At 42.5% G+C, this 83,108-nt stretch carries 71 protein-coding genes; 32 read left to right on the top strand and 39 right to left on the bottom strand.

Annotated features, from left to right (window positions below):
* Window positions 1–206 precede the first annotated feature (206 nt).
* The 3 genes from ACT3QP_RS03640 to ACT3QP_RS03630 all read left to right on the top strand — a co-directional run bounded on the left by ACT3QP_RS03640 (window position 207) and on the right by ACT3QP_RS03630 (window position 3,964).
* Window positions 207–1,136, top strand: coding sequence for a TatD family hydrolase (locus ACT3QP_RS03640; protein ID WP_444524487.1), 930 nt, complete (start codon window positions 207–209; stop codon window positions 1,134–1,136).
* Window positions 1,137–1,249: 113 nt separating this feature from the next.
* Window positions 1,250–2,122 carry a tRNA threonylcarbamoyladenosine dehydratase gene (locus ACT3QP_RS03635; protein ID WP_444524486.1) on the top strand — a complete coding sequence of 291 codons (873 nt, stop codon included), beginning with the start codon at window positions 1,250–1,252 and terminating at the stop codon, window positions 2,120–2,122.
* 21 nt (window positions 2,123–2,143) lie between these two features.
* Complete coding sequence (locus ACT3QP_RS03630; RefSeq protein WP_444524485.1) at window positions 2,144–3,964, top strand: ATP-binding protein; 1,821 nt, start codon at window positions 2,144–2,146, stop codon at window positions 3,962–3,964.
* 181 nt (window positions 3,965–4,145) lie between these two features.
* Here the strand turns inward: ACT3QP_RS03630 and efp are convergent, their stop codons facing one another.
* Window positions 4,146–4,718 carry an elongation factor P gene (efp, locus tag ACT3QP_RS03625; protein WP_444524484.1) on the bottom strand — a complete coding sequence of 191 codons (573 nt, stop codon included), beginning with the start codon at window positions 4,716–4,718 and terminating at the stop codon, window positions 4,146–4,148.
* A gap of 167 nt (window positions 4,719–4,885) precedes the next feature.
* Here efp and epmB point away from each other — a divergent pair, with 167 nt between their 5' ends.
* The 9 genes from epmB (at window position 4,886) to ACT3QP_RS03580 (ending at window position 16,475) form a co-directional block, all read left to right on the top strand.
* Complete coding sequence (gene epmB / locus ACT3QP_RS03620; protein WP_444524483.1) at window positions 4,886–5,893, top strand: EF-P beta-lysylation protein EpmB; 1,008 nt, start codon at window positions 4,886–4,888, stop codon at window positions 5,891–5,893.
* Window positions 5,894–6,419: 526 nt separating this feature from the next.
* Window positions 6,420–8,195, top strand: a complete 1,776-nt coding sequence (locus tag ACT3QP_RS03615; protein ID WP_444524482.1) for a hypothetical protein — start codon at window positions 6,420–6,422, stop codon at window positions 8,193–8,195.
* 356 nt (window positions 8,196–8,551) lie between these two features.
* On the top strand, window positions 8,552–10,639 hold the full coding sequence (locus tag ACT3QP_RS03610; protein ID WP_444524481.1) for an EAL domain-containing protein: 2,088 nt from the start codon (window positions 8,552–8,554) through the stop codon (window positions 10,637–10,639).
* A gap of 142 nt (window positions 10,640–10,781) precedes the next feature.
* The gene (locus ACT3QP_RS03605) at window positions 10,782–11,243 is read left to right on the top strand and encodes a c-type cytochrome (RefSeq protein ID WP_444524480.1); all 462 of its coding nucleotides are present in this window, start codon (window positions 10,782–10,784) and stop codon (window positions 11,241–11,243) included.
* A 61-nt stretch (window positions 11,244–11,304) separates the two neighbouring features.
* Window positions 11,305–12,264 (top strand): AAA family ATPase, encoded by a 960-nt coding sequence (locus ACT3QP_RS03600; protein WP_444524479.1) that lies wholly within the window; start codon window positions 11,305–11,307, stop codon window positions 12,262–12,264.
* A 76-nt stretch (window positions 12,265–12,340) separates the two neighbouring features.
* The gene (locus ACT3QP_RS03595; RefSeq protein ID WP_444524478.1) at window positions 12,341–13,354 is read left to right on the top strand and encodes a hypothetical protein; all 1,014 of its coding nucleotides are present in this window, start codon (window positions 12,341–12,343) and stop codon (window positions 13,352–13,354) included.
* Window positions 13,351–15,624, top strand: a complete 2,274-nt coding sequence (locus ACT3QP_RS03590) for a transglutaminase family protein (protein ID WP_444524477.1) — start codon at window positions 13,351–13,353, stop codon at window positions 15,622–15,624. Before ACT3QP_RS03595 ends, ACT3QP_RS03590 begins: the two co-directional genes overlap by 4 nt.
* A 99-nt stretch (window positions 15,625–15,723) precedes the next feature.
* Window positions 15,724–16,143 carry a PACE efflux transporter gene (locus ACT3QP_RS03585; protein ID WP_442062058.1) on the top strand — a complete coding sequence of 140 codons (420 nt, stop codon included), beginning with the start codon at window positions 15,724–15,726 and terminating at the stop codon, window positions 16,141–16,143.
* Window positions 16,144–16,187: 44 nt separating this feature from the next.
* Complete coding sequence (locus ACT3QP_RS03580) at window positions 16,188–16,475, top strand: DUF4031 domain-containing protein (protein WP_192518871.1); 288 nt, start codon at window positions 16,188–16,190, stop codon at window positions 16,473–16,475.
* Between the two features lie 87 nt (window positions 16,476–16,562).
* On the opposite strand, the gene ACT3QP_RS03575 is transcribed toward ACT3QP_RS03580, so the two are convergent.
* Both ACT3QP_RS03575 and ACT3QP_RS03570 read right to left on the bottom strand, forming a co-directional pair.
* Window positions 16,563–17,075 (bottom strand): DUF302 domain-containing protein, encoded by a 513-nt coding sequence (locus tag ACT3QP_RS03575; protein ID WP_192518870.1) that lies wholly within the window; start codon window positions 17,073–17,075, stop codon window positions 16,563–16,565.
* A 238-nt stretch (window positions 17,076–17,313) separates the two neighbouring features.
* Complete coding sequence (locus tag ACT3QP_RS03570) at window positions 17,314–18,216, bottom strand: LysR family transcriptional regulator (RefSeq protein ID WP_192518869.1); 903 nt, start codon at window positions 18,214–18,216, stop codon at window positions 17,314–17,316.
* 150 nt (window positions 18,217–18,366) lie between these two features.
* Between ACT3QP_RS03570 and ACT3QP_RS03565 the strand changes: the two genes are divergently transcribed.
* Window positions 18,367–19,491 (top strand): S-(hydroxymethyl)glutathione dehydrogenase/class III alcohol dehydrogenase, encoded by a 1,125-nt coding sequence (locus tag ACT3QP_RS03565; protein ID WP_225739114.1) that lies wholly within the window; start codon window positions 18,367–18,369, stop codon window positions 19,489–19,491.
* 247 nt (window positions 19,492–19,738) lie between these two features.
* A complete protein-coding gene (locus tag ACT3QP_RS03560) occupies window positions 19,739–20,287 on the top strand; it encodes a GNAT family N-acetyltransferase (RefSeq protein ID WP_192518868.1) in 549 nt (182 codons plus the stop codon).
* A 43-nt stretch (window positions 20,288–20,330) separates the two neighbouring features.
* Here ACT3QP_RS03560 and ACT3QP_RS03555 read toward each other — a convergent pair whose 3' ends face one another.
* The 6 genes from ACT3QP_RS03555 to ACT3QP_RS03530 form a co-directional block, all read right to left on the bottom strand.
* Window positions 20,331–21,026 carry a haloacid dehalogenase type II gene (locus ACT3QP_RS03555; protein ID WP_192518867.1) on the bottom strand — a complete coding sequence of 232 codons (696 nt, stop codon included), beginning with the start codon at window positions 21,024–21,026 and terminating at the stop codon, window positions 20,331–20,333.
* A 362-nt stretch (window positions 21,027–21,388) separates the two neighbouring features.
* Complete coding sequence (locus ACT3QP_RS03550) at window positions 21,389–22,003, bottom strand: hypothetical protein (RefSeq protein ID WP_192518866.1); 615 nt, start codon at window positions 22,001–22,003, stop codon at window positions 21,389–21,391.
* Between the two features lie 41 nt (window positions 22,004–22,044).
* Window positions 22,045–22,668: a hypothetical protein gene (locus ACT3QP_RS03545; protein WP_192518865.1), complete on the bottom strand. Its 624-nt coding sequence runs from the start codon at window positions 22,666–22,668 to the stop codon at window positions 22,045–22,047.
* 124 nt (window positions 22,669–22,792) lie between these two features.
* The gene (locus ACT3QP_RS03540; RefSeq protein WP_192518864.1) at window positions 22,793–23,542 is read right to left on the bottom strand and encodes a PhnD/SsuA/transferrin family substrate-binding protein; all 750 of its coding nucleotides are present in this window, start codon (window positions 23,540–23,542) and stop codon (window positions 22,793–22,795) included.
* A 3-nt stretch (window positions 23,543–23,545) separates the two neighbouring features.
* Complete coding sequence (locus ACT3QP_RS03535) at window positions 23,546–24,040, bottom strand: PAS domain-containing protein (RefSeq protein ID WP_192992261.1); 495 nt, start codon at window positions 24,038–24,040, stop codon at window positions 23,546–23,548.
* A 237-nt stretch (window positions 24,041–24,277) separates the two neighbouring features.
* Window positions 24,278–24,640 (bottom strand): roadblock/LC7 domain-containing protein, encoded by a 363-nt coding sequence (locus ACT3QP_RS03530; protein ID WP_192518862.1) that lies wholly within the window; start codon window positions 24,638–24,640, stop codon window positions 24,278–24,280.
* A gap of 666 nt (window positions 24,641–25,306) precedes the next feature.
* Here ACT3QP_RS03530 and gdhA point away from each other — a divergent pair.
* Window positions 25,307–26,653: an NADP-specific glutamate dehydrogenase gene (gene gdhA, locus ACT3QP_RS03525; RefSeq protein WP_192518861.1), complete on the top strand. Its 1,347-nt coding sequence runs from the start codon at window positions 25,307–25,309 to the stop codon at window positions 26,651–26,653.
* 335 nt (window positions 26,654–26,988) lie between these two features.
* On the top strand, window positions 26,989–27,570 hold the full coding sequence (locus ACT3QP_RS03520; protein ID WP_192518860.1) for a PepSY domain-containing protein: 582 nt from the start codon (window positions 26,989–26,991) through the stop codon (window positions 27,568–27,570).
* Between the two features lie 262 nt (window positions 27,571–27,832).
* On the opposite strand, the gene hutI is transcribed toward ACT3QP_RS03520, so the two are convergent.
* The 5 genes from hutI to hutU all read right to left on the bottom strand — a co-directional run bounded on the left by hutI (window position 27,833) and on the right by hutU (window position 35,146).
* A complete protein-coding gene (hutI, locus tag ACT3QP_RS03515) occupies window positions 27,833–29,143 on the bottom strand; it encodes an imidazolonepropionase (protein WP_192518859.1) in 1,311 nt (436 codons plus the stop codon).
* A gap of 117 nt (window positions 29,144–29,260) precedes the next feature.
* Entirely contained in the window at window positions 29,261–30,295 is a 1,035-nt protein-coding gene (hutG, locus tag ACT3QP_RS03510) for a formimidoylglutamase (RefSeq protein ID WP_192518858.1), read from the bottom strand.
* A gap of 27 nt (window positions 30,296–30,322) precedes the next feature.
* Window positions 30,323–31,885, bottom strand: coding sequence for a histidine ammonia-lyase (gene hutH / locus ACT3QP_RS03505; RefSeq protein WP_087814299.1), 1,563 nt, complete (start codon window positions 31,883–31,885; stop codon window positions 30,323–30,325).
* Between the two features lie 119 nt (window positions 31,886–32,004).
* A complete protein-coding gene (locus tag ACT3QP_RS03500; protein WP_087814300.1) occupies window positions 32,005–33,366 on the bottom strand; it encodes a YjiH family protein in 1,362 nt (453 codons plus the stop codon).
* A 70-nt stretch (window positions 33,367–33,436) separates the two neighbouring features.
* Complete coding sequence (gene hutU / locus ACT3QP_RS03495; RefSeq protein WP_444524476.1) at window positions 33,437–35,146, bottom strand: urocanate hydratase; 1,710 nt, start codon at window positions 35,144–35,146, stop codon at window positions 33,437–33,439.
* Between the two features lie 297 nt (window positions 35,147–35,443).
* Between hutU and ACT3QP_RS03490 the strand changes: the two genes are divergently transcribed.
* The 4 genes from ACT3QP_RS03490 to ACT3QP_RS03475 all read left to right on the top strand — a co-directional run bounded on the left by ACT3QP_RS03490 (window position 35,444) and on the right by ACT3QP_RS03475 (window position 38,989).
* Window positions 35,444–36,208 carry a UTRA domain-containing protein gene (locus ACT3QP_RS03490; RefSeq protein ID WP_192518856.1) on the top strand — a complete coding sequence of 255 codons (765 nt, stop codon included), beginning with the start codon at window positions 35,444–35,446 and terminating at the stop codon, window positions 36,206–36,208.
* 316 nt (window positions 36,209–36,524) lie between these two features.
* Window positions 36,525–37,361 (top strand): amino acid ABC transporter substrate-binding protein, encoded by an 837-nt coding sequence (locus ACT3QP_RS03485; RefSeq protein ID WP_192518855.1) that lies wholly within the window; start codon window positions 36,525–36,527, stop codon window positions 37,359–37,361.
* A 29-nt stretch (window positions 37,362–37,390) separates the two neighbouring features.
* The gene (locus ACT3QP_RS03480; protein WP_442060603.1) at window positions 37,391–38,119 is read left to right on the top strand and encodes an amino acid ABC transporter permease; all 729 of its coding nucleotides are present in this window, start codon (window positions 37,391–37,393) and stop codon (window positions 38,117–38,119) included.
* A gap of 123 nt (window positions 38,120–38,242) precedes the next feature.
* Window positions 38,243–38,989 (top strand): amino acid ABC transporter ATP-binding protein, encoded by a 747-nt coding sequence (locus ACT3QP_RS03475; protein WP_192518854.1) that lies wholly within the window; start codon window positions 38,243–38,245, stop codon window positions 38,987–38,989.
* Window positions 38,990–39,163: 174 nt separating this feature from the next.
* Here ACT3QP_RS03475 and ACT3QP_RS03470 read toward each other — a convergent pair whose 3' ends face one another.
* From ACT3QP_RS03470 to uraD, 12 genes are all read right to left on the bottom strand, one after another.
* A complete protein-coding gene (locus ACT3QP_RS03470) occupies window positions 39,164–40,102 on the bottom strand; it encodes a DMT family transporter (RefSeq protein WP_192518853.1) in 939 nt (312 codons plus the stop codon).
* Window positions 40,103–40,351: 249 nt separating this feature from the next.
* Window positions 40,352–41,125 (bottom strand): lysozyme inhibitor LprI family protein, encoded by a 774-nt coding sequence (locus tag ACT3QP_RS03465; RefSeq protein WP_442072905.1) that lies wholly within the window; start codon window positions 41,123–41,125, stop codon window positions 40,352–40,354.
* A gap of 18 nt (window positions 41,126–41,143) precedes the next feature.
* Entirely contained in the window at window positions 41,144–41,791 is a 648-nt protein-coding gene (locus ACT3QP_RS03460; RefSeq protein ID WP_192518851.1) for an anthranilate synthase component II, read from the bottom strand.
* A gap of 72 nt (window positions 41,792–41,863) precedes the next feature.
* Complete coding sequence (locus ACT3QP_RS03455; RefSeq protein ID WP_192518850.1) at window positions 41,864–43,282, bottom strand: anthranilate synthase component I family protein; 1,419 nt, start codon at window positions 43,280–43,282, stop codon at window positions 41,864–41,866.
* 260 nt (window positions 43,283–43,542) lie between these two features.
* Entirely contained in the window at window positions 43,543–43,818 is a 276-nt protein-coding gene (locus ACT3QP_RS03450; RefSeq protein WP_192518849.1) for a Trp family transcriptional regulator, read from the bottom strand.
* Between the two features lie 401 nt (window positions 43,819–44,219).
* Window positions 44,220–44,756: an ureidoglycolate lyase gene (locus ACT3QP_RS03445; RefSeq protein WP_226945097.1), complete on the bottom strand. Its 537-nt coding sequence runs from the start codon at window positions 44,754–44,756 to the stop codon at window positions 44,220–44,222.
* Window positions 44,757–44,831: 75 nt separating this feature from the next.
* Window positions 44,832–45,668, bottom strand: coding sequence for a bifunctional allantoicase/(S)-ureidoglycine aminohydrolase (locus tag ACT3QP_RS03440; protein ID WP_192518847.1), 837 nt, complete (start codon window positions 45,666–45,668; stop codon window positions 44,832–44,834).
* A gap of 94 nt (window positions 45,669–45,762) precedes the next feature.
* A complete protein-coding gene (gene puuE, locus ACT3QP_RS03435; protein ID WP_444524475.1) occupies window positions 45,763–46,743 on the bottom strand; it encodes an allantoinase PuuE in 981 nt (326 codons plus the stop codon).
* 44 nt (window positions 46,744–46,787) lie between these two features.
* The gene (locus tag ACT3QP_RS03430) at window positions 46,788–48,293 is read right to left on the bottom strand and encodes an NCS1 family nucleobase:cation symporter-1 (RefSeq protein ID WP_444524474.1); all 1,506 of its coding nucleotides are present in this window, start codon (window positions 48,291–48,293) and stop codon (window positions 46,788–46,790) included.
* Window positions 48,294–48,646: 353 nt separating this feature from the next.
* Entirely contained in the window at window positions 48,647–49,996 is a 1,350-nt protein-coding gene (locus ACT3QP_RS03425; protein ID WP_444524473.1) for a urate hydroxylase PuuD, read from the bottom strand.
* A 156-nt stretch (window positions 49,997–50,152) separates the two neighbouring features.
* The gene (gene uraH / locus ACT3QP_RS03420; protein ID WP_192518843.1) at window positions 50,153–50,521 is read right to left on the bottom strand and encodes a hydroxyisourate hydrolase; all 369 of its coding nucleotides are present in this window, start codon (window positions 50,519–50,521) and stop codon (window positions 50,153–50,155) included.
* Between the two features lie 35 nt (window positions 50,522–50,556).
* Window positions 50,557–51,084, bottom strand: a complete 528-nt coding sequence (uraD, locus tag ACT3QP_RS03415; protein WP_225739113.1) for a 2-oxo-4-hydroxy-4-carboxy-5-ureidoimidazoline decarboxylase — start codon at window positions 51,082–51,084, stop codon at window positions 50,557–50,559.
* A 276-nt stretch (window positions 51,085–51,360) separates the two neighbouring features.
* On the opposite strand from uraD, the gene ACT3QP_RS03410 reads away from it, so the two are divergent.
* Entirely contained in the window at window positions 51,361–52,026 is a 666-nt protein-coding gene (locus ACT3QP_RS03410; RefSeq protein ID WP_192518841.1) for a TetR/AcrR family transcriptional regulator, read from the top strand.
* Between the two features lie 171 nt (window positions 52,027–52,197).
* On the opposite strand, the gene ACT3QP_RS03405 is transcribed toward ACT3QP_RS03410, so the two are convergent.
* Complete coding sequence (locus ACT3QP_RS03405; protein WP_442062754.1) at window positions 52,198–53,607, bottom strand: uracil-xanthine permease family protein; 1,410 nt, start codon at window positions 53,605–53,607, stop codon at window positions 52,198–52,200.
* 721 nt (window positions 53,608–54,328) lie between these two features.
* Here ACT3QP_RS03405 and ACT3QP_RS03400 point away from each other — a divergent pair.
* The 3 genes from ACT3QP_RS03400 (at window position 54,329) to ACT3QP_RS03390 (ending at window position 60,885) form a co-directional block, all read left to right on the top strand.
* Complete coding sequence (locus ACT3QP_RS03400; RefSeq protein WP_444524472.1) at window positions 54,329–56,380, top strand: TonB-dependent receptor domain-containing protein; 2,052 nt, start codon at window positions 54,329–54,331, stop codon at window positions 56,378–56,380.
* Window positions 56,381–57,042: 662 nt separating this feature from the next.
* A complete protein-coding gene (locus tag ACT3QP_RS03395) occupies window positions 57,043–59,340 on the top strand; it encodes a FepA family TonB-dependent siderophore receptor (protein ID WP_444524471.1) in 2,298 nt (765 codons plus the stop codon).
* Between the two features lie 222 nt (window positions 59,341–59,562).
* The gene (locus ACT3QP_RS03390; RefSeq protein ID WP_192991724.1) at window positions 59,563–60,885 is read left to right on the top strand and encodes a PepSY-associated TM helix domain-containing protein; all 1,323 of its coding nucleotides are present in this window, start codon (window positions 59,563–59,565) and stop codon (window positions 60,883–60,885) included.
* Between the two features lie 386 nt (window positions 60,886–61,271).
* Here the strand turns inward: ACT3QP_RS03390 and ACT3QP_RS03385 are convergent, their stop codons facing one another.
* The 4 genes from ACT3QP_RS03385 to ACT3QP_RS03370 form a co-directional block, all read right to left on the bottom strand.
* Window positions 61,272–62,042, bottom strand: a complete 771-nt coding sequence (locus ACT3QP_RS03385; protein WP_192991722.1) for an iron ABC transporter ATP-binding protein — start codon at window positions 62,040–62,042, stop codon at window positions 61,272–61,274.
* Window positions 62,043–62,099: 57 nt separating this feature from the next.
* Entirely contained in the window at window positions 62,100–63,188 is a 1,089-nt protein-coding gene (locus ACT3QP_RS03380) for an iron chelate uptake ABC transporter family permease subunit (RefSeq protein ID WP_444524470.1), read from the bottom strand.
* A gap of 96 nt (window positions 63,189–63,284) precedes the next feature.
* Window positions 63,285–64,262 (bottom strand): ABC transporter permease, encoded by a 978-nt coding sequence (locus ACT3QP_RS03375; RefSeq protein WP_444524488.1) that lies wholly within the window; start codon window positions 64,260–64,262, stop codon window positions 63,285–63,287.
* A 193-nt stretch (window positions 64,263–64,455) separates the two neighbouring features.
* A complete protein-coding gene (locus ACT3QP_RS03370; RefSeq protein WP_444524469.1) occupies window positions 64,456–65,481 on the bottom strand; it encodes a siderophore ABC transporter substrate-binding protein in 1,026 nt (341 codons plus the stop codon).
* Between the two features lie 404 nt (window positions 65,482–65,885).
* On the opposite strand from ACT3QP_RS03370, the gene ACT3QP_RS03365 reads away from it, so the two are divergent.
* From ACT3QP_RS03365 to ACT3QP_RS03355, 3 genes are all read left to right on the top strand, one after another.
* A complete protein-coding gene (locus ACT3QP_RS03365; RefSeq protein ID WP_444524468.1) occupies window positions 65,886–66,806 on the top strand; it encodes an energy transducer TonB in 921 nt (306 codons plus the stop codon).
* Window positions 66,807–66,929: 123 nt separating this feature from the next.
* A complete protein-coding gene (locus tag ACT3QP_RS03360; protein ID WP_192518216.1) occupies window positions 66,930–67,616 on the top strand; it encodes a MotA/TolQ/ExbB proton channel family protein in 687 nt (228 codons plus the stop codon).
* Between the two features lie 103 nt (window positions 67,617–67,719).
* Entirely contained in the window at window positions 67,720–68,121 is a 402-nt protein-coding gene (locus ACT3QP_RS03355; RefSeq protein ID WP_192518215.1) for an ExbD/TolR family protein, read from the top strand.
* 146 nt (window positions 68,122–68,267) lie between these two features.
* On the opposite strand, the gene ACT3QP_RS03350 is transcribed toward ACT3QP_RS03355, so the two are convergent.
* The gene (locus tag ACT3QP_RS03350) at window positions 68,268–68,801 is read right to left on the bottom strand and encodes a DUF2799 domain-containing protein (protein ID WP_192518214.1); all 534 of its coding nucleotides are present in this window, start codon (window positions 68,799–68,801) and stop codon (window positions 68,268–68,270) included.
* A 283-nt stretch (window positions 68,802–69,084) separates the two neighbouring features.
* Here ACT3QP_RS03350 and ACT3QP_RS03345 point away from each other — a divergent pair, with 283 nt between their 5' ends.
* Window positions 69,085–69,687 (top strand): hypothetical protein, encoded by a 603-nt coding sequence (locus ACT3QP_RS03345; RefSeq protein WP_192518213.1) that lies wholly within the window; start codon window positions 69,085–69,087, stop codon window positions 69,685–69,687.
* A gap of 351 nt (window positions 69,688–70,038) precedes the next feature.
* Window positions 70,039–72,693, top strand: coding sequence for a type I DNA topoisomerase (topA, locus tag ACT3QP_RS03340; protein ID WP_192518212.1), 2,655 nt, complete (start codon window positions 70,039–70,041; stop codon window positions 72,691–72,693).
* Between the two features lie 180 nt (window positions 72,694–72,873).
* Here topA and ACT3QP_RS03335 read toward each other — a convergent pair whose 3' ends face one another.
* The 3 genes from ACT3QP_RS03335 to lon all read right to left on the bottom strand — a co-directional run bounded on the left by ACT3QP_RS03335 (window position 72,874) and on the right by lon (window position 76,956).
* On the bottom strand, window positions 72,874–73,431 hold the full coding sequence (locus ACT3QP_RS03335) for a superoxide dismutase family protein (RefSeq protein WP_444524467.1): 558 nt from the start codon (window positions 73,429–73,431) through the stop codon (window positions 72,874–72,876).
* A gap of 157 nt (window positions 73,432–73,588) precedes the next feature.
* On the bottom strand, window positions 73,589–74,020 hold the full coding sequence (locus tag ACT3QP_RS03330) for a superoxide dismutase family protein (RefSeq protein ID WP_444524466.1): 432 nt from the start codon (window positions 74,018–74,020) through the stop codon (window positions 73,589–73,591).
* A 374-nt stretch (window positions 74,021–74,394) separates the two neighbouring features.
* The gene (gene lon, locus ACT3QP_RS03325) at window positions 74,395–76,956 is read right to left on the bottom strand and encodes an endopeptidase La (RefSeq protein WP_444524465.1); all 2,562 of its coding nucleotides are present in this window, start codon (window positions 76,954–76,956) and stop codon (window positions 74,395–74,397) included.
* A 405-nt stretch (window positions 76,957–77,361) separates the two neighbouring features.
* Between lon and ACT3QP_RS03320 the strand changes: the two genes are divergently transcribed.
* Window positions 77,362–78,723: a Na+/H+ antiporter family protein gene (locus ACT3QP_RS03320; RefSeq protein WP_192518209.1), complete on the top strand. Its 1,362-nt coding sequence runs from the start codon at window positions 77,362–77,364 to the stop codon at window positions 78,721–78,723.
* Between the two features lie 101 nt (window positions 78,724–78,824).
* On the opposite strand, the gene ACT3QP_RS03315 is transcribed toward ACT3QP_RS03320, so the two are convergent.
* The 4 genes from ACT3QP_RS03315 to ACT3QP_RS03300 form a co-directional block, all read right to left on the bottom strand.
* Window positions 78,825–79,265 carry a hypothetical protein gene (locus ACT3QP_RS03315; protein WP_444524464.1) on the bottom strand — a complete coding sequence of 147 codons (441 nt, stop codon included), beginning with the start codon at window positions 79,263–79,265 and terminating at the stop codon, window positions 78,825–78,827.
* Window positions 79,266–79,458: 193 nt separating this feature from the next.
* Window positions 79,459–79,908 carry a hypothetical protein gene (locus ACT3QP_RS03310; protein ID WP_444524463.1) on the bottom strand — a complete coding sequence of 150 codons (450 nt, stop codon included), beginning with the start codon at window positions 79,906–79,908 and terminating at the stop codon, window positions 79,459–79,461.
* A gap of 44 nt (window positions 79,909–79,952) precedes the next feature.
* Window positions 79,953–80,204, bottom strand: a complete 252-nt coding sequence (locus tag ACT3QP_RS03305; RefSeq protein ID WP_192518206.1) for a hypothetical protein — start codon at window positions 80,202–80,204, stop codon at window positions 79,953–79,955.
* Window positions 80,204–80,854 (bottom strand): 5-formyltetrahydrofolate cyclo-ligase, encoded by a 651-nt coding sequence (locus tag ACT3QP_RS03300; protein WP_225739059.1) that lies wholly within the window; start codon window positions 80,852–80,854, stop codon window positions 80,204–80,206. Before ACT3QP_RS03300 ends, ACT3QP_RS03305 begins: the two co-directional genes overlap by 1 nt.
* Window positions 80,855–81,047: 193 nt before the next feature.
* Here ACT3QP_RS03300 and fumC point away from each other — a divergent pair, with 193 nt between their 5' ends.
* Together fumC and ACT3QP_RS03290 are read left to right on the top strand one after the other, a co-directional pair.
* Window positions 81,048–82,451, top strand: coding sequence for a class II fumarate hydratase (gene fumC, locus ACT3QP_RS03295; RefSeq protein WP_444524462.1), 1,404 nt, complete (start codon window positions 81,048–81,050; stop codon window positions 82,449–82,451).
* Between the two features lie 145 nt (window positions 82,452–82,596).
* Window positions 82,597–83,108 (top strand): peroxiredoxin (locus tag ACT3QP_RS03290; protein WP_444524461.1); only part of this gene is annotated, 512 nt, incomplete at its 3' end.

Here is an 83,108-nt window from a genome sequence, read left to right as displayed (position 1 = left end):
CATTGACTTGGTTTTTTCTATAGTCAATCCTAAATAAAAAAGGTACAAATACAACCACGCGATACAGAGATACATTTTTCTTGCTTGCTGTGCCTACGCAGACAGAGGCTGTGAAAATATAATCCGTATCGCTGTATTCATTTTATAGTGGATCGACTATATAACGCTACAAACAATGAAATACTTTAACGATACTAAAGACTCTTATGGCTGCTTTGATAACACCTATACAGGAACTACCTGATATATATCCTCTTATTGATACCCACACTCATTTTGATGAGCCAGTATTCGATAATGATAGAGCATTACTGGTGCAGCAAGCTTATTCAAAAGGCGTGCGTCATTTGGTTTTAGTGGGATATTTATACAAACATTTTGAGCGTATGTATGATGCTGAGCGACTATTGAATACCACAAAAACATCTAATAGCCAAAAAGTGTCACATATTGAAAGTCATATTGCGGTGGGTTTGCATCCATTTTATATTAATGAGCATAGTGAAGAGCACTTGAAAAATATGGCAAAAATGATTGCTGATCGGTGCCCGCTAGCAATTGGTGAAATAGGATTGGATACTTTCACTGCTGAGATGAAAGTTCCTAGTGTCTTTGCAAAGCAAGTGCAGTTTTTTCAGGCGCAATTGGATATGGCAGTGTTGTATCAATTGCCCGTGATATTGCATATTCGAAAAGCGCATGCAGAAGCATTGTCCATATTGAAAGCACATGATTATGATGCACATAAATTAGGTGGTATTGCACATAGCTTTAGTGGTGGTGAGCAAGAAGCAAAGGCTTTTATAAAGCTAGGATTCAAACTGGGCGTGACTGGTCAAGTTACCAACCCAAATGCCAAAAAACTGCGCCGTGCTATTCAAGCAGCTGTCGATAGTCACGGTATTGAATGCTTGGTCATAGAGACGGATTGCCCAGATATGATGCCCATCATATGTCAGACGTCAGATAATATTTGGTCTGATACACAGTCACATGACCGTAATATTCCTGCCAATCTGTCATGGGTATTGTTGAGCTTAAGTGAGTTACTTGAGGTGTCGCCAGATAGACTTGCTAAGCAATTATGGAACAACAGTTGCAACGCTTTGCGCACGACATGGGCTTATCCATTATAATAGTAATACCTGTTATCGACCATTGCTAACCAAGTTTTTGATAGGACATGGATTGGTAATAAATCGCTGAGGTAAGAGAGACTCACACAATTTAAAAGAGCATGTAATCTGTTATGAGTGAAACACGAGAATTCGAACTGACAGAGTCAGTCACTATTAAACACTCTGTCATCGCTGAGGTGACGAAAAAAGACGATCAGTATGAACGTCGTTTTCAAGGAACACGAACGCTCTATAGTGCGTCAGTTGTTGATACTTTCGCTGCTGCTCATGTTTATGTTATTGGTGTAGGAGGGGTTGGCTCTTGGGCAGCAGAAGCCTTAGCTAGAACGGCAGTTGGAAATATCACCTTGATTGATTTGGACGTATTGGTTGCTTCTAATGTTAATCGGCAGTTGCCTGCACTAGATAGTACTTTTGGCCAAAGTAAAATTGGCGCAATGGCTGCACGTATTCGTGAAATCAATCCTAAGGTAACGCTCAATTTGATTGATGATTTTTTGACGGTAGAAAACGTAGCAGCTTTATTACCAAGTCGTGATGAAGCAAAGACGGCTACTGCTCAAGGTAAGCCGATCGTTATTTTAGATTGTGTCGACGATATGAATGCTAAGTTGGCCATTGCTCTACATTGTCGTTTCAATAAGCTAAAACTGGTTTGTGCAGGTGGTGCAGGTGGCAAGATAGATCCTAGCCAAATTAGGGTAACTGACTTGCGAGATAGTTATCAAGATCCGCTACTAGCTAAATTACGTAATAAGCTGCGCCATGAAAAAGGTATTAATAGTGCTTTAAAAGAAAAGTTCGGTATTAAATGTGTTTATTCTACAGAGCCACCACGGATAGATAAGAGTTGTCAAACAGGTGGGCTACACTGCGGTGGATACGGTTCAGCAGTCGTAGTTACATCAGTGGTTGCGATGATGATGGTGAGCGAAGCATTACAATTATTGATAAAACAGACGGACAATAAACTGAGCGTCTGATCTTATTTAATGGAGTCCATCTTGTCTATATTTAATATACCTAAACCTAGCTATCCAGTAGCGGCAGATGAAGAAGAGCGCATCCATAAGCTTAAGAAGTATCAAGTGCTGAATGATAATGATGATCCTGCATTCAAGCGTTTGGTCGAACTTGTAAAATTGTTTTTTGACGTGCCTATCGTTGCTATTACTTTTATGGATGATAATACACAGTATCTAAAATCTGCGAAAGGACTTGGCGATATATGTAGAACGACACGTGAAGTGGCTATTTGCAATTATACAGTGTTGTCTGATGAAGTCTTTATGATACCTGATTTATCGATAGACAGTCGTTTTAGCCGAAACCCGTTAGTTACAGAGGATCCTTATTTGCGCTTTTATGCTGGCGCGCCAATTATGATTTACGAAGACAATAAAAGCTACCGCTTAGGTTCTTTATGTGTGATGGATACCCAGGCAAATTATGAATTTGATGAGCAAAAAGCAAATATCTTGTCTCAGTTTGCGATGATGACAGCAGATGCTTTGCAGCTACAAGATAAACAGCGTGATGCCAAACATGCTAATGAAATGAAGTCGAGCTTTTTGGCGAATATGAGTCATGAGATCCGCACTCCAATGAATGGTATCATTGGCATGGTGGAGATGTTGAGTGAAACCAATCTGAGCACTGAACAACAAGATTACGTGGATAATATCAAAGTTTCTAATGAGCACTTGATGGTAATTATCAATGGTATTTTAGATTTATCGAAAGTTGAATCTGGAAAAATGACCATTGATGCCATTCCAATCAACTTATCTGGATTATGTAATGAAGTGGTGAGCCTTTTTGCTGTCAGAGCACGCCAGCGAGGGTTGGTTTTAGACTATCACTATACCGAGTCATTATCTCCTTATGTGAAAGGAGACCCAGTGCGCCTCAAACAGATTATTGCTAATCTCGTCAATAATGCGATTAAATTTACTCGTGAAGGCGGGCGAGTTAGTATTGATGTTAAACATGTATTCAACTGTCAGCATAAGGGCTTAGAAAAGTACAGTGCAGATAACTACCATCTTCAAGATGTTACAACAAACAATACAAATGATACTACTACTCACGATGTAACCACCAAATGTGCTCGTGATCAGGTCATGACGTTATGTATTGAGATCACCGATACGGGTGTTGGTATTAAGGCAGAGTCGTTAGATGCTATATTTGATGCTTATGATCAAGCAAATAAATTCACACATCGTCTTTATGGTGGTACTGGTCTTGGGCTTTCAGTTTGTAAGTCTTTGGTGAATTTAATGGGTGGTTATATTGATGTAGATAGTGAGGTAGGTGTCGGTACAACCTTTAGGGTTTTGTTGCCTTTGCCTGCTGTCGATGAGAACCAATACGAAGCGTGGCAAGATGAAAATGACGCTACTGTGATTGAGTCTACCCACGAGCGTGCTGGTCATATATTGCTGGTTGAAGATGATAGCGTCAATGCGATTATCGCCAAAAAAGCCTTGAAAAAGAGTGGTCATATCGTTACACATGTTGCTGATGGGCAGCAAGCAATCGAGATTTTTGCGCGTTCTCCTGAACGTTATGATGTTATTCTAATGGATCATCATATGCCTATATTAGATGGTGTGCAGGCTACTATTAAATTACATGAGCTCTATGACCCTAAATCATTGCCGCCTATTATTGCCTTGACTGCCAATGCAATGGATGGTGAGCGCGAAAAATACCTAAAGATAGGTATGCAAGATTATTGTACAAAGCCTTTCAAACAAGAGCAGTTAAATGCATTAGTGCAGTATTGGTTGATACAAAAGCAGTTACTCGACGAAGAGTGATTATGTATGAAGCGTAACTATGTATGAAGCGTAGCCGTGTACAGAAGGTTTGCATAGATTGCTGTATATCATTGTCATCAGTACAAAAAAAGCTGAACGACTTATCAAGTCGTTCAGCTTTTTTATTGAATAATAAATAGTGGCTATCAATTACATTGAGCACTATTATTTTTTAGTACCATTAGCTAACGCGAGTCTGATAATCACCAGTGCGGGTATCGACACGCACGACTTCGTCTTGCTGTACAAATAATGGAACACGTACAACCGCACCAGTCTCTAATTTAGCAGGTTTGCCGCCACCACCAGAAGTATCACCACGCACGCCAGGATCTGTTTCTGTGATTTGCAACTCAACAAAGTTAGGCGGTGTTACTGACAGAGGGGTACCATTGAATAAAGTGATGGTACATAATGCATTGCTGTTTTCTTTTAGCCACTGTGTTGAATCGCCCATTGCTGTTTTGTCAGCTTGGATCTGCTCAAAACTTTCTGGGTCCATAAAATGCCAAAACTCACCATCGTTGTATAGATAGTTCATTTCAGTATCCATTACATCAGCAGCTTCTAAGCTGTCACCTGACTTAAAGGTTTGTTCCAATACTTTGCCACTACGAAGATTGCGCAACTTCACACGGTTAAAAGCTTGGCCTTTACCTGGTTTGACAAATTCATTTTCAAGAATGGCACAGGGATTGCCATCCAGCATAACTTTTAGACCAGCTTTAAATTCATTAGTAGAAAAACTTGCCACAAGAGACTCCTAAGGGTTGTAAATATGATGAGAGATAGTGGGATATGGGGCTTGCTGTATCAAAATCGCTGATTACGCTTAGTGTCTAAAGGATAGGTCGTATGCTTTGATAGGCTACGTACTAAGAGCGTATAATATCGGATTTTGGGCACAGGTAATAGGCTGTCATGATAAACCATTTAATCACACAAAAAAACTGGAAAACACAATTATCCGAGGCCATTACTTCTATTGATGAGCTATTAAGTATCTTACAGCTTGAAGCAGTGCGAGAAAATATCTATGTGCCTAAGCATTTTGAGCTACGAGTTCCACGTGCTTTTGTAGCAAAAATGACCATTGGTGATAGTGAAGACCCTTTATTAAAACAAGTATTACCAGATCAGCAGGAGCAAATAAAGGTCACGGGTTATGTGGCTGACCCTCTAAGCGAGAATACACAAAACCCTATCAAAGGCATGCTCCATAAATACCAGTCAAGAGTGCTGTTGACCATTACAGGCGCCTGTGCCATTCACTGTCGTTATTGTTTTCGGCAGCATTTTGATTATAGTGCAAATATGCCCACGGCTGAGGCAAAAGAAAAAATCATTGATTATATTACCGTACATACTGAGATTAATGAGGTTATTTTGAGTGGTGGCGATCCACTGAATGTGACAAATAGACGTTTATTTGCATGGTTAGATACGCTTGAGTCTCTCCCTCAGTTGACCACTATTCGTATACATACTCGTTTGCCATTGGTCATTCCAGAGCGTTTAGATGATGCATTATTGACAAGACTATCCCAAAGCCGCTGCAACATTGTGATGGTGATTCATTGTAATCATGCTAATGAAATAGATACACTGACAGCAGAACACTTGCAGCGTGCACGAGCTGCTGGCATTACCTTATTAAATCAAGCCGTTTTATTAAAAGGTATTAATGATAGTGTGGAGGTGCAAGCACAATTAAGCCAGTGTTTATTTTCATGTGGTGTGCTACCTTATTATTTACACGTATTGGATAAAGTGTCTGGTGCCGCACATTTTGATATCGATGAACGGTCATCAATTCAGCTTTACTGGTCATTATTGGCGGTGTTACCAGGTTATCTCGTGCCAAAATTGGTCAGAGAGCTGCCGAATAGACCTTTTAAGGTACCAATTAACATTTACAATGAGTATTAATATAGGCACTATAGTGTATCTAAAAATTAGTGGACAAAGAATGAGTTTGTTAGTACGTACGGACTGTTTATTGGTGTCATTTTTTAGAGAAAATATAAAATGAAGCTAAGATTAATGTTTTTATAAGCATTATAAGGTACTAGCTGTTGTAAGGCAGTGTCTATTGTTGGCGACACATCTTGACGTTAAGTCATCATTTAAAGCGAATCTTCAATTTAATTAATCGTTATTTAAATGGACTGAAGGTCGCCAAATAGCTGGTTAATATCCCAATATTATCAGCGCTAGTTTTCTCGTTTGACGGTAGTTTATCTCATGTTTATCATCGTTGTTTAAATGAGGACACGGCCTAGTCAGTATAGGTAAGTCTATTGTGTTTCGTTACTGTGTTAGAGTATATTCATTTATTAGTATAAATTATCTTGATACCATAGTGCCTTTATATGAGATTGCCTATATATCATTGTGCGTTACCTGATTAAATACTTTCCTCCTGCCAAGTTACTCAAAGCCACTAGGAAGAATGATGATAACTTTATCGATGTTTCAAGAGTACTTATCTTCTGAAGAGCCATTGCCGCCGCTACTGAATAAAATGGCAAATGGCCAAGAGGGTTATTTACGTAAACTATTGGCAGGACTGTCTTCGCAAACACAGGCAGAGCAAGCCGAGCAATTAGAAAAAATACTGACAGTATTACGCGTCGCCAATATAGATGAGCAGCAACGTCTTAAATTAATGGTTGCTGTAATTAGTGCCTCAGATCAGTTAATTGCGGCACTGCGTCAGCATTTTATTTATGAGACAGGAGCACTGAGTAGTGTTCAGGTGGGGTATGTAAACCAGATAAAGTCACTATATTATCTAATTATCATGGTCTATGACAGAGTGATACGCCATAATACCTCATTGTTAAGCCGTCAGCGTAAATATACTACCAGTGATGGTTGGCATCGCTATTTTAGCAGTGACAAGACACTATCCACCACACTTGCTGTCGCCATTTATCAGTCATTGTTGATGTACCAAAGGCTCCTGTTTACAGAAGTGCTTTGCTATCAAAAACCATCACCTTATTTATGGGCTAAAATCAACCAGCTGTATTATCTTGCATATCAGCATCATGTAGTTGGTATCGATTTAAGTAAGATGATAGATATTTCGCGGGCCAGCAATATACATCGTTTGTATTGTCAAATTTGTTTGCATAGTTTATTAAATGTACGTGCTATGCGTCGTCCTAGTATCTTGCTAGTACAGCGCCTGTTAACCGAATGGGCTGAGTATATTGTTGCGACGATAGAACCGAAAACGGACACTCGAATATTTGTTGATTTACAAAATGATAAGCCACCCACCTATTTGACTGCCAGTTCTGCAATTAATCCATATGAAGATCGCTATCACTGTTTATTTATAGAATTAATGCCGATGCTGGAATACCTTAGTTCACGCTGTCAGGTCTTAGTTCAAGAAGGCAGTGAAGGGCTTGAGAGTTACTTACTTAACAATATAGCGATGACAATGCGTTACCATTATCTAAAGTCGCCACCGAAGTTAGTGAAGAAACGTAATGTAAAAAAAGAAACTGTTTTGGTTACAGGCTTTAATAATATTCATTATCATGTAGGTGGTTCACATCTTTTTGCAAGCTTAATTGCGATGAATGAGCTACCAGAAAAGCATCGACCTCGTTATGATACGGTTAGTAAAAAACAGGATAGTAGTGATATATTGGCCAGTGAAATTTTTGATGCTAACGATCAGTCATCACTATTTCGTACGCTGATATTACCTTCAACAGTAGATGTTTTGGATGAAGAAAGTGCTCGAGTAAGCCTTACTGAAGAAAATCTTCATGCATTAGTCGCTGACGATGATGTAATGGCTGACGATGTTATTATTAAGACTGCACCGCCCTTGTTATATCTTATGAGCCTTTTTTTAGTCTGTCGGTCTGAGACAGTTGCATCACCAGATTGGTCAATAGGTGTAGTGCGTTGGCTGAATCTGGATACTGACAAACCAGAAGTTGATTGGCAAGTGCTTGGAAATCAAGTTGTGGCTTGTGGGCTGCGTTTAGAAGGCACAGAAACACGCAGTCAGCACTTTGTACCAGCATTTATTCTTGGTAGGGAGGAGGAGCTTCAAACTATCGGGACTATGATAGTGCCAACAGCTTACTTTCAAACAGGTGACAGAGTCATCATGCGTATCAATGCCAAACAAACCTCGTTACGTTTGGGTAAGCGTCTACTGATTACAGATGAGTTTAGTCAGTATGAGGTCGTACAGCTATAGCTGTTGGGTTTTGCCAAAAAAATAGAAAAGTAGTGATATGAATAGAGATTTGGTTAGGCATTATTTAAATAGAGCTTGAGCTTCAATAGCCATAGAAGTCAGTCATGCTAGACAATGATGGCAAGTTAGTCTGCAACCGGTTATATTATTGTCTATAATGATAAATATTATTACTCTCGTTTATATAATATCTGTGGTTAATAAGCATGTTATTTCGATCTAAAAAGTATACCCGTGTTATACAAATCGCTAAGTCTATTCTTCATAGTACACTCTGTACTAGGTTGATCTTTTGGAATGTGCGTAAGATATCGAAAATAACATATAAAAATAAGATCATGTTTTAAAGGCTGATTATGCGTACTCAATCCATCTTGAATTTGTTAGTTATCGATGACGATCAGCTATACGCTGAGCACCTTGTACACTTATTAGGTAGTTATTATGATGATGTGAATTTAGGATTTTTAGATGATAAAGAAGAGCTGTTAAAGTCGCTACGACAGTCGTGGGATGTTTTGGTATTTGGTAATGCCTATGATATGAATTTCACAGATGTCGTGGGTATCGTTCAAGAGCAAGATATTGATCTCCCTATGATTTGCCTGTTGGATGAAAAGATGGCATCGCCCATTCGTAAGAATGAGGCGTTACCTAATATTATCAGCGGCACAATGGTCAAAGCACTCAAAGTAGACGAAGAAATGGCAGTGGTCATGTCTATTTGTTTGCAGCACGATAGCTTACGCAGTCGCCGTGAGCTCAAAACATTACGACATGTACTCTCTGAAGCTGAGCAACGTGCCAATGTCTTGATTAAAAACTCTAAAAGTGCGGTTGCCTATATAGATGAAGGCATTCATATTTTTGCCAACGACCCTTACCTTCAGCTTTTTGGTTTTGACTCGATGCATGATGTCATCGGTGTACCTATTATTGACCTGATTGCAGGTGGTGATAACGTCAAAGGGTTTAAGCAGTTTTTGCGTCAGTTTGCTAAAGGTAATCGTCAAGAAGTAGAGTTTAAGTTTGAAAGTATACGAACAGATGGTAGTACTTTTGAAGCAAAGTTACAGCTGGCTGCTGCAACCTTAGAGGGTGAGCCAGTGACTCAGGTTATCATCCAACAAGATCACAGTAACAGCGCCGAAATTGCCAAGCGTTTGGCTGCGGCTGAATGTAAAGATAGTCTAACAGGTATTAGCAATCGCCGCGGCTTTGAAGAAAAAATGGAAGCGGTGTATCAGCAAGCACGCCAAGACTTGTTGACGGCAGGTCTATTATACGTTCAGCTCGATAATATCGGTAAAATTAGAAGCAGTCTAGGTTTGCAAGGCATAGATGCTACTGTCAAGCAGGTGGCGTATGCATTAGATGAGTTGGTATCAGATGGACATGTGAGCCGTTTCAGTGATACCGCATTTACTATCCTTGTAGAAGACAAGACCAGCTCAGAGCTTAAAGAACTGGCTGAGCATATTGGTTCGCACATCAGTAGTATGCTTATTGAAGTGGAGAAACGTACTACTAGTACGACAGTCAGTATCGGCATTGTCAAAATTGACAAAAATACGGCAGAGCCAAATATATTGCTCGAGCGTGCTATGGATGCCATCAACCAGATTATGATTGAAACATCTAATCATGGCGACACTTATCATTTATACGATCCAAGCGAACATGCCAATAGTGATGATAACGCATTGGCTGAGTCATTAGTTGATGCCATCGCCAATAATCGTTTTGAGCTATCGTTTCAGCCAATATATGATATTAACAATGATCGCAGTGATTTCTTTGAGGTCTATCTATGCTTACCATTGGCCGATGCTGAGAATACGGTGTTGACTCCTGATCAATTCATGGCAGTTGCCAAAACGCATAATTTGCTCGAGAAGATAGATCGCTGGGTGCTGATTAATGCCTGTAAAAAAATAAATGATGTACGTAAAATGCACCCTGAAGCTAGGCTGTTGGTACAGTTAACAAGCGCGTCATTGATTGATAAAAAACTAGCTAGTGTTGCTAGCCAACTGATAAAAGCAGTGGGCGGTGCAGCAGGGGTGCTTACCTTACAGTTTAATGAAAAAGATATCTCAGATCATTTGACCATCGCGAAGACTCAGTTTGCAGCGCTTAGTAAGATCAGTTGTCAGATAGGTATTAATAATTTCGGCTCTTCTGCCAAATCTATAGAAATTGCCAGTTTTGTGCAGCCAGATCTTGCACGTTTGCCGCGTAGCTATGTAGAGGATATTGACTCATCAGATAACTTAGACATGGTTAAGTCACTTATTAGACGAACCAATGAAGTCAATGTTGATGTGCTGATGCCTTATATTGAAGATGCTGCAACGATGTCTGTTGCTTGGAGTGTGGGTGCCCGCTATCTACAAGGTTATTACTTAGAAGCGCCTAGTAGTACGATAAATGTTGCGACTTAATATGCCATAATGTCTTTTGTGGTATTTGTCATTTAAGCATTATTTGTTGGTGTGTAAGCTGACAAATAATGCTGTCTTTTTGCTAGTATTTATTTATATTGTTTATATACGCCTGATATTCTCTAACCAAAGATTACCAAACATGTCTATTATTAGTAAATATCAAATAGGTGGCCTTATTGCCGCTATTTTATCGCTCAGTGCCTGTAAGCAGACTCCTCCACCTGACCACCGCGCTCCTGTGACGTTACCTTTATATACCGCAGGTGATGCGGACAATGGTGCTATCATCTATCAGGAGGCCTGTGGGCAATGCCATCGGCTCAATGCTGGACTCAACAAAAAAGGTCCGCAGTTGATGAATGTCTATGGTGCGCCAGCCGCCACGTTAAAAGATTATACTTATAGCGAGGGATTAAAACAGTCAGGTTGGGTCTGGAATGCTGAGACACTCGACCCTTATATTGCCGATGCTGAAAAAGCCATGACAGGTTCAAAGATGCTATCTAATCCAATGCCAGATGCTAAAGAACGCGCTGATGTGATTGCTTATTTATCAACACTTCGTGCGCCGTTACCAGCAGTGGATGACGATAAAAAGTAATCTTTGATGTTATAACTAAGCTATAACTACTATTGCCATAAAAAAGAGCCAATGACCTCCTATGACGCATGCAACGACGGACTATCGCTACAATCAGAAAAAAATTGCACAGTTAATGGCACAGTTGAATCAAATTTTGCTAGACAAACCGCAGGTGGTCAAGCTGGCACTCAGTGGTATATTGGCAGGTGGACACATACTATTGCAAGATTTACCAGGCATGGGTAAGACGACTTTGGCACAAGGCTTGGCGCAGTTGTTAGGGCTGAGTTTTAGTCGCGTACAGTTTACCAATGATATGCTGCCTGCAGATATTTTGGGAATGAGTATCTATGATCAAAGCAAGCAGCAATTTGAGTTTCGCCAAGGGCCTATCTTTACTCAGCTATTGCTCGCTGATGAAATCAATCGCTCTAGTCCTAAGACGCAAAGCGCGTTACTAGAAGCTATGGAGGAAAGACAGGTCAGTCAAGATGGGCAGACTTATCACCTGCCTCAGCCATTTTTTGTAATTGCGACTCAAAATCCATTGCAGCAAGCGGGTGTCTATCCGTTGCCTGAATCGCAGCTTGATAGATTCTTATTATGCTTATCGCTAGGTTATCCGTCACCTGCGGCAGAGCGTGAACTACTAAAAGGTCAGGATCGTCGTGAGCTATTGAAAGATTTAGACGCGGTGCTTGATACTGATACTGTTTTGCTTGCTCAGCAAGGCGTTAGGCAAGTTTATGTCGCAGATGTAGTTTTGGACTATCTACAAAGACTGGTCGCAAAAACTCGGGCAAGCCAAGAGTATCATGGTTTGTCACCGCGTGGCGTGCTGTCGCTACAACGTGCGGCACAGGCTCATGCCTATGTGTCAGGGCATATGGAGATCACGCCTGAAGACATTCAAGCCGTATTTGCTGCTGTGACGGACCACCGACTCGGTCAGCGCTTTATACCTGCTCATGTGACAGGCGGGAGCTCACCACAAACCATTGCACAACGAATCTTAGCATCAGTGTCTGTCGTCATTTAAACATATTATTTAATAGTAGAACGCTTCAAAACAGTTATTAGTCAGCTTATCAATCAACGGTAAGGATAGGGTAGTCATGAGTCTTTTGCCAAAAGCCTTAACCGTACCAATTACTTTAGCATTAAGTCGCTGGTTTGCATCACGCGCACCTAAAAGCGACAGTGCTACTCTGAATTTGCGCAACGTATACATCTTCTTTAGCCGTGAAGGCATGCTGTTTTTAGTATTGTTAGTCATCACCTTTATCGCTGGTATTAATTATGGCAATAACTTGGTGTTAGGGTTGTGTTTTTATCTGATTAGCGTATGGCTTATCAGCTTTCATGTAACGTTTGCCCATATTTCAGGTCTTAAGCTGCAACTCTTAGAGGTAGCAATGGTAGAGGCAGGCGATCTTGCATGGGTGACTTTACAATTACATAGTGAGAGCCGCCAACCAAGACGACAGTTGTTATTTGATTTTGAGTCGCTTGACAACCAAAAGAAGAATCGTGCAGATGGTCAGCATGCTGTACTGGTTACCAGACTGAAAGGCGAGCAAATCATTCGGCTTCCTGTTCAAACCAATGCTCGTGGTCAGCTTGAATTACCACGTCTAAAAATAAAAACGGTTTATCCTTTAGGTATCATGCAGGCATGGTCTTATGTATATTTTTCCCGTACAGCTTGGGTGTATCCAAAGCCAGAAGCTTTCGACTGGCAAGCACAGTATGCTGTCGCGAGTGTAGAGGATTTACCGATAGGTGGACAGTATCGGCAAGGTCAAGATGACTTTGAGCGACTCGATAATTATGTAGAAGGTGAGTCGTTGGCACGCGTATCTTGGAGACATGTGGCACGAGGTCAGGGTATGCTTACCAAGCATTTTGCCGATCCTGTCGGTCATGAGCAAACGCTAGATTATGCTGATATGCCTGCGGCTCAGCATGAGCAAAAGCTGGCGCAATTGGCGTATGGCGCGGTCACACTAGGCCAGCTTGGCGTGCCATTTAATATGCGCTTACCAAATGATATGCCGTCTACTGCAATGATGGGTGAAGGTGATGTATTTGCGCAAGCTTGCTTGCTAAGGCTGGCGAAAGCGCCATGAATCACTCTCCCGTTTTTTCTGAAAACCAATCTGCTAGTACCTCTACAGTAGAGGCCGTAAATTCTGCGAGCTTTGAGCAGTTGGCACAAGGTCATAACGCCACTACTAATAATAGTGTACTGAACCGTGATAATAAATGGTACCGCAAATTATTTGCGCTACCAGCGTATTATTGGGTCATCATTGCTCAAGTGGTTGTCATTCTACCGCACGCTGCACACCTGCCTTTATGGTTAATAGGTTTTGCAGTGGTGAGTATTGCCGCTCAGCTACCACGTGTGAAAGCGAGATTTAAAAAGATAGCGCATTTGAAGCGTGTTTATCAAGGCATGCAAATGCTTGGTTTTTTATTAGGTCTGGCCGGCTTGTGGCTGACTTATAATACGGCATTTGGGTTAGATATGGGTGTGGCATTTTTAGTGCTGTGTCTCATCAGTAAGCTTTGGGAGTTGTACAAGCGCCGTGATGCTTATGTGGTATTAAACCTATCATTGTTTGTACTGGCGGCATTGTTTTTGATGGATCAAGGACTGTTTACGACTTTAGAAGTTGTGATTGGTGCGACTATCGTGTTGCTCGCGTTCATTGCATTAAACGATGATGGCAATGCTCGTGGTGATGGTCGTCTGCGTACTTTGGGTGTGCTGGGTGTTGGTGCGCTACCGTTATTGGTGGTGTTGTTTTTGTTTTTTCCACGTTTACCGCCGCTATGGTCCGTTCAGCTCTCAGGTCAGCAAGCAACCACGGGTGTCTCCGACAGTATGTCACCTGGTGATTTTGCTAATTTGGGACAATCAACTGAGCTGGCATTTCGGGTAGAGTTTAAAAATGACCGCCCACCACAGCAGCAGCTCTATTGGCGCGGTTTGGTATTTAGTGACTTTGATGGGGTGACTTGGCGTCCTAGCTCCCAGCAGCGACAGTGGCAATCGGTATCGCAAAGACCCACTTGGATTGAAAACGTATTTGCTACCGTTCCTGAAGCCGAGCAAGTAGCACCGAGCATTTATCAAGTTATCTTAGAACCTACCCAACAAAACTGGTTATTTGGACTTGATTATCCGTTTACCAATCAACCAAATATTAGTACTACCTCAAATTTCACGTTATTAAATAACCAACCTATTACGCAGCAATTGCGCTATAACGTATTACAGTTCTCGTCGATGCGTATAGACCCTATACTCAGTGATAACTCAAGGCGTCGAAATCTAGCATTGCCAAGTGAGGGTAATCCACAAACACGAGCATTGGCTAAGCAGCTTTTTGCGCAGTCAGGCTCTGATCCTGTGCGTTATATGGCGGCTATTGAGCGCTGGATCAATCGAACGGACTTTCGTTATACACTATCGCCGCCACGGTTAAATGATAACCGTATTGATGAGTTTTTGTTTAATAGCAAGGCAGGGTTTTGTGAGCATTACGCTTCAAGCTTTACCTTTATGATGCGCGCAGCTGGCGTACCAGCACGAGTCGTGGCAGGCTATCAAGGTGGCGAGCTAAGTCGTGGCGGTGATGTTTGGGAAGTGCGGCAGAAGGATGCGCATGCGTGGACTGAGGTTTGGCTAGAAGGTCAAGGCTGGGTACGTGTTGATCCCACTGCCTTTGTCGCTCCTGAGCGTGTGGAGCAAGGTATGGATGCGCTAACACAGTCTCAAGGCGCAGCAATGTTTGGTGATGGTGCAGGTGCGCAGTTTAACTATCAACAGTATCAAATGCTACAAACCTTACGTCGTTTCTCAGATCAAGCCAGTTATTATTGGCAAAAAGATGTCGTTGGCTATGATAAGGATAAGCAAGCTGACTCATTGCTTAAATGGTTCAATATCAAATCTATCATGCAACAAGTTATCTGGTTAGCGGCGAGTGCTATTACGGTCATGGCTGTTTTGATATTTGTCATCTGGTATCGACGCCGCAAACACTGGCATCCAGCAGATTTGCCACTTGTGCAGCTGTCACAGCGTATAGCTAAGCAAGATAAATCATTAGCTCGTACCGATAGCGAGGGACAGCTAGCATGGCTTGAGCGCTTAGCCAGTGCTATTGATAGTCGCAATGATACAAATGTCAATAATGAAGCTAAGACAAGTAATGCTAGTACATTAACGGACAGTGATCATCCTGACGTTATTCAAGAAAAAATCACGCAAATCAGACAAGATTATCGTCAGCTACGCTATGGACGTTTAAGTACCGTTGAAATCAATGACAATGGATACCAGAAAGCACTTAAGCAGCTGAAAAAAAATGTACACGATTTATTATAAGTCCATTTAGCCAGCAGTACTTATTAACTAGCAGCACTTGTTAGCGACAGTTATTAGCGATAGTGAGCGGACAAATGATAGATAAATTTGGAATAAACCATGCGTAGCACTAAAGACCGTATTCGCCATGCCTTAGGGTTTGAAATCATCGGTCTATTGATTTTTGCACCGCTAGCAAGTTGGGTATTTGGCTTTGAACTGCATTCAATGGGTGTAATAGCATTGGCAGGCTCTATTGTCGCAACGGTGTGGAATTATTTTTATAATATCTTATTTGATAATGCCCTGCTTAAACTACGTGGTGAGGTAAAAAAGACAGTTCCTATACGAATATTACACGCTGCACTGTTTGAAGGTGGTTTGCTGGTGCTGTTTTTACCTGCGATTGCTTGGTACTTGGATATCAGTTTGTGGGATGCTTTTAAAATGGATATCGCTATGGCGACATTTTATTTGGTATATGCTTTTGTCTTTAATTGGGTTTACGACAGAGTGTTTCCTATTGTTGAAGCTGATTGATGCTTCAATCTAAAGCAATACGATAAATAAGACAGGTAACTGAGATGGCGATATATGTGGATTTTATGCAAATAGAATTTAAAGGCTATAAGTGGTGTCATCTATTAGCTGATACATTACAAGAATTGCATGATTTTGCAGCATTGATTGAATTAGATGCGCGCCTGTTTCATCGTAACGCCAGTTATCCGCATTATGATGTCACTGTGCAGATGCGAGAAACAGCGATTGAGTATGGTGCAATTCCTGCCGATCGAAGAAAAATTATCGAGTGTGCAAAGAAGCTAAAAGTAGAATTACATACACAAATAGCACAGTCCGATTGTTTGTAATAAATGCATAAACAAATAAAAAGGTGGGTTATGTTTTGGCTAACCCACCTTTTCTGTTTTTTTAGGTCGTGTTTTTTGAGTGTAGTATTACTTAGCAACCGCTGCTGTGCTGACCGCATTTAATGCTTTTGAGATATTATCAATGACGGTATCACAGCCTTCGATATTATGGCGGGTTTTGAGATATTCAGGATTGTTATAAGACAGCCATACTTTTTGATCAGCATCCTCGCTGATGAGGATTTTTTGTGGTAAATCAATGGCGACAGTCTGCTCACAGTTCATCAAGGGCGTACCGGCTTTAGGGTTGCCAAACATAATGACCTGGGTTGGTCGTAAGGTTAAATCGACACCTTGTGCATTTTTCTGATGATCGACGCGCGCAAATACTTTCATGCCTTTGCTTTCGATAACTGAGACCAGCTTATCGGCAGTATCTTGCACGGAATGATTGCTTTGCATGGTTACCAAGCCTTTTTCAGCATTGATAGCCGTTGTCGTGGTTTTTAGCGAAGAGGTGGGTGCATTTAGAACGTTTTCAACACTGGCACAAGCCGTCATGGCCAAAGCCAAAGCAGCGATAGAGACGATTTTAATCATGAGTCATCCTTTTTTATGGTGATTGGTTATCCGTAATAGTTGGCAACATCGAACATTCATTGTGCATCATAACCTTGTGTGTAATCAACCTATCCGTAATTAGCTTATCCGTAATTAGCTTATCCGTAATCAGCCTTGCATAGCAACTCAAATAATAGCGAGTACAACAACGAACATAACAACACGCATAACAACGCACACAATAAAAAGCATCATGACAAAGTGCGTTAACGGACTCTTAAGCCAAACGTTCTGCCAGATAGTCTACCAGCAACCTAATCTTTGGTGATAAATGACGATTGTGCGGATAAATAGCCCAAATACTTTCTTCTGGCTCTCGATAGTCATCCAATAAGCTTATCAGCTCCCCTGATTCTAAATACTTTTGCACGTAATAGTCAGGCAGCTGGACGACACCCAAACCTTTCAAAGCGGCATCGACTAGGCTATGCCCATTGTTATATTGGATGTTTCCAGAGACACGCAAGTTTTTTTCTTTGACACTGTTATTGGTTTTTTGATCGCTATCTATTTGGTCGGCATCTCTAAAGTACCAATAATCACGAGTACCCAGTAAGCAGTTATGATGACTCAAATCATTCAGAGAGTGAGGCGTGCCATATGTATCGAGATAAGAAGGCGCGGCACAGACAAAGTTAGTGCGATGGCTGAGCTTCTTTGCCATCATCGTTGAGTCGCTTAATTTACCGATGCGAATCGCTAAATCGTAACCACCATCAATCAAGTCAATCATTTGATTACTCAAAAACGCTGTTACTTCGATATTACTATACTGCACCATAAAATCATTGATCAGCGGTAATAATTGCTGCTCGCCATACGTCATAGGTGCCGTTAGTTTAATTCGACCTTGTGGCGTTGATTGAAAGCGACTGACCGCCTGTTCAGCAGCATCTAAGCCGTCTAATACACCACGGCAGTGTTGATAGAAAACACGTCCTTCTTCTGTGAGTGAGACTTTTCGTGTTGTACGATATAGCAGTTTAATATTAAGCCGTTTCTCTAATGCACTGATTTGTCGGCTGACTTGTGCGGTTGAGATACCTAGTTCTTTGGCGGCGCGCGTGAAGCTCTCGTATTCTGCAACATAAACAAACTCACTGACCCCATCCCAACGCATGATTATTACCAATATGTAAAAGTTATTTGCAAATATAGCATATTGTTATCATGCTAGAAATAACTATAATGAGAAGTATCCGCTTCGAAATGTTTCAGATATTGGCCCCAACAGGCTATGCCTAATAACGAACTAAAAAGAGAGACAGCTATGTCAGATCAATTTATCAAATCTAAAGCCGCCATCGCTTGGGGGCCAAATGAACCACTATCTATCGAAGAAGTAGATGTGATGCTGCCAAAGAAAGGCGAAGTATTGGTAAAAATCGTAGCAAGTGGTGTTTGTCATACCGATGCGTTTACGCTCTCTGGTGAAGACCCAGAAGGCGTATTCCCAGCGATTTTAGGTCATGAAGGTGGCGGTATCGTTGAGCAGATCGGTGAGGGCGTGACTAGCGTGCAAGTTGGTGACCATGTGATTCCTTTATATACAGCGGAATGTAAAGTCTGCAAAATGTGTACGTCGGGCAAAACCAACTTGTGCTCGGCGGTACGTGAAACCCAAGGTAAAGGCCTAATGCCAGATGGCACCACGCGTTTTTATAAAGATGGTAAGCCAATCTATCATTATATGGGCTGCTCAACCTTCTCTGAATATACGGTTTTGCCAGAAATTTCTTTGGCCAAGGTCAATAAAGAAGCACCGTTAGAGGAAGTTTGTTTGCTGGGTTGTGGTGTCACCACGGGTATGGGTGCGGTCATGAATACCGCAAAAGTCGAAGAGGGTGCGACCGTTGCTATCTTTGGTCTCGGCGGCATTGGTCTATCGGCAGTCATCGGTGCTGCGATGGCAAAAGCCAGTCGTATCATTGCAATTGATATTAATGAGAGCAAGTTTGAATTGGCCAAAAAATTAGGTGCGACTGACTGCATCAATCCGAAAGATTACGACAAGCCCATTCAGGAAGTCATCGTGGAATTAACCGATGGCGGTGTGGATTATTCATTTGAATGTATCGGTAATGTCGATATCATGCGTTCAGCACTTGAGTGCTGCCATAAAGGCTGGGGCGAGTCGGTCGTCATCGGTGTCGCAGGTGCAGGGCAAGAAATCTCTACCCGTCCGTTTCAACTTGTGACTGGGCGCGTCTGGCGTGGCTCAGCATTTGGCGGGGTAAAAGGTCGTTCAGAATTACCAGGCTACGTTGAACGTTATCTGGCAGGTGAGATCCCATTACAAGAGTTCATCACCCATACCATGCCATTGGAAGACATTAATGAGTCTTTTGACTTAATGCATAAGGGCGAGAGCATTCGTACCGTTATCCATTTTTAAACGATAGTCAGCCCTAAATAAAAAATACAAATACAACCACGCGATATCGGTTATATTTTTCTTGCTTGCTGTGCCTACGCAGACAGAGGCTACGCAAAATATAATCCGTATCGCTGTATTTTTTAATATTAAATCGCCTATAGTAATGATAAAAATACCACTTCTAAGATGGAAGCGGTATTTTTTTAGGCTAAAGCATAAAGCATAAAGCATAAAGCATAAAGCATAAAGCAAAAGGTCAAACAGTATGAAACCTCAGACAATAGAAACGGAACGTCTCTATCTTAGACAGTGGCAGGCGAGTGATTTACCTGTCTTTGCTGAAATGAATGCTGATCTTGACGTCATGAAGTATTTTCCCAAGCCACTGTCACCAAAATTGAGCGATGCCATAGCCAATAAATGTTCAAAGCTTATTGAAGATAAAGGCTGGGGATTTTGGGCCGTGAGCCTAAAAGAGACGAATGCCTTTATCGGTATGGTTGGCTTAAATGAAGCACATGTTGATATGCCTTTTGCACCTGCTGTAGAGATGGCTTGGCGACTACACAAAGATTATTGGGGAAAAGGTTATGCAACGGAGGCCGCAAGAGCTTCATTAACGTTTGCATTTGAAACGTTAATGCTTGATGAGGTCGTCGCGTTTACGGCTGTTATTAACAAGCACTCGCAATTAATCATGCAGCGCATTGGCATGACTGATACGCAAGAAAACTTTTATCATCCAATGCTTGAGTCTAACCATCCACTTGCTGAGCATGTGCTATATAAAATTACTCAGGAGCAGTGGCGGTAAAATTTTAATTATTGACGGTAATAGCTTTCTTGTTTAACAGCCTCTAGTTTTTAGCATCGAGTATGATTTTCTTAGCAAGCGTGACAAGATCTGAGGCCATAAAATTCGGTGTCGGTACATTGGACGCAGGTAACATAGCGTTATGAGGGCGTTTTAGAAATGCACCTTGGCAACCAGCCGCTTGAGCGCCTATCGTATCCCAAAGATGAGAAGCTACGAGGCATAAATCTGACGTCTCAACAGACATTTCCTTGGCGACCATTTGATAAGTCTCAGGTGCGGGTTTGAATTTTCCGACAGTTTCTACGCTGAATTGCTGCTCAAAGAACTGACTGATACCGGCTTTTTCGAGTGGTGAAGGAGAGGTGCTACTTGCTGAATTGGTCAATGTCGCCAGTCGAAACCCTGCATCACGTAGCTTGGTCAATGCAGGTATGACATCGGGATGGGCCGGCATTTTTCCCATGAGTGTTTTGAGTTCTGTGATATCGTCATCTGTCAGCGTGATTTTATGGATATCAGCAGTCATCTGTAAGGCGCCAACACCTAGCTCACCAAAAGGTGCATACAGCCCTGATAGCGTCATGGTTTGAGAGTAGAGTACCAGTTGAGCGAACCACTCTCTTAGCATGAGCTTGTCATCGAATAAGCGAGTGAATAAAGGGGTTAAGGTCTCAATATCTAGCAAGGTTTCATTGACATCAAATACAATAATTGGGTGGGTTGAGTTAACGGACATATAGACTCCTGTTGTTGAGAGCTAGCAGGTTATGACTGTTTCATAAGCCATAAATTTTATAAACCATAAATTTCATAAGTCATAGAGAGCCAACAAACCTAATAAAGCATGCTGACCAGTTAAGCGAAAGTATTGGATAATATCCCAAAACAGAATATTGATAGAAGACAGTATGACGAAGTAAGAGGTATGAATTGTTAATTCGCAGGGCATTAACGTTGATAATTGAAACATTAGAGTATGTTAAGTATCAGGCAAAAGTGACGTTGTAGCAGATTGATAGAGTAGTCTACGGTAACAACAGACCCTAGGGCCAGTTGCATGTATGATGTTAGATGGTTTAATGCTCTAGCTAAGAAATTTTAGCTAAGAAATCTTAATCCTGAAGTTTTTAACGCCCATACCAGTTCTACAAAAGCACGGCTGTTGGTCAGAGGCTCGCCATCGATGATGAGTACGTAGCCTGAACCATCAATCCATAAAAACACAAAACTGGTCTCAGGAATCAACATATCAACCTGCTGAAAAAACGAGATGGCTTGGCTTTCTACTGCCCAACCACGTTGTTTTTGACGTAGTATAAATCCTGAAAAGTCAGCCGCTGCGACACTCAACATATCGGCTTCTTCTTGGCTGTAGCCAATGCGTGCCAAACAGAATCCTTCATCAGAGCCGATGGCGGCACGGCGTTTCCCTGACAAGCTAGCAACCACGTAGGGTAAGAACTGATCTAGTGGTAGATTAGGTGCTGGTAAAAGCAAGGACAGTTTTTCAATCCAACCTTGCTCGATAAAGTTTTGCAACCATTCATCAGAGTAGCGTTCTAGCCATTCGGCTGCGAGCAGTGTCTGTGCATAAGACAGTAAGTCTTGTAATGATAACTGCTTATCAGTGGGTTCACTTTGAGAAAATGCCTCAAAAATACCGGCTGGAGTTAAAGTCAGATACGTTTTATCAGCATTTAAATAAGAAGACATAGCAGCTACCGTTATAATAAAGGTTATAAATAGGCAATAAATTAAGTTTTAATGTTTTGGGTTTGATCAAGGTTTTGTTGACAGTTATTCCAACGTTCATCAAACTGCCAGTCGCTTTTGCCTAAGCGAAACCATACTAAAGAGAAGGCAAGCCGATCATTGCGTGCGATACAGTGAGCAAAAAATTCGTTTTCGATCTGCTCAATTGTACCCCAGTCTTCATCATCACGTGCTTGCATCAGTTCAGTTGTGATGTCCTTAGATATTTCTTTGGCATCATCGCTACTGATACGTAGTCGTCGCTTTTGTTCATTGAGAGAAGGCGAAACCAACACGCTCCAACGGGTTGCGAGCATACTATTGCGTTGAATGTATCTTTTCTTATTGATACATTCGCGGAACCCTTGCTCAATATGAGGGTAAAGCCGACCTTTGACACGAATAAACAAGTTGTTTACATCATAAGGGATATCATACCAACAGCCATAAAAAAAGTCTGCAACGGCACCTTGTAAAGGCTCTTTTTCGTTCAATAATAGCGCAGCATTGATACGTTGTTCGTGAAAATGACGATTGTTGGGTGCCAAAAATACTTTACGTGAGTATAAACGAAATACTCGCCGAGCTTCCATCTCATTTTCTTTGATAAGATCTAAATCAGACATAATAGTGTCCTTGTAAGTCATAGTCGCTATTGTATGGCTCATATTATATAGCGACCATTAAGGTGCAATAGGCTATGACCTAAGCAAGCAAAACGATGCAATATGTCAATATCTCAATGAAAAACTAGTCAAGCAAGGTCTGCATTAAATCTATCATAAATTCAGCATCTTCCTCATCCATCGCTTCAAATCCATGAGGCATACCCAGTTCTGCTAATGCTTCTTTACCATCGTCGTCATTATGCAGATTGAGAATGGCATTCATAAAGATTTCGGTGTCAGGGAAATCCTCTTTAATAAGCAGTACATGACTGATATCAGCCAAATCACTTTCGATAAGTACTGATAGTTGAGTTTTGGTCAGACGAGAAAAGCTATGAAATATCTCTGCTAAAAAAAAGGCAGCCTGGGCCTCGCCTTTAATGACTTTTCGAGCTGCTGCTTGATAAGTTTCAGTGATATCCCAAGTCAGATCAGCTTCTTCTATATCAATGGCTTCTAATAAGCGTAGGCCAACTAGTTTAACATCACGGTTATCGGCCATTGCTACAGTAGCGCCAGTTTTTATGTCTTCTAAGCAGTTGATATCGCTCTTTGCTGCAGCGGCAATGACCATCTCATCAGATTTTCCGATAGGGCGGGCGACTGCACGGTAGCCTTGCTCACGAATCAATGTTGCTGCATCAAAAGGGTTGGCATAAATGATTTGAATGTTACCAGCAGTAATGACTTGCTCTTGCTCATCATGTGAGGATGGAATGTTCAAGTGCATATTTAAGTTAGCACGTTTTTGAATCAACGTATTGAACATGTGCCAGCCTGCGAAACGCTCAGGCGAAAAATCTGGGGCGATTAACATATTATGTGTCGTCATGACTCAATCTTCCTCATTTTTTTTCATTTCAGCATACAACGCTATCGCTGCTTCTATCTTGCTGCGTGATGGTTTGCGTCGTACTGATGTATAGCCTACTGTTTTGCCGTGACGAACATTCGGCACGACAGTAGCATAGACCCAGTAATGACTACCATCTTTGCACAAGTTTTTGACATAGCCATGCCACTTTTGTCCAGAGACTGCAGTACTCCACAAGTCTTTATAAGCAGCTTTTGGCATATCAGGATGGCGCAAAATGTAATGTTGTTGACCGATTAGTTCATCAATAGTGTAACCGCTAATTTCAACAAAAGCATCATTGGTATGTGTCAGTATACCGTTCAAATCAGTACGCGATACAATCAGCTTGCCATCAGGATAAGGGCGTTCAATACCCGTGTCATAGACAGTGCGTGAGGTGCCATCATGGTAAGTTATAGTAATCTGCTTAGCAGGCATATCAGGCTTATGTGCATCAGGGATTGGAGAACCCATAGTAATCTCCTTTATGGATCGTTGTATTCATAATGATTAAAAAGCCAGCTTTATGTGGAACTTGTCGAGAATGTTATTTATAGTGAATAGAGTTTTAGCTTATTATTGACCCTAACACTTATTTAAGCACTGATCTTATAAAATAGTGTGTATTATCTTAAATAGTTTTTATGAGACAGTCACTCAGTTTTGATTTAAAGTAAGGTTTCTCGTTTAACAAACCTCTAAAATCGCTCATTAGATAAGTTTTGCAAGGGCTTCTGATGCACGCTTGATGTCTAAGAATATCAAACCAAGTTTCGCATTTGGTTTTGCCATAATCGTCAGTACCGCCTCATCTCCCGATGATGTCATAATAACGTAGCCTTGCTCGCCTTGAATCATAATACGATCGATACTACCACGCGCCAACTCACGGCCTGCACGATCGCCCAATGACAGCAAAGCTGCTGACATTGCACCAACACGGTCTTCGTCAATGCCTGTTGGTAGTGCTGAGGCAATCATAAGACCATCGTTAGAAATTAAGGCAGATGCTTCAACATCCGTTGATGAACTGTTTAGGTCTTCCAAAATTTGCTGGAATGAGTCTGTACGCATATCGCTTTCTCTATGATAGATTGTGGGATTGATAGAATAGCTATTGATAATGTTGAAAAAGACATAACTATATGTTGTATAGACGGGTGATTATAAACCCTTGTTGTTAACATTGATATATACTGCAACGGAAAAAAAGCCATTTTTCCATATTTTTTTACCGTTTGTTATATTTTATCGACCTTTTATCTTAAATTTATATACAAATAAAAACAAGTGTTTATTTTTTTGGTAAAAGCTAATACAAGTGCCTAGCATGCCAGTAAAATGTTACTGTCTTTAGTTGCGTTAAGATACTTGTAGGGTGTGTTCTTATTTGAAAATCAATGATAAAGCTGAATCATTTTTAAACGCTTTAAGCGACTATTGATTGAATTAAGGATATGCCTTAGCTATTGATCATAAACTTTCATGATGATGATATTTACTAGACTTATGTACCTAAAAAATGATATATAATTATGGAATAAAAATAGTTTTTATCTCTATATGTGTAATGTAGTCACATACATAATCAGTTTTTAATCCCCCTTGCTTCTATACATAACCTTGTATAGAAGCGATTTCAGTTTTATATCAGCGTTAAAAATTTCCTCGTCAGCCTTTATATGACGTGATGTTGATGTAAATAAGTACAATCACCATTTGATCCTAAGGAAGAAATATATGAGTATCAGTCAGGCCATCAAAAAAGTCGAAGCACGTTATGCGCATCAGCCAGAGTTCATTCAGGCAGTAAAAGAGGTGGCCATTACGATTCAGCCTTTATATGATGCTCATCCTGAATACAATACTTTGAAAGTATTTGAGCGTTTGGTGGAGCCTGATCGGGTATTTGGCTTTCGGATTAACTGGGAAGATGATAAAGGCAACGTGCAAGTCAATCGTGGTTGGCGTGTTCAGTTCTGTAATGCGTTAGGACCATACAAAGGCGGTCTTAGATTTCACCCTACGGTTAATCAGTCAGTACTGAAGTTTTTAGGTTTTGAGCAAATTTTTAAAAACGCTTTAACGGGCTTGCCGATTGGCGGTGGTAAAGGTGGCTCTGATTTTGATCCTAAAGGTAAAACGGATAGTGAAATCCGTCGTTTTTGCTATGCCTTTATGCGTGAGTTATATCACTATGTAAGTAAAGATATGGATGTGCCTGCTGGTGATATCGGTGTTGGTGGTCGAGAAGTCAGCTATATGTTTGCGATGTACAAAAATTTGACACGTGAGTCGACTGGTGTTCTTACTGGTAAAGGCGTGGGATTCGGTGGCAGTTTGATGCGCACAGAAGCGACTGGCTACGGTGCCGTTTATTTCTTAGAAAACATGCTTATCGCCCAAGGTGATAACATCAAAGGCAAAAAAGTACTTATCTCAGGCGCTGGAAATGTCTCACTCCACGCCGCTGAAAAAGTGAATGCGCTTGGCGGTATAGCTATCACGGTATCTGACTCACAAGGGACTTTGTACGATGAACAAGGTCTTAATCAAGAGAAAATTAATTGGCTCAAAAAACAAAAATATCAAAACAAACCATTAGCAGAGTATGTCGATGTCTATGGTGGCGAATGGCTTGCCAAACAAAAACCATGGCAGTTTGAGGCTGATATTGCGTTGCCATGTGCCACTCAAAACGAAGTGAGTGCAGAAGATGCTAAGCGATTGGTTGAAAATGGTGTAACGTATGTAGTTGAAGGTGCCAATATGCCGCTAACTGCGGAAGCGATTGATTATATTCGCTTGCATCGCGTCCATTATGCGCCTGGTAAAGCCGCAAATGCTGGTGGTGTCGCTGTGTCTGCGCTTGAGATGTCGCAAAACTCCGTCCGTCAATATCAAACCTTTGAGCAAGTCGATGAGCGTTTAAAAGGTATTATGAAAGATATTCATAATAGTGCGGCTAATGCCTCAGAGCAATATGGTCAAACTGACAATGGCTATATCGACTATATGGCGGGTGCTAATATGGTTGGCTTTAAACGTGTGGCTGATGCATTGGTGGCTTTTGGTATCTTAAACTAAGACTCTCTAGTCTATTGCTCCACGTAAGTGTTGAGAACATCCATACTGCATTTATCCTAAGACGATAAATGCAGTATTTTTTTATCGACACCATACGCCTGCTCATCGAACATAGATACTTGTATCAGTACTATATTTAGATTGGTTATTCAAACAGTGTGATTACACTTTGATACTTTTTCATCCTATAGCAAGTAGAAAATCTCGTTAACATAAGTGTATAGCTAATGGCATTAAACGCTATCGATAATGAAAAGAGATTATTTCATTGGGTTATAGCAGTACACTATAAAAATGGCTTATAAAAGTAAGTGATAAGTAAAGGAAATAAGTTAATGAATAAACTGTCTAAAAAAATACAATTGACCACTTTAGGTGCTGGCCTAGCATTCGCCCTAACTACAGGTGTCATGAGCACGACTGTAATGGCGGCTCAAACCAGTCTGTCTACTGAGGTAAAAGCAGCACAAGCGACCAAGATTGGTTTAAAGCAAGCGATTACTATCGCAACCGCACAGGCATCCGGTATGCTAATCGGGGCTGATTATGACGAAGATGATGATGATACAGAAAATGGCATATATGAAATAGAATTTAGCACGGCTAGCGATAGTTATGAAGTAGTAGTGGATGCAATGACGGGAGCAGTCATTGGGACTGAGACTGAGCGATTAGATCGCGACGATATTAACGACTACAACGTACAGCATCGTACGAAAGTAAATATTATGAGTGCGATAGGTATCGCTGAGAAAAAAATAGGCGGTATGACATTAGAAGTCGAGTTTGAAGCAGATCGCGACTATGATGCTCACCCTTTGTATTACAAAGTTGACTTGCTGAAAGGCGATGAGATCGTTGGTATCAATGTGGATGCCAATACAGGTGAGACGTTTGCCAACAAATATAAGCGCTAGAGCATGTCTTCAATTCACCCGATAGTCATCTACATGGGCTAAAAATAGCTAAATCTTGCCAAACATCGTCAAATAGCGGGTTAATATCGCGATATTATCTGCATTATTTTTCTTGTTTGACGGCAATTTATCTCATTTTTATCACCATTTTTGAAATAAAGACATGGCCTAGTAGAAATATCCAAACCAGATAAATTAAAAGCCACCAGATGAACATACTAGCTAGTGGCTTTTTTAATGGTGATAGGTAAAGGTAGAAAGGTTACACCGTCTTGCGCCACTTACCTTGAACCATAGTGCATTGGATAGGGTTTAGCCCCATCTGATAAGCCAAATCGGCAGGACGGGCAATATCCCATAGTGCCAAATCTGCATCACAGCTGACCTCTATTTTACCTTTATTAGATAGCCCCAATGCTTGTGCTGCGTGAACAGTAATTCCTGCCAAAACCTCTTCAGTGGTTAAGTAAAATAGCGTGCAGCCCATGTTCATCGTTAACAAAAGCGAGGTGAGCGGTGAAGTGCCAGGGTTACAGTCGGTAGAAAGCGCCATTGGCACCTGATGTTTGCGTAGCGCCTCAATCGGTGGCAATTTGGTGTCACGTAATGTATAAAACGCCCCAGGTAGTATCACAGCTACGGTATTGCTGGCAGCCATTTTTTTGATATCATCTTCTGATAAATGCTCTAGATGGTCGCTGGATAACCCTTGATACTCAGCAACCAAGGCACTACCACCTATGTCAGATAATTGCTCAGAGTGCAGTTTGACTGGTACATTTAATGAGCGTGCCACTTCAAAAACGCGTCTGATTTGCTCAGTATTAAAGGCGATGTTTTCACAGAAGCCATCGACCGCATCGATCAAACCCTCTGAATGCAAAATAGGTAGCCACTCGCACACTTGCTCGATGTATTCATCCGAGCGGTCCTGCATGTGAGACTTGTATTCAGGTGGTAGGGCATGTGCCGCTAAATACGTTGTGCTCACATGTATATTGTGTTTGTCACCAAGCTGGCGAGCAACCATGAGCATTTTGCGCTCAGTGTCTAAATCTAAGCCGTAGCCCGATTTGATTTCGATACTGGTCACGCCTTCTTTTATGAGTGCGAGTAGGCGCTTTTCACTTTGTGCAAACAACGACTCAACACTAGCGGCGCGGGTTGCACTAACGGTTGAGACAATGCCGCCACCTTGTGCAGCAATGTCTTGATAACTAGCGCCTTGCAAGCGCGCCTCGAACTCATTGCTGCGGTTGCCACCATAAACGATATGGGTATGGCAGTCGATAAATCCGGGGGTTACCCAGCCGCCATGAGCATTTTTGATTTGCTCTGCTGAGTAATGTGACAGGTGCTCGGCTATTTGTTTATTAGAGCCAATCCACGCAATTTTGTCATCAATAATACCGATGGCAGCATCTTCCAGTTGTCCATAAGGTACATGGTCACTGCTATTAAAACCGTAATGGGCAGAAAACGTGGCAAGATTGGCATTGATGATAATTTGATGAAACGATGCCATGGTGGCATCATCGAATATGGTTGCTGTCGTATTGTTGAAATCATTCATAATGTGCTCCTTATTGTTTGGACGCCAGTGGTGTCTATTGGTCGGGATGAGAGGGCAAAGCTAAGCTAAGCAATGAATTTAATCAACGAACCTAGACGATGAGCTTGGACAATAAACCTAGATGACTAGTAAATGCTGCTCTACCATAGTTGCCAGTAGTCGAGCAGCGACCTTGCAGCTGCGCCCATCAATATCAAAATTAGGATTAATCTCGGCAATGTCGGTCATTTTTACTTTGCCTGTAGCCATGATGGTTTTTACCATGCGCTCAACAAACCCAAGCTCAATACCGTAAGCTGCTGGGGCACTCACACCGGGCACAACACTGGCAGGCAAGCAATCCATATCAATGGTTAGATAAACCACATCAACCTGATTGATAAAGCTTATAACCTGATCGGCAAGTACCTGCCAAGGCTGCTGCTGACAGTCCTCGTCGCTAATGACTTGTACACCCAATTGTTCAGCGCGGTCAAACAGCGCTGCCGTGTTAGAGAACCGACTGACGCCAATACAGCAATAGTGAAAAGGCTGCTCATGTGCTGATAAATGCTCAGCAATTTGCCGAAAAGGTGTACCAGAGGTCGCCACATCCGACTGACGAATATCAAGATGCGCATCAAAATTAATAATGCCGATGGTCGGTGCGGTAGTGGTATCGTTTGTGTTTTTTAATGCCTGCCATAATCCTAAAAAGCTACCGTACGCAATGGCATGACCACCACCAAGTCCAATGGGCAAGCCGCCTTGTTTGACGATAGCGCTCACCTTATCCGCATATTCGAGCTGAGCTTGCTCAAGAGTGTGCGCAGCAAAGTCATCATCGTCATGACAATAGATATCGCCTGCATCACCTAGCAATGTTGCCAGTTGATTGTCATAGCGTGTCTGCAACGACGCAATCACTGGCAGCGTCGCAAACGCTCGGCGAATCAGCGGCGGGGCAGCTCGCGCACCCACGCGGCCTTGATTGCGCCTAACCCCTTGATCACATGCAAAGCCGATTAGCCCAATATTTTGATCCTCGTAAGGCTGGACGAGCTGATACCAGTAGCGGGCACGTGCCGTCTCAAATGGCTCTGCACGGCCAGTCCACAGCATCATGTCAGCCGCTGTGTGACTCACGGTTGTGCTAATTTTCGTAATGGCCATTGCTCATTCCCTTCTATTATCTAACGCTTATTTAGACTCGTACCAGTTGCTACGTAATGACTGCCAGTGCTCAGCAAGCGTACCGTCTAATACCAATTGCTTGGCCGCTTCGATATCAGGCGCTAGGTAGCGGTCTTTATCATAGAAAGTCACTTTCTCGCGCAGTTTCTGATGCGCCACAGTCAACGGCTCTGATGTCTCTAATCCGCGATGAAAATCAATCCCTTGACCGGCAGCCAATAGCTCAATACCGATAATGGTGGCAGTATTTTGCGCCATCTCGTATAAGCGGCGTGCGCAATAGGTCGCCATGGAGACATGATCTTCTTGGTTGGCAGAGGTTGGGATGCTATCGACGCTACCCGGATGGGCGATAGATTTGTTTTCTGAAGCCAGTGCCGCTGCTGTCACATGGGCGATCATAAAGCCTGAGTTGACCCCAGCGTTATCAACCAAGAATGGCGGCAGACCACCTGACAGCGTCGCATCGATAAGTAAGGCCACACGGCGCTCAGACATAGAACCAATCTCGGCAATTGCCAAGGCTAAAATATCAGCGGCAAAAGCGACTGGCTCAGCATGGAAGTTACCACCTGATATAGCCACTGGGCCATCTTCGTTATTAAAAATTAGCGGATTGTCAGTGACGGCATTGGATTCGATTAGTAGCGTTTTACCTGCTTGATTGATGATATCAAGACAGGCACCCATGACTTGCGGCTGACAACGCAAGCAGTAAGGGTCTTGAACTCTATCGTCTTGCTCGCCATCATGTGAGGCACGAATGGCACTGCCTTTGATCAGTTGACGATGTGCTTTGGCGATTTCAATTTGACCATGATGGCCACGTACTTCGTGAATACGCGCATCAAATGGTGAGTCCGATCCTTTGGCAGCATCAATCGACAGTGAGCCGACGATGGTGGCGGTCTCAAGCAAATCACGCGCTAAGAAATAACCCCGTAATGCTAGCGCGGTTGAAACTTGCGTACCATTGATAAGCGCGAGGCCTTCTTTGGCTGCTAGGGTAATTGGCTCAAGTCCATGTTGAGCTAGAGCTTCTGCTGCAGGCACTTTTTCGCCAGCGACAAACACGTCACCTTCACCCATCATTGCAAGTGTCATGTGTGATAAAGGCGCTAAATCACCAGAAGCACCAACAGACCCTTTTGCCGGAATATTTGGCGTGATTTGATTATTGATTAAGGCCAGTAGACTATCTACTACCTCGCGACGCACACCAGAGACACCTTGAGCCAAACTGGCAACTTTCATCACCATAATCAGTCGCACGACGCTGTCTGGTAACGCTCCACCAGTACCCACTGAGTGAGAAACGATCAAATTGCGCTGAAGTAGCTCAAGCTGATCATCACTGATACGCGTCTTTGCTAACAAGCCAAAACCAGTATTGATTCCATAAGCGCTTTTGTCTCGAGCAATAATCGTACGCACATCTTCGTGTGAGGCATCGATAGCTTTATAAGCACTCTCAGGTAATGTCAATATGACAGGTTGCTCATAGATATCACGTAGCATCTTAAAGCTAAGCTGGCGAGGGTGTAGCGTTAATTTTTTGATATCGTTCATAGGGTGATCCTAGTATTGTAAGACATATGGGTTATATTATTTTTGATTCATGTCTTTGTTGAAATGACGTTTTTTAAATGTTTTTAGTTAACATAATACTTGTTATTAAATTTGTTTTTTTAGCCAATCCAGTTGAAGTACATGGCTAGATGTCCGAATGCCGCAGCCAATAAAATACTGAGTACCACACGCTCAAACCAGATAATGACCATTTTGCCGACAGATAATGGTATTTCAGTGGCAAGCACACAAGGAATCATGGCAGAGAAAAACAACACGCTGCTAATAGAGATGACCCCTGCAACATAGCGAGTCAGTATATCAGCCTCACTGAGGAGCAGTGCTGGCAAGAACATTTCAGCCAATCCCGCTGACATACCTTTGGCGGCAACCAGAGGCTCTGGTAAGCCGCTAAGCCATGTAAATGGATAAAGAAGCAAGCCTAAAGCATCGAATACAGGCGTATACTTTGCTAATATCAATCCTGTCAAGCCAACCGCGATGATAGAAGGCACAATCGCCGCTGCCATTGTCAGCCCATCGCGAAAGTTAGACCATAAGATTTGTTTTAGGTCAGTGGCACGGCGCGAAGTGGACAAACCCAAATCAAATGCTGCCGCCAAACGTGTACCACTTTTATGGTCTAAAGCGGGACGTTCAACGCTATCATCTACAAGGCTAATGGGTGGAATACGAGCAGTAATCGCAGTAACGATAAAGGTAATCACTAGCGTAGACCAAAAAAACAGGTTCCAAAACTCCATCAGACCAAGCGTTTTGGCAACAATGACCATAAATGCCGCTGATACGGTCGAAAATCCAGTCGCAATGATAATGGCTTCGCGCGCTGAATATTGCTTTTGCAAATACACGCGATTAGTAATGAGCAGCCCGATAGAGTAGCTACCAACAAAGGATGCGACAGCATCAATCGCTGATGAACCTGGGGTTTTCCAGATAGGTTTCATGATCGGCTGCATGAGCACACCGACCATCTCGAGCAAACCAAAACCCACCAAAAATGCTAAAATTAATGCCCCAAGCGGTACAATCATACCGACTGGTAATGCCAGTTTTTCAAACAAAAACGGCAGCATGTCCTTTTCCATCATAAAGGCAGGCGCTACGTCAGCCACATACATTACTGCCAGTATCAGACCAATGATTTTAAAAGCAGTCATAATCATGTGGGTGATATTTTTACGCCATGAGCCGTCTATAAATGGCTTGCTTACCCCAAAGATCATCAATAAAAATAATAACATCACAGACAATGTATGCTGCTGATTGACCAGATAAGTTGCCCCATGATCGAACAAAATCGTGCTTTTCTCACCAATGGTAAATGGCACAAAGAACATGACCAAACCGATAGCACTAAAGACTATCAATTGCAGTAACGCTATAGGTTTAGACAGTAGTGCTTCAGTTGGTGTCGCTGCTGCATCCTTGAGATTTAGTGTCGTATTTTGCTCAATCATATTATCCTCCTTGATAAAATGTCGATGATATCCTTATGTCAAGTAATCACTTATAAGGATAAAGGGTATGCTACTTAACCATCGGCAAATTTAGACCATAGTCTTTGGCTGTTTTGATCGCCAGCTCATAGCCTGCATCGGCATGACGCATAACCCCTGAGCCGCAATCGTTGACAAGTACTCGTGCCAAGCGTTTGGCAGCGGCATCAGTGCCATCTGCGACAATGACCATACCTGAGTGCTGCGAGTAGCCCATGCCAACGCCGCCGCCATGATGTAGCGACACCCAAGTGGCACCGCCTGCTACGTTGAGCATGCCATTCAATAATGCCCAATCAGACACGGCATCTGAGCCATCTTTCATGCTTTCTGTTTCGCGGTTTGGACTGGCAACAGAGCCTGTGTCTAAATGGTCACGACCAATGACGATAGGGCCTTTTAGCTCGCCGTTTTTGACCATTTCATTGAAAGCTAAACCTGCTTTGTCACGCTCGCCCAATCCTAACCAGCAAATACGAGCAGGCAGTCCTTGAAACTGAATACGCTCTTTTGCCATGTCTAACCAGCGATGAACATGGGTATTTTCAGGGAACAGTTCTTTGATTTTTTGATCGGTTTTGTAGATGTCTTCTGGGTCACCCGATAACGCCACCCAGCGGAATGGGCCTTTACCTTGGCAGAACAGCGGACGAATATACGCAGGGACAAAACCTGGGAAATTAAAGGCATCTTTAACGCCTTCATCAAAAGCCACCTGACGAATGTTGTTGCCATAATCAGTGGCCGGAATGTCCATCGCTTGCAGATCTAAAATAGCTTGTACATGTACCGCGCAAGAGTGTGCTGCTGCTTTGGTCAGTGCTGCATGTTGATCTGGATCTTCTTGTGCTGCTCTCCAGTCATCAACTGTCCAGCCAACTGGCAAGTAGCCGTTGATTAAATCGTGAGCTGAGGTTTGGTCGGTCACCAAGTCAGGCTTCATGCCACCAGCATTGGCACGCTTGACCATTTCAGGCAAGATATCTGCGGCATTACCAAGTAGGGCGATAGAAATCGCTTCACCCGCGTCGGTATGCTGTTTGATTAACTCGTAAGCGTGGTCGAGGTCATCGGCTTGCTTGTCGACATAACCGGTACGCAAACGGAAATCGATACTAGACTGCTGACACTCGATGTTAAGAGACGTTGCCCCTGCAAAAGTAGCTGCAAGTGGCTGCGCGCCGCCCATGCCGCCCAAACCAGCAGTCAAAATCCAACGTCCTGCCCAGCTACCATCATAATGCTGACGACCCGCTTCTACAAAAGTCTCGTAAGTCCCCTGTACAATGCCTTGCGTGCCAATATAAATCCAGCTACCTGCTGTCATCTGGCCATACATGAGTAGGTCTTTACGATCAAGCTCGTTAAAGTGCTCCCACGTGGCCCAGCGCGGCACAAGGTTAGAGTTGGCAATCAATACGCGCGGTGCGTTTTCATGTGTCTGAAACACGCCAACTGGTTTGCCTGACTGTACCAATAAGGTCTCATCGTCTTCTAACACTTTTAGCGACTCTAGAATTTGATCATAGCTTTCCCAGTTGCGGGCTGCGCGTCCAATACCACCGTACACCACTAGGCTTTTAGGGTTTTCGGCCACATCAGGATGCAGATTGTTTTGCAGCATGCGATAGGGCGCTTCGGTCAGCCAGCTTTTGCAATGTAGGGTACTGCCAGTGGGCGCGGCGATTTCGCGGCTCTCATCACGGCGAGTAGGTTTTTTGCTATTGCTATCAGTAGTCATGGTCAAATCCTTGTGAAATATTTTAAGGTGCTAGAGCAATGAAAATAAGTGGTTTACGCTCAGTCTATAAATACACTTGGCTAATTGCTATATGAGCTGGGTTATTGATACTGTCGTAAAGTTGTATATACAAATTATCAAAGATTATTTTTTCATGCAAGTACTTTTTATTTGTGAGGCAATTATTTTTGTTATTGATCTGAAAAATATGTTGTGTAGGTAGGTTCCGATTGAGAATTGCGCTGCAGTCTCATGATATTATGTCGACATTATTAGGATTAAAGACAACAGTGAAAGATGGCCATGACAAAGACGATTCCGGCGTATCAACGCATAAAAAACGCTATATTAGACAATATACACTCGGGTAAATGGCAAGCAGGTAACGCGATTTCGACAGAAATGGCACTGGCTGAGGAGTTTGGGGTGTCGCGCATGACGGTGAACCGCGCGCTAAAAGAGCTGAGCGAGGAGCGGGTACTAGAGCGTCGGCAGGGGTCAGGGACGTTTGTCGCACAGCAGCAGTTTAATCATACGTTTGTCGAGGTGCGCAACATCGCTGAGGATTTAAAATCTGCCAATCGTGATTATGAGGCAAAGGTGGTGAGTAAGCGTGCTATTACGGCTGATATGCTAGACGATGCGATGCGTGATAAGTTTGATATTGCCGTACCAAATGGTCGTGAGGGCAAGGTGCTCAATGAAACACCAGCACTAGAAATACCGGTACTATATGAGGTCAAAATCATCCATTTTGCTGACGGCCAGCCCATACAGTTTGAAGAGCGTTGGGTTGATGCCAATAAAGTACCAAAATTTATTGAGCAAGATTTTAGCGTCGTCAATACCAGTGATTACTTAATTGCTAAGAGTCCACTAGAGCGCGGCAGTTATACTATTCAAGCATTGGCTGCTCCTGATGACATTGCTGATTTTTTACAAATTGCCTCGCAGTCACCAACACTGGTATTGTGCCGCCAAACCTACTCGGCAGGTCAAGTAGTCACCTTTGTGAAGATGTGGCATGCGGGTGAACGCTATCAGTTTTCAGGCGATTTATGATGGTCACCTTACGTATGCCCACTGATTTTTTACATTTTCTTGTCTAAAGTCAGGGGCTATATCGATAAGCTGATATTTATTGAACAGCAATAACATCTGAATATGCTTTGAAATTTAAAAAATAATAGAGAAACAGTATTGAAAAATACATCATTTGCCCTCAAAACTTGCAGCCACAAGAAAATACAATAAATTTACCGAGCAATGAGAAGCGTGACACATAAACCACGCGTATATTTCAGCGATTTTAGTTTGTTACTAGCCTCTACTTGCTGTATGTTGAGTATTTATTCATCTATTCGCGGAAGGAAACCCCATGAAACGTCGCAATCTATTAGCCCTAGCTGCCAGCACTATGTTGCTTGCTGCCTGCGGTCAATCTACTACCAACGAAGCTGATACCAGTGCGACTGACAGTACCGCAACGGGCGGTTCTGATTTGCTACAACGTATCAACAATGGTGGTACCATCAACGTTGGTACAGAGGGTACTTATCCTCCGTTCACGTACCATGATGAGAGCGGAAAACTAACGGGTTATGATGTTGAAGTAACGCGTGCAGTAGCAGATAAACTAGGCGTAGACGTCGAGTTCAAAGAAACCCAATGGGATGCTATGCTGGCAGGTTTGGATTCAGGACGCTTCGATATGGTGGCTAACCAAGTTAGTTTGACCACGCCTGAGCGCAAAGCAAAGTATGATAAAGCCAGTCCTTATAGCTGGTCAGGTGCGGTAGTTCTAGCACCGACTGATGACGACCGTTATAGCTCGTGGGAAAGTTTAAAAGGGTTGCGTACGGCTCAATCATTAAGTAGTAACTATGGCGAGATGGCAGAGAAGTATGAAACAGAAATCGTCCCTGTCGATGGCATGGCGCAGGCCATTCAGTTGGTCAAACAAGATCGTGCTGACTTTACCATGAATGACAATCTAGCAGTATTGGACTACCTCAAAAAATTCCCAGATTCAAACATGGAGATTAAACTGACGGCTCCTGCTAGTGAGCTACGTGGCTCAGGTTTGGTATTGATCAAAGGCGATGACGCAGTCGTGGAAAAACTAAATGATGCGATGGAAGCGTTGGCCGCTGATGGTACCTTGACCAAGCTTAGCGAAGAGTTCTTTGGTGCTGATATAAGTCAGAAAAAGTAATGTCAGTGTCTATCATACCGGCGTCTGTCATGTCAGCCTCATGGTTAGCAGATTTTTTGGCAGCACTGCCATTTATGAGTGCTGATCGGGCACAGATTGTCATCTCATCGTTTTGGCCAATGCTCAAAGGTGGTATCTACTATTCGATACCACTGGCGTTGATCTCATTTACGATTGGTATAGTCATTGCACTGACAGTGGCGCTGATTCGTATCGTGCCGCGTACTGGTGTGTTCCATGAGGTTATCTATAGACTGGCTCGTATCTATGTGTCTGCGATTCGTGGTACACCGATGTTGGTTCAGCTATTTATTATTTTCTATGGTCTACCAAGTGTCGGAGTAAAGCTCGATCCTTTTCCGTCAGCAATTATTGCTTTTTCGCTAAATATCGGCGCTTATGCATCAGAGACGGTGCGTGCCTCGATTTTATCGATACCAAAAGGGCAATGGGAAGCAGGATCGACGGTTGGTCTGACGTATCTGCAAACCTTTCGTCACGTTATTTTGCCACAAGCGCTTCGGGTATCTGTTCCACCGTTATCCAATACGTTTATCAGTTTGGTAAAAGACACCTCTTTGGCATCATTGGTACTCGTCACTGAGCTGTTTAAACAAGCGCAAATCATTACGGCACGCAACTATGAGTTTATGCTGGTTTATACTGAAGCGGCGATTATTTATTGGGGTATCTGTTTGTTCTTGACCTTTATTCAAGGCAAACTTGAAACCCGACTGGATCGCTACGTGGCAAAATAATTGATGGCTAATAAACGATTATTAATAAGTGCTTGTTAGTAAGTAATGATGGATTAGCCATCAGTCATACAAGCGATTCAGAATAAACAGTCGCAAATAAAGATCAGTACAACAGGAATTTTTATGATCAAAGTCACTAATATTCATAAAGCTTTTGGTGGCAATCAGGTGCTAAAAGGCATCGACTTGACGATCAATAAAGGCAAAGTGATCGTAATATTAGGACCTTCAGGGTCAGGTAAGACGACATTTTTACGTTGTTTAAATGCGCTGGAGATTCCTGATCAAGGTGTGATTGCTTTTGATGACAATAGCTTGAGCGTCGACTTTGCTACTAAGCCTAAGAAAAAAACCTTATTGGCTCTGCAGCGCAAATCAGGCATGGTTTTTCAGTCTTATAATTTATTTCCACATAAGACAGCTATCGAAAACCTAATGCTTGGACCGACAGTGGTTCAAGGTCAAACCAAAGCGCAAGCCCGTGAACAGGCTTTAGTTTTACTAGAGAAAGTGGGTCTGTCAGACAAAGCGGATCTCTATCCGTTTCAGCTATCTGGTGGTCAGCAGCAGCGTATCGGTATTGCTCGTGCGCTGGCTATTGAGCCATCATTACTGTTGTTCGATGAGCCAACCTCGGCGCTTGATCCAGAGCTGGTGCAAGATGTCCTTGAGACGATGAAGCAATTGGCATCGGAAGGCTGGACCATGGTTGTGGTAACTCACGAAGTCAACTTTGCCCGTGATGTCGCAGACCATGTGGTATTAATCGAAGATGGTCATGTGGTCGAAGAAGGCAGCGCTGAGCAGATGTTTGAGCTATCAACGCATCCACGTACGCAGGCGTTTTTACAGCGTATCGAGAAGCAATAAAGCTAAAAAGTGAGCTTCTATTGTCAAAGTGAAGCTCTGAGTAATATGAAGCCTTAAGCAATATACCGCCCTGAGCAATATACAGACTTAAACAATAAAAAGCCCCAATCATGTTGTCATGGTTGGGGCTTTTTTTATAAACATATCAAGAGTTTTGTCCATTACAACAGAGTTTTATACCTTTTGCCGTTTTTTTAGCCAACGTGGTACGCGAGTGGCAGTACCGTTCAGCATGGCATTAAATAAAGCGGCTAGTAGAATTAATACCACACCCACATATTGAATCAATGACAATGATTGATGTAGCAATATGGTCGCAAGAGCAATGGCTGTCAACGGCTCAAAAATCGTAAATACGGATGCGCGAGAGGCAGGCAGCTTTTCTAATGCTTTCATATACAGCGCAAATGGTACGACAGTTCCTAGTAAAGACAGCCCTAAGACATAGCCCCAAGTCGGTAGTGGTAGGCTTAGTAGCTGCTCATAAGTACGATAAGTCTCTGGTAATAATAGCAACACACCAGCACTGATAATAATCGAGGTAAAAAACACTAACGGGGCAGGGTGAGCATTATGCATCGCTCGTTTGCCCAGCACGCCATATAATGAGTAGCACATTCCTGACAATAGCCCCAAGACAATACCCCAGTTGACCTGTGCTTGCTCACCTAACATCGTCAATCCAACGCCAAACACTGCCATTAGAGCCAGTAGGGCTGATTGACGAGTAATAGATTCATTGAGCAAAAGCGTCGAAAATAACAAGCTAAAAACGGGTGCAGTATAGAGCAGTGCGACAGCGGGGCCTGCACCGACGTAGATAACGGCAAAGAAATAACATAACGACATGCCAAGCACGCCTATCAAAGACTGAAATGCCAATCCAATCCATTGCTTGGGTCGCAGTTTAATTAAATGCGGCCATAGTTTTGGTAGCATGACGAGCACAAGCAGCGCAGCGGTTACGATGCGTAAAATAGTTGTCTGCCATCCACTAAAGCCAATTTGATTAAGGTAAGTAGAAAATATTCCTAATGTACCCCAGCAAACAGCAGCTGTGATGATTTGAATGATGCCTATCCATGACTTTGATGATGGGATTGCTTTATCCATGTTCGCCCTATTGTTTTCTTATTATTATCTGAATGATACAACCTTGTGTAAGATTGCCCGCTGTTCAAATGTGCTAAGCAATACTGAACAAACAAAAGACAGCCTATAATTAGACTGTCTTTTGTTTGAGTTTATCATGAAAATATTACTGAGTCGCTCGGAAATGCTATGGCGTGTGAAAATACAAAGCAGGCATTAATGACGAGTATAGTCGGAATAAGGCATCGAACTGATAAGATTTAGGTAGGGCTAATCAATCCACAAAAACCATGCTTGTTCTCGGGTGTTGTTTTGCTGAATAAAGCACACTTTCTCTGCTTGGGTTCTTGGCTGATGTGATGCGTTTGCACCGCAGTCTTTTGAACGCTGTTTAATCCATTGTTTTTGTTTTTGTTTTTGTTCTTGTTTCAAGTCGGCTGCCATTTCTTCACCATATAGCCGACTGACTTCTTGTCGTATGTCATGATAGCTACCGTTTATTTCTTGATCAGACGTTTCGTAGATACCATCAATTAGCCCAGCTTGTGACGCTAACGGTAAATAAGTGGTATTTTCTTTGTAGGAGAAATTATGGCCATCACTGGTACTGTTGCTGCCAATATATATTTCATGGTTTGATGGATCGATAAATCCGTTAAAGTCTTTACCCTCAAAGACATAACCCTGAAACCTACAAGGAGTCACACCATCTTTACACACACTGTGCTTGGTTTTGGCTGCATAAAGCTTGACAGAATAAGGCGTATTATTGAGATAAGGCGTATTATCGAGTTTCTTGCCTACCTGTTTTGTTTGCAAGAGTCGCCCTAAATCAGGAGCAACTAGTAGCATATTGTCGCAAGTTACGCTCCCTTCTTCGCAATCCCTATAGAGGTTTAAACGTTGACCCTGAATGTCCATCCCCAATATAAAGTTTGCCTCAATAGGTGCCACTGCCGAGCTGAAAGAAGCCACTATCATCAGACTAGCAAACACCGTCATACGTGTGAATGAGCGCTTTATATTAGGTGATGTGACAAACATAGCGAATTTATACCTGTTTTATATTTGCATTAAAAAATTAGTGAGCAAACGCTTGGCACCTTCAGTCGCGAATGATTCTGGATGAAACTGCACACCTTGAATTGGATAGTCTTTGTGTTGTAAGCCCATGATTTCATCGCCTGCTAGTGCTGATTTGGCTAGGCTATGCTCACTATGTTGCTCATTATCAACGACGGCGGTGACAGTTAAGCAATCTGGCAGTGTCTTGGCTTTCACCATCAATGAGTGATAGCGCATGATTTCAATGGCTTGTGGTAATCCTTGATAGACACCCGCACCATCGTGACGAATCGCTGAGACTTTGCCATGCATCGGTACATTGGCACGTATCACATCACCGCCAAACACATGAGCGATGCCTTGCATGCCTAAGCACACACCTAGTATTGGCGTCGTCTTACCCATGACTTTGATGACCTCAGCACAAATACCGAAGTAGGCAGGATCATCAGGTGCGCCAGGGCCTGGTGATATAATGATACGGTCAAGATTCATCGCTTGCACGTCAGCCAGTGTAATTTCATTGTTGCGTTTAACGATGACGTTTGCTTCTTCATCACCGTCCATGGTTTGTAAAATCTCCCCAATATATTGGTAAAGATTAAAAGTAAACGAGTCGTAGTTATCGATAATTAAAACATTCATGGGTCATAAACTCTTTAATAAAATATGGTCAGTGTGCGAATTACGGCTGGTATGAATTACAGCAGTTGCAAACTACAGCGACATAAAGCTGTCTAATACGACTTTCATCGCTGACAGTTTGCGTTGAATCTCTAAGTATTCATCGGCTGGATTGGAGTCATATACATTGCCGCCACAGGTTTGGGCATAAGCCGATTCACCATTCATAAACAAGCTGCGAATAGGAATGGCAAAGATACAATCGCCATTGAAATTGAATGAACCGAGCGCGCCGCCATAAGCACCGCGACCATCTGGCTCTAACTCATTAATGACTTTAATGGCTTCAACCTTTGGTGCCCCAGACAATGTGCCTGCGGGGAAGTTACTGGCAAGGGCGCTAAACATGTCTTCGTTGGGATGTAAAATTCCGACAATCTCAGACGATATATGCTGCACGTGCGAGAAGCGTTTGATGTCCATTAGGTTACGTACCTTTACTGTGCCAAATCGTGCTACACGACCAATATCATTACGATGCAAGTCGACCAGCATGTTATGTTCGGCAATCTCTTTTTCGTCGTTAAGCAGTGCGCGGGCAAGCTTACGGTCTTCGATCACATCGACGCCGCGCTTGGCAGTGCCGGCAAGCGGGTAGGTTTCCATTTCACCTTGACGCAAGCGAAACAATAATTCGGGTGAAGCGCCGATGATGCACTGCTGGTCAAACTTCATAAAGTACATGTGCGGTGATGGGTTGACGCTACGCAGCTTTTCATAAATGGGCATCTTGTCACCAGCGATACGATATTTAGACTTAAACCCTACCTCGCACTGAAAGATACGTCCGGCAATAATATCTTCTTTGACCTGCATTACCGCTTTCGCATGTTCCTCTTGGCTCATGCCGTCACCTAAAAACTCAACCGTTGGATTTTCACAACTTGGAGTAGGTGTATCAAGTAACGCTTTGATGTGCTCGATACGGTTTTCTTGCTGATCGGTCGGATAATAAAAATAGAAAATTTCGCCCGTCATCTTGTCGAGCGTTAATCCATCTAAATATACGCCAAACTTAAACGGTTCAAAATCGTCGCTAGACTTTGCAGTGAGGCTGGGCTCAAAAAAATTCACACTGTCATAGCCTAGATAGCCGACCAAACCACCGCTCTGGTCACGAGCGATAACGTGTTGCGGGGTAATCTCACGCAATAGTTGATATGGGTTTTCGGTTTGGTAGTGGTTTGTTTCAGCAGTTTTGTTATCGGTGATGGCAAGGGTGTTGCGATCGATGGCAGCGATGGTCATGACTGGATTGAACCCAATGGCATGATGACGTGAGATATGGCTGTCTTCACCTAAAGATTCGAGTAGGTAGCAGGTATCAAAAGTGCTTTCTATACGTTTGAATAACGCAAAAAAGTCAATATCTTGAGTGAGCTTAATACGCTGTGGTTTGCTAGGAATATCAATCGCCGTAGGTTGGCCGTGCAGTAGTGTAGGAAAGGTCATAACAAAGTCCGGAATAGTTCAAATATGTATTAGAGCGTGTCATCAATTAGCACATTAATACATTTAATGGTCTTAAAATGGCTAAATTTTGCTAAACATCGTCAGAAATTTTGTCAATATATTCATATTAACGGCAATTTCTTCCTTGTTTATCTACAATTTTTCTTATTTTAAGCCTGATAATCTAATTGATGAGACGCCCTAGCTAAAAATAAAAAGAATGTTGAGAGTATTGTGTCAGGTATAGTGAATTGACTGTATTAAGTGTCTTGTCTAAGTGTCGCTAGTAGCGCACTGATATCATGACTTTGTATGGCTTTAGCACCGCGAGAGACAGTGGCGATACCGACGCCTAACTGTTCAGAGATTTCACGTTGAGTGATGCCACGATCTAAAGCATCAAAAATACGAATACGGTTGGCAATCTCAAGCTGCTCTTTATCCGTCAGTAGGGCACGGAATAGTTCTGCCATATCATCGCTGTCACTACAATTCGCTAAATGCTTCAGTAAACTTGAATAGGGATCAGTACTCATAGTATTTAATCTTCATAAAAGGGTAGATGGCTGTCTTGCTGATTTTAGCCTTAATCTTGTTTCAGTATTCTAGTATAATAGTACATGAAAAACAAGGCAGCTCATAGAAAGTTTTTTGTTTAGCGATTTTTTGCTTACCGGTAATGCACCCTAATCTGCAACAAATGAAAAAACCAGCTAATGGCTATTAGCTAGTCTTGCTATCACCTATTATTAGGGCATGTCCTCAATTCAATCGATAGTTATCTAAATGGGTTAAAAATGGCTAAATCTTGCCAAACGGCGTCAAATAGCTGACTAATATCTCGATATTATCTGCGCTATTTTCCTTGTTTGACTGCAATTTATCTAATTTTTATCACCATTTTTAAAATGAGGACACACCCTAGTACTGTCTGAAACTATTCCGAAGCCAGATCAACTTGCACTTGCCAATCCTCTATATCGAGCTCATAGCAATTCTGACCTTCACCATTGATACGATCAATGACCAAAAAATCAGAGTCGCGCCCAAGTGCGAGTAGTGGATGATGCCAGACATTGGCATCATACTGTACGCCTTGATGCGATTTGGCATAAAACACCGTCAAATCCTCAGCAGATTTTGGTGGCTCTCCTGCAGGTGCAACGACCACGATATAGTCCTGAGCATTCATCGAAAAAAATGCCTGCGTACCAAATGGATGATATTCCATCACGGATAATACGATAGGGAAATCACGTTTTTTGGCACGGAAGATACTCATGCCCACGTTACCACCATCGAGCTTAGCTTCAGCGATGGCGTGATGACGACACGCATAGCCTTTATTGATATGGTAGCTGTTTTCAGGCGTTTGCTGATCCTTGTCATAGGGTTCGATAACGGTGCCGTAGGGTGCAAAACCAGCTTTGGTTAAAGGTTTTGCAACGATTGTAGTCTTCATAAGAGTACTCATGACTTTGCCTTATAATCTCGTGTATCTCTTTTACTTGGTATTTTTTTACTTAGCATCGACTATATTCTAGACGGCTTATCGTTCTGGGCGAATAAATGGCATATGTCTATTCACGTCTTTATAGAGTAGATATCTAAATGGACCAGGTCCACCAGCGTAACAAGATTGTGGGCAAAATGCGCGTAACCACATAAAATCACCTGCCTCTACTTCGACCCATTCACCGTTTAAGTGATAGACGGCTTTACCTTCTAGTACATACAGACCATGCTCCATCACATGCGTTTCATCAAATGGGATCACGCCACCAGGCTGGAACGTGACGATATTTACATGCATGTCGTGACGCATATCAGATTGCTCGGTAAATCGAGTGGTTGCCCATACGCCACCTGTGTCTGGCATCTCAATAGCATCGACATCGTGATCGCTTGTGACAAAAGGCTCAGGTGCATCAATACCATCTACAAACTGATACGCTTTGCGAATCCAATGAAACTTAACGTGCTTATCGCTATTATTTTTCACCGTCCATTTACATGCTGGCGGTAAGAAGGCATAGCCACCAGCTTCCAGGTGATGCGCTTCGCCTTCAATGGTAATATCCATTTCACCTTCAACGACAAACAATACGGCTTCGGCTTTCATGTCTAGTTCAGGCTTATCAGAGCCGCCATTTGGTGCTACTTCCACGATGTATTGTGAGAAGGTTTCTGAAAAGCCAGATAAAGGACGGGCAATCACCCACATGCGCATACCTTCCCAAAATGGCAGATAGCTAATTACAATGTCGGTTAATACACGTTTGGGAATAATGGCATAAGCTTCGGTAAAGATAGCACGATCGGATAGTAGTTGTGTTTGCGGAGGTAATCCGCCAGTTGGCGCGTAATAAGTACTTTTTGTTGACATTTTTTCATGTTCCTTGGTGACTTTGTGCGACGATAATGATTGTGTGTCGCGATAATAATGGTGTGCTGCGATAAATGGTTGTCTGAGCGTATGGTTACAGCCAGTTTTCGGTGTTGTCGGCAGTGGCTGGATGGTTTTTATACCAGTGTTTGGCAATATCGTCGCGGCGGCATATCCACACATCAGGCTTACTAGTGATGTATTGCAAAAACTTTTTGAGAGCAGTAATACGACCAGCACGACCAATGATGCGACAATGCAAACCGATCGTTAGCATTTTGGGCGTGTGTTCGCCTTCTTTATATAGCGTGTCAAAGCTGTCTTTTAAATACTGATAAAAAGGCTCAGCGTTGGTAAATCCTGGACTAGAAGCAAAACGCATGTCATTGGTTTCTAGCGTATAAGGAATAACCAGATGCGGCTTGCGTGCGATTTTGTTACCGTCTTCTACCTTGACATTGAGCCAGTAGGGTAGCTCATCAGCATAAGAATCAGAGTCATAAATATAGCCACCTTGTTCAGCGACTAACTCACGAGTATTGGGGCTATCACGACCAGTATACCAACCAAGTGGCTGACCACCAGTCATGCTTTTGAATATCTCAGTTGCACGGCGTACATGCTCGCGCTCAGTCTCGCGATACATATATTGATAGGTGATCCAGCGCAGACCATGACTGGCAATTTCATGCCCGTCTTCTAATACGCGCTCGATAATATGCGGAGTTTTCTCAGCCGCCGCTGCACAAGTAAAGGTAGTAATGGGTAAACCGTATTCTTTAAAGGTATCCAATACTCGCCAAACACCGACACGGCTACCGTACTCAAAAGCTGATTCGATCGACTGATGGCGGTTGTTAAATTCTGGCGTACCCAATACATCAGATAAAAAACGCTCAGATTGACCATCCCCATGAATGACGCTGTTCTCTGCGCCCTCTTCGATATTGAGGACGAATTGCACCGCGATTTTGGCACCGCCTGGCCAGTTGGCTTTTGGCGGGTTTCCACCATAGCCTTTCAAATCACGAGGGTAGGCATCTTGATCAAAATTACTGGTGATTTTCTGAGACATGTTTGATATTCCTTTGTTTCAATTAAGATTGTTTACCTAAAGCTTTATACTTGATTAGGTTTTACGGCGTCGGATCGCATCAGTAGCCAATAAGCGATACCGCCCAATATGGCACCTAGTAAGAAACCATAACCCTCAAGCTTTGTTAATGCAGGTACTAATACGGTAGCGATAGAAAAAATAGCACCAATCGCAAAAGCAATTAAGCCACGAATATTCCAACCTTTATAGTAGTAATAAGCCCCATCTGGTTGATCAGAAAATAGATCATTGATATTAATATGTTGACGTTTGATTAAGTAGTAATCGACAACTAATATACCAAAAAAGGGAGCAATGATTGCACCAACAACATTTACAAAGCCAACGATGCCGATTTTACTGATAAATGATAGCCATAGTGCGCCAACGAAAAAAGCAATAACTGCCGTAATTAAACCACCTTTACGAAAGCTAATATGTTTGGGGAATAAGTTCGCCAAATCATAAGCGGGTGGTATAAAGTTTGCGACCATATTGATACCCACAGTTGCTGCAAAAAAGGTCAAGGCTGCAACAATCGTTAGTGGGAGTGCGTCAACTCGTTCGACAATCTCTGCAGGGTTGGTCAATGCTTCGCCAAATAAGACCAAAGTACCTGCGGTAATGACTAGGGCAATGAATGAGAAAAACATCATATTAATAGGCAGACCAACTAAGTTGCCTAAGCGCATTTCTTTTTCACTGCGTAAAAATCGTGAGAAGTCGCCGAAGTTAATCACAACCGCTGCAAAATAAGCCACCATGGTTCCCACAATCGCGGTAAATGCCTGAAGAGAAGTACCCGTATAGTCGCTACCACTAGCAAAAATGGAGTTGATAGCTGGTAATAACTCTGAGCCTGACTGATACCAGACAACACCCATCAAGATAACCATCACCACATAAACGAGCGGACCCGCCCAGTTTAAAAAGTGTTTGATAGGCTCAACACCTGCCCAAAAAAGCATGATTTGAAACACCCAAACGATGACAAAAGCGATCCACGCTGTACTATTAAGGCCTAAAAAAGTTGCATCTGAACCGCCCATCATAATAGTCAATAAAATGGCAACCGCAGTGGAGGCAAAATAGGTCTGAACCCCATACCAAAAAATACCGATAATAGCTCGTAATATCGCTGGAAGATTTGCTCCGTTGATACCCATGCTAGCACGTATGAGTACTGGAAAAGGAATGCCATATTTGACGCTAGGTTTTCCTGTCAAATTGACCATCAGCATGACGATAAATCCTGAGCAAATAATCGCCGCCATGACCCACCAACCATTCAAACCATAGCTTAAAAATAGTGATGCAGCGAGCGTATAACCAAAAAGACTTTGAATGTCATTTGACCAGACATTAAATATCGAAAACCACCCCCAATTACGCTGTTCAGGCTGTAGTGGGGCAAGATCGTCATTGTATAGTCTTGAGTTTTTGCGTTCTGGATTGAAGGTGGTGCAATCATAGAGCGCGCTGTTGGATTGATTATGGAGCTGACTTTCTTGCTTATCTGCAGTGGACATCCTTTTCTCCTTTCAGATTGGAATCAATCGAAACCAGTATTGTTAACACTTAACAACATTTATTGTTAACACTTTAAGGATGTCTAGGTCATTGGTCAAGGTAATTGTTTGATTAGAGCGTTTCTTTAGTTCAATCGATATAGTCAGTGAACGACTAAACCGCTACGGTATTACCCGTTGTAGACTTCTTTGGCTATAGTTATCTAAATGGGCTAAAAATAGCTAAACCTTGCCAAACGGTGTCAAATCGCTGACTAATATCTAGGTCTTACCTGTGCTATTTTCTTTTTCATCACTATTTTTAAAATGAGGACATGCCCTAGTGTTCGCTCATCTTAGTAGAAAGTGCTTATTTATAATCCCGAAGCATAAGCCACAAGCTGTTGGCGCTCTTCATCAGTCAACTGAGTGAGATTGCCCAATGGCATGTAGCCAGTTTGTACTGCGGTGATGATTTTTGCTTTGTGAATCTTCATGTCTGTAGGCGTCTGCAAGATAATACCCGCTGGTGGTGCGGCAAATCCTTGTTGGGTTGGTTGTGCAGCATGGCAAGTACTACAGCGCGTATGCACGATATTCATCATGGCATCGTCAGCTGAGGCTGTCACTGGTACCGCTGCAGCCGTGGTAGTGGCTGTATCATCGGTAATAGCTGTAGAGCTTGGATTTGTGGCTACATCGCTTGACATCTCGCCGTCAGTTACCGGTGGCTCAGCATTTGGTGTTACAGTTACGGCCGTAACTGGTGCCGTAACTGAGGCATTGGCAGCAGGTAGCGGCTCAATCGGTTCAGGACGCATCCAAATAATTAATAAAACCGTCAGTACAGCAGGGATGACCAAGTAGCGCGGCTTATGATTGTCCAAATGCTTTTGGTTAAAATAATGACGTACAATCGCAGTGATGATACTGACATAAACTAACACCAACCAACCGTGAGCATGAGAATACATCATCGGATAGTGGTTGCTAATCATAATAAAGATAAGCGGTAACGTAAAATAGTTGTTCATCAATGAGCGGTTTTTTGCTTGTAGCGCCAAGGCCGCCACTTCTTTACCGGGTTTTTCACCACGCCTCACGCAATCGACTAGCGCTCGTTGAGCTGGCATGATGCCAAAGAAGACATTCCCTGCCATGACCGTACCTAAAATGGCACCGATATGGATAAACGAGGCACGGTCACTGAATAACTGATAAGAACCCCAGCAAGCGATGATTAGTAGGATAAAAATAATGCTGCTAAAAATGAGTGAGTTTTTGCCCAAATGACTGCGGACAATCACTTCATAGATAAAGTAGCTGCCGAATAAAAACAATAAGCTGGTCGATATAGCACCTACGCTGCTGCCAAAAGCTACCTTGCTTGGATCAATCAGATAAGCGGTTGCATTGGCATAGTAGACGATAGATAACATCGCCATACCAGTCAACCAAGTGGTATAGGCTTCCCATTTAAACCAATGCAGCGTTTTGGGCATCTGTTCAGGTTCAAGTTTGTATTTGGCAATTTCATAAAAACCGCCACCATGTACCGCCCATAGGTCACCAGAAATGCCTTTATCCTTTTTCCACTGTGGTGGTTTACGTAGGCTGAGGTCTAACCAAACAAAATAAAACGAAGCCCCAATCCATGCTACGCCAGCGATGACGTGGAACCAGCGGAAAAATAAATTTAACCAATCAAGATAATAAGCGCCCATGCGGCAGGTGTCCTTTTTTACAAATTTTTGTCGTCAGCTTTTTTTCAATGTGCTTTCGTTTCGTGTACTATTTGCTTTCATTATGAACTTGTATAATGATGTGCCTGAATGAGATAGCAGGTAACTATGAGTCACAAAAGCTATGAGTCACGAAAGCTATGAGCCGCGATAGGTGCTATAACCGTGTGCGCTAAGCAATAACGGAATATGATAGTGATTGTCATCGCGTACCATAAAATCGATAATGACTTGCGGATAAAATGCGGTGAGCTGCTGCGCATCAAAGTAAGACTGGGTATCAAAAGTCAGCGTATAGCGACCATGACTCAAATCAGATGCGTTATTCTCAAGTGTTGAGTCAAACTGCCAGCTGTCAGTAGCTACGCGACCATCGGCATTGGTGATAGCGCTTGCCAATAGGGTGGCGTCACCGCTATCGTTAATACGGTGCAGGGTTACGGCGACATCGGCAGCAGGCTTGCCCAGATGGGTATCTAAAATATGTGATGATAGAGTGGCTGACATAATAACTCCATTTATATATGTGTGGCAGGTGAGGTTTACGCGTCGCTCAGCAGTTTCTGTAAACGTAAACGCGTGATTTTATTTTGTTCGGTAGCGGCATTGACCAGTTCAGTTTCGCGATTGTTTGGTAGCCTTGCTAACAGTAAGTCCAGCATTTGCTGTGCACTCTTACCTGTGGCAAACACAATAAAGATAAAGCCAAATTTATTGAGATAGTCTTGATTTCCTTGTGCTAAGGCTGCAATTACACTATCTTCAGCGTCATTGGCACCTGATTGCTCATGTGCGGCACTGTCTTGCGTGTTACGATATTTCTCTTTTAACGAATCGACATTGCCAATTTGTGGGTGGCCATCAAATGCTTGCAGTAGATTAGTCTCATCGGTTTGAGCTTGTAGCCAAGCTTCATCGCTTTGAGTCAGTAGTGTTTGTATATCACCGAAAGGACGTTTATTTACTAAACTCTGAGCCCACTGAGTACTGGTGCAGCAAGTCAATAAATATGACGTGGCTTCAGCTGGCGAGAGTTTATTAAATTGCTGTAAAGACAGTTTCACAGTCATCTCCTATTCATGTAAAAGCAACGGACTAAAAGGTGGGCGGCAGGGATGGATAATGTTAAGCTCAGATTACGATATACAAAAATATATAATAAAGTAATGTTATATAAAATAATAAGTGGGTTAATATAAGCTATTTTGCTTAAACCTGACTATTTGGTCAACTACTTTATAAAGAAATTTTATTTAGGTGGCTCATATTTCATAAAGATTCGTATTTGAATCTGGTTGTTTATTGGCATATAGCCAACCGTTATAACAACAATAGGTATTACCAACATGGATCAAGAAACTGATATCAATACACAAGAAGCGTCTGACGCGAAAACACAGAAAAATCAGCAGGGCATTCGTGCGCAAAACCAAGCGGTTATCTTGGCAGCAGCAGAAGAAGAGTTTGTCTTAAAGGGTTTTGGTGGTGCTACGATGCAAAGTATCGCTGATAGGGCTGGCCTACCAAAAGCTAATATCCATTACTACTTTAAGAATAAAAAAAACCTGTATCAAATTGTGCTGCACGCTATTATTCAAGAGTGGAACGATGGCTTGGTTACCATGACGATCGATAGTGACCCTAAGGTCGTTATCGAAAAATTCGTACGCACCAAATTACGTCAAGCGTTTGCGCATCCAAATCGCCACAAACTGTTTGCTCTAGAAGTTATCGTGGGTGCACCACATTTGCATAGCTTTATGTCGACGACAATGAAAGAATGGGCACTTGATAAAGCAAAAGTCATGAAAGTCTGGCATGAGCAAGGCAAGATTGGTATCACTGATCCGCTACAGTTATTGATTTTGATTTGGGCAACGACGCAACGATATGCTGAATTTGAAACAGAAATCGTTGGTCTGATGGACAAAAATGATTATGACCAGCAGGATGAAGCGCGTGCTGCTGAGTTTTTGGTGCCGTTTATCTTGCGTGGCTGTGGTCTTGAGTAGATGTGTGCAGTCATAAGTGAGCTATTCTCCGCTGTCATCTCATATCAATAAGAGTGTATATTAACCAGAATAAAAAATGGCTTTAACGCTAGTGCTTGATAAATGCGCTAGCGTTCGTTAAGCCTATTAATCAAGCTTTGCAGTAGTGCTATTCAAACGCTCCTAAATGATTTAAGAGACTTTTTGTCTAAGTGGCTTTAGACCATCATCCAGATGTTGCTCTGCCGTATCAAACTCAACACCATAGTTTTTGGGTAAAATAATATCAAGAGCAATAGCGACGATACCAGATACGGTCACTGCTGAACCAAAGATATTACGGAAAAACTGCGGCGCTTGAGCAAATACATCAGGTACAAAAGCCACACCCATAGAGAGACCTAACGAGGTCGCAATGATCAATATATTGCGATGGGTAAAGTTGACGGTTGATAAAATACGTATACCTGCTGTTGCTACAGTAGCGAACATCAATAGGGTAACACCGCCAACGACTGGCTTTGGTAGTTGGGTGAAGACAGCACCAAGGACAGGGAATAACCCCATAAAGAATAAGATACCACCTACATAGAACCCTATATAGCGACTAGCAATCCCTGTCATCTGGATGACACCATTATTTTGACTAAACGTCGTGACAGGGAACGTATTAAAAGTCGCCGCAATCAACGAGTTGACACCATCACCTAATACACCACCTTTGATACGCTTTTCGTATATAGGGCCTTTGATTGGTTCGCCTGAAATCATAGATGTGGCTGTCAAATCACCTGATGTTTCGATACTGGTAATGATATACATAAAGGCAATAGGGATAAATGCTTGCCAATCAAAACCAAAACCGAATTTGAAAGGTATCGGCGCAGTAAAGAGAGGGGCTTCTGCGACCAAAGAAAAATCAATGCGACCCATAAAGGTGGCGGCTAGCAAGCCAAGCATTAAACCGATAAAAATAGCACTTGAGCGAATTACTTTATTATTGACGATACTAATCAACACCACACTAACCAGTACACCACCGCCCAGTAATAAGTTTGGCATACTACCAAAATCCTCAGCACCAACCCCGCCTGCTAAATCTGTTAAACCGACTTTGGTTAAGGACAGACCGATAGTCACGATCACACAACCTGTCACGATTGGACTCATTAAAGATTTGAGTTTGGTAATGAATTGACTTAAGAAAATTTCGACGAAAGCACCAAGAAATGAAATGCCAAAGATGACAGAGAGAATCTCCTCTGGACTACCACCACGGTTTTTTACCACAAACCCTGCTGCTAATACTGCGGCTAAGAAGCCAAAACTGGTGCCTTGTAATGCCATCAAACCTGAACCGATTGGCCCAACTTTGCGTGTCTGAATAAAAGTAGCGACCCCTGATACCATCAATGACATGCTAATCAGGTAGGGAATGTGCTCTCCCAAACCTAAGACGCCGCCAATGATTAGTGATGGGGTAATGATACCGACAAACGCGGCCAGTACGTGTTGTATGGCACCCAAAAATGCTTTCCCAGGCGCAGGACGGTCATGTAGTCCATACAGTAAGTCTGGGTTTCCTTGAGTGTGCTCACTCATCTTGGCTTCCTCCTAAAGTGACTTTCAGTCCAAACTCTACGGAGATTATTAAGCAAGGTTATCAATACATAGAATAGAGATGAATGTTGGCACACCTTTAAAACTTCGTATCGCTTATCTATCTCACAAAAAGTCGCACCGATCCTTGTGTGAATACATAAAAGTAGGTAGCTATCTGGTATTTATGAATCTTATAATTAAGTCAAAGTTACAAACCTGACTAATTGGTCAACTATCTTAGGGTATAGTGAAAGAGTTGTTTATTGCAATGTTTTTTTTAGATTGGCATGTTTATTATTTAAATAATGAATATTTAACAAAAGAATAGTGTGTGGGTGATGATACTTGGAAGTCCTTGATAATAAGGGTTTTGAAGGATGTAAGTGAAAAGAAATAAAGATAAATTAAGCGCAAGAATCGTTTTCTAATATAAATTATTTAATGATAATTATTGCTAAATTGTTCGTATTTAGTTAGGATACCTGTCAATAATTAAATGCTAACAATTATCATTAACATTTCTATTTATATATCAAGTTTGGCATCATCAAGCCTTCCTTATTATTTAACACAAACGTAATTATTTAATACAAACGTAGTGATAAAAAATAGTTATGAAAACCGATTATCAACTATTAATAAAAGTAGTTTTCACAAATCAGTAGCCTTCAAAAACAAGTAATTTTCATTCCTAATCATAGAAAAAGCGAGTAAATGCGTTATGCGTGAAGTAAAGTTGTCAAAACTATCTAGTCCATTGACCGTATTATCGATGGGTGTTGCCGCAGTATTGTGGTCGCAGGCGGCGAGTGCAGCTACTGTAGAAGATATGCCAAGTACCACGCTACAGACCATTACAGTGACTGCCAACAGTTCTGTACGTGATGGTATGCAATCGGATTCTATTGACTCAGCTCAGTATATACCTGCAGGGCAAGCGAGTCTTTTAAATGACTTTTTAGACGGTGTGCCAGGCGCTTCAGTAGGCGGTACATCAGCTATGAACCAACGTGTTCGTGTTCGCGGCTTTGATGATACGAATTTAAAAGTGACCGTTGATGGTGCCCGTCAAGAAGGCTATGCGTTCCACCATTCTGGAGATTTGGTCATTGATCCAGACTTATTGAAGCGGTCTGAAGTTTCAGTTGGTAATAACTCAGTCACTTTAGGTAATGATGCGATTGGTGGTGCGGTGGCTTTTGAGACCGTTGATGCAGCAGATTTGCTTGATGTTGATCAAAAGATTGGTGCAAAAATCCATACAGGCTATGGCAGTAATAATGACGAGCTGTTAACCTCAGCGACCGTATTTGCTGCACCGACAGAAAATGTTGATTTATTAGCTTATTATGGCAAACGCTCATCCGACGCAGGTGAAGATGGTGATGGTCGTGATATTCAAACGTCAGACGGTGATACAGAAAGTATTTTGTTAAAAGCAGGTGCTTATTTAGGTAATGATCATCATGTGAGTGGTAGTTTTAGCCGTACAGAAAATGACGGTATGTATCCAGCCCGAGCGGATTTTCCATTGACTGATGAAAATGGCTGGAATCCAGTCATACCTTGGAAACAAAGCCGTGATACCTATACGCTAGAGTATGGCTACAACCCAACCAGTGACTTAGTTGATGTTAAAGCCAATATTTATCAAACTGAAACTTATCTCGATAGAGATAATAAAGGCATTGAAGTTGACTTGATCACCAAAGGTGGCAAAATCGAAAATACCAGCCTCATAGACAGTCAGTTGGGCTCGCATAAGCTGATTACTGGTGTGGAATATTACACAAAAGAGTCAGAGGTAACTCGTCTAGGTGTCCTTGGCGGAAATGACGAGGCAAAAAATACGTCTGTATATTTAGAAGACCAATGGCAAATGGGTAAATTAACGCTAACACCTGGTGTTCGTTATGATCATTACGAAGCACCACAAGATGTGGCAAATGGTGAAACGTACGACAATGTTGTGGGTGCTTTTGCCGCCAGTTATCAAGTGTTGCCAAGCACCAATATATTTGCAAGTTATACCCAGTTGTTCAATGGTCCTGACTTACAGGAAGCCATCCGTAATACAGATGGTGAAGATAAATATATTTCTTCTGATTTAGAGCCCGAAACTGGTAGTAATGCCGAAGTTGGTGTATCCACTATTTTCCGTGGCTTGACCACTGAAAACGATTCGTTACAGCTTTCTGGTAAGTATTTCGTGACAGATTTGGAAAACTGGATTACGTACGAGAGCGGTATCGATTGTAATACAGGACTGGCCTCTGATACTGGCACATGCGCAGGCTCATTTAATGCAGATGAAGATTATGAAGTCAAAGGGGTAGAGCTCTCAGCTGATTACCGTACCAGTAACTTCAATATGGGCTTGAGCTATGCACGAGCGCGTAGCGAAGGTAAAGAGACTGGCTATAGTTTGTCTCAAGGCACTGGTGATGAAAATGACTCTGGTGATAAGTACATGGTTAACCTGGGATATGCACCAACTGATACGCTTGATTTAGGCTGGCGTAGTACGTATGTGACTTCTATCAACCCTAATACAGGTGATGATACAGATCAAGAAAAAGAAGGCTATGACGTACATGATATATTCATGACCTACAAGCCTCAGCAGTTAGCGGGCGTGAAAGCGACCCTAGGTGTGTACAATATGTTTGATGAAACGTACGCAAATCACTCATCACGCTACTCAGCCGATTCGGACTATACTGATTATGCGATGGGAAGAAATGTGAAAGCTTCTTTAACTTATCAGTTTTAATATATAAATAATTGGCATTTGATAGATAGGGCGTGTTGAGTATTCAGCACGCCCTAAGCGTAGGTAACTTCTAAAGCAAGTTAACCTTACCAGTTGTACCCAACAGTAAATCGAAAATCAGGTACCGTCAGTGACTTCCTAAGTCGCTACAGACTGACCTTCCCTCCTTAGAAGTCCTAAATTTGTAGTCAACGTTTTTGTATTCAATTTATCATTTTTTGACTATACATTATTAATTTAATGTTAATGATAATAATTATTATTAATATTTGCATTAACATTTCTGTTTTGCTAAAGTGTGTTTTGTTTATTACAGAACTATTAACAGCTTTTTGTATTACCTCTCTTTGGAGGTTTTATTGTGATTACTATTTAAATGAGTTGGCTTTTGCCAGTCGCAGTATCACCAAACCTTTAACCGTATGCAGTAGATACTTTTACTAGTCTTTCATCTATCGATATTTAAGCCTTTTGGCTATGTTTTAGTCCCGTTTTCATCATACATATACTGGATAACAAGTTTGTCTTGCTTGGCAGTCGTGTGCCTATTTGTATGTATCAACTTATATATGCTTACGATGTGGATGCCACATCAAAAATGACTAAAATTGTTCGAGATTGAAAGATTCTATTGAGATCAAATGCTTCAAGGAACATTATTCATGTCAAAACTCTCAAATATTTCGCCTCAGCAGCACCTTAATGCTCCAAAAACCTCACAACCTTTAGCGACCGGCAAAGTTTTGCTAAGCATCGCTATCGCCTCTATTCTTAGCAGCACCGCTTTTGCTGCTGAGGGTGATGAGGTAGCTGTGCATGAGGCGACTGACCAAGAAGCAGTACCTACAGCGACACTTGATACTATTGTGGTGCGAGCGGCAAGAGAGGAGCTAGAGCAGGCGGCAGGACTGTCCGTTATTAGTGAAGAAGCCATCGAAAAATCATCCGTTTCTAATGATATTTCAGAAATTGTACGTAAGATGCCAGGTGTGAACCTGTCAGGGTCATCGACGTCAGGTCAACGTGGTAACCAACGTCAGATTGATTTGCGTGGTATGGGTCCGAACAACACGCTTATCTTAATCGATGGCCGTCCAGTTACCTCGCGTAATTCCTCACGACCTAGCCGTGGTGGTGAGCAAGACACGCGTGGTGATTCGCAATGGGTACCACCAAGTGCAATTGAGAGTATCGAAGTATTGCGTGGTCCTGCTGCTGCTCGTTATGGCTCAGGTAGTATGGGCGGTGTGGTAAACATCATCACTAAGCGCCCGACTGATACAGAGTTTTCTGTGACTGGGCACTACGAGGCACCAGAGAGCGACTTAGAAGGCAGTAGCTGGCGTACCAATGTCAATATGGCAGGCGCTTTGACTGACAAGCTGTCCTCACGTACCACTCTAGGCTATCACGATAGTGAAGCAGATGATCCGTATATTAATGCAGCTGAAGCACTAGATGATTCAGTAGCAGCAGGTACTGAAGGGGTTGAAAATATCGATGCGCGCCAAGTGTTTGAATACGCGATGGATGCGATGAATACGGTCGGTTTTGAGGTCAATTATAGCCGTCAAGAAAACCGATGGGCGGGTGACTCATTATTCCAGTCAGTGAATGAAACGTTGATAGACGAACTAGACGGTGAAACAACCAGCAAAATGCAACGCTACGGCGCGGCGATTACCCATCGCGGTGAGTATGATAATGCTAGTAGCAATAGCTTTGTGGAGTACACTCGGACAATTAATGAGCGTTTGGGTGAAGGTAGTGCGGGTGGTGGTGAAGGTCAGATTGTCATACCTGACGACGGCGAGGATTTTGAATGGGTAGAGGCAACCTACGATACGCTCAATGCCAAATCAGAGTGGGATATCTATTTTGACCGTCATACTTTAACGGCTGGTGCTGAGTTCCGCGGCGAGAGGTTAGACAACCCTGTGGTATCTGATATGACATTTGATGATGGTTTTGAGTTTGGTGATGTGGAGACTGACCCTGACAAGCGCGACCCGACCTCAGATGCTTACCTCATCGGTGCTTATTTAGAAGATAACTATGAGATCACGCCTGATTGGTATGTCACGCCAGGTCTACGCTTCGATTATCATAGCGAAGCTGGCAGTAACTGGTCGCCGAGTATCAATACCACTTGGCACTTTAGCCCTGATTGGTCAGTGAAGGCAGGTGTCAGTCGTGCATTTAAAGCGCCATCGCTGTACCAGCTTGACCCAAACTATATTTACTACACTCGTGGAAATGGCTGTCCATCTTGGGTACCTCTTGATGAAAGAGGTTGTCAAGTCTTAGGTAATCCTGACCTAGAAAATGAAACCTCTTGGAACAAAGAGCTGACCTTTACTTATGATGATGGCACTGGGCTGAATGCAGGCTTGACTTATTACCATAATGCCTATGATAACCGCATTGGTGCTGGTACGGATCGTGTGGCGGTAGATACAGCGACGAACCGTTCTATCTTTCAATGGGACAATCAAGGTGAAGCAATTGTCGAAGGTTTAGAAGGTTTTGTACAAGTACCAGTCACTGACGATGTAAGATGGTCTTCTAATATCACTGGCAACATCCGCTCAGAGCGTAAAGACAATGGCGAGCCATTATCACTCATTCCTAAGTTCACTGTGAACACGGGTGTCGATTGGGACATTACGCCTCAGTGGAATGCCGGTTTTGATGTGAGCTACTATGGCACGATTGAAGCCCCTACGATTTCAGCTACAACGGGAGATGACAGTGATGATCCGTTGCTTGATCGCGAGCCGTATGCCATTGCTAATGTCAGCACTCGCTATGATCTGACTAAGGATATAACCGTTGGTGCTGGTGTCAAAAACTTATTTGATACGGGTGTTTATCGTGAAGGTACTGCTACGAATGCTGGTGCACGTACGTTTAATGAGCCGGGTCGTACTTATGTGTTCGACGTTAGCGTTGACTTTTAATAAGTAGCATTGACCTTTAATAAGTAAACACAAGGTTTGTTCGATTAGAAAAGGTCTGAGCTACTGGCTCAGACCTTTGTGCTGTCAGTAACTTTTTTAAATGGTCTTATCTAAGCAATCGTTTTTTAGTAGGCCTTTTAAAGAAGCTTTTTTAATTCTTTAACTTTCTAATTCTTTAAATTTTTAATCAATAACTATCACAATATAACAGCAGATTCATTTATGTCATTTAATATTCGCTATAGCTGTCTTTGGATTCACCGTTATACTGGGCTTGCTATGGCCGCGTTTTTAATTATCGCTGGTATTACTGGCACGCTATTGGCATTTCATGAGGAGTTGGATGATGTCTTCAATCATGAACTGGCTCAGGTTGATGTCCAAGAGACACCACAACTCCCTATTGCCACGCTTCATGATAAGGTGGAGAGTGCATATCCAGAACATACCTTTTCTAGTATGCCAACATCAATAGAGGCTGATCGGTCTGCGGTGTTTTCGGTAGATAGAGTCCGAGGTCCGGCTGCCAATAACCAGCCACAAGCACTGTTTCAAGAAGTGTATGTCCACCCTTATACGGGCGATATCATCGGTACTCGTGATAGAGATGAGTGGGCATGGCGCAATACCATGTGGAAAGTGTTTTGGCTACATCGTGACTTGTTACTTGATGATATTGGCAAGTTGATACTGGGTATTGTCTCGCTCGTTTGGACGATTAATTGCTTTATTGGCTTTTATTTGACTTTTCCTAGAGCTGCTAAAAAGAAAAAGACGCAGAAAAAACAATCCACTAAAAAACGCGCGTCATTTCTCAAGCGTTGGTTGCCAGCATGGAAAATTCGTACCAAGAGTAACCTGTTTAAACTCAATTATGATTTGCATCATGCTTTCGGGTTATGGCTTTGGGGTATTTTATTTGTCATCGCTTGGTCGAGTGTTGGTTTTAATTTACAGCAAGTCTATCGACCCGTGATGCAGGCAGTCGTTGGATTAGAAGGACGAGGCGAAAAACAAGAAAAGTCAAAAAAACCACCTGAGAAAATGAGAAAGTCACCTAGTGTCGAAGCTAGCACTGAAGCCACTGACATCAGTGCTCTGGGTACTGTTGATGTGGTCAATAAGGCCAATAGCATTGCTTATTTAAGTGAGCAGGCTGCCATCGCGGCTCAACGTCAGGGCATGAGCGTACAGCAGTTATTGGGTATACGTTGGATTGAGGATGACAGTCAATGGCAACTGCGCTTTAAGACGAATAAAGATATTGGCAAAAAAGGCGGTGCATCATCTATCACGGTCAATGCAAAAACCGGTAACGTTGAGCGTGTGAATTTTGGTTATCAAAACTCATCATTCGGTGGTAAAACAAACAATTGGTTAATGAGCTTGCACATGGGGCATATTAGCCACGGTATCGGTCATTTGTTGTATCAGATATTTTTAGCAGTATTAGGTTTGGTTGTGACGGTGTTGTCAGTGACGGGTGTTTATCTGTGGTGGAAAGGGCGTCAAAGTCGATTAAAGGCGCTGCAAAAAGGCAGGTGATATTGCCAAATTGGCTAGGGCATTCTATCAACTTAATTGCACAAATATTGTGTATGCTATCCAGACAGTAAAAATAAAGGAAGCAAACTTCTCACCTAGCATAACCCATTTATGCCATGTATTATTTTTATCATAGTTCTTTGTATAATCTACTGAAGCAATATCTTGAGTAAAGTCCATAGGAATAACGACTAATCTTAGCGCATATAAAGTTATTCCTAACCAAAAAAAGGTATTTGCTATGTCTTTATCTACAGCAGAAGACAGGCACAGACAAAAGCTCACGATTAAAAACAGTATCAATAGATTTTTATAGTTTATCCATCGATGATTTAATAGCATTTTATGCATCAAGAATTCCTTTTTTCGTCTGCAAAGTTCTGTATTTAAACCGCATCAACAATTACTGGACGGCCTTGATGGTTCAGTACGGTTACGTCGACGTTGTACAGCTCTTTCATCGTCTCTTGTGTGATGACGTCAACAGGCTGACCAACGGCCATCACTTGGCCTTCTTTCATCGTAACTACTGTATCAGCGAATTGAGCGGCTTGATTGATATCATGTAAGACGATGACCACGGTCTTTTGCTGACTGTGGCTAAGCTCACGCAGCTCACGCATCAAACGACCAGCATGGTACATATCTAAATTATTCAATGGCTCATCAAGCAATAAATACGGCGTATCTTGGCAAACAATCATCGCAATCAATACGCGCTGGCGTTGACCACCAGATAGCGTCGATAAAAAGCGATCGGCCAATAGTTCTAGCTCAAATCGCTCGATAATTTCTTGTACTTTTTGCTGATCGTTTGCTGTGGGTTGCCCCTGATGATATGGATAGCGTCCAAACATCAGCAGCTCATGTACGCGTAGTCGTCCTTGCACGTGGTTTTCTTGCCCGAGCATCGCGACGGTCTTGGACAAGGTCCGCGCATGACAGCTGACAATATCACGTTCCTCATTATCTACAGCGAAACTCACTTGTCCTGACTGTAACGGCTGCAAGCGTGCCATAACCGAAAATAAGGTGGATTTGCCAGCACCATTGGGACCTATCAAGGCAATGACTTGTGCACTTGGCAAGGACAACGTAATGTCATGCAGGATTTGCTGTTTGCCGATATGGTATGAGATATTATCTAATTTAATCATAGTGCTTCTTGTTTTTAGAGAGTGCTAATTTTGATTGTTAGCTGTTAGTTTGTATTATCATCGACGGCGACGTTGTGTCGTAAAAATTAATAATAAGAAGGCCAAGCCGCCCACCAATTCAATCACAACGGATAATACCCCCGCCATACCCAGTACTTGCTCAAAGACAGTTTGACCGAGTACCAAACAAATCATAGCAACCAAACTGACCAATATCAGCCGTTCACTGTGATACATGTGACGAGCGATACGATTGGTCAATGCACACACCAATAAGCCAAAGAAGGTCACAGGGCCAACCAACGCCGTAGCAGTAGCGACCAATATAGCGATAATGGTCAATAGTCCAAATGCGAGACGTTGGTAGTGAATACCAAGGTTAATGGCTTGGGATTTACCAAGCATCAGTACATCGCACTGATAGCGCCAGCGCCATACACATATCGCCGTGATAGCACAGATAAATACACTGATACCGAGTAACTGAGGGTTGACTGTATTAAACTGCGCGTAGCTAGCTGATTGTACGACGACAAAATCATCAGGGTTGATTAGTCTAGCAATCAATGTTGATAAGCTGCGAAATAACACACCAAAGATAACACCGACCAATATTAATCGAGTCAAATCTTGACTGCTCTTTGAAAATAGCAACTTAAATAATAATAATGACGCCCCAAACATCAGGACAATCTCTAGCGTGAATTTGGCAATAGGATCGAGACTGGTAAAGCTAATCGCACCTAAAAAGAAAACCAGTGAGCTCTGCAACAGAACATAGAGTGAATCAAACCCGAGTAGGGAAGGTGTTAGAATTGGATTGTGAGTCAACGTCTGAAACAGTAAGGTCGATACGCCAATCGCATAGCCAACCACCATCAGTGCTAGCAGTTTTTTACCGCGTAATGGTAGCGCAAAGTCCCAATAGCCATTGACATTGAGTGTCATAAATAAGGTCATTGAGATCAGTAGAATAATCGCTGCTATGGATTTTGGATGCGCAGCTACCCATGCCCAAAGCTTTGCCAACTGACTTTGGGTAGCAGCTGAATACTGACCGTCTGCTAAAGATGAGTTATCTATTGCTGTGCTGGTTTTGGTAGCAGCACCAGTCTTGGTAGAAGTAAGCTTAGTTGATGAGAACATGCAAAAATCCTATGGTGCCAAGCTTATCTAATAAGGCAAAAAATGAACGACGGTAAGTGAGTACTGAAAATTAATACATAGTTAGTGAACATAGTGTTACTGTTCAGCGGGAGCGCGTAACAGCAGCCATAAAAACAGTACCGTACCAACCACCCCAAATACTGTAGCGACCGGTACTTCAAATGGATAGCGGATAGAGCGACCAATGATATCGCAGAGTAGGACGGCCGAGGCACCGAGTAGCGCCACTGCTGGCAAGCTACGGCGTAACTTATCTCCCATCAGTCGGCTGACGATATTGGGAACGACCAAACCGATAAAAGGAATCATGCCAACGGTGACCACAACAACAGCACTCATCATTGCAACCATACCAACGCCAAGCCACGTAACTTGTCGTTTACTAATGCCTAGGTTCAGCGCGATATTGTCACCCAAGCCCACGATGGTCAGCTTATCAGCAATGATATAAGCCAACACGCAGAGACCTCCTGTCAGCCAAAGCAGCTCATACCGACCCGCTAGTACACCAGAAAAATCTCCAAACTGCCAAACGCTCAGCATCTGTAACGATTCAGTCTGATAAGCGATAAAGGTCGTTGCCGCCTCGATAATGCCACCAAAGACGATGCCGATCAGAGGAATCATCAAAAAGTCAGTCGGCGGAATCCGGTGAATGAGTAGCATAAACAGCATCATGCCAAACACCGCTGTGATGGTGGCCACGCCCATTTTAATAATGAGCGCACTGGCTGGAAACAGCAGACTAACTACTAACAGTCCGAGTGCTGCACTTTGAGTGGCGCCGACCATTGATGGCTCAACAAAGCGGTTTTTTAGCACCACTTGGATAATCATTCCTGCCACTGCCATCGAGACGCCAGTCAAGATAATCGCAATAGTACGGGGCAGTCGGCTAACTAAAAAAAGCGAGCTATCAGAGTTGGCACTGTGATTGATAAGGCTGTGTAACACACCAGACCACGAAAAATCTGCCACGCCAATAGATAAACTCAATAACACCAAAAGCCCCATAATAATGAGGCTGCCCGTGTTGATTAACCATGGTGGCATGGCGGCACGGCGATTTTTAACATTGAGACTGTTGCCAGTGCTTTTTTTCCAACTCGCTGATGCGGTTGGTAAAGAAGCACTGGTTTTAACGCTGGGCTGTGCACGATGTGAAAATAACGACATAACGGCTACTGGCATACAGATAAGGTATAAAAACGGTCATTAACGACAGTTTCTTGAATAATAACAGCGTTTACTTAGCGTTAGTAAAGGCATCTCTGATGGTTGTCAAATCTTGTATCCACTGATAATAGCCGCCAAATGCAAGGTAAGAGTCTGGGCTTAGATAGACCACTTGATCTTTTTTCCATGCGGTGGTTTGTGCGACTAATGGGTTGTCTAATACGGCTTTAGCACCGACACTGTCTTCGCCGATAGCCGCACTGCGATCAATCACAAATAACCAGTCTGGATTTGTCTTTTGTAAATATTCAAAAGAAATTGGCTGACCATGACGGCCTTCTTTGATTTGATCGTCAGCGATGGGGACGTTTACGACATTATGAATAAAGCCGTAGCGTGAGTCAGCACCATATGTCGACATTTTATTGCCATTGACCATGACCACTAGACCAGTACCGCTGTCTTTCGTGACGGCTTTGGTTTCTTCAATCAAACCATCGATGTCTTGTTGTAGCTTAGCAGCCTGTTCGCTTTTGCCAAATAATGCGCCTAAATCAGCCAAGCGTTGCTTGCTTGATTCATAGATATTGGCGGTATCGATAGACATGTCTAGTGTTGGTGCGATGTTAGACAGCTCATCGTATTTTTCGGCCATGCGTGAGCCAACTAAGATGGCTTGTGGCTGCATGGCGTTCAGGGCTTCAAGATCAGGCTCAAATACTGTACCCACAACTGTAGGCTCTGGCTGGTTTTTAGAATGAAGGTTATCTAGAGATGCTGTTGTAGTTGGGGCACCATCAATAGCCACATCGAGTGCTGCCAAATCTTGCATCAACGTCATGTCATATACCACGACAGGCGATGGATTTACTGCTAAATCAACATCTCCTTTTACGGTATTGATGGTGATAGTGCCAGTAGCATTGTCATCAGCAGTTTGGTTTTCAGTGGTGGTATCCGTTGTCTCAGTATCGTTAGATTCAGGCGAGCTACAGCCTGCCACACTGATACTAGTAACCAGTGCAGTTATCATAGCAGTCAGTAATGGGCGTTTAAAAAACGTAGACGAAGGATTAGAGAATAAGGAAGTAGCCATAAATAACTCGGTATGTTATTGGTTTGGGTATAAGGAAGATGAGTACCCGTATAAAAAATGAAATGAGCTTATCTAATATAAGATATATACCTGACAATGCTCGGCGGTGTTGCTTTGGCAGCTATTATTGCTGATCACTTGGTTTTACATTTACTGTATGGGTGTGTTTACATTTTTTTGTGTAAAATAGGTAATACTACTTTATAAGTAACCAAAGAATGGCAATGATAAGGCAATTGAGATTGATTATCAATACAAATGATAATGGTTTTTATTAACAAACTGAAGTTGGTTTGATATAATTGTTCGAATAAGGAAAATTATTGTAATTTAGTATTGATAATAATTATCGTTTACATTATTATCTACGCCATTCTATCTCCGTTAATTAATATTAGGGTGTTATGAGTTCAACGAATTTAGACGCGCCATCACCTAAATTGACTCTCGCGACTATCGCTATAGTTGTGGGATTGCATGCGCTGACGGCAGTCGCATTAGCGTCAGTCAAAACGCCTGAGATGAAAGTAGAACCAGAAAAGGTGACACCGCCTATCGAAATAGAGCTGGTTACGCCTCCGCCTCCGCCTGTGGAGATTGAAGAGGTAAATCTAAAAGAAGATCCAGAGCCAGTTAGAGAAGTTAAGACTAAGCCGAAAGCGAAACCAGTTGCTGCGCCTAAGCCTAAAGTTGTGAAGAAGAAACAACCAGTAGAGAAGCCGAAACCTGCCAAATTTACACCACCACCTGCGCCACAAAAAACTGCCCCTCAGAAAAACACTAAAACGCAAGTGGCTGATGATCAGCGCAAGCTTTTGGCGGCGAAAGCCGAACAAGCGAGAAGAGATGCATTATTAGCTGAACAACAGCGAGCACAAGCCGATGCCGATGCAAAAGCAGCACAGGTACAAGCTGCAGCAGACGCAAAGAGGGCTCAAGAAATAGCTGATGCTAAAGCGGCTGCTGATGCAGCTGCGGCACAAAAAGCAAAAGAAGCGGAAGCTGCGGCTGCGGCTGCTAACAATACACCGGTGCAATTTACTGCTAATAGTGCCAGCTGGGCATCTAAGCCAAACTTCGAATTTCCTAAACGTGCTGCATCTAGCGCTCGTCCAGGTGCGACTTTTAATGTTGTACTGAAAATGACCGTCAATAAACAAGGTGTTATTAGTAATGTGAGAGTGGCAAGGTCGTCAGAGAATAGAGCAGTTGATAATGCAGCTAAACGACAAGTCACATCTGGTAGATTTAAACCTTTTACTGAAAATGGTGTTCCAAGAGTAGGAAATGTCACATTTACTGTTTCTTATAAAGTGCCAAAGTAATACCAAGTTTTTTATAAATTGTGATATCAATATTAATAATTTTAAATAACATTGTCATAATGAAAGCAACTGTGCTATCTGCAATGATATCAAGTCATAACACAAAAGACGAAGGAGTCTGACATGGACTTTATGCAATACTGGCAATATAGTGACATGGTGACCAAAACCTTGTTCTTTTTACTATTCGCCTTATCCCTTATCTCTTGGGTGACGGGTATCATTCGTGTACTACAGAGCCGCAAGCTGGCTTCTACGGTTGCCGATGATTTGGCTCATCAAATTCAAGCCAAACAGACTGGATTGAGAGAAGTGGATGCGCCGACGCGTCGCGTCATAATCGAGCAGGCGTTACTCAAGCATATTGGTCGCTATCGTTTTTCTAGTGAGCGTGGACTGCCTATCCTTGGTACAACGGCAGCGATTGCACCATTTATCGGTCTGTTTGGTACGGTTTGGGGTATTTTTCATGCGCTGCATAGTATTGGTACAAGTGGACAAGCAGGACTAGGACAGGTGGCAGGACCTGTTGGCGAAGCACTTATCATGACAGGCTTGGGTATCGCTGTCGCTATTCCAGCGGTGGTCTTTTATAACCTTGCTATACGTATCAATCGCCGTGTGATGTATCACGCAAATGACAGAGCGCATGACTTACTGGCGGATGCTGCACACATAAATACGTCAACTATTAATAATGTGAGTAAGAAGACAGCCGCTGAGCCAGTCGCCGTATCAGTAACTCCAAGTAGCGCGCAAGCGAGTAAAACTGACAGATCATATCGCAATGCGTCTACCTCACAGCCGTAGAATACATAGTAAAATCGTGGCTGTTATCTCAACCAGATAGCTAGCAGCCAGCTTTATGGCAGTACGACTAAGCACACATAGCAAGTATATATTGAGAGTAATTATGGCATTTCAATTAGGTGATGATGACGTCCAAGGTATGAATGAGATGAACCTCATTCCGCTTATTGATGTCATGCTGGTTTTGATGATTATCTTTTTAGTGACTGCAACTGTACTTAATCCGACTGTACCGCTTAATTTGCCAGAGACAAGTGCACAAGTGAATGATCCACCACCAGAAGCTATTCAGATTAGTATTGATCAGGACGCGGGCATATTTTGGGACAGTGAGCCTCTCACAATAGAGCAGTTGGATGAGCGCCTGCAGCAGCAAGGTGCAGAAGGTAAGAACCCTTCTATTCAGCTACGTGCAGACAAAGAAAGCAAATACGACACCGTTGCACAAGTATTGGCATCGGCTAGTGAAGCAGGACTGACCAAGATAGCTTTTGTGAATGAGTAAAGCGTGTATATAGAAGGGATGACGTGTGTTAGATAGCCAACCATCATCAAGGTAGCTAGTATAATAATAAAATAAAAATAATAAAATCTTCTCCAGCCTCACTGAGTACTTAAACCTCAAATTAAGTACTCATTGGGGTTTTCTTTTTACCAATGATGTCTCAGTGGATGGTATCTGTGACCAAAAGGGCTATGTCCGAAAGGATAAGGTGATCGTAGATAATCCAAGTTCTGCTGGCGGATATAGTAGTAACGCCCTTGTGAATAAGCCTCTTCTAACTTTTCAATACCCTCGATCGGACAGACAGGTTGCCAGTCATAGCCTTCGCGGCCAAGCTTATAGGCAGTGAGTTCGGTACAGTAGTTTTCGAGTCCTTGCTGACGTCCTTGTTCCCACAGCACACGATTGGGTGTTGCTGCGCCTATGCTTGCACAGCTATTCGCATAATGACCAAAATAAGCACCTGAGCGACCAACGCTACCATCTGCACGGCCGATTTCTTCCCAATTACTGGTTTGGCATTGCTGTGGTGTGAGGCTTTGCGTGGTAGCACAGCCGGATAATGCCAGTAATGTGATACCCAGCAGAGATAGGGTGATACCGGGTTGGCTTGTGATTTTCTGAGCCAGTTTATTTGAAAAGTAAGCAGTCGATGAGTTTCGCTTAATAAGATAATTCATAATAAACCTGCGCGTGTTTAAAATTATGGTTTATCATAGCATTTTTTGCGGCTGACAATTTTTTGTATTTGTTTATCATATTTATTTTTGGTTGGTATAAGTGTTTGATATCTATATATATAGCGGTTTTGGTACAGTGTAGATGCTTCATTATACAGTGATTGTTATTTTATACTGCTTGATTTTTCTAGGTTTGTGCTCATTATAAGCAGCTATATATGATGTTATTCCAATAGCGGCATGTTTTTTAGTATCACTACTTTAGCCAAAAGGTTAGACGATCATGGGCATATTCATTGGTGTTGTCATTGTACTATTTGTATTAGGGAGTATGATGGCGCTCAAACCTAACGGTATTGATCAGCGTTTGGATAAGCTGCGTATGACTGCGCGTCGGCTACAACTTAACCCAAAATTAGTGGCCTGTCCTGACTGGATCAAGGGCAAAGATAATGAATATGGCCGCGGCATGATGGGTCAGTACTGCTTGGTGCTAGAAGATATGCAGTTGCCGCATACACGCTATCAAGTGATTGATGGACAATGGCGCCCGGATAGCAGTTTTGTTGATACGATTAAAAAAGATACTAAGCTTACTATTCCCAGTGCCATTCGTGCTCATCATAGTAATACGGATAGTGTGGTCAAAAAAACCAATTTCAGTTTGGATAAAACGCCACTAGATTTGCCAGTGAGTATTCAACCCTTTGTAAAAGGTTTATGGACTAAGGCAAACAGCATTATTATTTATTGGGAAGACATTGCTTATGTACGTCCGTTAAGTAATCCTGCGTACCATCATACGTTGATTGAAAGAGATCTATTAGCGCTCAAAGAGAATTTGGAAAAGTGGGCGTCAGAAATGCAGAAAAATAAGACAAGGTAGTAAATTATTTTTTGGTCACCATTAATAATCAATAAGCAAGTGCTTTTGATAAACTCATAGTCATTTTTAGTTGACAGTTTAATGGCTAGCAGTGTAACGTCTTTATAACTATATCTTTATTTTATGGTTATTATTTGTTTTATAACTATTTTTATGAGCATTTATTATTGAGGGTATACCTCAGTGTCATGGTTAAAAACTTAGTAAGCGCTAATACAATAATTCGCTGAGCGACTATAACCAATTATTATAAATTGCCATGCGGCTAAATTTATTTATACCTTTTAATTTATTTATACCTTTTAATTTACTTATATTTTTTAATTTACTTATATTATGGTGTCGTCAAATATGGCAAAAACCACAACCAAAAAAAGCCCCACATCTACTGCTGACAAATCAAAGGGCAAGTCTTTGGTGATTGTAGAATCACCAGCCAAAGCAAAAACGATTAATAAATACCTTGGTGATGACTTTGTTGTACGCTCAAGTATCGGTCACGTGCGTGATTTGCCAGTTGGTGCTAGTAAGAGCGCAAAAAAACCAGCAACGACCAAAAAAGATGAGACTTTAACGAAAGAAGAAAAAACTCAGCAAGCATTGGTCAGACGCATGGGCGTCGACCCAGAACATGACTGGGCGGCAGTCTATGAAGTGCTACCAAATAAAACCAAGGTAATCAAAGAGCTCAAAGCCTTAGCCAAAGACGCTGACAAAATCTATCTCGCAACGGATATGGATAGAGAAGGGGAAGCGATTGCTTGGCATCTAAAAGAAGTGATTGGTGGTGCTAATAGTAAATATGAGCGTGTGGTATTCAATGAGATTACCAAATCTGCCATTCAAAATGCCTTTAAACAGCCTTCTAAGCTCGATATAGATCGGGTGAATGCTCAGCAAGCACGACGATTTTTGGATCGAGTGGTCGGTTTTATGGTGTCGCCTCTGCTGTGGCAAAAAGTTGCACGTGGTCTATCAGCAGGTCGCGTACAGTCGGTTGCTATGCGCTTGGTCGTAGAAAGAGAGCATGAGATTCGTGCCTTTATACCAGAAGAGTATTGGCAGATTCATGCAGACACGCATGTTGCGACTAGTAAAAAAGATGCTGAAAAGATCGGTATACGTCTAGAAGCGACCAAACAAGGTGGCAAAACGCTTAAGCTCGTCAATAAAGAGCAGACCGATAAAGTATTAGCAGTGTTAAACGCCAATGATTTTATCGTCAAAGAGCGCGAAGAGAAGCCCACACAGTCGCGTCCAAGTGCGCCATTTATTACCTCGACATTGCAACAAGCAGCCAGTACTCGATTGGGGTTTTCGGTTAAGAAAACCATGATATTGGCACAGCGGTTATATGAAGCAGGTCACATCACGTATATGCGTACCGATTCGACGTTTTTGTCGGGTGATGCGCTGGCTGCCGCTCGAGGTTATATCGAAGACAACTATGGTACAAAGTACGTGCCAGAAAAGCCAAATTTCTATGGTAATAAACAAGGCGCACAAGAAGCGCATGAGGCCGTTCGACCTTCTAACGTCAATATGAAGTCAATTCAGCTCAAAGGGGTTGAGCGTGACGCAATACGCCTGTATGAGCTGATTTGGCGTCAGTTTGTGGCCTGTCAGATGCTGCCAGCAAAATATCTGTCAGTAAATTTATTTGTAAGTGCTGATGATGTTGAGCTAAAAGCCCGTGGTCGTACCATGGTGTTTGATGGTTATACCAAAGTATTGCCACCAGCCAAGACCGACGATACGCTATTACCTGATGTTAAAAAAGGCGATAAATTAACGCTTGATAAGTTGGACCCGAGTCAGCACTTTACCAAGCCACCACCACGCTTCACCGAGGCGAGTTTGGTTAAAGAGCTTGAGAAAAAAGGCATCGGCCGTCCATCGACGTACGCGTCTATCATCTCAACCATTCAAGATCGTGGTTATGTAAAGCTTGAAAACAAACGTTTGTTTGCCGAAAAAATGGGTGATATCGTTACTGATAGGCTAACGGCAAGCTTTCCAGATTTGATGGATTACACGTTTACCGCTGCGTTAGAAGACAAGCTCGATCATGTTGCAGAAGGTGATAAAGACTGGAAAGATGTGCTTGATAACTTCTATGGTGAGTTCAAAACCACGCTTGAGCGTGCCAAAGAAAAAGACGGCATGCGTCCCAATGATCCAACGGATGTACCTGACGTTCATTGCGATCTGTGCGGTCGTCCGATGCAATTGCGTACCGGTTCAACAGGTGTGTTCTTAGGTTGTACAGGTTATAACTTACCACCAAAAGAGCGCTGCAAAGGCACCAAAAACTTAATGCCAGTTGAGGCTTTTGCCAACCTTGATGATGCAGAAGGTGATGACGAAGCAGCAGAAGTTAAAGATTTGATGGAGAAAAAACGCTGTCCGAAATGTGGTACAGCGATGAATGGCTATATCGTCGATGGTGGTCTCAAATTACATATCTGTGGTAACAATCCTGATTGTGATGGTTATGTCTTAGAAGAGGGTAAATTCGAGGTACCGGGTTCAGATGCACCAACCATCGACTGCAATAAATGTGATGGGCAAATGGAGCTCAAGACGGGACGTTTCGGTCCTTATTTTGCCTGTCAAAAATGTGACAATACACGTAAAGTATTAAAAACAGGAGAAGCCGCACCGCCGCGTATGGATCCTATTCATTTGCCAGAGCTAAAGTCAACCAAGCATGATGATTATTTCATCTTGCGTGAAGGGGCTGCTGGGATGTTCTTGGCAGCGTCTAAGTTCCCGAAAGTACGTGAAACACGGGCACCGAAACTGGCTGAGCTAAGAGATATCAAGGATAAGATGGAAGACAAGTTCCAGTATCTGTTTGAAGGACCAGACGAAGATCCTGACGGCAATGCAACGATATTGCGCTGGTCACGTAAGAAAAAAGAGCAATATATCGGCTCTGAGAAAAACGGTAAAGCCACGCGTTGGGGTGTTTACTGGCGCAAAGGCGAGTGGGTAGAGGAGTAAAATCTCTTTTATCTTTGTCATAAATAGTGTTAAGCCATAAAAAAACCTCTTAGATTATCTAAGAGGTTTTTTTATGCTATCAATCTTATTTAGCTTTAATCTTATTTAGCTTTAATCGCATTTAGCTTCAATAACATTCGGCCCAAGTAACATTTAGCTTTAAATGTCATTAGTGTGCTATTACATCGTTTCGATGATACCGCAAGCGACGCGGTCACCAGCATTACCTGATGGTTGACTGGTATAGTCATCGACACCACCATGTACGATAAACGCTAAATGGTTCACACTGTACTTACCAGCCTCTGTTGCAGAGATTTTCTTATTAACATAGTTAATAGTCGCGACACCATTGTCATTGGCCGTTAGGTTGGGTAAGTCACCTGCATGCCCATTCATATCGTTTGGGCTAGAGTGAGGCTTATTGTCTGGATTAAAGTGACCACCAGCCGCTTTACCCATGTCAGCACAGCTACCTGTCTCATGGATGTGTAGCGCCACTGTTTGTCCTGGTTGTAGGTTCATCAGCTTGCCATAAACTTGCACACCTTCATCGACTGGGCGCAAGAATACTTGTCCGACTTCTTTTTTATCACTACCAACGGTATAAATCGTTGATTTTAGGGTAGGTTGGTTTAACGGATTACCTGTTTGCATCTGACCTTCTACGGTTTGACAGCCAGTCATTGCTAGTACTGAACCACATAGTAGGGTACTTGCTAGTAATGTCTTACTCATTATTATCTCCATTTATATTTGATTGTTATGGTAAATTTATTTTTAGGTGTTAGGGGCTGTTTAACATCAGATTTAGTATAGCTAAGCGTTGAAATAGTTATTCACTAGAAGCGCAACAATCAGTTAATAAATGTAAGTAACGTATATCGTTCAGCCTTTAGTATTGACTAATTATGCCGCATGCAATACGAGTGTTAGTCTTTTCTAAAGACAAATCCTTATCGTCAACTGGAATGGGATAAACAACAAAAGCTTGCTGATACACACTGTTTGATCGATATTTTTTATGAGAGATATCCGTTGTTATATAGTCAACTTTGGCGATGCCTTGCCTATTAACCTTGATCACTGACGGAGAGCTGAAAGAGAGTCTTGAATGTGATAGTGGTGCAGATGTAGAGTTTAGATAGCCGCCAGCTACTTTACCACGGTTGATACAAGCACCAGACATATAGATATTAATGTTCAATAATGAGTCGGATGGTAAGTTGGTCAATGTGCCATATACTTGAATGCCACTATCGACGCGGCGCAAATAAATTTGCCCAGCATCTTGATTTTTATACGTGGTTTTAAGGTTAGCCGTCATAAATGGTTTGCTTGATTTGATATAACTGAGAGGGCTTTCACAACCAGCCATAATCAATACAAAAACGCAAAGAGGTACAGATATCATTTTTCTCATTATCCATCCGGTAATATTGTTTTAACGGTTTTTTGATGTAGCTGTAATTATCTTATATCATTTAGAACTATTGTTTATATTTTTTTAATAAGTTAAGGGGTATCATAAATTATATCAATGTGCTAATTGATGACACGCCCTAGGGGGTTACGGATTGAATATTCAATAGACCTTAAAGGATTTGAAATAGAAATAATCGCTTAAATAAAAAAGCCGCCCATCATACGATGAGCGGCTTTTTAGAGCTTGTCAGATTAAGCTAATAATATAACTATTTATTAACTGTGCAATGCTTTACCTTTGGTTTTATCCACTGTTACTTTGGCAGGCTTAAGTGGTTTTGGCATACTAACCAACGCAACTTTTAATATCTCTTCAATCGTGGCGACTGGCTGAATAGTTAGGCCTTCTTTCACGTTATCAGGGATATCAGCCAAGTCACGCTCGTTGGTTGCAGGAATCAATACATGCTTGATACCGCCGCGATGTGCCGCAAGCAACTTCTCTTTTAGACCACCGATACGTAGGATCTTACCACGCAAGGTAATTTCACCTGTCATCGCGATATCTGGGCGAATGGCAATACCAGTCAATGCAGATACTAGTGCTGTCGTCAGTGCGCCACCAGCAGAGGGGCCGTCTTTTGGCGTGGCTCCTTCTGGCATATGTACGTGGATATCAGTCGTTTTAAACGTTTCGTAATCGATGCCTAAGCTATCACCACGTGCACGAACCACGCTCATGGCCGCACGAATTGACTCTTTCATCACATCGCCAAGTGAGCCTGTGAAGCTCAGTTCGCCTTTGCCTTTCATGGCGACTGCTTCGATGGTCAATAATTCACCACCAACCTGTGTCCACGCAAGGCCAGTGATACGGCCAATCTCCGGCTCTTCTTCTGCCAGACCATAATCGTACTGATGGACTCCTAGATAGTCATTGATGTTTTTATCATCGACTACTACCAGTTCACGATTTGCCTTTTTCGGTGTGCGCGCACCATGTGTTTCGACGGAACCGCGAACCACTTTACGGCAGATTTTGTTGACTTCGCGTTCAAGATTACGAACGCCAGCTTCACGTGTGTAGCTACGTACAATGCTGTGTAATGCTGCTTCTACAATTTCAATCTCGCCGTCTTTGAGACCGTTATTTTTAATCGCTTTTGGCACGAGATACTTCTGCGCGATATTAACTTTTTCTTCTTCGGTATAACCAGGCAGACGAATGACTTCCATACGGTCAAGCAGTGCCGCTGGTATATCCATGCTATTGGCAGTACAGATAAACATCACTTGCGATAAGTCTAAGTCCATATCTAAATAATGGTCGTTAAACGTATCGTTCTGTGAAGGATCCAATACTTCAAGCAATGCTGATGCTGGATCGCCGCGGAAGTCTTGCGCCATCTTATCGATTTCATCCAATAAGAACAGCGGGTTTTTGACTTCCACTTTGGCCAATGATTGGACGATTTTACCCGGCATCGCACCAATATAAGTACGGCGATGACCACGTATCTCAGCTTCGTCACGCACACCGCCCAGCGCCATACGTACGAACTTACGACCAGTCGCTCGGGCAATTGACTCACCCAATGAGGTTTTACCCACACCTGGAGGGCCGACGAGACATAGAATAGGGCCGCGCAGTTTTTTCACCCGTGATTGAACGGCTAAGTACTCTAAGATGCGATCTTTCACATCTTGCAGACCGTAATGGTCTTCGTCTAATACAGTTTTGGCTTTATCTAAATTGATAGAGACTTTGGTCGTCGCATTCCATGGCGTGTCCAAAATCCATTCAATATAGTTGCGAACCACTGATGATTCACTTGATGCAGGTGGCATCATTTTGAGTTTCTTAAACTCTTGCTCTGCTTTTTTGCGCACATCGTCTGGTAGGTCAGCCTTTTCTAGGCGTTGTTCCAGCTCTGCCACATCGTCATCACCATCGAACATGCCGTCATTCATATCTGACAGCTCATTCTTAATGGCTTTCATTTTTTCATTTAGGAAGTATTCGCGCTGATTATCTTCCATTTGCTGACGGACCGCTTCTTGGATGTCTTGTTCGATATTTTGTTCAGCGCTTTGTTTGACCAAATATTCAGTCAAGGTATTGATGTGTGTTTTGATGTCGTCTTGTTCTAGGAATGACTGCTTGATGTCAAGATCCATCGACACACGGGTTGAGATAAAGTAGATCAATTCAAGTAAGTCATCGATACGTTTTGCCACACGCGTTAGCTCACGCGCATTACGTAGGCGTGCATCGGCATAACTTTCAAATAGCGTGGTTAGTGCTTGAATAGTGTTCTTTTGCTGACTTTCATCCATACTCATATCGAGATCAGTACGCTCAAAACGAGCCATCAATAAATCATCATGGTTTTCGATGTTATCAACGCGCGCACGATACTGACCTTCGATCAATACTTTAATGCAGTTCTCATCGCTGTCATGCGGCATGGTGCTGACGATGCGGCAAACAGTACCATATTGATATAAGTTGTCGTGATCAATATCTTCAGTTAGCGAGTCTTTTTGCGCGACTACCAGCACTTTATTGCCGTACTCGGCCTGTGCTAGCTCTACCGCTTTCACCGATGGCGCACGTCCTACAAACAATGCAATCTGCATGTGTGGATAAACGACGACGTCGCGTAATGCTAGCAGTGGCAAGTAGCTTTCGTCTTCATTGTCTTTGACAACGTTAGACGTGGTGTCTAACTCATCAGTAGATGAGCTCTCTGACTCATTGCTTGCGTCAGTATCAGTATTAAGGGCAGATGATACATCGATGTCGATGTTGTCTTTATCAATATTATGTTCACTCATATATTTTTCCTCGTTCCCCAGACTTGTAAAGTCAAGTTCGTGGTTCATTGTTAGATAAATGGTGCTCACAGATAAAATTGCAAGGCTTTTTGAGCAAGTCAGATGCTTATCTTGATTAAATAGCCATATCTGTATAGATATTGCGATGGATACGGCTGTTTATTTCGTGAAAATTTTTATAAAAAACCGTTGAAAAATAAGGGTTTTTAGGCACCTATATATAGATATCTATGATATCTAGTCGGTTATGAACATGGGTTTTATAGGTAAAATAAGGTAAACTATCGCGCGTCTTAAACAGTGGTTATTCAGAATAAAGCCTCTTCAAGACGAAGGCGATATCCATACATCATGAAATATTAATCGGTTTAAATTAGACCAAAGAAAACAGAATACGAGGCACACATGACAATCAATGCAGTATTACTGGCGGTAGTGATCATGCTAGGCCTGTCACTTGCAAGGGTACACGTGGTGCTCAGTTTATTAATCGGTGCACTGGCTGGTGGATTAATAGCCGGTCTCGGTATCACTGAGACTTTAGAGGCTTTTCAAGAAGGTATTCGTAATGGCGCACAAATCGCGCTGTCATACGCGTTACTGGGTGCGTTTGCAGTCGCGATTGCGCATTCAGGCTTGCCACAGTCGTTGGCAGGATCGGTCATCAAGCGTATTGATGCGGGCGGCACCAGTGGCATGATTAAGTACATGCTGTTTGCAGGCTTAATCACCATGAGCTGCTTTAGCCAAAACTTAATTCCTATTCATATCGCCTTTATTCCTCTACTAGTACCGCCATTGCTACTAGCGTTTAATCGTATGAAAATTGATAGACGTCTCATTGCTTGTTTGATTACGTTTGGGCTTGTTACTACTTATATGTTTATTCCGTATGGGTTTGGTGATATTTACCTGAATGAAATCATGCTGAAAAACGTCGGTGAGGCGGGCATTGACGTGAGTAATATCTCGGTCACTCATGCCATGGCGATACCAGCGTTGGGTATGTTTGTTGGCTTATTGACGGCTGTGTTTATTAGCTACCGTAAGCCGCGTGAGTATCAACAAGTTGCGATAGACAAAGAGGCACATGATGCCGCTATAGAAAATGATGCATTGAGCAAAACCGCCGCTAGTGCGCAAACCCAAAGTACAGCAAAAACAATGGTGGCATTGGCTGCTATTGTGACCGCTTTTGTCGTACAGCTATACACAGAATCGTTATTGCTAGGTTCGATGTTTGGTTTTGCTGTGTTTATGGCAACAGGCGTGGTCAAGTGGCGTGATGCTGATACTGTGTTTAATGACGGTATCAAGCTAATGGCGATGATTGGCTTTATCATGATTACTGCGCAGGGCTTCGCTGAGGTAATGAAAGCCACTGATCAGATTCAGCCATTGGTTGATGGTGCGGCGTCACTGTTCGCTGGTAATAAAGCGATGGCTGCATTTATCATGCTATTGGTTGGCTTGATTGTGACCATGGGTATTGGCTCGTCATTTTCGACCATTCCTATTTTGGCCGCGATTTATGTACCACTATGTATCTCTTTAGGATTTTCGCCATTGGCAACTGTGGCGATTATCGGTACGGCTGGCGCGCTAGGTGATGCGGGTTCTCCTGCGTCAGACTCGACTCTTGGGCCGACGTCTGGTTTGAATATCGATGGACAGCATGACCATATCAAAGACAGTGTGGTGCCGACCTTTATTCACTACAATATTCCGTTATTGATATTTGGTTGGATAGCCGCGATGGTGTTGTAGACGTACAGAGTATGGTTTGTAAATAACAGCAGATAAAACAAAACAAGACTTAGAAGTAAGTCTTGTTTTTTTTGAATAAGAGATACCGAAGGTAAGCGTTACTACGAAAGCATAGGCGCTTCTTTATGGACTAAACCATTCTTCATCTCTGTTATGGTTTTAAGTAAAAGGTAGAAGAAAAATAGCTGAAAAATGGGATCATATATATGATCTAACGCTAAATTACCACGCATATAGTCTAGGGCTGATAAAATGAATAAAGCCATGAGTATCCCTGAGAAAATATAAGATACAAGGATAAGGATACGTGAGAATGGTCTGTCGTTGCGCTGTTTTGTCCGTTTGGTTTCTATATAGCTCATGAGTGCGAAAGTATAGAATCCCGCTAGAGTGAAGCCAAAGCTCCTAAGTTCGGCAAGCTCAAAACCATTATAGTCATATATATAAGCAACAGGCGTTAGCAGAAACATTATTACCCAAAGGTAAAAAATAACCTTGAGTGAAGCTGGTGATATAAATCCTTTTTTCGTTTTGCTCTTCATGACGGACGATACCTATTCGGTAATGATAACTATTTTCAATAATTATAGTTCATAGGTCATTTATAAACAATAGTTTGATAAAAAATAAGTATTTATCCGTTAAAGCATTCTGTTATTGATATTTGGTTGGATTGTGATGATATTTTAGGGTGAATGGTGTTTTTAATTAGTATAAAACTTTTTATCCTCATAACTATGGTTGACGGAATACACAACGTAAAAAAAATAAGCAAGCCTGGCAAAAGCAAATAACCAAAAACAGTAGAAATGATAAAAAGCTCCACGCAATCATCCAGCCAAGTGGCGCTGGTGCATGTATAACCATCATACCGAAGAAAAGTAAAAAGAACGTAGTAACAATCAGCATGGTAAAAAACTTCCACTGGCTCCGCATATATACATCGATAGTCACTAGAAAGCTTAAATGAAAAAGCATTGCAACCACCAATGTGACAACGAGCCCCATAGCATATGCATGCGGCTCAGGCGCATCAAGCATCTCTAGCGCATAAGGGTGTGGCCCAAAACCTGAAGTAATAATAAGACCGACAAAAAAAGCCCATACACTAGCGAAAACTATTCGTAGCGGTTTTGAGCGAAAGTAGCTAACGACTGTCTTCATAGGTGTGTTTTTTGCGCTCATGTGTCATACCTGATAATTATACTCTTGTTATTTTATTATAAATGCTACTCATCAAAATCTCTCAACTCACTATTCAAACTACTCAAAAACTCATCACTTTGCGCCAGCAGTTTATTTAGACGTTCTTCATTGATTAGCCGTGTCATCTCCTCAGAGCTAAACGGCTGCTCTTGACTGTAGTAACGTCGCTCTCTAGCGTCCTCGTTGCCTAACGTTTGCAGATACTCATCCACACTATCTGCACTGGAATCAGCAGCGCTAGAGTCTTCTTTTTTAAATTGTTTATCATCTTTCATTAAAACCACCTTATGCCGCTTGGCGTGATTAAGCCATCTAATGGCACATCCCACGGTTGACGCGCTAACTGCTCAACCACTTGAAAATCATAACACCAGCCTATTTTTAATGGTTTTTTCGCCCCTGACCGATAGACTTTACTTAATGTCGTATCATAAAAGCCGCCACCCATACCCATACGGTTGCCGTGTGTATCGACTGCCACCAGCGGACAGATAATGACATCCAATTCTCGCGCCCAAAGTAGCCGGCGATGATGGTTTTGCTTCATACCTAACCGATGGATACGTGTTGGTACGTTAAGTAGCTTTGAATGATAGATAGGGACAAAACGCAGCCGTTTATCCTCAAAGCCATTGTTAGCATGACCAAGTGAACCGACCACGGGTAGATAAGAAAAATAGCCTAAGCGTTGACACCACTCTAAAATTGGCTGAGTGGGTAATTCGCCAAACCCATCATAATATAGGCCAATACGTGCGTTTTTTGGCAATCGCTGTTGTAACTTAGTTAGATACAGGCTTGCCGCTTGTCCCATATTTCTGCGTGTACTGTCAGTTAACTGCCGACGCTGGCGAGTAAAGTATCGTCTGGGTGGGTTGCTAATTTCTGATTCCTCTGACATTGAGCTTTTTGGTTCAGGATGCATAGTTATATTATCCAATGAGATATTGATGCTGACTGCTGATGTTAGATATTGGCAATGATTATTTGTGAATATTCAACTGGTCTTAGTCATGCTATTATAATGCCACTTTATATCGTATATTCTTTTAAGTGTAGCAGGTGTTACACTTTTTACGGCTCAGCCATACAACAACAAACCAGAAAAGAGGGTAGTTATGTCGACACAGAATCAGGCAACTCGTACCGAAAAAGATACTATGGGAAATGTGGAAGTCCCAGCTGATGCATATTGGGGTGCGCAAACACAGCGTAGCCGTCAAAACTTCAAAATCGGTGGTGAAACATTACCACGTCCAATGATCGAAGCGATGGCATTGGTCAAAAAAGCCGCTGCCATTACCAATGCAAGCCTAGAGCGTATCGAAGGCGACAAGCGTGATCTAATCGTACAAGCCGCTGACGAAATCATCAATGGCGGTCTAACTGATCAATTCCCGTTGGTCGTATGGCAGACAGGTTCTGGCACACAGTCAAACATGAACATGAATGAAGTGCTTGCCAACCGTGCCAACGAAATCGCTGGTTCTGAGCGTGGCAGCTACACGCCAATTCACCCAAATGACCATGTAAACCATGCACAGTCTACCAACGACAGCTTCCCAACAGCGATTCGTGTGGCAGCAGCTCGTCAGATCAATAGCTTGTTAATTCCTGCGGTAACAGCACTACGCGATACGCTCGCTGCTAAAGCAAAAGAATTCGATAGCATCGTAAAAATCGGTCGTACGCATTTACAAGATGCTACTCCATTAACGTTAGGCCAAGAGTTCAGCGGCTATGTGAGCCAACTTGACCATGCATTGACTCGTATCGATAACGCGCTACAAGGCCTGTATGAGTTGCCATTAGGTGGTACTGCGGTTGGTACTGGTCTAAACGCCCACCCTGATTATGCAGTAAAAGCGGCTGAACAACTATCAACCCTGACTGATTTACCATTTGTCACCTCACCGAACAAGTTTGAAGCATTAGCCGCTCGTGATGCTGAAGTATTTGCCTCAGGCGCCCTAAAAACATTGGCTGCAAGCTTAAATAAAATTGCAAACGACGTACGTTGGTTGGCATCTGGCCCACGTTGTGGTTTGGGTGAATTGACGATTCCTGAAAACGAGCCAGGTTCTTCTATCATGCCAGGTAAAGTGAACCCAACTCAGTCAGAAGCAATGACCATGGTTGTGGCTCAAGTAATGGGTAACGATGTAACAATCAGCATGGCTGGCGCATCAGGCAACTTTGAGCTAAACGTGTATAAGCCAGTGATCGCATTTAACTTGTTACAGTCTATTAAATTACTTGGCGATGCTTGCAACAGCTTCAACGACAACTGTGCGGTTGGTATCGAGCCAGTAAAAGACAAAATTGATGATTTCTTGCATAACTCGTTGATGCTAGTGACGTCATTGAACCGTCATGTTGGTTATGAAAATGCAGCGAAAATCGCTAAGACGGCTTATAAAGAAAACAAAACATTGAAGCAAGTGGCGGTTGAGTTAGAATTGCTGACTGAAGCGCAGTTTGATGAGTGGGTTATTCCTGCTGATATGGTAAATCCTAAGTAAGCAGTAGATCAAGTAGTGACCTGCTACGGCGTTAGGCTTGCTTAATGTACGATAAGTACCATTTGCACTCGTCTTTCTGGTAGCAGTGTCATATTTGTTCCACTTAGAATTTAGAAATAGATAATAACCTAACTTGGAGTAGACAATGATTACCCATGTACCTGATATGACTTTTAAAACGCGTGTTCGTGATGACTCTATTGGAGGAGACAACCCGTTCACATGGTATGATCTAACCACAGATGAGTTATTTGCCAATAAAAAAGTGGTTGTGTTTTCTCTACCAGGCGCCTTTACGCCAACTTGTTCGACCAGCCATCTCCCTCGTTATGAAGCGCTTTATAATGAGTTTAAGGCATTAGGCATAGATGAAATAGTTTGCATTTCTGTCAATGATGCGTTCGTCATGTACCAATGGGGTCTAAAGCAAAACCGTGAAAACGTTTTCTTACTTCCTGATGGTAATGGTGAGTTCACTCGTAAAATGGGCATGCTTGTTGATAAGAGTAATGTTGGCTTTGGTATGCGCTCATGGCGTTATTCGATGGTTGTCGACAATAAAGAAGTTAAAAAAGTGTTTAAGGAAGCTGATTTTGGCGACAACTGTCCAATAGACCCATTTGAAGTATCAGATGCAGACACTATGTTAGAGTACCT

The sequence above is a fragment of the Psychrobacter sp. AOP7-B1-24 genome, from assembly GCF_052376215.1.
Taxonomy (GTDB): domain Bacteria; phylum Pseudomonadota; class Gammaproteobacteria; order Pseudomonadales; family Moraxellaceae; genus Psychrobacter.
This window is presented reverse-complemented; position numbering and strand designations above follow the sequence as displayed.

Coding starts and splice junctions, on each gene's coding strand:
- ACT3QP_RS03640 (WP_444524487.1), top strand. CDS start 207: ATGGCTGCTTTGATAACACCTATACAGGAACTACCTGATATATATCCT.
- ACT3QP_RS03635 (WP_444524486.1), top strand. CDS start 1,250: ATGAGTGAAACACGAGAATTCGAACTGACAGAGTCAGTCACTATTAAA.
- epmB (WP_444524483.1), top strand. CDS start 4,886: ATGATAAACCATTTAATCACACAAAAAAACTGGAAAACACAATTATCC.
- ACT3QP_RS03615 (WP_444524482.1), top strand. CDS start 6,420: ATGATAACTTTATCGATGTTTCAAGAGTACTTATCTTCTGAAGAGCCA.
- ACT3QP_RS03610 (WP_444524481.1), top strand. CDS start 8,552: ATGCGTACTCAATCCATCTTGAATTTGTTAGTTATCGATGACGATCAG.
- ACT3QP_RS03605 (WP_444524480.1), top strand. CDS start 10,782: ATGTCTATTATTAGTAAATATCAAATAGGTGGCCTTATTGCCGCTATT.
- ACT3QP_RS03600 (WP_444524479.1), top strand. CDS start 11,305: ATGACGCATGCAACGACGGACTATCGCTACAATCAGAAAAAAATTGCA.
- ACT3QP_RS03595 (WP_444524478.1), top strand. CDS start 12,341: ATGAGTCTTTTGCCAAAAGCCTTAACCGTACCAATTACTTTAGCATTA.
- ACT3QP_RS03590 (WP_444524477.1), top strand. CDS start 13,351: ATGAATCACTCTCCCGTTTTTTCTGAAAACCAATCTGCTAGTACCTCT.
- ACT3QP_RS03585 (WP_442062058.1), top strand. CDS start 15,724: ATGCGTAGCACTAAAGACCGTATTCGCCATGCCTTAGGGTTTGAAATC.
- ACT3QP_RS03580 (WP_192518871.1), top strand. CDS start 16,188: ATGGCGATATATGTGGATTTTATGCAAATAGAATTTAAAGGCTATAAG.
- ACT3QP_RS03575 (WP_192518870.1), bottom strand. CDS start 17,075: ATGATTAAAATCGTCTCTATCGCTGCTTTGGCTTTGGCCATGACGGCT.
- ACT3QP_RS03570 (WP_192518869.1), bottom strand. CDS start 18,216: ATGCGTTGGGATGGGGTCAGTGAGTTTGTTTATGTTGCAGAATACGAG.
- ACT3QP_RS03565 (WP_225739114.1), top strand. CDS start 18,367: ATGTCAGATCAATTTATCAAATCTAAAGCCGCCATCGCTTGGGGGCCA.
- ACT3QP_RS03560 (WP_192518868.1), top strand. CDS start 19,739: ATGAAACCTCAGACAATAGAAACGGAACGTCTCTATCTTAGACAGTGG.
- ACT3QP_RS03555 (WP_192518867.1), bottom strand. CDS start 21,026: ATGTCCGTTAACTCAACCCACCCAATTATTGTATTTGATGTCAATGAA.
- ACT3QP_RS03550 (WP_192518866.1), bottom strand. CDS start 22,003: ATGTCTTCTTATTTAAATGCTGATAAAACGTATCTGACTTTAACTCCA.
- ACT3QP_RS03545 (WP_192518865.1), bottom strand. CDS start 22,668: ATGTCTGATTTAGATCTTATCAAAGAAAATGAGATGGAAGCTCGGCGA.
- ACT3QP_RS03540 (WP_192518864.1), bottom strand. CDS start 23,542: ATGACGACACATAATATGTTAATCGCCCCAGATTTTTCGCCTGAGCGT.
- ACT3QP_RS03535 (WP_192992261.1), bottom strand. CDS start 24,040: ATGGGTTCTCCAATCCCTGATGCACATAAGCCTGATATGCCTGCTAAG.
- ACT3QP_RS03530 (WP_192518862.1), bottom strand. CDS start 24,640: ATGCGTACAGACTCATTCCAGCAAATTTTGGAAGACCTAAACAGTTCA.
- gdhA (WP_192518861.1), top strand. CDS start 25,307: ATGAGTATCAGTCAGGCCATCAAAAAAGTCGAAGCACGTTATGCGCAT.
- ACT3QP_RS03520 (WP_192518860.1), top strand. CDS start 26,989: ATGAATAAACTGTCTAAAAAAATACAATTGACCACTTTAGGTGCTGGC.
- hutI (WP_192518859.1), bottom strand. CDS start 29,143: ATGAATGATTTCAACAATACGACAGCAACCATATTCGATGATGCCACC.
- hutG (WP_192518858.1), bottom strand. CDS start 30,295: ATGGCCATTACGAAAATTAGCACAACCGTGAGTCACACAGCGGCTGAC.
- hutH (WP_087814299.1), bottom strand. CDS start 31,885: ATGAACGATATCAAAAAATTAACGCTACACCCTCGCCAGCTTAGCTTT.
- ACT3QP_RS03500 (WP_087814300.1), bottom strand. CDS start 33,366: ATGATTGAGCAAAATACGACACTAAATCTCAAGGATGCAGCAGCGACA.
- hutU (WP_444524476.1), bottom strand. CDS start 35,146: ATGACTACTGATAGCAATAGCAAAAAACCTACTCGCCGTGATGAGAGC.
- ACT3QP_RS03490 (WP_192518856.1), top strand. CDS start 35,444: ATGGCCATGACAAAGACGATTCCGGCGTATCAACGCATAAAAAACGCT.
- ACT3QP_RS03485 (WP_192518855.1), top strand. CDS start 36,525: ATGAAACGTCGCAATCTATTAGCCCTAGCTGCCAGCACTATGTTGCTT.
- ACT3QP_RS03480 (WP_442060603.1), top strand. CDS start 37,391: ATGTCAGCCTCATGGTTAGCAGATTTTTTGGCAGCACTGCCATTTATG.
- ACT3QP_RS03475 (WP_192518854.1), top strand. CDS start 38,243: ATGATCAAAGTCACTAATATTCATAAAGCTTTTGGTGGCAATCAGGTG.
- ACT3QP_RS03470 (WP_192518853.1), bottom strand. CDS start 40,102: ATGGATAAAGCAATCCCATCATCAAAGTCATGGATAGGCATCATTCAA.
- ACT3QP_RS03465 (WP_442072905.1), bottom strand. CDS start 41,125: ATGTTTGTCACATCACCTAATATAAAGCGCTCATTCACACGTATGACG.
- ACT3QP_RS03460 (WP_192518851.1), bottom strand. CDS start 41,791: ATGAATGTTTTAATTATCGATAACTACGACTCGTTTACTTTTAATCTT.
- ACT3QP_RS03455 (WP_192518850.1), bottom strand. CDS start 43,282: ATGACCTTTCCTACACTACTGCACGGCCAACCTACGGCGATTGATATT.
- ACT3QP_RS03450 (WP_192518849.1), bottom strand. CDS start 43,818: ATGAGTACTGATCCCTATTCAAGTTTACTGAAGCATTTAGCGAATTGT.
- ACT3QP_RS03445 (WP_226945097.1), bottom strand. CDS start 44,756: ATGAGTACTCTTATGAAGACTACAATCGTTGCAAAACCTTTAACCAAA.
- ACT3QP_RS03440 (WP_192518847.1), bottom strand. CDS start 45,668: ATGTCAACAAAAAGTACTTATTACGCGCCAACTGGCGGATTACCTCCG.
- puuE (WP_444524475.1), bottom strand. CDS start 46,743: ATGTCTCAGAAAATCACCAGTAATTTTGATCAAGATGCCTACCCTCGT.
- ACT3QP_RS03430 (WP_444524474.1), bottom strand. CDS start 48,293: ATGTCCACTGCAGATAAGCAAGAAAGTCAGCTCCATAATCAATCCAAC.
- ACT3QP_RS03425 (WP_444524473.1), bottom strand. CDS start 49,996: ATGGGCGCTTATTATCTTGATTGGTTAAATTTATTTTTCCGCTGGTTC.
- uraH (WP_192518843.1), bottom strand. CDS start 50,521: ATGTCAGCCACTCTATCATCACATATTTTAGATACCCATCTGGGCAAG.
- uraD (WP_225739113.1), bottom strand. CDS start 51,084: ATGACTGTGAAACTGTCTTTACAGCAATTTAATAAACTCTCGCCAGCT.
- ACT3QP_RS03410 (WP_192518841.1), top strand. CDS start 51,361: ATGGATCAAGAAACTGATATCAATACACAAGAAGCGTCTGACGCGAAA.
- ACT3QP_RS03405 (WP_442062754.1), bottom strand. CDS start 53,607: ATGAGTGAGCACACTCAAGGAAACCCAGACTTACTGTATGGACTACAT.
- ACT3QP_RS03400 (WP_444524472.1), top strand. CDS start 54,329: ATGCGTGAAGTAAAGTTGTCAAAACTATCTAGTCCATTGACCGTATTA.
- ACT3QP_RS03395 (WP_444524471.1), top strand. CDS start 57,043: ATGTCAAAACTCTCAAATATTTCGCCTCAGCAGCACCTTAATGCTCCA.
- ACT3QP_RS03390 (WP_192991724.1), top strand. CDS start 59,563: ATGTCATTTAATATTCGCTATAGCTGTCTTTGGATTCACCGTTATACT.
- ACT3QP_RS03385 (WP_192991722.1), bottom strand. CDS start 62,042: ATGATTAAATTAGATAATATCTCATACCATATCGGCAAACAGCAAATC.
- ACT3QP_RS03380 (WP_444524470.1), bottom strand. CDS start 63,188: ATGTTCTCATCAACTAAGCTTACTTCTACCAAGACTGGTGCTGCTACC.
- ACT3QP_RS03375 (WP_444524488.1), bottom strand. CDS start 64,262: ATGCCACCATGGTTAATCAACACGGGCAGCCTCATTATTATGGGGCTT.
- ACT3QP_RS03370 (WP_444524469.1), bottom strand. CDS start 65,481: ATGGCTACTTCCTTATTCTCTAATCCTTCGTCTACGTTTTTTAAACGC.
- ACT3QP_RS03365 (WP_444524468.1), top strand. CDS start 65,886: ATGAGTTCAACGAATTTAGACGCGCCATCACCTAAATTGACTCTCGCG.
- ACT3QP_RS03360 (WP_192518216.1), top strand. CDS start 66,930: ATGGACTTTATGCAATACTGGCAATATAGTGACATGGTGACCAAAACC.
- ACT3QP_RS03355 (WP_192518215.1), top strand. CDS start 67,720: ATGGCATTTCAATTAGGTGATGATGACGTCCAAGGTATGAATGAGATG.
- ACT3QP_RS03350 (WP_192518214.1), bottom strand. CDS start 68,801: ATGAATTATCTTATTAAGCGAAACTCATCGACTGCTTACTTTTCAAAT.
- ACT3QP_RS03345 (WP_192518213.1), top strand. CDS start 69,085: ATGGGCATATTCATTGGTGTTGTCATTGTACTATTTGTATTAGGGAGT.
- topA (WP_192518212.1), top strand. CDS start 70,039: ATGGCAAAAACCACAACCAAAAAAAGCCCCACATCTACTGCTGACAAA.
- ACT3QP_RS03335 (WP_444524467.1), bottom strand. CDS start 73,431: ATGAGTAAGACATTACTAGCAAGTACCCTACTATGTGGTTCAGTACTA.
- ACT3QP_RS03330 (WP_444524466.1), bottom strand. CDS start 74,020: ATGACGGCTAACCTTAAAACCACGTATAAAAATCAAGATGCTGGGCAA.
- lon (WP_444524465.1), bottom strand. CDS start 76,956: ATGAGTGAACATAATATTGATAAAGACAACATCGACATCGATGTATCA.
- ACT3QP_RS03320 (WP_192518209.1), top strand. CDS start 77,362: ATGACAATCAATGCAGTATTACTGGCGGTAGTGATCATGCTAGGCCTG.
- ACT3QP_RS03315 (WP_444524464.1), bottom strand. CDS start 79,265: ATGAAGAGCAAAACGAAAAAAGGATTTATATCACCAGCTTCACTCAAG.
- ACT3QP_RS03310 (WP_444524463.1), bottom strand. CDS start 79,908: ATGAGCGCAAAAAACACACCTATGAAGACAGTCGTTAGCTACTTTCGC.
- ACT3QP_RS03305 (WP_192518206.1), bottom strand. CDS start 80,204: ATGAAAGATGATAAACAATTTAAAAAAGAAGACTCTAGCGCTGCTGAT.
- ACT3QP_RS03300 (WP_225739059.1), bottom strand. CDS start 80,854: ATGCATCCTGAACCAAAAAGCTCAATGTCAGAGGAATCAGAAATTAGC.
- fumC (WP_444524462.1), top strand. CDS start 81,048: ATGTCGACACAGAATCAGGCAACTCGTACCGAAAAAGATACTATGGGA.